General features: G+C 63.0%; 105 protein-coding genes, 1 pseudogene and 1 other annotated feature (1 of these 107 cut by a window edge). Of the genes and pseudogenes, 64 read left to right on the top strand and 42 right to left on the bottom strand.

Annotated features, from left to right (window positions below):
- The 9 genes from MLD63_RS16645 to MLD63_RS16605 form a co-directional block, all read right to left on the bottom strand.
- On the bottom strand, positions 1–483 hold the start of the coding sequence (locus tag MLD63_RS16645) for a ParB/RepB/Spo0J family partition protein (RefSeq protein WP_255331043.1). It extends 1,659 nt beyond the left edge of the window; only the first 483 of its 2,142 coding nucleotides appear in the window; it begins with the start codon at positions 481–483; the stop codon falls past the left edge of the window.
- Positions 484–600: 117 nt separating this feature from the next.
- Positions 601–1,077: a RadC family protein gene (radC, locus tag MLD63_RS16640; RefSeq protein WP_255331042.1), complete on the bottom strand. Its 477-nt coding sequence runs from the start codon at positions 1,075–1,077 to the stop codon at positions 601–603.
- Between the two features lie 132 nt (positions 1,078–1,209).
- The gene (locus MLD63_RS16635; protein WP_255331041.1) at positions 1,210–1,614 is read right to left on the bottom strand and encodes a DUF2958 domain-containing protein; all 405 of its coding nucleotides are present in this window, start codon (positions 1,612–1,614) and stop codon (positions 1,210–1,212) included.
- Positions 1,611–1,901 (bottom strand): zincin-like metallopeptidase domain-containing protein, encoded by a 291-nt coding sequence (locus tag MLD63_RS16630; RefSeq protein ID WP_439957682.1) that lies wholly within the window; start codon positions 1,899–1,901, stop codon positions 1,611–1,613. Before MLD63_RS16630 ends, MLD63_RS16635 begins: the two co-directional genes overlap by 4 nt.
- Positions 1,898–2,800, bottom strand: a complete 903-nt coding sequence (locus MLD63_RS16625) for an ArdC family protein (RefSeq protein WP_226562626.1) — start codon at positions 2,798–2,800, stop codon at positions 1,898–1,900. The genes MLD63_RS16630 and MLD63_RS16625 overlap by 4 nt, the downstream gene beginning before the upstream one ends.
- Positions 2,801–2,851: 51 nt before the next feature.
- Entirely contained in the window at positions 2,852–5,068 is a 2,217-nt protein-coding gene (locus MLD63_RS16620; protein ID WP_226562627.1) for an integrase, read from the bottom strand.
- Positions 5,065–6,720, bottom strand: coding sequence for a hypothetical protein (locus MLD63_RS16615; protein WP_255331040.1), 1,656 nt, complete (start codon positions 6,718–6,720; stop codon positions 5,065–5,067). The genes MLD63_RS16620 and MLD63_RS16615 overlap by 4 nt, the downstream gene beginning before the upstream one ends.
- Before the next feature lie 128 nt (positions 6,721–6,848).
- On the bottom strand, positions 6,849–8,198 hold the full coding sequence (locus tag MLD63_RS16610) for a tyrosine-type recombinase/integrase (RefSeq protein ID WP_255331039.1): 1,350 nt from the start codon (positions 8,196–8,198) through the stop codon (positions 6,849–6,851).
- A gap of 165 nt (positions 8,199–8,363) precedes the next feature.
- On the bottom strand, positions 8,364–9,107 hold the full coding sequence (locus MLD63_RS16605) for an ArdC family protein (protein ID WP_439957681.1): 744 nt from the start codon (positions 9,105–9,107) through the stop codon (positions 8,364–8,366).
- Between the two features lie 232 nt (positions 9,108–9,339).
- On the opposite strand from MLD63_RS16605, the gene MLD63_RS16600 reads away from it, so the two are divergent.
- Genes MLD63_RS16600 through MLD63_RS16585 form a run of 4 tightly spaced genes read left to right on the top strand, consistent with a single transcriptional unit; the run spans position 9,340 to position 15,237 of the window.
- Positions 9,340–9,933, top strand: a complete 594-nt coding sequence (locus tag MLD63_RS16600) for a DUF6088 family protein (RefSeq protein WP_255331038.1) — start codon at positions 9,340–9,342, stop codon at positions 9,931–9,933.
- Positions 9,926–10,942 (top strand): nucleotidyl transferase AbiEii/AbiGii toxin family protein, encoded by a 1,017-nt coding sequence (locus MLD63_RS16595; RefSeq protein ID WP_255331037.1) that lies wholly within the window; start codon positions 9,926–9,928, stop codon positions 10,940–10,942. The genes MLD63_RS16600 and MLD63_RS16595 overlap by 8 nt, the downstream gene beginning before the upstream one ends.
- A 19-nt stretch (positions 10,943–10,961) precedes the next feature.
- Positions 10,962–11,744, top strand: a complete 783-nt coding sequence (locus tag MLD63_RS16590) for a HamA C-terminal domain-containing protein (RefSeq protein WP_255331036.1) — start codon at positions 10,962–10,964, stop codon at positions 11,742–11,744.
- Positions 11,731–15,237 (top strand): DEAD/DEAH box helicase, encoded by a 3,507-nt coding sequence (locus tag MLD63_RS16585; protein WP_255331035.1) that lies wholly within the window; start codon positions 11,731–11,733, stop codon positions 15,235–15,237. Before MLD63_RS16590 ends, MLD63_RS16585 begins: the two co-directional genes overlap by 14 nt.
- A gap of 101 nt (positions 15,238–15,338) precedes the next feature.
- On the opposite strand, the gene MLD63_RS16580 is transcribed toward MLD63_RS16585, so the two are convergent.
- The gene (locus tag MLD63_RS16580) at positions 15,339–16,691 is read right to left on the bottom strand and encodes a tyrosine-type recombinase/integrase (protein WP_255331034.1); all 1,353 of its coding nucleotides are present in this window, start codon (positions 16,689–16,691) and stop codon (positions 15,339–15,341) included.
- A 309-nt stretch (positions 16,692–17,000) separates the two neighbouring features.
- Between MLD63_RS16580 and MLD63_RS16575 the strand changes: the two genes are divergently transcribed.
- Positions 17,001–17,978 carry an aldo/keto reductase gene (locus tag MLD63_RS16575; RefSeq protein ID WP_255331033.1) on the top strand — a complete coding sequence of 326 codons (978 nt, stop codon included), beginning with the start codon at positions 17,001–17,003 and terminating at the stop codon, positions 17,976–17,978.
- Here the strand turns inward: MLD63_RS16575 and MLD63_RS16570 are convergent.
- The 6 genes from MLD63_RS16570 to MLD63_RS16545 all read right to left on the bottom strand — a co-directional run bounded on the left by MLD63_RS16570 (position 17,975) and on the right by MLD63_RS16545 (position 26,720).
- Positions 17,975–20,065 carry a TRAP transporter permease gene (locus MLD63_RS16570; RefSeq protein WP_255331032.1) on the bottom strand — a complete coding sequence of 697 codons (2,091 nt, stop codon included), beginning with the start codon at positions 20,063–20,065 and terminating at the stop codon, positions 17,975–17,977. The two genes, MLD63_RS16575 and MLD63_RS16570, sit on opposite strands and share 4 nt — an antisense overlap.
- Positions 20,066–20,142: 77 nt before the next feature.
- Positions 20,143–21,144 carry a TAXI family TRAP transporter solute-binding subunit gene (locus MLD63_RS16565; RefSeq protein WP_255331031.1) on the bottom strand — a complete coding sequence of 334 codons (1,002 nt, stop codon included), beginning with the start codon at positions 21,142–21,144 and terminating at the stop codon, positions 20,143–20,145.
- A gap of 106 nt (positions 21,145–21,250) precedes the next feature.
- On the bottom strand, positions 21,251–22,405 hold the full coding sequence (opgC, locus tag MLD63_RS16560) for an OpgC domain-containing protein (protein WP_255331030.1): 1,155 nt from the start codon (positions 22,403–22,405) through the stop codon (positions 21,251–21,253).
- Positions 22,402–24,531 carry a glucans biosynthesis glucosyltransferase MdoH gene (mdoH, locus tag MLD63_RS16555; protein WP_255331029.1) on the bottom strand — a complete coding sequence of 710 codons (2,130 nt, stop codon included), beginning with the start codon at positions 24,529–24,531 and terminating at the stop codon, positions 22,402–22,404. The genes opgC and mdoH overlap by 4 nt, the downstream gene beginning before the upstream one ends.
- A complete protein-coding gene (locus MLD63_RS16550) occupies positions 24,507–26,051 on the bottom strand; it encodes an OpgD/OpgG family glucan biosynthesis protein (RefSeq protein WP_255331028.1) in 1,545 nt (514 codons plus the stop codon). The genes mdoH and MLD63_RS16550 overlap by 25 nt, the downstream gene beginning before the upstream one ends.
- 117 nt (positions 26,052–26,168) lie before the next feature.
- Entirely contained in the window at positions 26,169–26,720 is a 552-nt protein-coding gene (locus MLD63_RS16545; RefSeq protein ID WP_369697014.1) for a cytochrome b, read from the bottom strand.
- Positions 26,721–26,818: 98 nt separating this feature from the next.
- Between MLD63_RS16545 and MLD63_RS16540 the strand changes: the two genes are divergently transcribed.
- From MLD63_RS16540 to MLD63_RS16515, 6 genes are all read left to right on the top strand, one after another.
- Entirely contained in the window at positions 26,819–27,583 is a 765-nt protein-coding gene (locus MLD63_RS16540; protein WP_255331027.1) for a CDP-alcohol phosphatidyltransferase family protein, read from the top strand.
- Complete coding sequence (locus tag MLD63_RS16535) at positions 27,580–29,157, top strand: sulfatase-like hydrolase/transferase (RefSeq protein WP_255331026.1); 1,578 nt, start codon at positions 27,580–27,582, stop codon at positions 29,155–29,157. Before MLD63_RS16540 ends, MLD63_RS16535 begins: the two co-directional genes overlap by 4 nt.
- A gap of 71 nt (positions 29,158–29,228) precedes the next feature.
- Positions 29,229–30,227, top strand: a complete 999-nt coding sequence (locus MLD63_RS16530) for an ABC transporter substrate-binding protein (protein ID WP_439957680.1) — start codon at positions 29,229–29,231, stop codon at positions 30,225–30,227.
- Positions 30,217–31,014 (top strand): ABC transporter ATP-binding protein, encoded by a 798-nt coding sequence (locus tag MLD63_RS16525; protein WP_255331025.1) that lies wholly within the window; start codon positions 30,217–30,219, stop codon positions 31,012–31,014. The genes MLD63_RS16530 and MLD63_RS16525 overlap by 11 nt, the downstream gene beginning before the upstream one ends.
- Positions 31,011–32,591, top strand: a complete 1,581-nt coding sequence (locus MLD63_RS16520) for an ABC transporter permease (RefSeq protein WP_255331024.1) — start codon at positions 31,011–31,013, stop codon at positions 32,589–32,591. Before MLD63_RS16525 ends, MLD63_RS16520 begins: the two co-directional genes overlap by 4 nt.
- A complete protein-coding gene (locus MLD63_RS16515) occupies positions 32,588–33,634 on the top strand; it encodes a glycosyltransferase family 4 protein (RefSeq protein WP_255331023.1) in 1,047 nt (348 codons plus the stop codon). Before MLD63_RS16520 ends, MLD63_RS16515 begins: the two co-directional genes overlap by 4 nt.
- 73 nt (positions 33,635–33,707) lie before the next feature.
- On the opposite strand, the gene trhA is transcribed toward MLD63_RS16515, so the two are convergent.
- Complete coding sequence (trhA, locus tag MLD63_RS16510; RefSeq protein ID WP_255331022.1) at positions 33,708–34,361, bottom strand: PAQR family membrane homeostasis protein TrhA; 654 nt, start codon at positions 34,359–34,361, stop codon at positions 33,708–33,710.
- Positions 34,362–34,625: 264 nt separating this feature from the next.
- On the opposite strand from trhA, the gene MLD63_RS16505 reads away from it, so the two are divergent.
- On the top strand, positions 34,626–35,285 hold the full coding sequence (locus MLD63_RS16505; protein WP_255331021.1) for a DUF1007 family protein: 660 nt from the start codon (positions 34,626–34,628) through the stop codon (positions 35,283–35,285).
- Entirely contained in the window at positions 35,267–36,169 is a 903-nt protein-coding gene (locus MLD63_RS16500) for a nickel/cobalt transporter (RefSeq protein ID WP_255331020.1), read from the top strand. Before MLD63_RS16505 ends, MLD63_RS16500 begins: the two co-directional genes overlap by 19 nt.
- Before the next feature lie 507 nt (positions 36,170–36,676).
- Here the strand turns inward: MLD63_RS16500 and MLD63_RS16495 are convergent.
- The gene (locus MLD63_RS16495) at positions 36,677–37,570 is read right to left on the bottom strand and encodes a serine hydrolase domain-containing protein (RefSeq protein WP_255331019.1); all 894 of its coding nucleotides are present in this window, start codon (positions 37,568–37,570) and stop codon (positions 36,677–36,679) included.
- A gap of 252 nt (positions 37,571–37,822) precedes the next feature.
- Here MLD63_RS16495 and MLD63_RS16490 point away from each other — a divergent pair, with 252 nt between their 5' ends.
- Positions 37,823–38,086: a PepSY domain-containing protein gene (locus MLD63_RS16490; RefSeq protein ID WP_255331018.1), complete on the top strand. Its 264-nt coding sequence runs from the start codon at positions 37,823–37,825 to the stop codon at positions 38,084–38,086.
- On the top strand, positions 38,079–38,618 hold the full coding sequence (locus MLD63_RS16485) for a cytochrome b/b6 domain-containing protein (RefSeq protein ID WP_255331017.1): 540 nt from the start codon (positions 38,079–38,081) through the stop codon (positions 38,616–38,618). The genes MLD63_RS16490 and MLD63_RS16485 overlap by 8 nt, the downstream gene beginning before the upstream one ends.
- 21 nt (positions 38,619–38,639) lie before the next feature.
- Here the strand turns inward: MLD63_RS16485 and MLD63_RS16480 are convergent, their stop codons facing one another.
- Entirely contained in the window at positions 38,640–39,908 is a 1,269-nt protein-coding gene (locus MLD63_RS16480; protein ID WP_255331016.1) for a histidine kinase dimerization/phospho-acceptor domain-containing protein, read from the bottom strand.
- Positions 39,905–40,558 (bottom strand): response regulator transcription factor, encoded by a 654-nt coding sequence (locus MLD63_RS16475; protein WP_255331015.1) that lies wholly within the window; start codon positions 40,556–40,558, stop codon positions 39,905–39,907. The genes MLD63_RS16480 and MLD63_RS16475 overlap by 4 nt, the downstream gene beginning before the upstream one ends.
- 200 nt (positions 40,559–40,758) lie before the next feature.
- On the opposite strand from MLD63_RS16475, the gene MLD63_RS16470 reads away from it, so the two are divergent.
- The 7 genes from MLD63_RS16470 to MLD63_RS16440 all read left to right on the top strand — a co-directional run bounded on the left by MLD63_RS16470 (position 40,759) and on the right by MLD63_RS16440 (position 49,172).
- Positions 40,759–42,711, top strand: coding sequence for a class I adenylate-forming enzyme family protein (locus MLD63_RS16470; RefSeq protein WP_255331014.1), 1,953 nt, complete (start codon positions 40,759–40,761; stop codon positions 42,709–42,711).
- Positions 42,708–43,496 (top strand): SDR family NAD(P)-dependent oxidoreductase, encoded by a 789-nt coding sequence (locus MLD63_RS16465; protein WP_255331013.1) that lies wholly within the window; start codon positions 42,708–42,710, stop codon positions 43,494–43,496. Before MLD63_RS16470 ends, MLD63_RS16465 begins: the two co-directional genes overlap by 4 nt.
- A 7-nt stretch (positions 43,497–43,503) precedes the next feature.
- Positions 43,504–44,367 (top strand): TauD/TfdA family dioxygenase, encoded by an 864-nt coding sequence (locus MLD63_RS16460; protein ID WP_255331012.1) that lies wholly within the window; start codon positions 43,504–43,506, stop codon positions 44,365–44,367.
- A 1-nt stretch (position 44,368) separates the two neighbouring features.
- Positions 44,369–44,983, top strand: a complete 615-nt coding sequence (locus tag MLD63_RS16455) for a DUF6134 family protein (RefSeq protein ID WP_255331011.1) — start codon at positions 44,369–44,371, stop codon at positions 44,981–44,983.
- A gap of 278 nt (positions 44,984–45,261) precedes the next feature.
- Positions 45,262–45,320 (top strand) — a sequence feature (sul1 is cis-regulatory element that is thought to sense ions involved in sulfur or methionine metabolism; They are found in Alphaproteobacteria).
- A 65-nt stretch (positions 45,321–45,385) separates the two neighbouring features.
- A complete protein-coding gene (locus MLD63_RS16450; RefSeq protein WP_255331010.1) occupies positions 45,386–46,867 on the top strand; it encodes a SulP family inorganic anion transporter in 1,482 nt (493 codons plus the stop codon).
- Positions 46,868–46,880: 13 nt separating this feature from the next.
- Entirely contained in the window at positions 46,881–47,729 is an 849-nt protein-coding gene (locus MLD63_RS16445) for a universal stress protein (protein ID WP_255331009.1), read from the top strand.
- A gap of 87 nt (positions 47,730–47,816) precedes the next feature.
- Positions 47,817–49,172 carry a CoA transferase gene (locus MLD63_RS16440; RefSeq protein WP_255331008.1) on the top strand — a complete coding sequence of 452 codons (1,356 nt, stop codon included), beginning with the start codon at positions 47,817–47,819 and terminating at the stop codon, positions 49,170–49,172.
- Positions 49,173–49,236: 64 nt separating this feature from the next.
- Here the strand turns inward: MLD63_RS16440 and MLD63_RS16435 are convergent, their stop codons facing one another.
- Both MLD63_RS16435 and MLD63_RS16430 read right to left on the bottom strand, forming a co-directional pair.
- Positions 49,237–49,695, bottom strand: a complete 459-nt coding sequence (locus MLD63_RS16435; protein WP_255331007.1) for a hypothetical protein — start codon at positions 49,693–49,695, stop codon at positions 49,237–49,239.
- 230 nt (positions 49,696–49,925) lie between these two features.
- The gene (locus tag MLD63_RS16430; RefSeq protein WP_255331006.1) at positions 49,926–51,332 is read right to left on the bottom strand and encodes a hypothetical protein; all 1,407 of its coding nucleotides are present in this window, start codon (positions 51,330–51,332) and stop codon (positions 49,926–49,928) included.
- Positions 51,333–51,777: 445 nt separating this feature from the next.
- On the opposite strand from MLD63_RS16430, the gene MLD63_RS16425 reads away from it, so the two are divergent.
- Positions 51,778–53,229 carry a DUF6538 domain-containing protein gene (locus tag MLD63_RS16425; RefSeq protein ID WP_255331005.1) on the top strand — a complete coding sequence of 484 codons (1,452 nt, stop codon included), beginning with the start codon at positions 51,778–51,780 and terminating at the stop codon, positions 53,227–53,229.
- A gap of 463 nt (positions 53,230–53,692) precedes the next feature.
- Here the strand turns inward: MLD63_RS16425 and MLD63_RS16420 are convergent, their stop codons facing one another.
- The 3 genes from MLD63_RS16420 to MLD63_RS16410 all read right to left on the bottom strand — a co-directional run bounded on the left by MLD63_RS16420 (position 53,693) and on the right by MLD63_RS16410 (position 57,821).
- A complete protein-coding gene (locus tag MLD63_RS16420; RefSeq protein WP_255331004.1) occupies positions 53,693–55,915 on the bottom strand; it encodes an AAA family ATPase in 2,223 nt (740 codons plus the stop codon).
- Between the two features lie 165 nt (positions 55,916–56,080).
- On the bottom strand, positions 56,081–57,148 hold the full coding sequence (locus MLD63_RS16415; RefSeq protein WP_255331003.1) for a GIY-YIG nuclease family protein: 1,068 nt from the start codon (positions 57,146–57,148) through the stop codon (positions 56,081–56,083).
- 157 nt (positions 57,149–57,305) lie between these two features.
- Complete coding sequence (locus tag MLD63_RS16410) at positions 57,306–57,821, bottom strand: hypothetical protein (RefSeq protein WP_255331002.1); 516 nt, start codon at positions 57,819–57,821, stop codon at positions 57,306–57,308.
- A gap of 143 nt (positions 57,822–57,964) precedes the next feature.
- Here MLD63_RS16410 and MLD63_RS16405 point away from each other — a divergent pair, with 143 nt between their 5' ends.
- Positions 57,965–58,138 carry a ribbon-helix-helix domain-containing protein gene (locus MLD63_RS16405; protein WP_255331001.1) on the top strand — a complete coding sequence of 58 codons (174 nt, stop codon included), beginning with the start codon at positions 57,965–57,967 and terminating at the stop codon, positions 58,136–58,138.
- 399 nt (positions 58,139–58,537) lie between these two features.
- Positions 58,538–58,936, top strand: coding sequence for a glutamine amidotransferase-related protein (locus tag MLD63_RS16400; RefSeq protein WP_255331000.1), 399 nt, complete (start codon positions 58,538–58,540; stop codon positions 58,934–58,936).
- 577 nt (positions 58,937–59,513) lie between these two features.
- On the opposite strand, the gene MLD63_RS16395 is transcribed toward MLD63_RS16400, so the two are convergent.
- Entirely contained in the window at positions 59,514–60,260 is a 747-nt protein-coding gene (locus tag MLD63_RS16395; RefSeq protein ID WP_255330999.1) for an SDR family NAD(P)-dependent oxidoreductase, read from the bottom strand.
- 31 nt (positions 60,261–60,291) lie between these two features.
- Between MLD63_RS16395 and MLD63_RS16390 the strand changes: the two genes are divergently transcribed.
- The 8 genes from MLD63_RS16390 to MLD63_RS16355 all read left to right on the top strand — a co-directional run bounded on the left by MLD63_RS16390 (position 60,292) and on the right by MLD63_RS16355 (position 68,159).
- Entirely contained in the window at positions 60,292–60,702 is a 411-nt protein-coding gene (locus tag MLD63_RS16390; RefSeq protein WP_255330998.1) for a winged helix-turn-helix transcriptional regulator, read from the top strand.
- Between the two features lie 154 nt (positions 60,703–60,856).
- Entirely contained in the window at positions 60,857–61,489 is a 633-nt protein-coding gene (locus MLD63_RS16385; protein ID WP_255330997.1) for a tyrosine-type recombinase/integrase, read from the top strand.
- Between the two features lie 232 nt (positions 61,490–61,721).
- Positions 61,722–62,207: a hypothetical protein gene (locus MLD63_RS16380; protein WP_255330996.1), complete on the top strand. Its 486-nt coding sequence runs from the start codon at positions 61,722–61,724 to the stop codon at positions 62,205–62,207.
- A 702-nt stretch (positions 62,208–62,909) separates the two neighbouring features.
- The gene (locus MLD63_RS16375; protein ID WP_255330995.1) at positions 62,910–64,139 is read left to right on the top strand and encodes a hypothetical protein; all 1,230 of its coding nucleotides are present in this window, start codon (positions 62,910–62,912) and stop codon (positions 64,137–64,139) included.
- Positions 64,136–66,415 carry a phospholipase D-like domain-containing protein gene (locus tag MLD63_RS16370; protein WP_255330994.1) on the top strand — a complete coding sequence of 760 codons (2,280 nt, stop codon included), beginning with the start codon at positions 64,136–64,138 and terminating at the stop codon, positions 66,413–66,415. Before MLD63_RS16375 ends, MLD63_RS16370 begins: the two co-directional genes overlap by 4 nt.
- Before the next feature lie 265 nt (positions 66,416–66,680).
- Complete coding sequence (locus tag MLD63_RS16365; protein WP_255330993.1) at positions 66,681–67,049, top strand: hypothetical protein; 369 nt, start codon at positions 66,681–66,683, stop codon at positions 67,047–67,049.
- The gene (locus MLD63_RS16360) at positions 67,046–67,240 is read left to right on the top strand and encodes a helix-turn-helix transcriptional regulator (protein WP_255330992.1); all 195 of its coding nucleotides are present in this window, start codon (positions 67,046–67,048) and stop codon (positions 67,238–67,240) included. The genes MLD63_RS16365 and MLD63_RS16360 overlap by 4 nt, the downstream gene beginning before the upstream one ends.
- 295 nt (positions 67,241–67,535) lie before the next feature.
- Positions 67,536–68,159, top strand: coding sequence for a hypothetical protein (locus MLD63_RS16355; RefSeq protein ID WP_255330991.1), 624 nt, complete (start codon positions 67,536–67,538; stop codon positions 68,157–68,159).
- Positions 68,160–68,163: 4 nt separating this feature from the next.
- Here MLD63_RS16355 and MLD63_RS16350 read toward each other — a convergent pair whose 3' ends face one another.
- Positions 68,164–69,228, bottom strand: a complete 1,065-nt coding sequence (locus tag MLD63_RS16350) for a hypothetical protein (RefSeq protein ID WP_255330990.1) — start codon at positions 69,226–69,228, stop codon at positions 68,164–68,166.
- Between MLD63_RS16350 and MLD63_RS16345 the strand changes: the two genes are divergently transcribed.
- The 8 genes from MLD63_RS16345 (at position 69,212) to MLD63_RS16310 (ending at position 75,074) form a co-directional block, all read left to right on the top strand.
- Positions 69,212–69,919: a hypothetical protein gene (locus tag MLD63_RS16345; protein WP_255330989.1), complete on the top strand. Its 708-nt coding sequence runs from the start codon at positions 69,212–69,214 to the stop codon at positions 69,917–69,919. The two genes, MLD63_RS16350 and MLD63_RS16345, sit on opposite strands and share 17 nt — an antisense overlap.
- Positions 69,916–70,785, top strand: coding sequence for a hypothetical protein (locus MLD63_RS16340; protein ID WP_255330988.1), 870 nt, complete (start codon positions 69,916–69,918; stop codon positions 70,783–70,785). Before MLD63_RS16345 ends, MLD63_RS16340 begins: the two co-directional genes overlap by 4 nt.
- A gap of 839 nt (positions 70,786–71,624) precedes the next feature.
- Positions 71,625–71,816 (top strand): hypothetical protein, encoded by a 192-nt coding sequence (locus tag MLD63_RS16335; RefSeq protein WP_255330987.1) that lies wholly within the window; start codon positions 71,625–71,627, stop codon positions 71,814–71,816.
- A gap of 70 nt (positions 71,817–71,886) precedes the next feature.
- Positions 71,887–72,297 carry a hypothetical protein gene (locus MLD63_RS16330; protein ID WP_255330986.1) on the top strand — a complete coding sequence of 137 codons (411 nt, stop codon included), beginning with the start codon at positions 71,887–71,889 and terminating at the stop codon, positions 72,295–72,297.
- A gap of 195 nt (positions 72,298–72,492) precedes the next feature.
- Positions 72,493–72,891 carry a DNA breaking-rejoining protein gene (locus tag MLD63_RS16325; protein ID WP_255330985.1) on the top strand — a complete coding sequence of 133 codons (399 nt, stop codon included), beginning with the start codon at positions 72,493–72,495 and terminating at the stop codon, positions 72,889–72,891.
- Between the two features lie 21 nt (positions 72,892–72,912).
- Positions 72,913–73,206 (top strand): hypothetical protein, encoded by a 294-nt coding sequence (locus tag MLD63_RS16320; protein WP_255330984.1) that lies wholly within the window; start codon positions 72,913–72,915, stop codon positions 73,204–73,206.
- Between the two features lie 51 nt (positions 73,207–73,257).
- The gene (locus tag MLD63_RS16315; RefSeq protein ID WP_255330983.1) at positions 73,258–73,995 is read left to right on the top strand and encodes a CPBP family intramembrane glutamic endopeptidase; all 738 of its coding nucleotides are present in this window, start codon (positions 73,258–73,260) and stop codon (positions 73,993–73,995) included.
- 11 nt (positions 73,996–74,006) lie between these two features.
- Positions 74,007–75,074 carry a hypothetical protein gene (locus MLD63_RS16310; protein WP_255330982.1) on the top strand — a complete coding sequence of 356 codons (1,068 nt, stop codon included), beginning with the start codon at positions 74,007–74,009 and terminating at the stop codon, positions 75,072–75,074.
- Here MLD63_RS16310 and MLD63_RS16305 read toward each other — a convergent pair.
- Entirely contained in the window at positions 75,071–75,739 is a 669-nt protein-coding gene (locus MLD63_RS16305; protein ID WP_255330981.1) for an MFS transporter permease, read from the bottom strand. The two genes, MLD63_RS16310 and MLD63_RS16305, sit on opposite strands and share 4 nt — an antisense overlap.
- Before the next feature lie 496 nt (positions 75,740–76,235).
- Complete coding sequence (locus MLD63_RS16300) at positions 76,236–76,925, bottom strand: aspartate/glutamate racemase family protein (protein ID WP_255330980.1); 690 nt, start codon at positions 76,923–76,925, stop codon at positions 76,236–76,238.
- A 472-nt stretch (positions 76,926–77,397) separates the two neighbouring features.
- Here MLD63_RS16300 and catB point away from each other — a divergent pair, with 472 nt between their 5' ends.
- Complete coding sequence (gene catB / locus MLD63_RS16295) at positions 77,398–78,033, top strand: type B chloramphenicol O-acetyltransferase (protein WP_255330979.1); 636 nt, start codon at positions 77,398–77,400, stop codon at positions 78,031–78,033.
- Positions 78,034–78,311: 278 nt separating this feature from the next.
- Here the strand turns inward: catB and MLD63_RS16290 are convergent.
- Positions 78,312–78,765 (bottom strand): annotated as a pseudogene (locus tag MLD63_RS16290) (Arm DNA-binding domain-containing protein); the annotation flags it as partial.
- A 656-nt stretch (positions 78,766–79,421) separates the two neighbouring features.
- Here MLD63_RS16290 and MLD63_RS16285 point away from each other — a divergent pair.
- The 4 genes from MLD63_RS16285 to MLD63_RS16270 all read left to right on the top strand — a co-directional run bounded on the left by MLD63_RS16285 (position 79,422) and on the right by MLD63_RS16270 (position 82,824).
- A complete protein-coding gene (locus MLD63_RS16285; RefSeq protein WP_255330978.1) occupies positions 79,422–80,918 on the top strand; it encodes a multicopper oxidase family protein in 1,497 nt (498 codons plus the stop codon).
- Positions 80,919–80,931: 13 nt separating this feature from the next.
- Complete coding sequence (locus MLD63_RS16280; protein WP_010400333.1) at positions 80,932–81,546, top strand: DsbA family protein; 615 nt, start codon at positions 80,932–80,934, stop codon at positions 81,544–81,546.
- 93 nt (positions 81,547–81,639) lie between these two features.
- Complete coding sequence (locus tag MLD63_RS16275; RefSeq protein ID WP_010400332.1) at positions 81,640–82,092, top strand: DUF305 domain-containing protein; 453 nt, start codon at positions 81,640–81,642, stop codon at positions 82,090–82,092.
- 81 nt (positions 82,093–82,173) lie between these two features.
- On the top strand, positions 82,174–82,824 hold the full coding sequence (locus MLD63_RS16270) for a L,D-transpeptidase (RefSeq protein WP_119886903.1): 651 nt from the start codon (positions 82,174–82,176) through the stop codon (positions 82,822–82,824).
- A 27-nt stretch (positions 82,825–82,851) separates the two neighbouring features.
- Here MLD63_RS16270 and MLD63_RS16265 read toward each other — a convergent pair whose 3' ends face one another.
- The 5 genes from MLD63_RS16265 to MLD63_RS16245 form a co-directional block, all read right to left on the bottom strand.
- On the bottom strand, positions 82,852–83,124 hold the full coding sequence (locus tag MLD63_RS16265; protein WP_119886902.1) for a hypothetical protein: 273 nt from the start codon (positions 83,122–83,124) through the stop codon (positions 82,852–82,854).
- Between the two features lie 37 nt (positions 83,125–83,161).
- Positions 83,162–83,617 (bottom strand): c-type cytochrome, encoded by a 456-nt coding sequence (locus tag MLD63_RS16260; RefSeq protein WP_119886901.1) that lies wholly within the window; start codon positions 83,615–83,617, stop codon positions 83,162–83,164.
- Positions 83,618–83,620: 3 nt separating this feature from the next.
- On the bottom strand, positions 83,621–84,100 hold the full coding sequence (locus tag MLD63_RS16255) for a DUF411 domain-containing protein (protein ID WP_119886900.1): 480 nt from the start codon (positions 84,098–84,100) through the stop codon (positions 83,621–83,623).
- Positions 84,101–84,193: 93 nt separating this feature from the next.
- Positions 84,194–84,517 carry a hypothetical protein gene (locus MLD63_RS16250; RefSeq protein WP_255330977.1) on the bottom strand — a complete coding sequence of 108 codons (324 nt, stop codon included), beginning with the start codon at positions 84,515–84,517 and terminating at the stop codon, positions 84,194–84,196.
- Positions 84,517–84,798 (bottom strand): metal-sensitive transcriptional regulator, encoded by a 282-nt coding sequence (locus tag MLD63_RS16245; RefSeq protein WP_101459771.1) that lies wholly within the window; start codon positions 84,796–84,798, stop codon positions 84,517–84,519. The genes MLD63_RS16250 and MLD63_RS16245 overlap by 1 nt, the downstream gene beginning before the upstream one ends.
- 100 nt (positions 84,799–84,898) lie before the next feature.
- On the opposite strand from MLD63_RS16245, the gene MLD63_RS16240 reads away from it, so the two are divergent.
- Positions 84,899–87,262 (top strand): heavy metal translocating P-type ATPase, encoded by a 2,364-nt coding sequence (locus MLD63_RS16240; RefSeq protein ID WP_255330976.1) that lies wholly within the window; start codon positions 84,899–84,901, stop codon positions 87,260–87,262.
- A 1,070-nt stretch (positions 87,263–88,332) separates the two neighbouring features.
- On the opposite strand, the gene MLD63_RS16235 is transcribed toward MLD63_RS16240, so the two are convergent.
- The 4 genes from MLD63_RS16235 to MLD63_RS16220 all read right to left on the bottom strand — a co-directional run bounded on the left by MLD63_RS16235 (position 88,333) and on the right by MLD63_RS16220 (position 92,948).
- Positions 88,333–90,189, bottom strand: a complete 1,857-nt coding sequence (locus tag MLD63_RS16235) for a DUF927 domain-containing protein (RefSeq protein WP_255330975.1) — start codon at positions 90,187–90,189, stop codon at positions 88,333–88,335.
- A gap of 288 nt (positions 90,190–90,477) precedes the next feature.
- Positions 90,478–92,271: a relaxase/mobilization nuclease domain-containing protein gene (locus MLD63_RS16230; RefSeq protein ID WP_255330974.1), complete on the bottom strand. Its 1,794-nt coding sequence runs from the start codon at positions 92,269–92,271 to the stop codon at positions 90,478–90,480.
- On the bottom strand, positions 92,240–92,608 hold the full coding sequence (locus MLD63_RS16225) for a plasmid mobilization protein (protein WP_255330973.1): 369 nt from the start codon (positions 92,606–92,608) through the stop codon (positions 92,240–92,242). The genes MLD63_RS16230 and MLD63_RS16225 overlap by 32 nt, the downstream gene beginning before the upstream one ends.
- A complete protein-coding gene (locus MLD63_RS16220; RefSeq protein WP_255330972.1) occupies positions 92,601–92,948 on the bottom strand; it encodes a hypothetical protein in 348 nt (115 codons plus the stop codon). Before MLD63_RS16220 ends, MLD63_RS16225 begins: the two co-directional genes overlap by 8 nt.
- A 619-nt stretch (positions 92,949–93,567) precedes the next feature.
- Between MLD63_RS16220 and MLD63_RS16215 the strand changes: the two genes are divergently transcribed.
- Genes MLD63_RS16215 through MLD63_RS16195 form a run of 5 tightly spaced genes read left to right on the top strand, consistent with a single transcriptional unit; the run spans position 93,568 to position 98,919 of the window.
- Entirely contained in the window at positions 93,568–95,418 is a 1,851-nt protein-coding gene (locus tag MLD63_RS16215; RefSeq protein WP_255330971.1) for a TonB-dependent receptor domain-containing protein, read from the top strand.
- Between the two features lie 23 nt (positions 95,419–95,441).
- A complete protein-coding gene (locus tag MLD63_RS16210; RefSeq protein ID WP_255330970.1) occupies positions 95,442–96,344 on the top strand; it encodes an ABC transporter substrate-binding protein in 903 nt (300 codons plus the stop codon).
- Positions 96,341–97,414: a FecCD family ABC transporter permease gene (locus MLD63_RS16205; RefSeq protein ID WP_255330969.1), complete on the top strand. Its 1,074-nt coding sequence runs from the start codon at positions 96,341–96,343 to the stop codon at positions 97,412–97,414. The genes MLD63_RS16210 and MLD63_RS16205 overlap by 4 nt, the downstream gene beginning before the upstream one ends.
- Entirely contained in the window at positions 97,411–98,166 is a 756-nt protein-coding gene (locus MLD63_RS16200; RefSeq protein WP_255330968.1) for a heme ABC transporter ATP-binding protein, read from the top strand. Before MLD63_RS16205 ends, MLD63_RS16200 begins: the two co-directional genes overlap by 4 nt.
- A 9-nt stretch (positions 98,167–98,175) precedes the next feature.
- Complete coding sequence (locus MLD63_RS16195) at positions 98,176–98,919, top strand: siderophore-interacting protein (protein ID WP_255330967.1); 744 nt, start codon at positions 98,176–98,178, stop codon at positions 98,917–98,919.
- A gap of 45 nt (positions 98,920–98,964) precedes the next feature.
- Here the strand turns inward: MLD63_RS16195 and MLD63_RS16190 are convergent, their stop codons facing one another.
- Together MLD63_RS16190 and MLD63_RS16185 are read right to left on the bottom strand one after the other, a co-directional pair.
- Positions 98,965–100,293 (bottom strand): ATP-binding protein, encoded by a 1,329-nt coding sequence (locus MLD63_RS16190; protein WP_255330966.1) that lies wholly within the window; start codon positions 100,291–100,293, stop codon positions 98,965–98,967.
- Entirely contained in the window at positions 100,293–100,961 is a 669-nt protein-coding gene (locus tag MLD63_RS16185) for a response regulator (RefSeq protein WP_255330965.1), read from the bottom strand. The genes MLD63_RS16190 and MLD63_RS16185 overlap by 1 nt, the downstream gene beginning before the upstream one ends.
- Positions 100,962–101,051: 90 nt before the next feature.
- Here MLD63_RS16185 and dsbD point away from each other — a divergent pair, with 90 nt between their 5' ends.
- The 12 genes from dsbD (at position 101,052) to MLD63_RS16125 (ending at position 113,936) form a co-directional block, all read left to right on the top strand.
- Positions 101,052–102,899, top strand: a complete 1,848-nt coding sequence (gene dsbD / locus MLD63_RS16180) for a protein-disulfide reductase DsbD (RefSeq protein ID WP_255330964.1) — start codon at positions 101,052–101,054, stop codon at positions 102,897–102,899.
- Positions 102,899–103,714: a TlpA disulfide reductase family protein gene (locus MLD63_RS16175; RefSeq protein ID WP_255330963.1), complete on the top strand. Its 816-nt coding sequence runs from the start codon at positions 102,899–102,901 to the stop codon at positions 103,712–103,714. Before dsbD ends, MLD63_RS16175 begins: the two co-directional genes overlap by 1 nt.
- Positions 103,711–104,508 (top strand): L,D-transpeptidase, encoded by a 798-nt coding sequence (locus tag MLD63_RS16170; protein ID WP_255330962.1) that lies wholly within the window; start codon positions 103,711–103,713, stop codon positions 104,506–104,508. Before MLD63_RS16175 ends, MLD63_RS16170 begins: the two co-directional genes overlap by 4 nt.
- Entirely contained in the window at positions 104,505–105,131 is a 627-nt protein-coding gene (locus tag MLD63_RS16165; protein WP_255330961.1) for a DsbA family protein, read from the top strand. Before MLD63_RS16170 ends, MLD63_RS16165 begins: the two co-directional genes overlap by 4 nt.
- A gap of 79 nt (positions 105,132–105,210) precedes the next feature.
- Positions 105,211–105,762 (top strand): L,D-transpeptidase, encoded by a 552-nt coding sequence (locus MLD63_RS16160; protein WP_255330960.1) that lies wholly within the window; start codon positions 105,211–105,213, stop codon positions 105,760–105,762.
- A 67-nt stretch (positions 105,763–105,829) separates the two neighbouring features.
- The gene (locus MLD63_RS16155; protein WP_255330959.1) at positions 105,830–106,201 is read left to right on the top strand and encodes a metallophosphoesterase family protein; all 372 of its coding nucleotides are present in this window, start codon (positions 105,830–105,832) and stop codon (positions 106,199–106,201) included.
- Between the two features lie 241 nt (positions 106,202–106,442).
- Complete coding sequence (locus tag MLD63_RS16150) at positions 106,443–107,267, top strand: 5'-nucleotidase C-terminal domain-containing protein (protein WP_255330958.1); 825 nt, start codon at positions 106,443–106,445, stop codon at positions 107,265–107,267.
- A 108-nt stretch (positions 107,268–107,375) separates the two neighbouring features.
- A complete protein-coding gene (locus MLD63_RS16145; protein WP_255330957.1) occupies positions 107,376–108,932 on the top strand; it encodes a cbb3-type cytochrome c oxidase subunit I in 1,557 nt (518 codons plus the stop codon).
- Entirely contained in the window at positions 108,929–109,576 is a 648-nt protein-coding gene (locus MLD63_RS16140) for a cbb3-type cytochrome c oxidase subunit II (protein ID WP_255330956.1), read from the top strand. The genes MLD63_RS16145 and MLD63_RS16140 overlap by 4 nt, the downstream gene beginning before the upstream one ends.
- Entirely contained in the window at positions 109,576–110,820 is a 1,245-nt protein-coding gene (locus tag MLD63_RS16135; protein ID WP_255330955.1) for a c-type cytochrome, read from the top strand. The genes MLD63_RS16140 and MLD63_RS16135 overlap by 1 nt, the downstream gene beginning before the upstream one ends.
- Positions 110,810–111,853, top strand: coding sequence for a c-type cytochrome (locus MLD63_RS16130; protein WP_255330954.1), 1,044 nt, complete (start codon positions 110,810–110,812; stop codon positions 111,851–111,853). Before MLD63_RS16135 ends, MLD63_RS16130 begins: the two co-directional genes overlap by 11 nt.
- A 4-nt stretch (positions 111,854–111,857) precedes the next feature.
- Entirely contained in the window at positions 111,858–113,936 is a 2,079-nt protein-coding gene (locus MLD63_RS16125) for a heavy metal translocating P-type ATPase (RefSeq protein ID WP_255330952.1), read from the top strand.
- Between the two features lie 20 nt (positions 113,937–113,956).
- Here the strand turns inward: MLD63_RS16125 and MLD63_RS16120 are convergent, their stop codons facing one another.
- Entirely contained in the window at positions 113,957–114,073 is a 117-nt protein-coding gene (locus tag MLD63_RS16120; RefSeq protein ID WP_255330777.1) for a DUF2474 family protein, read from the bottom strand.
- Positions 114,074–114,094: the final 21 nt, after the last annotated feature.

Genomic DNA, 114,094 nt, shown 5'->3' with positions numbered 1-114,094 from the left:
ACGCAGGCGCTGTTTCACCACCTTCGCGTCAACGAAGAAGGCGGCGGCGATGGCTTCCTCGGTCATGCCCTTCTCGCGCATGGTCTGGAACGTGCGGAACTGGTCGAGCGGATGCAGCGGGGCGCGCTCGATATTCTCAGCCAGCGACACCTCGTCGATCAGCACATCCCCGGTTGCCTCCGACACTACGCAGGGCACCGGGGCGATCTTGGCGAGGCGCTTTTGCTTGACCAGCAGTTCCAGCGCCCGGAAGCGGCGGCCGCCGGCGGGCACCTCGAACATGCCGGTTTCCTTGCCTTCGGCATCCAGCACCGGGCGGACATGCAGGGACTGGATCAGACCGCGACGGGCAATGGACTCGGCCAGTTCCTCGACCGAGACGCCAGCCCTGACGCGCCGGACGTTGGACTGGCTCAGCACCAGCTTGTTGAATGGAATGTCGCGCGAGGACGACAGGGTGATCTTGTGGGTGGCAGTGGCCATGTCAGTGACTCCATGACGGACGCCGGGGAGCCTCTCTCTCCGGCTGTCAGCCCGTCACGAAATCCCCATCCCTCCTTTCACTCTTCCGGCCTCGCCCCGGCGCAGCGGTAAGGACAATCAGATTTCACCGCGGCTCCGCAGGCTGACCTCCTGGCCGGCACCGGTGATGATGTGGTCGTGCAGCGTCACCCCCAAAGCAGCGCAGGCCTTCTGGATCTCCTTTGTCATCGCCAGATCCGCAGCCGAGGGCTCGGGGTCGCCGGCCGGATGATTGTGGACGACGATCAGCGCGCTGGCGTTAAGTGCCAGGCCCCGCCGCAGCACTTCGCGGGGATAGACCGGGGCATGATCGACCGTGCCTATGGCAAGACATTCGTCCGAGATGAGCCGGTTCTTCCGGTCGAGATAGAGGACATGGAAGCGCTCGACATCACCGCGGATGGTTAGCGCGCAATAGTCCAGAACCGCCCGCCATGTGGAAAGAACCGGATTCTGGTTGAGATGGCGCAGCAGGATCTGGCGCGCTTCGTAGACAACGGCCTGCTCCTGCGCTGAAAACTGGCAAGGCTGCGGATCGATAGCGAGTTTCCTCATGTGTCGCGTCATGGTCGTGGTTCCCGACGGGCAGCCGGCCCGGCGCCGGAACTTTCACCACGTCACGACGAGAGGCGCCGCCCTCTACCTCGGAGAGAGCGGCGCAAAAGCGCAAAGCCAGGCAGCCGGATCTCAGGCTTTCCGGCTTTCCGTATCGGCGGGATTCAAGGTCCGTGCAGCATCGCCACGGAAGCGAGCGGACAAAATTTGCTCGGCTGCGCGAATGCTGCCAGCCATGCGCGCCGCTTCGGCCCAGACCGAGATTGGGAACAGGCCGGTAAAAAGCACGTCCCGCTCGATCCCCATGCCGAAGGGGAGCCGGATCGCCTCCAGTTCACCGAAGCACCAGCTGCCGAGTTCGGGATAGCCGATGTCGGCGAGACCGAACATGATGTCGCCGTCCTCATCCAGCTCGGTCGCGAGCCAGACACCTGCGCCAAGGGGATTGTAGAATTTCACGACGGGGACGTGATCCACATCGCTCTGCCGACCATTGGCAAGGAGCTGCGCGCGCTGTGTGCGGGTCAGGAGGATCATGCCGCAGCCCTCCGCTCGATGGGATTAGCGTGCGGTTCGGCACGCTCCTCGTCGGGCAGATATCCCAGTAGCCAGTCGGCCGCCTTGCTGGCCTGGGAGGCGGCTCGGACGATGGCGCGATTGTCCTCGCGCAGCCCGTCGAGCCAGGAACCGATATAATCGGCATGGCGTACGGTCGGCACAATGCCGAGCGAGGCGCAGCAGAAAGCCGCGTTCATCTCGGCCACATATCCTGACAGTCTAGCCCCATTCTGAAATTTTTCGGCAATGAGAACGGTTTTGGTCATGCCGCTACCTCCTCTGCGTGGGGCTGCTGCGCATGCATCCAGTCGGCCGCCTGCTGCGCCTTGCTGGCGGCGGTGAAGATGGCCTTGGGGTCGTCTTTCAGGACCTTGAGCCACGAGGCAATATAGGCGGCATGATCGGGGCGCGGATGGTGGGCGATCCCGAGGTCTGCCAAGACGAGCCCGCTGAGAATTTCCACGCAGCATTCTTCGGCGGCATAGGCGGCCGAACCAAAGCGACCGGAAAGGTCGCGGTCGAGCCTGTGCTTTGCGCCACTGGCGTGACCATTCTCGTGTAGCCAGACACCGTAGAATGACGCGGCATCGCGAAACGAAGTGAACGGCGGCATGAACACGGTGTCGGACGACGGGCGGTAATAGGCTTCCGATCCACCGAACTCCGTCTTGACGCCCAGGTTTGTAATGAACGCTTCCGCATGGGCAAGGCGTTCATCTTCGGGCAGCACAGGGGTCGCCGGGCGCTCGTACCCGTCCACCTGAGCGATATTGAAGACAGAAAATGCGCGGGCGAACATCCGTCGATGCCCGTCATCATCGTCTTCGTCGTCGGCCTGCTGGGAAACCTTGATCTCTCTCCACAATACGACCGTGGTGGAGCGTTCTCCTTTACGCACCTGCGCGCCGGCATCCTGCCATTGCTTGTAGGTGCCCCAGAGACCGTCGCCATATCCGGCGGCAAAGCCCGTGGCCCAGAGCGCCAAGGTGTTTATGCCGCGATAACGCTTGCCGGATGCAACGTTGGTCGGACGCGCGATGCTGCTCCCGTCGTGGAACCAGGGCGCACGCCAGTCGCCGGTGCCTGCCTCGATGGCGGCGATGATCTCGGTGGTGATACGGTAATAAACATCGGCGCGCCCGGCCGATGACGAAGAGCGGGACATGACAGGTCTCCAGGACGGGCGGAACAGGCCTTTCCCGCTCTCCTCATCCCGTCACTCACCCCGATCCCAAGCCGCCTCTCCCTTTACCGCCGCCCGAACGGGCGGCGTCGCGCCCTCGGGCGCGATCCGGGCCAGCACACCCTCGATCCGGTCAACCTCCTGCTGGAGCGCGGCCCGCTGCAATCCGGGCAGCCGCTTCTCGCGCAGCAACATGCGTGCCTCATCAGCACTCCGCTCCCAGACGGGCCTGTGATGTTGCGCGATGCAGGCGTTCGGGCAGCGGGTCGGTTCACAAAGTGCTGTCAGCGGGCGGTCTGCCGCGGCATCCGTCACGCGCTTGAGGCACAGGGCGGTTGCCGGATCGAAGAAGCAATCGGCAAGCGGTCCGACATGCAGGGTGCGGGCCAGACTGGCGAGCATGGTGCGCAGACGGGACTGGTCGGCGATCATCGGCGGCAATGGCCCAAGCTCGGTGGCTGTCTCGTCGAGGGTACGCGCGACGCGGGGACCGGCCGGCCCGCCAAGGGCAGCCCCGCCGCGCCGCCTGTCGAAATACTCGAGCAGATCGTCGATCTGGCCGAGCCGGCGCTGCGCCTCGACCTCGGCTCGGAAACCCGAGGCGCTGCTACCCGCGTAGCCTTCGAACGCGGCGACGGATGCATGCTTGTACTGGATCATGCCGGCCACCGTTCCGAAGGGACGGTTGGCGATGTGCCATGCGATCGTGCGACGAAACTGGCGGGTCGTGATCCGCCAGGGCTTGCCGTCCGGCCCGCGCGGTATGGCGGGCGCCTCGTCCGTCCCGAACAGCCTGTTCAGGTGGTCACGATAAGCGTTGATCTGGCGCACGATCTCGGCGGAAACGTGCGGTTTGCTACTTCGCGTCACTGACAGCACGGGCCAGAGCGTATCGAGACCATGGGCAACAGCCGCGCGCCGGGTCAACTGTTCGAGCACCCCGATCGCATCGGCGACGGGCTCGATGGTCACCCACTCCGCCGGCGCTCCCCGGGCCCCATTTCCCTTGTAGGCAGTGGAACGGACGCGGTGTCGTGACACGGTGCCATCCTCGCTGCGCGCAAGCATCAGGCATCCCCGGCGCATCGCCTGCACCTCGCAATCGCGCATACCGGTCAGATAGGCGCAGACCACGTAGGCCGCTGCCTGCAGCATGCGCTCCTCCAGGACGAGGGATTTGGCATCGAAGCGGAGCCGCCATGGCCTACCGAGATCGGCATCGACCGAGATCGGCGTATCCATGCCGCCGGGTTCGATCCCGATATCCGCGATGGCAGCGGCGATGAGATCGGACGCGCCGCCGGCGAGAGCGAGATGCATCGCCGGCTCCCTGGCGGCATCGACGCCTACGTGAAGATGCAGAAGCTGCACGTTGACGACGGGCAGAAGCTCCCCGCTTACCGGATCGACGGATGCGGAACCGTTGGGCGGACTTGCCCAGACCGGCACGCCCCGACCTTGCCGCGCGCGGGACCGGAAATAGCGCACCAGTCGCTGCCGTTGCCGGCGGCGGCGCTCCGCATGCGGCAATCCCTGTTCCGCAACGAAGAGCCGGTCGCGGCGCGCTTCGAGCCGGGAAAGCTCACGCCGGGCGGCGAGAATGTCCCCTGCGAATACCGTGATGTAGCGCAGCGACCATGCCAGAAGCGGCGCAATGATCGGCTCGGGGATGCGCGGGGTCCGATTCTCGGGAACATGACGATAGCCCGCGACGCGCGCGGGTGGCCGCCCGTCCCACGGTTCGAACGACAAGCCGCCGCCGGGAAGCTGCTCGCGGTAGAGATAGAGGTCGATGACGACCTCGAGAAGGTGCCCGACAATGACGGGCCGCCTTGCCGGGTCCTCTCGGAGATGCCGCGCATAGGCGTCGATCAGCGGAGGATCAATGCGGGCAAGGTCGAGCGCGCCCAATCGTTCGCGGACGAAGCCGAAGAAGCGCCGCGCCCGGTTGAACGCCTGCCGCACACAGGATGGCGGCAGCTTCGGACGATGGCCGGGAAGGTCGACATTGAGACGCGCATAGAGATAGGCGCGCATCATTGCCTGCACATCGGCATCTTCGAGCACGTCGAAATGAACGGTGACATGGCAGCGCCGGGCGTTCTCGCGGAAGACGGCCGGACCCAGATCCCAGCTTGGATCGTCGACGCGCGACAGGCCCTCGCGGGCATGGCCCGGCTTGAGCGGCGCGCACGCCAGCACGGGCCGATCGTCGAACACGTGCCCGCGGGCAAGGGCGGGCGCGGTCATGCGCGCGCCTCGGGGGGCAGATAGAGGCGCTCCTCCACGGCGCGTAACCGCGCTTCGGCGACAACGGCATCGGAAAACGCGGGCAAGATCTGATGGACGATCCGGGCATGAACCTGCCCGAACTTGACCATCCAGTCGGGACCGGGAAGCCCCTGCCGCTGGTCTTCGACGAAGGACAGGAAGGCCATGATCGCGGGGAGCTTGCGGGCGGTGATGACGGCGTTGGGGCAATGGAGGCATCCCCAGAACGGCTGCTGGCATGGCGAGCCGGCCTCGGCGAAGGGGCTGCTATGGAACCCCGCGCAGGCGGCGAGCCAGAGATCCTGCTCCCCATCGAGAATGGAACCGACCGCATCCGGCGGCATCAGCGGCCCGGCCTGTACGGGCGCTTCGCGCAGCGTCTTCTCGGCTGCTGGCGCGAGGATGGTCGGCATCGCGGCGACGACAGCGTCGCGGAAGGCATCGGCGACGGTGGCCTCGTGCAGGGGCCGCAGCGATGGCAGATCGGCGTAGTGGCGCGCCGCGACCTCGGGCGTGTGGCCGACCGCGAAGCGGGCGATGTACCCCTCGGTTTTGGTGTACCACAGCGCCTTGTGGGTTTTGCGAAGCCGGGACAGCAAAAGATGGAGCGGCTTGCCGTCGTCATCGACAATCCGGTGCCGTGCCACCCAGGCGTCGAGGCGTTCGCGCGGATGACGGATGCTGGCATGGAGACCGCCGACGTTGTGGTAAACCCAGAGACAATCGGTGGACAGATTCTGGCGGGCGACAGACGTGATCTCGATCAGTCGGCGGAGAAGGCCACCCGGCGTGCCCAGGCCGCCGTCGCGCACGCGCATGCTCTTGTGCCCGGCGGCGCCGGCGCGTCGCTTCAGGTATCGCAGTTCGACGGTTCCGGCGGAGGGATTGGCCAGGCAATCAACCGTCAGCGCCTTCAGGCATTCCGGCTCGAGGCCGGTATCGAGAGCAAGCAGCACGAGCAATGGCGGCAGATCGGTGACGTGCAGATGATGTCGGCGATGCAGGTCGTCGATCAGCGTGCTGATCGGCAAACCGCGCCGCAAGCGCATGAAATAGAGACGGCGCAACTCGACGCTCTCGGTCCGAACGGCTCCATGGCGCGCGATGAAAGCTTCGACATCGGCCCGCGCTCCGGCAATGACCGGATCGCCCTCATCGGTCCGATCCTCGGCGCCGATCCGGCGGAATATCGCTTCCACGTCCGTACGGGCCGCGTCGCGCAGCGCGCGGGCGACGAAGGGACTGTAGGCATCACGCGGGGTCGAGCGTCCCGCCGAGGTCGCTATTGTATAGCGCAACCGCTCATGGAGGTCGGGCGTGATCCTGTCGGGCCGATCCGCCTCTATCGCACGCAGCGTATTGACGATCTTGCTGACCGTCACATGCCGGTAGATCGCGCCCATCCCCCCGCGTTCGAGTGCCGATGCGAAACCGTCGACATGGGCTGCGCGCACGTCTTCGGGCCCGTCCACCTCCCCCGCCTCATCGGAAAGCCAGGTGAAGAAACGGCGATAGGAGTTTACATACTGTTTGATGACGCTGGCCGCACCGATCCGGCCGCCGAGCGCGGCCGACCGGCGCAACGCGCTGGCAAAGGCGATAGCGAGCGGACGAGGATCGAGATCGGTCATATCGACCAGGACGGTCCCGCCATGCCGCGCCTCGATGACGAACCTGAGGCCGAGCACCGGATCGGGATTGGCTCGCTCCGGCGTGACGGGTGCGAAAGCGACGGGCCTGCCCTTGCGGGGACGCCCGCTCATGCGCCCTGCGGTCCCGGCAGCAGTGCCAGCAACTCCTCGACCGCCGAATCCACCGTATCGGCGCGGGTCGCAATATGGTCGAGATAGATATAGGTGGTGGCGAGACTCGCGTGGCCGAGCAGGCGTTGCACCTGCTGCAGCGGGTCGCCCAGGATCGGCCGGTAACTCTCCATCGGCCCCGCCGGCAATGCGGCTTCGCGCAGACGCTCCTGGATCAGCAAGGCGAGCATATGGACCGCGAAGGTGTGGCGCAGCTGGTGCGGGCTGATCGACAACGAGAAACCATAGTCTCTACAGCGCTTGCAGGCGCGGGCGAAGATCACCTCCCAGGAATTGGGTCGAACGGGCTGTCCAACCTCGGTCAGCCATAGCGCCGCGGGCTCGCGCGGCGTTCCGTTCTCGTTGCACAGGATCAGACGGCATCGTTCTTCTGGCGTGCAGACATCGCGCATGCGGTCGAGACCGGCGTCGGTGATATGGATCGGCCGGTCGAAGCGCGCCGCGCCATCGCGCGCGACGAATTTGGCCGCGCCTGCCGCGCGCTCGACATCGATATAGGCCGCGATCTGACGAAGCAGCCGGCGTGGGACCAGAACACTTCGTCCGCGATCGCCCTTGGTGAGCGGCGGCGGCAGGCGCAGCCAGAGCTGCCGGGTCTGATCGCCGTGCAGGCCTATGGCCCCGAGATCACTGGTGAGCAGACCCGAGGCTTCTTCCAGTCGCAGGCCGGTCGTGACGAGCAGATCGGCGAAGAGCGCGTTGCGCAATCCATTCCGATCACGTGCGCCGGGGCGTTCGCTGCCGTCAGGCGCGAGGCCGCGCAGGCCGACCTCGCGGAAGATGCGGTAGTCGTCCATCGTGACGAAACGGACATCCGACCGCTTCGCAACACGTTCATAGGCATCGTTGCGCGCAGCGATCAAGCCGCGACGGCCACCCTGCGCCGGTCGCCACACGGCACGGCGGCTGAACGGTGCCTCGGCGATCAGCCCTTGCCGCTCGCCCCAGCGATAGAGGCGATCAAGGCTGGCGACGGCCCTGTTCCAGCTTGCCGCCGTGATCCGCTGACCAGCATCGTCGCGCCGGCGTGCGCGATGATAGGCCTCAACATCGTCGCGGGTCGCAGCCCATACGGTCTTGCCGCAGGCATCGAGAAAGCGAAGCCAGACCGTCACATCATAGGCCTGGGCGCGAAGCGAATGCCGCGATCGAATCCCCGATAACGGCAGGTCGAGAAAGAAGCGATCCAGATCGGGGTCGTAGAGCGCGTCGCCGCGCAGGATCAACGGCACATGCGCGTCGAGACCCCCGGCCTCACGGCGCTCGCAAACAGAAATGATCGACACCGGCGCGAAACCCTCCCCATGCCCCCACCCGGTGCACGCTTCGGCCCGGCAGTTCTCAGGCTGGCCGCCGCCAGCTCTTTGGTAAGCGCGGCGGCCAGCCTGAAAACTGCCTACCGTCGATGCCTGTCACCCATCCTACGGCAGGGTGGCATGCGGTGCAGACTGTCAAGATAAGGCCACCAGTTCTTCGAAGGCGTATTTCCTGGTGCCGAAGCTGCCCGAGAAATCCCGTCCTAAACGCGAGGCATGGCCTGTCGCGTGACCCATCTCGTGCAGGGCCGTCCGGTGCCAATTGATCGGCTCGAAATAGGCGGCCGGCGGCGGCACCTGCACATAGTCAAATGCGGGCACATAGAAGGCACGATCCCCGCCGATGCGGAAATCGATGCCGGTCGCTCGGATCAGCGCCTCGACCCGCGGCTCGATCATGCCGGGCGGCGGTGGCGGTGCCTCGACGGCGATGTCCTCGGGCAGACCCTCGCATTGCGCCGCGTTGAACACGGTAAAGCGCTTCAGGAACGGGATGCTGCCTGCTTTTTCGCCTGTTTCCCTGGCGCGGCACTTCTCGTCCTCGGGGGTGAAACGGTCGGCGTAGACCACGGTGGTGCCGCGCTCGCCCTTGCGGACATTGCCGCCGAGCGACAGCGCCTGGCGGAAAGTGAGCCAATGCTGGGTCGGATAGCCGTGCTGGACCACCGCGCCCCAGAGGATCAGAACATTGATCCCGGAATACTGCCGGGCGGTCGCCGCGTTCCTCGGCATGGCGAGCGGCGCTTTCGCCGCCGCCGTCCCCCAAGGCTGGACCCAGGGCAGCCGCCCGTCCTCCAGCTCGCCGATGATCTTGTTGGTGATGTCGTCGTAAAGATTGCTGCGGGCGCCGCCTGCGCGCGCGCGGTCCTGTCTGGCCATCGGAATATCTCCGCGACGGGCACCGGAAGCCTCTCTCCCAGTCCTCAACCCGTCACGGCAAACCCGTCCGCACTCTCACTCTCGGGGCGTTGCGGGGTGCCCCCGCAGAAGGGGTCGGCCGAGACCTTGGCTCGTCCGCAGGGGAAGGCTTTCCCCTCAAACTTTCCTCTGCCGGACACTCCATATTGAAAACTGTCAGAAAACCGCTTATGTTTCTGACAGGAGTTTTGCTGTGCAACATTTGACCGAACAGATACTGACCTATGCCGAACGGCTTCCGGAAGGAACGCCGCTGGCCGCCAAGAGCCTGCTCCATCTCGGCAACCGCGCCGGGGTGGATCAAGCTTTGTCGCGTCTTGCCGTACGCGGACAACTTATCCGCGCCGGACGAGGCATTTATCTGCACCCCATCAAGAGTCGGTTTGGCACGCGCGCTCCTTCGGTGGAGCAGGCGGTCGAGGCGCTGGCGGCACAACGGGGTGAGATCATCGTACCGAATGGCGCGGCAGCGGCAAACGCGCTCGGGCTGACGACGCAGGTCCCGGTTCGCTCCGTCTATCTGACCTCGGGTCGTAGCCGCACGATGACTCTGGGCAAGCAGCTTGTGGAGTTACAGCATGCGCCGCGCTGGCAGCTCGCCTTGGCCAATCGCCCGGCAGGACAGGCGGTTCGCGCTTTGGCCTGGCTCGGCCCTGAGAAGGCAGAAACGGCGCTCAAGACTCTGAAACGAAAACTACCACCGACAGCGTTTGGCGAGTTGGTGGCGGCTGCGCCGCAGTTTCCGACCTGGCTGGCCCGAAGCGTCGGCAAGGCTGCTCATGGCTGAGCCATTTCTGTCCTTGACGGCCCAGGATCGTCGCGACGCGTTGGGCGTAGCCGCCGATCGCTCGGGACGGCCCGCCCATCTGCTTGAAAAGGATGTCTGGGTCGTCTGGGCGCTTCAGACAATCTTCGGCTCGGCCTTCGGCGACCATCTTACCTTCAAGGGCGGAACGTCGCTTTCAAAGGCCTATGGCGTCATCCAGCGCTTCTCGGAAGATGTCGATCTGACCTACGATATCCGCGCGATAGCGCCCGATCTGGTGGGCGACAATGGTGAAGGCTTGCCGACAACGCGCAGCGAAGAAAGGCGCTGGTCCAAAACCGTGCGCCACCGGTTGCCGGAATGGATTTCCGCTACGGTGCAGCCATTGCTCGCCGAGGCCGTTGGCGCGCAGGGTGTTTCGGCGGTGACGCGGGTGGAGGGCGAGAAGCTCTTCATCGACTATGAGGCGACCTCCGCCGGCTCCGGTTACGTCGCGCCCAGCGTCATGCTGGAATTCGGGGCTCGCTCGACGGGCGAACCGGCCAGCCCGCGTAACGTGATCTGTGATGCGGACGGCATGGTCGAGGGCGTGACATTCCCGACGGCGACGCCTCGCGTAATGCACGCCGAGCGGACATTTTGGGAAAAGGCGACCGCGATCCACGTCTTTTGTTTGCAGCAGCGGCTTCGCGGGGAGCGCTTTGCCCGCCATTGGCATGACGTTGTCCGCCTGAGTGACGCAGGGATTGCCGATGCGGCTGCGGCAGATCGAGACCTTACTCGCGCTGTCGCACGGCACAAGAGCATGTTCTTCGCCGAGAAAGCGGCGAACGGCGCGCCTGTCGACTATGAAGCCGCCGTAAATGGAATGTTGCAGCTCGTGCCGGGCGGAGAAGCGCGTGCAGTGCTGGCCTCGGACTACGACCACATGGTCGAGGACGGACTGCTGCTTGAGGATGCCGAGCCTTTCGAGCAGCTGATCGAGCGATGCGCAGACATCGCCGGACGAACGAACCGCGCGGCGAGATAACAGGAACTGCGGGACAAGCGTGGGGTTATACGAAAGGTGGTGCGAAGCCACGAAAGAAAGGGACAAGCGCAAGCACTATTGGACCTATGCCGAAAAGGATGCCGGTCGCGACGAGTTCAGCGGCGACCTCGCCGAAACCATCCGCTCCCACTATGACCGGCTCGAGCGCATCGCCGAGGATGTGGAGCGGCTCGGCTACAAGTTCGCCGCCACGATCCTGAGCGAGGCGATGCCACAGACGGCCAGGGGCCGCTCCGGTGACCTCGGCGAAATCCTGGCGACGGAACTTGTGGAGGAAGAGATCGGCCTGCGCGTCCCTGTGCGCCGGCTCCGCTACAAGGACGGCCGAAACATGGCCATGCGCGGTGATGATTTCATCGGCGCCGGCTATAGCGGCCAGGACGAGAAACTCTGGCTCTTGAAGGGGGAAGCCAAAAGCAACAAGCAGCTTGGCAAATCCACCGTGACGAGTGCGCGCAAAGTGCTTGATCGCGACAATGGCCGCTGCACGCCGGACTCGCTGCTGTTCGTCGCCAACCGCCTGCTCGAGAGCAACGATCCCGACGAAAACGCGCTGGGACGTGATTTGCGTGACGAGGTGGGCGTGAAGTCACTGCGCGCCGATCGCATCGACCACATGCTTTTTACCGTATCGGGCAATGGCCCCCATGCCTCGCTGAAGGAAGACCTGGACGCTGCCGGGACCAATCGCGACCACTACGTCGTGAACATCCACATCGAAGATCATCAGGATTTCATCGCGGCCATGTACCAGGGGGCACAAGACCTTGGAGACGCCTGACGAACTGACCGTCTTCCTCGCCACCGCTACCGTTGACGGCATACTCGGCCGGTTGCTTTATCGTGGCGCGGCATGGTCGCTGATGCGGGAAGATGGCGTTTTGCCACAGACCGCGCCGGCTTTGGGCGCGACAATCGAAACCGATCTTGCCGAACACGGCTTCGCCCTGCTTCGGGCCGCCATGGCATTGCGCGCTCAAACCGGCGCATCGGATCTGACGAATAAGGCATTCGAGCGGGCCGCCAACGCCTTCGAGGCCCTGGTCAGAAACGGTGATCCCGAGGCGCCCGACCGCGGCTTTCGCCGCATGATAGCTGCTGCTGCCTATCACCTCGCCGGTTACTCCGCCGTCGCATATTCGCTGTTCAATGATATGGCCGAAGACCTGAACTCTTCGCCCGGAGAAGCAGCAATCCGCCAGCTCATTCTGCGTGATCTCGATCAGCTGCGCGGGTTCGTTCGTGACTGGCTTGACGACGAAGCGCACGGCGACGAGCAGATGGCCGAAGTGCTGGGCGGCGATGAGCCCGACATCGACGCCGTGTTGTCCACCATCGTGAATACGACGATCTGCCGGGCCTTGGCCTTCTTCGACTTTGCCCTGGAGACGGGCGAGGAGGAGCCGATCGACGTTGCGCGCGAGCTGCTGGCGACCGCCATCAGGCTCGCCGACAACGCCGGGAACGTCCCCCTGTGGTGGATATCGAACCTCTGCCGCCACTTGATCGATGATCTCTGGCAGCATTCGCTGCACCTGAACCTGCCGATGGAACCACCTGCGGGAGCGGAAGAGAAATATCCGGATCTCCGGCGGCTGTTCATCGGTTCGCTGTACGCCCGCAAAACCTCTGAAGTGGAACTATGGCCGTCCCAGCGCGAGGCGGCGCAGCGGTCCACCGACGTCACTGATGATCTGGTCGTGGCGCTTCCCACCAGTGCGGGCAAAACGCGCGTGGCAGAAATCGCCACATTGATGACGTTGTCCTCGACGCGCCGAGTTTTGATTGTCACGCCGCTGCGCGCCTTGTCAGCCCAGACCGAACGATCCTTCCGCAAGACCTTCGCGCCCCTCGGGTTCAGCGTCTCCTCGCTGTACGGCGCCAGCGGACTTTCGGCGGGCGACGAGGATGCCCTGCGCACCCGCGAGATCATCATCGCCACGCCGGAAAAGCTCGACTTCGCGCTTCGGAGCGATGCCTCACTGATCGATGACGTCGGTCTGATCGTTCTCGATGAGGGTCACATGATCGGACCCAGCGAGCGCGAGATTCGCTACGAAACATTGGTACAGCGCCTGTTACGTCGCGGCGACGCGGCCGACCGCAGGATCGTCTGTCTCTCCGCCATCCTGCCGAGCGGCGACGAATTGGACGATTTGACCGCCTGGATACGCTCGGATGAACCGGGTGAACCCGTGCGTTCCGATTGGCGCCCCACGCGACAACGGTTTGGCGCATTAACATGGCGCGGCAAGGACGCGCTTCTGCGGCTTGATCTCGACGAGAACGGTCCGTTCCTCGACAAATTCGTCAAGGAGAAACCCGCGCTAGGAAAGGAGAAAAACCCATATCCACGCAAGAACTCGCACCTCGCCCTGTTCGCGGCCTGGGAGTTTGCCGGCCAGGGTAAGCGGACCCTGATCTTTTCCACCCAGGCCAACTGGGTCGAGAGCTACGGCAAGCAGGTCATTGACCTGTGCAAGCGCGGCTATCTCGACTCGTTGCTGGAGGATGAAGCGCAGATCGCGCGCGCGTTGGAAGTCGGCAAGGAATGGCTGGGCGAGGACCATCCCGCGGTCGCCAGCCTGAAGGTCGGCGTTGCCATCCATCACGGCCGCCTGCCGAGCCCGTTCCTGCGCGAACTGGAGGTGCTTCTGTCCGATGGCGTGCTGAAAGTCATCGTCGCCTCGCCTACACTTTCCCAGGGGCTCAATCTCAACGCCGCAGTCCTTCTCGTCCCGGCGCTCTACCGGGCCGGTGAAAAGATCAAGGGCGAAGAATTCGCCAACGTCGCCGGTCGAGCCGGGCGCGCCTTCGTCGATGTCGAAGGCCTGATCGTCCATGTCATGTTCGACAAAACCGATTGGCGAAAGAAGGAATGGAAAAAGCTGGTCAGTTCCGCCAAGGCCAGAACCTTGAAGAGCGGCCTCATCCAGATCGTCGCCGAGATCCTTGAGCGCCTGTCGCGCGAGGGTGTGCTCGACCGTGACGATGCCTGGGAATATCTCGCCAACGCCCGCGAAGCGTGGAGATCACCCAATGAAGAGGCTGCGGTTGCAGAGCGCTTGGCCGCCACCGTTGAGTACGGCGCTGATATTGGTGACGATGATGAAGGCGATGGGGGTGTCGAAGAGGAAACCATCGACGAAGAGCCATTGTCGCAGCTTGTCGAACGGCTTGATGCGACGGTGTTTGGCCTGATTGAAGCGCTGGACGCTGATCGCGTCGATCTTCCGGAGTTGCTGGATGAGGCGCTCAGGGGATCGCTTTGGGCTCGCCAGATCGCTCGCGAGGAGGAGGGCGTCGCGCCGTTACACAAAAAGGTGTTCGAAGCGCGGGCCGACCTCATTTGGAAGACCACTACCGAGCAGACACGGCGCGGACATTTCGCAATGGGTGTCGGGCTCGAAGCGGGCCTCTCCATCGAAGCGATGGCCGACGTGTTGGCCGAACTGGTCGACCGGGCTGATGCCGCAACGATGAACGGTAATGTCGACGAACTCGCCGATGCTCTTGGCGGCCTGGGCGAACGCTTGCTGTTCATGCGGCCGTTCATTCCTGACAAGAGGAACGCGCTGCCCGCCAACTGGAAGGCAATCCTGCGCGCCTGGGTCTCCGGCGAGGAAGTTTCGAAGATCGGACCGCAGAACATGCGAGCGGTCGAAGAGGCCTTCACCTATCGATTGGTTTGGGCGCTGGAGGCTATTCGTACTCGCCGCATATCCCTTGGCTGGTCGCCGGAGACGGTGGCGGGCGGTGCGGCGACTGCTGTCGAAACGGGGGTTCCGCAGTTCATGATGGCGATGTTGATCCGCGCCGATCTGCCTTCGAGGAAAGCGGCTATGACCGCCATAAACGAGACCAAGCCGGTATTTGTGACTCCGGCGGAAATGCGGGCATGGCTCGAATCCGACGAAATCACAGTCTTCACGGATTTAGGGGATTGGCCGAAACCAGAAACGGCGGCGTTGTGGGCGAGATTTAGAACTGAGGCACTCAGCGGCGGGATCCAAAAATGGTCCGTCGAACGTTACAAGCGCTTGCTCGATGTCGCGGCCGCTCCGCCTGCAGGCCTTTATCGGATTGTTACCGACAAGGGGGACGGGCGGACCTGGCTCACAACTCCTGACTATCGGCACGTCGCCGCCTTTAAGAAGCCGGCGATGGACCCCAAGCCAAGCCTCTTCTCGGGGAGGCTACCGGGAGACACTAGGCTGGTGGATGCCGTACGCGTCGGCCGAGGAAAACTGCGTTGGCCGCCTGCCGATGCGTAGATGGGGGACGATAGCCATGCTCTATGCCTGATCGGGTATCCCCGGGCATCAGCATTGGTCTTCATTCCAACCGACGACGCGGCTCACCAGTGCTACCTCGGTCACGCGGCGCGACGCTGGTGCTCCTCGTTCGCAGTTTCCTCACGGGCACCCGCGAGAAAACGCGCTAGCGCGACTTTACGTGAATCGCGATCAAGAGCGTAGGCGGTCTGCCTGAACTTGACCCCGTCGAGCAGCCCTTGGATATAACCGGAGATCGTGTCAGCAGCCATGATAAGGGCCGTGTCGAGCGTGTGAATGTACTTGCTCGTGACCGTGCCTTTGGAGTGGCCGACCAGTGCGGCGATCGTGACTTCGGTGAACCCAAGATCATTGGCGACGCTCGCGAAGCTATGGCGCAGGACGTGCGGCGTCACATCAGACAGCGCGGAGTCTTTGAAAATTTGCCTCCAGTGGTTTGGGAAGCCGCCGAAGGCGTTGTCCTCGCCCTGGCCGGGAAAGACATACGTACCCGTCGCGGTCTTGCGGTGTTCTTCCAGATACTCGACCACAACAAGCCCGATGGGACGAACCGAGGCACCTTCCTTGCTGTCCACGAGACGCATGCAACTCGCGTCGGTGTCCGCTTCGGTCCACATGAGACCGATCATCTCGCTGCGGCGGCAGCCGGTAAGCGCGATCTGGCGAATGATTTCGACCGTCATTTCAAATTTCGGGGTCGCAGCCGCTTCGCGGAGAATCTCGCCCAGCATTCGATACTCGGCTTCGGTGAGACGACGATCACGCACCTTGTCCTTGGGCTTGCGGATGCCGTGTGCCGGATTGGTGGTAATGATCCCGGCTTCCATTGCATAGGTAAAGATGCCACCAAGAAGTCCAATCGTTCGTGTGGCCGTGCCGGCGCCGCCTGTTACCACGGCCTTGCCGCGTAGCTTCTTCGTCTTCACCGACACCGCGGTCTTGCCAGCCATGATGTCCTTCAAAACCTTGGCGATGTCGGCTTTCGCCAGGTCCTTAACCCGACGGCTGCCGATGAGCGGGATGATGTGTCGATGAATCCGACCGGTGTCGGAGACAATGGTGGTCGCCTTCTTCGGGCGACCACCTTTCCCGAGGATGAGACCGGCTTCGAGGTCCTTGAGATACATCGCGCACAGCTCTTTGACAGTGACTGCCTGATGATCGAGCAGGCGTTCCTCCGAGGGGTTATCACCCTGCGCAACGCGACCGAGCTGGACCTTCGCCTTTTGCCGCGCTGTCTCCGCCGTCCAGACGCCATGGAGACCGATGGTGTAGCGACGGGTTCGACCTGCGGCTCGATATTGGATAAGGTAGCTGCGTTTGCCGGACGCGAAAATGCGAAGACCGAAGCCAGGCAGCTCGTCGTCCCAGATGAAGTAGTCTTTCTCGCGGACAGCGGCTGCGTCTACGACGCGTTTCGTCAGCTTGGCCATTGCGCGGTTCCCCCTTGGAGAGCGGACTGTTTCCGCGGAAGCACCACGGAAGCAGCCGGATGAAAGTCGGAGCGAAGTTTCGGATATGGATTTCGGCAGGGGAGACCGAGTTGTCCATACTTTTCAAAGCATTGTCGTATCATAGCGTGTCCTAGCGTGCATTTCGGATAGCCAGGACAAATTGCTCCGAAGGCAGAGGCCAGAGGTTCGAATCCTCTCGGGTGCGCCAGCCCACCGCAATCCACACTTGCCGCATCCGACCCGTGCGGCTGTAATGCACGCGGCCATGTGGCGTTGGGAGAGTGAGGGATGGAAATGACACGGTTGGGCGACCTCAGGGTGCCGCGGATCGGGCTTGGCTGCATGGGCATGTCGACGGCCTACGGCACAAGGGATGATGCCGCGTCGACGACGGCGATCCATCGCGCGCTTGATCTAGGCATGACGATGCTCGACACCGCAGATGTTTACGGCAACGGTCATGGCGAACGCCTGATCGGCGAGGCGGTGCGCGGTCGTCGGGACGAGGCGATCATCGCGACCAAGGTCGGCAATCTCGGCCGCGCCGCTGCGCCGCGCAAGGTGGACGGGCGACCCGAACATATAACAGCGGGATGCGATGCGAGCCTTGGACGGCTGGGAGTCGAGGCGATCGACCTCTACTATCTTCACCGTGTCGATCCAGACGTTCCGATCGAAGAAACGGTCGGCGCGATGGCCCGGCTGGTCGAGGCCGGAAAGGTACGTCATCTGGGCCTGTCCGAGGCGGGACCGGACACGATCCGTCGGGCCGCGGCCACACACCCGATCGCGGCGCTGCAATCGGAATGGTCGCTGTGGTCCCGTGATGTCGAGGGTGGGATCATTCAGACCTGCCGCGACCTCGGCATCGGTTTCGTGGCCTATGCCCCCTTGGGGCGCGGCTTCCTGACTGGAACGATACCCGACGTGGACAGCCTGATCACCGAAGATCGACGCCGCGATCACCCGCGCTTCGCGCCGGACAACATCGCGCGCAACCTGCCATTGATTGACGTGCTGCGCGATGTCGCTGACCGACACATGGCCACCCCGGCACAGATTGCCATCGCGTGGGTCCTGTCACGCGGGCCCGACGTGGTGACCATTCCGGGTGCGAAGCAGCCCCGTTGGGTCGTCGAGAATGTCGGCGCGATCGATCTGGGCCTGTCGGCCGAGGACCTGGCCGCTTTGGAAGCAGCCTTCGCCCCGGGCGCTGCTTCCGGCAGCCGCTATCCGGAAAAGCAGATGGGAGCGCTTGGCATCTAGGCTGTTGAGGCGGCGCTTGGGCTTTGCTTGCGGCTCGCCGCCAGTTGACGCAGGGCGACTGGCGCCAGGATCAGCAGTCCAATGATGGTCGCGGGCCAGCTTGGTGCGACCAGCAGGATCGCGGCGACGACCAGCGCTGCACGTTCGATCTTCCAGGTCGGCGCGAACATCCAGCCGGTGATCGCCGCCGACAGCGACCAGATGCCCAGGACCGCGCCCGAGAAGGCAAGGAAGAAGGCAGGCCAGGTGAAGCCGTCGGTGACCAGCAGCAGCGAAGGCTGGAAGGCGAAGACGAACGGCACCAGCGCCTTGCCCATCGACAGCCGAAACGCAGTGTTGCCGGCCTTGAAGGCGTTGGCTCCGGCGATCCCTGCGCCGGCATAGGCCGCCATCGCTACGGGTGGCGTCACATCCGCCAACACGCCGAAGTAGAAGACGAAGAAATGCGCGACGATCGGCTGGACCTGCAGCAGGCCCAGCACCGGTGCCGCGACCGCGACCATGATGATATAGTTTGCGGTCGTGGGAATTCCGCAGCCCATCAGCACGCAGACGATCGCGGTCAGGATCAGGGTGAAGAGTAGCGTCAGCGTCTGCACGCCCATGATCTCGAACGGCAGGACAGCGAGCATGCTCGACACGCCCTCAGCCCAGCCGGCGGCGATGCTGGTCACCATGTAGGCGATCTTGAAGCCGACACCCGTCAGCGTCACGACCCCGATGACGACGCCGACCAGCGCGGCAGCAGCGGTGACCGACAGCGACTGCTTCGATCCCATGATGAAGCCGTCATAGACACCCGCTGCGGCAGCCTTCAGTCCATCGACGAGGCCCTTGGCGCGGAATTCCTGCCAGATCAGGACAAGAATGCAGGCGGTGATCGAATAGAAGGCTGCGGCGAAGGGCGTGCGGCCCGACAGCAGCACGGCGATCAGGATGATCAGCGGCAGGACCGACAGCCAGCCCTCGCGCAGGACCTTGAAGGCGTTGGGCAGCTCATCGGGGTGCAGGCCGCGCAGGCCGAGGCGCTTGGCCTCCAGATGGACCTGAACAAGGACGCCGAAGAAGTGCATGAAGGCGGGGACCAGGGCGGCCGTCAGGATCGTGGTCAGCGGCAGGCCCAGATATTCGATCATGAGGAAGGCGACAGCGCCCATGACCGGCGGCGTGATCTGCCCACCGGTCGAGGCGGCTGCTTCGACTGCAGCGGCGAAATGGCGACGATAGCCGATCTTGATCATGGCCGGGATCGTCAGTGCGCCGGTCGTCACGGTGTTGGCGATGGACGAACCAGAGATCGACCCCAGCAGCGCCGAGGACAGGACCGAAACCTTTGCCGGTCCGCCCGGATAGCGGCCCGCAAGCGCCGAGGCCACGTCGATGAACAATTGCCCCAGGCCGATCCGCGTGGCCATCACCCCGAACAGCACGAAGTGGAAGACATAGGTCGCGATGACGCCCAAGGCGGTCCCGTAGATGCCCTGGCTGGTGAGGTAGAGGTGATTGACCACGTTGGTCCAGCTTGCGCCGGGATGGACCAGAACGCCCGGAATATGCTGTCCAAACAATGCATAGCAGATGAACAGAATCGCGATCACCGGCAGCGGCCAGCCCATGGACCGGCGCACGGCCTCCAGCAGGACCACGATCAGGATCGTGCCCATGACGATGTCGGTGGTGTTCGGGTTGCCGACACGGAAGGCCAGTTCGCTGTAGATCCAGGGCACGTAGAAAGCCGCGATGGCGCCTGCGAAGGCCATGATCCAGTCGGCGATCGGCAGGCCGAGAACATCGAACGTCCCCCGGCGCGGCGCGCGACTGCCGAAGGCCTGGAAGGACAGGAACACCACGAACAGCGTGACGCCCAGATGCAAGCCCCGATGGACGGTTGCCTGCGGGATGCCGAAGCCGGCGGTGTAATAGTGGTAGCAGGCCAGCAGGAACAGGATGATGCCGGCCAGGACCTCGGTCGGGCGCGGCAGCGCCCTGAACCGCATCTCAGGGTCGTAATCCTGTTCGAGCTTGTCCAATTCCTCGGCGGTCAGCGTCGGGGCGTCGTCGTAATGCTCGGGCTTGTGGTCGGCCATGGCGCTGTCCTGCTGGGTGAAGTGATCGGCGTGCCACGGGCGCCGGCGGCGCCCGCAGCGGTGTCAGCGGAGCGAAATCACTCCATCAGGCCGGCTTCCTTGTAGAAGCGCTCGGCACCCGGATGCAGCGGCAGGCCCAGACCGGACAGCGCGTTTTCCTTGGTGATCATCTTGCCCTTGGCATGGCCCGCATCCAGTTGAACGCGGGTGTTGTCATTCCACAGCGCCTTGGTGATCTCGTAGATCAGTTCTTCGGGCTGGTCGGCCGAGGTGACCCACTGCGCGCCGACGGCGATGGTGGTGACGTCCTCGTCGTTGCCCTCGTAGGTGCCGCTGGGGATGGTGTCTTCGGAGAAGAACTTGCTTTCCATGACCTTGGCCGCGATCTCGCCCTCGATCGGAACGATCTTCACGTCATCCTGGCTGGCCAGTTCGGCGATCGCGCCGGCAGGATACCCACCGACGAAGAAGAACGCGTCCATCGCGCCGTCCTTCATCCGCTCGGCCGCCTGATCGGGCTTGAGGTATTCGGGCGTGATGTCCGCCTCGCTCAGGCCGGCAGCACCCAGGATCAGCTGCGCATCGACCAGCGTCCCCGAACCGGGCTCGTCCAGCGACACGCGCTTGCCCTTGAGATCGGCGACCGAATTGATGCCGCTATCCGCCGAAGCGACGAGGTGGATCGATTCCGGATAAAGGTTGGCGATCGCGCGCAGCTTGTCGGCGGGCGGTTGATCCTTCCAGATGCCGGTACCCGTCTGCGCCCAGGCGGCGACGTCACCCTGCGAGAAGCCCGATTCCAGCGTGCCGCCCATGATCGCGTTCACGTTGGCGACCGAGCCGTTCGCAGCCACGGCGGACGCGACCAGGCCCGGAACCCCGCACGAGCCGCCTTCTTCGCAGGCGCGCGAGCCCGGCGGCGACGAAATGGCGTTCGCGAGAAGGCCGCCGATCGGGTAATAGGTCCCGGCCGTGCCGCCGGTTCCGATGCGGAAGAACTGCATCTCCTGCGCGCTCGCGACGCCGCTGATGGCCATCAGCGCCGCGGTCGCAAGACCCATGATGCGTTTGTTGAACATGTCACGCTCCCAGTTGCTATTGACTGGCCAAAGCCTGCAACCATTCGCGGGAGGACACAACAACAAGCTGCCGCGAAACAGTGCAGATTGGACGCATCTCCGCGTCTCAGGAGGTTGTTTTCGGGCCGTTCTGGGCGGCCGGTGCAGGCGTCGAGCGTCGGGCCTTCTGCCAAGGCGCACCCCAGTTCAGCCACATGATGGACAGCCACCAGAGCGTCAGCATCACCCACAGATCGACCGGCAACTTTTCGGCGAAGGTCTGGTCTGCGGGGTTGATCTGCAGCGCGTCTCCCAAGACCGAAAGGACGACGCAGGCGATGAAAGACCACAGCCCGCCGCGACCGATCTGCTGCAGCGCCACGCCGATCCGCGTTTCGGCCAGACGCCTCATCGGGTCTGCAAGCGGCACGGCGACCAGCCAGCTTGCCGCGAGGATCGCCAGATAACGGGTGCCATCCAGCGGCCACTTGTCGATCGTCCCGTAGATTTCCTTCAGGCCATTCCGCAGGGGCAGGGCGGGTTCGCCGAATTTCGATGCGATCACGATCGTCGCGCCAAAGATGAACATGCCGGCCGAAAGCAACGTCAGAAGCCGCGCGTGCGGCATCAGTTCGGTCATCAGGCGGCGGCGGAACAGGCCCATCGCGACGCCTGTGAAGAACAGCATCTGCCAACCGAACGGGTTGAACAGCAGTCCGCCGCCGCTGTGATTGGGGATCAGGCCGTTCAGGACCGGGGCCACGAACCACAGTGCGACGGACCCGGCACCGAAGCTCAGCGGAAAGCGGATCATCAGCGGCACCAGCACCGGGACCGAGGCCAGCAGCACGACGTAGACTGCCAGCACATCCAGCAGGTTCGGCTGAAGCCACATCGTCATCAGCGTGCCGAGATAGCCCAGCGGATTGTCGATGACCCAGACCGCGTACTGGTTCCAGATCGCCGTATGCTTCCACCCCATGGCGAGCAGCCCGGCCGAGATCAGCGCGATCAGAACACCGCCCAGGACCAGCGCGCGCCAGACCTCGAAAGCGCGGCGGGCAAACCGGCGTCGCGCTGCGGGTCGGCCGTTCTTGCGTTCGACGCCGTCCCAGACCAGACCGACCAGAAAGCCCGACAGCAACACGAACAATTCGGCCGCATCGAAGATCGAGAAGTTGGCCAGTGTGTAGGATCGCAGCACCGAGGCCGGCATGTGGTCAAGCATGATGCACACCAGCGCGTAGCCGCGCAGCATGTCGAGTGCGACAAGACGGTTCATGCCGGAAGCCGGCTCCAACGCTGCAGAAGGTCCGCGTCCGAGATCAGCGCATCCGTCTCTGCCCGGTCGAGCAACGACAAAGCCTGTGCCTGTGTCTCCGCGTGCGCGATTTTCGCCTCGGCGGTGATGGCAGGCAGACGCGTCGCAAGGTCCCGGTCGGCGGCGGGGGGCGGCAGCATCGCGATGTGGCGTTTCAGCAGATCGGGATCGCGACCCAAGCGCAGGATCGAGGCATCCCCTTCAGCGCTGCGCGGCAGCCGCCGGGTGACGGCCTGCGCCTGCGCGATGATGGCGGGCGTCGCGCGTTCCTCGGGCGTGACCAGCAGATCCTGCCGGCGTGCAAGGCGGCCCAGCACCGGACTTGCCGAATAGCGCGAAGTGAAAGGCGACAGGATCAGCCCCAGCAGGATCGGCGACAGCCAGATGAGCTGCGCAGGCGAGAATTGTGCCAGCACGATCAGCGTTCCCAGCCCCAAGGCGACATGCAACCAATGACTGGCCAGCACGACGTTCCAGCCGGGCATCGAGCCGGCTCGGGTCTGCGCGTTCCATCCGCTGTCGCGTCCGCGCAGGATGTCGAAGATCTGCCGGGTCTGGATCAGCATCTGCACCGGCGCGATCAGCGCGGACAGCACGATCTCGACCAATGCGCTAGCAAAGACACGCCCGCCGCCGCCTGCCTGCGAGGGGCTCGATCGCCGCCAGGCCCGCACGATGGCCACGAATTTCGGTACATAGAGTAGCGCCATCGCGGCCACGAAAAGCCACAGCATCCGCCGCGCATCGAAAACGGGCCAGTCCGGGAAAAGCTGGTAGGCCGTCGGAAAGTATTCGGGCGTGGACAGCAGCACCGTCGCTGACAGGACCAGACCAACCAGGATCAGTGCCAGCCAGATCGGGCTCATCAGGAAGCTCATCACGCCAATGGCGAAATGCGCGCCGCTTATCGTGCGTGTCCTGCGCATGCCGATCAGGCTGAGATGCTGCAGGTTGCCCTGCGCCCAGCGGCGTTCGCGCGCGGCCATGTCCAGCAGCGTCGGCGGGCAGCCCTCGTAGCTGCCGCGCAGATCATGGTCCAGCCGCACCTTCCAGCCCGCGCGGCACAGGGCCGCCGCCTCCACGAAATCGTGGCTGAGGATCGAGCCGCCAAAGGGCGCGCGCCCGCTCAGCGTAGGCAGACCGCAGGCCTCGGCGAAGGCGGGGACGCGGATGATCGCATTATGACCCCAATAGTTGCCGGTATCGCCTGACCACGCCGCGACGCCGCGTGCGATCATGGGGCCGTAGATGCGCCCGGCAAACTGCGTCAGGCGGGCAAAAATCGTCTCGCCGCCAACCAGCACCGGCATGGTCTGGATCAGGGCAAGATCGGGATCAGCCTCCATCCGCGCGGACAGATGCGCGACGGTCGACCCGGTCAGAACGCTGTCGGCATCCAGCACGACCATCTGATCGTAGCGCCCGCCCCAGCGGCGAACAAAATCGGCAACGTTGCCCGACTTGCGATCCACGTTGTCGTCGCGGCGGCGATACCAGATCGGAAGGGGTGATAGGCGGCGCGCTGCCTCGACCGCCAAAGTCTCATCCACCACGACTGCCGGGTCGCGGCTATCCGACAGGACGAACAATTCGGCCCGGTCGGCCATCTCGTGCTGCGCCATGTCGCGACCAAGCGCGGTCAGCAGCCCGATGCTGGTCGCAGCATCCTCGTGATAGACCGGCATGATGACCGCGATCCGCGCCCGCCCGGCTGCGGCCGGCGTCGTGATCGGACGGGCCAGCAGCCCAGCCAAGGTCGAGCAGAAGGAAAATCCGATCCAGGCGAAGGTCGGAACGAACAGGATCAGCAGCACGATCTGCATCGGCGTCGGTCGGTCCCCGAACGCCGCAAGCATTTGCAGAAAGCCAAGAACGGCGATTACGCCCGTACCACCGAAGGCAATCGCGCGCGCGAGCCAGGTGCGCGCGCCCTCACGCGCACGCGGATGGTCATGCCGCGGACGGGCGCGCAGGTCCTGAACGGGCATCGCCAGCGGTGCCTCGGGCGGGAGCGCCGGCTGCGTCGAAGCCGAAGCTTCCGCGTCCTCGGCCACGGTAAGGGTCACGCCGTCCAGCGGGTCATCCATGTTTCGCTCAGCGCCAATCCGTCGGGATCGGTCAGCAGGGCCTGCAACTCGACCATCTTCTCGTTACCGGGACGAAACTCGAAGGCGAGGCGCAGCACATCCTCTTCGGGAAGAGGCTTCAGATAGGCATGGACGATCTCGCCGGAAGAGGTCGTCACCTTGGATTGCGGCAGAGTGTCGCGGAACGGAGCCAGATCAAAATCGACGATGAAACTGCGGATCGATTCATCGTTGATCGAACGGCCCGCGCGGACGTCGCGAACCCGCGCCACGGGCAGGTCGCGCGGCAGCCGTGACGCGAAGCTCAGGGTATAGCGGAAATCGTGACGTTCACCCTTGGCCATCACGTCCTTGGGCAGCCAGTAGGCGACGATGTTGTCGTTGAACTCGTTCTCGACCGGTATTTCGATCAGACGGACCTCACCCTCGCCCCAGTCGCCCTCAGGCTCGATCCAGGCGGACGGACGCAGGTCGTAACGTGCTTCGGCGTCCTGGTAATCGTCAAATTCGCGGTTTCGCTGGACCAGACCGAAACCTTTGGGCCCGTCATCCACAAAAGACGAGATCTGAAGCGAGTTCGACGATTGCAACGTGCGCCACAAGGCCTGGCCGGCGCCGGTGTGGATCTGCAGCCCGTCGCTGTCATGGACGGCCGGGCGATAATCATCGACATTGCGGCGGCTGGCAGGGCTGAACCAGAACATCGACGTCAGCGGTGCGATTCCGGTTTCGCGAAGATCGACGCGCGGGAAGATGGCAAGCCGCGTGCGCATCCGCGTCACATCGCCCGGGGTGACGTCGAACTGGAATGCCGCAGTCAGCGAGCGGCTATCCAGCGCCGCGTGGATCCTGATCGATTCCGCGTCCGGGCGCGGCTCGTGGATCCAGAAATCGGTGAACAGGGGAAATTCCTCGCCGTCAGGGCTTCCGGTCTTGATCGCAAGACCGCGCGCCGACAGGCCGTACAGCGTGCCGCGTGCGACGGCGCGGAAATAACTCGCGCCCTGAAAGACCAGAAACTCGTCCATGACACCGGGCCGGTTCAGCAGCGTCCGCAGCCGGAACCCCGACCAGCCCATGTCGCCGACCGTTTCGAGATCGGCCCCATCCGGAAACTGCGACGCATCGAACTCCAGCATCGCCGGATCGAATTCCAACCGACGCGGGGTGCCGTTGCGGACGATGCTGACATTGATCGGCTCGTAGAAGATCGATCCGGGGGGAAGCAGGTCCAGGCCAAAATTGGGAAGCTCGGCGAACGGATCGCGATCGCGGCGAAAGCGGATGGCGCGATAGGCGTCGTAGTCGAGATCGGCAAAGCTGCCGACCTGCTCGGCGACGGGTTGAGTGTAAAGCCGCGTCGCGCGTTCGGCTGCCAATGCGGCGACTTCCTCGAAGCCGAAACTGCCGGCAGCGGGTTCGTCGGCTGCGTTCTGGGCCCGAGCCTGAAAAGCCGGCATCGATACGCCGCCCGCAAGCATCAGGGCGCCGGTAGAATGGATGAAATCTCGGCGTTTCATAAGGCTAATTCGTCTGTCGCTGCTGTCGTCCGGCAAATGCCAATCCTCTCACTCGCACTTCTGCTGCGACGCAGCAAGAACCATCGGCCAAGCCTCGCCGACCGTGTCTGCGCCACCTTATCCAGTAGGCGGCCACATCCTTGCCCAGATTCCGTCGCGCTTGACCACCGCATGCTGGATTGCCGCCGCCAGATGCACTAGCAGCACGGCGATCAGAAGAAATGCCAGCGTCTCGTGAAGCTCGCTCGCCGCGCCTGCAAGCGCTTCTGACTTGGGCAGCATCGTGCCGATGCCAAGCGCGTCCAGCCCCTCGATCGGATAACGGTCGGCGCGAACCCGGACATAACCGGTGATGGGAAGCAGGATCGCCAAAAGGTACAGCGCACCGTGCGACAATCTGGCCGCCAGCCGCTGCCAGTCGGGCACCGATGCGGGAAGCGGCGGCGGCGGGTTGCGCCAGCGATAGATCAATCGGACCACCATCAGCAGGAAGACGATGACACCCGCGTTCTTGTGAAACAGAAACAGCGTATCCTGCACGGGGCGGGGCAGTCCCTCGCGAACCATGATCAGACCCGCGGGAATCATCAGCAGCACCAGCAGGGCGGTCAGCCAGTGCAGCCATCGCGCAGGGGGACGGTATCCGCTTGGGGTCGGCTTCATCGCCATCACCTTTTCGTTTCAGATCACGATAGCGTGGTTTTAGCCGCTCTCAAAGCGGTGAGCGCACGCTTGACGCATCGGATCAAGGGCCTAACGTCGATCAGATGAGCCAATGGGGCCTTCCATCCCGGACACATGATGCAGCCGTCCCGCGGCTAGACCGCGCTACGTCACTGCGCGTGGGCTGGGCGGGGGGGTGGACTGGCGCGGGCATCGCGGCGCTGGCAGCGACTCTGGCAAGCTGCGCAGGCCTGCGCGTGACAGCACCCCTCGGCTGGGTCGTCCCGTTCGGGCTTTGCGTGGGGATGTGGCTGATCGTCGGACAACTGGCACGAAGGCACCTTCCGACAGGACGGTTCGGACCCGCGAACACCGTTACCCTGATCCGCGCCGCCATGATGCTGGCGCTGATCGGACCGCTGATCACGGGCGAGGCGACGGGGCGTGCCGTCGCGATGGTCGCGGCCGTAGCGCTGACCCTCGACGGGGTCGACGGCTGGTTTGCCCGACGCACCGGGATGGCCAGCGCCTTCGGCGCCCGCTTCGATATCGAGGTCGATGCCGCGCTGGCGCTGGTTCTTGCGCTGCACGCCTTTATCGGGACCGCCGCCGGGGCAGAGGTGCTGGCGCTTGGCCTCGTCCGCTATGTCTTCGTCGTCGCAACGGTGCTCTGGCCCTGGCTTGCCGCGCCGTTGCCGCAGCGATGGCGGCGCAAGGCGATCTGCGTCGTTCAACTGGCGGCGCTGATCCTGCTGCAATGGCCAGACCTGCATGACGGCGCCGCAATCATCGCCGCAAGGCTGGCGCTCGCATTGGTCGTCTGGTCCTTCGCGGTCGATATCCTGTGGCTTCGGGAACGTCGCGCTTGAGGCGGCTTATCGCTGCGGTGGCAATCTGGCTTGTCCTGATCCTGCCGGCCAGCATGGACGCGCTTGCGCCGGACGCGTTGCTTCGTCTGCCTTTGGAACTGCCTGCGCTGCTTCTGATTGCATCTACTCTCGGTCAGGGGCTGGCGGGCCGGGCCTATTGCGTCCTGGCAGCAATCGCATTGACCCTGCTCGCCGTCCTCAAGATCGCCGACATGACCGCGCGCGAGGTTCTGGGACGCGCCTTCAATCCCGTCGCCGACCTGACATTGGTCGATGCCTCGGTCCGGGTGGTCGCAGGCTCGTTCGGAACCGGCGTCGCCGTTCTGGCTGTCGTCGCTTCCGTGCTTCTTGTCTGCATCATCGCTGCGTCGATGATCTGGGCGCTGCGGCAATGGCAGGGGCGGAGCCGAGGTCCGTGGCCTGCTGCCGGTGCCGCCGCGATGCTCGCATTGATCGCAGGCGTGACCGCCTCGGGCACGACGATCGGCGCCGTCGACGCGGCCGCCACGCGCTACGCGATCGACCGCGTCGCGCTGGTTCGGCGCACGGCGGTCGATCTTGCGGATTTCCGGCGCGCGGCGGCTCGGGATCCGCTGGCCGACGCGCCCGGTCTGCTTCAGGCCATCGATCGCGACGTGCTGGTGATCTTTCTGGAAAGCTACGGTCGCGCGAGTTTCGACGTGCCGTTCTATGCCGAGACGCATCTGCCGAACTTGCGCCGCGCCGAGGCCGAATTTGCACAGGCGGGGCTGGCGGTGCGCTCGGGCTTTCTGATCTCTCCGACGCAGGGCGGACAAAGCTGGCTTGCGCATGAAAGCTTTTCCAGCGGCCTCTGGACCGACGATCAGTCGCGCTATCTCGCCGCCTTGGCCAGCGGGCGGCAGGGCCTGTTCCATATCGCACGGACAGCCGGATTTCAGACTGCAGCAATCATGCCCGCCGTCACGATGCCCTGGCCCGAGGCCGAGACGATTGGCTTCGACACCGTGCTGGCCGCCGCTGATCTGGGCTATCGCGGCCAGCCGTTCAACTGGGTCACAATGCCGGACCAGTTCACACTCGCATCCATGGACCGCCTTCTGCGCCAGGGCGAGCGTACCCGGCACCTGTTCGCGCAGATCGCGCTGATATCGTCGCACGCGCCTTGGGTGCCGGTGCCAAGACTGATCGACTGGGACGATCTGGGGGATGGACGGGTCTTCGATGGGATGGCCAGCTCCGGCGATCCGCCAAGCGTTGTCTGGCGTGACCGCGACCGCATGCGGCAGCAATACCGTCTCTCGATCGACTACGTGTTGCAGACCGTTGTCTCTTACGCGTTGCGCCATGCCGAGAATCCGCCGTTGATGATCGTGCTGGGCGATCATCAGGCGGCCGCGTCCATCGCCCTGACAGAGATTGATGAGGTCCCGATCCACGTCATCGGACCCGAAGCGCTCGTCGCGCGCACGGCCCGATGGGGCCTGGCGCCGGGCCTGATCCCGCCGGTGAACGCGCCTGCGATCCCGATGCAGGACATGCGCGATCTGATCCTTCGCGGTTTCAGCGCCACGGATCTTACACCGCCGGCCTGATTGCCCAAATTTGTCTTCTTGCCCCGCAGCCCTCAGCCGCTAGTCTGGCGGCGATCCACAGGAGATACGTCATGCGCCGCCTTTCCCACCTGACGCGACGCCAGATGCTGGCCGTCGGCGCCGCCGCGAGCACCTTGCCGCTGGCGATGCGCCCCCGGATGGCCGCCGCTCAGACGCCCGTCTCGCTGCAATTGTCCTGGCTGCACTCGGTCCAGTTCGCGGGCAGCTACATCGCGCAGGATCGCGGCCTGTGGCGCGATGCGGGGCTGGACGTCTCGCTGCTGCAGGGCGGGCCCAATGCGCCGGTCGAGCCGCCGGTCGTCGCGGGAACCGCTCTCGTCGGGATTTCTGCCGCCGATTATACCACTGCTGCGGTCGCTGAAGGCGCGCCTTTCAAGATCATCGGTGTGGCGATGCAGAAAAATCCCTTCGCCATCGCCTCGCTGCCCGCAAATCCCGTCAATGCGCCGGCTGATCTTGCTGGCAAGCGGATCGGCATGGCACTGGCCAACACGCCGGTCCTGCAGGCGTTGTGCAGCCTGAACGACGTCGATATCGACGCGATCAAGGTGATCCCGACGCAATATTCCGCCCAGCCGCTGGTCGCCGGAGAGGTCGATTGCCTTCTGTGCTGGGAAACCGATCTGCCTGTCGCGATGACCATTCAGGGGGTCGAGAACCAGACCATGCTGATGGCCGATCACGGCTATGCGGTCCATTCGCAGACCTATATCGCGACCGAGGACAGCCTTGCCAATCGCCGCGCCGAGCTGGTTGCGCTGATGGCAGGCGAGGTCGCCGGATGGCAGGCTTATCGCGACGATACCGACGCGGCAGCCGAACTGACGATGGCGATGTTCCCCGACGCCGGCCTTGACCTGCCGACGCAGAAGCTGCAGGCCGAGCGGCAGGTGCCGCTAATGTTTTCGGATCTGACCGACGCCAACGGCTTCGGATGGTGGACGGACGAGACGGTCGCCGCGAATATCGAGACGCTGGCGCTTCTGGGACGTGAGGTGACGCCCGATCTTTGGGACCGGTCCATCCTCGAAGAGGTTCATGGCGCCTGATCCGCGCGCGGCCGAGATGAAATCCGTCGCGTCGCCCGACATCGTCTGCGAAGGCCTGTGCAAGTCCTTTGCGGACGGGACGCAGGCGTTGGCGCCTTTGGACGCTGTGTTTGACGGTGGGAAGACGACGGCCTTCGTCGGCCCCTCGGGCTGCGGCAAGTCCACATTACTGCGGCTGATTGCCGGGCTAGAGACGCCAAGCGCGGGGGCGGTCCTGATCGGCGGCGCGCCACCCGCGTCGTTGCAACGTCAGGGCGCAATCGCGATGGCCTTTCAGGACCCGTCACTGCTGCCGTGGCGCAGCCTGCGCGGCAACATCGCTCTGGCACTGACGCTGGCCGGCCGGCCCGCCGACCGCACGGCGGTGGACGGGCTGATCGATCTCGTGGGACTGGCCGGCTTCGGTGACGCGCGGCCGTCCGCCTTGTCGGGCGGCATGCGCCAGCGCGCGGCGATCGCACGCGCGCTGGTGACCGAGCCAAGCCTGCTCTTGCTGGACGAACCGTTCGGTGCGGTGGATGAACTGACGCGCCGCCAGCTGGCGCGCGATCTGCCGAAGCTGTGGGAACCGCGCGGCACGACCACGCTTCTGGTCACCCATTCGGTCGATGAGGCCGTCCTGCTTTCCGACCGCGTGCTGGTCCTGTCGCCGCGCCCGGCGCAGATCGCCGCCGACATCGCCGTGTCCCTGCCACGTCCGAGGCCGGCGGGGATCGAGCGGAGCGAGAATTTCCGCGCACTCGTGATGCAGGTCTCGGATGCGCTGGCAGAAGGCGCCGTGGCGTGACGACGGCGGTCGGGACCATCGCGCAGCCACTGCGGTCCGGTCTTGGTTCTGCCTTCGGCGTGATCCTGATCCTGCTGGCGTGGGATCTGGCCGCGCGCGCGACGGCGGGAAGCTTCGTACTGGCGGCACCGGCCGAGGTCTTGAACTGGCTTGTCGCCAATCGCGGTCTCATGGGACGGGCGCTGGCAGAGACGCTGGCCAACGCGGCGGCCGGGTTCGTCATCGGCAATCTCGCAGCGATCCTGCTCGCTGTGGTGGCGCTGGCCTGGCCCCGGGCCGAGCGCGCCGTGATGAACCTCGCCCTTCTGATCTTCTGCCTGCCGCTGGTGGCGACCGGGCCGATCCTGCGCGTCCTTCTGGGTCCGGGTGACGGGCCGCAGATCTGGCTCGCCGCGCTTGCCGTCTATTACACGACGCTCGTCCCGCTGATGGTCGGACTTCGCGCCGCGCCGGCTTCCTGGCTGGATCTGGTGCGGATTTATGGGCGCGGGCGCTGGACCGAGATCGTGCGCGTCCGTGCACGCGCCGCCTTGCCCTATCTGTTCGCTGGCTTGCAGATCGCTGCGCCCGCCGCATTCCTTGGCGCGATGGTGGGTGAGTTCACGGGGGCAGAGCGCGGGATGGGTGTCCTGACGGTCCGTTTCATCCGCGCGATGGATGTGCCCGCGATCTGGGCACTGGCCTGCGTCGCCGCGCTGGTCTCGATCCTCGTCTTCGCAGCGATCGGTTGGCTGGCGCGTTTTGTGCTGGACGAGAAACCGCCAGTGATCATTGCGCCGGCACAGGCGGTCGGCGCACTGGGCGTCACGGCGCGCATGTTACGCACGCTGACGCTCGCTGTCTTGGCACTGGCCTTGTGGTGGGCGGTGATCCAGATCGCCCAGCTGAACCCGTTTTTCGCCAAGGGGCCTGACGACGTAGCCCGTGCCTTGCTGAGCGCGCCTGACGCGGCAGAGACGCGGGCGCGGCTCGGCACCGCGCTGGTCGAGACGGCAGTCTATGTCGTGCCGGGTTGGGCCGCCGGCCTGGGGCTGGGCGCAGCCATCGCCATCGTCCTGATCCTTTTTCCGCCCATCGCCGCGGTCGCGATGCCGGTGGCCGTGGCATTACGGGCCATTCCCATCGTCACCACCGCGCCGCTGATCGTACTGGTCCTGGGACGCGGGGCTGTCGGAACGATCTCGCTGGTCGCGGTGATGGTGTTCTTCCCCAGCCTCGTCGCCTGCCTGCACGGGTTGCGGCAGGCGCCGGGCCAGATCATGGATGTCTTCGACAGCTACGCGGCGGGCCCCGTCTCGCGGCTGATCCACGTCCGCATCCCCGCCATGTTGCCGGCCTTCTTCGCCAGCGCGCGCATGTCCGTCCCCGCAGCGATCCTGGCCGTCACCGTGGTCGAGTGGCTGGCTACCGGTCGCGGCATTGGCAGCCTGATGGCGCTGTCAGCCTCACTGTCGGAATACGACATGCTTTGGTCGGCCATCATGGCGACAGCGGTCCTGGCAGTCCTGTTCCATGCCGGGGTCTCCGCCCTGGAACGTGTCGTTCTTGCCCGAACGGCGCCCGAACAGGTCGGATGAGCGTGCTGCGATCCGCCGCTTTCGCCATTCCCGGCGATATCGAGACGCTGACCGGCGGCTATATCTACGAGCGGCGTCTGTTGATGGGCCTGCGTGATCAGGGCCGCAACGTCACGCATCTGCAACTGCCCGCAAGCTTCCCGGACCCGAGCGCGGCCGAAATGACCGACGCAGTGGCGCAGTTGCAGGGGATCGACGCCGAACGTGTCCTGATCCTGGATGGGTTGGTCTTCGGCGCGATCGAGACCCATGGCCTTGCTGGTGTCCGCGCGCCGATCGTCGCGATGATCCATCATCCGCTCGCGCTGGAAACCGGCCTCGATCCGTCCACGCGCGATCATCTTTTTCGGACCGAGCGCGACAATCTGCGCCTGGCGCGACACGTTCTTGTCCCTAGTCCACATACCCGCGACACGCTCGTGCACCGCTACGATGTCGATCCGGCGCGGATCACCATCGCGCGGCCCGGAATCGATCGTCCGCACTTCACGCCCGTAGCAGACAAGCCGCCCCTGATCCTGTCGGTCGGTATCCTGCATCCGCGCAAGGGCCACGACATCCTGATCGAAGCGCTGTCGCGGCTGGACGATCTCGACTGGCGGGCGGTGATCGTGGGCAATCCGTGGCACCGCGCCCATGCCGATGATCTGGCGCGGATGGTGAAGCAGACCGGTCTTGGTGACAGGTTGCGGCTTGCCGGTCGGGTCTCGGCAGAGGAATTGCAGGGTCTTTACGCGTCGGCATCGATCTTCGCGCTGGCGACCCGGTTCGAAGGCTATGGCATCGTCTTCGACGAGGCGATCAGCCATGGCCTGCCTATCGTCTCGACCAAGGCCGGCGCGGTGCCCGACACGGTTCCACCGGGCGCCGGGTTGCTGGTTCCGCCCGACGACGTCGAGGCTTTCGCGGATGCGCTGCGAACATTGCTTTCCAAGGCCGGTGACCGCGACAGGATGGCCCAAGCGGCAAGCAAGGCTGCGCAGGCTTTGCCCGGCTGGAAGGATACCGCCGCGATCGCAGGGATAGTCATCGACAGCCTTTGACCGCTCCGGGGCACGCTCATAGGGTTGCGATTGCGGCGCAAATATCAGCCGCCCTTAGGGCCAACGACCGGGTTCAGACCTTCACGGGACTGGTGGCGGCCAGGTGCCATGTGATCGCCACGAAGAACACGATCGAGGCGACGACGACGAAGCCGTGCCAGATCGTGTTGTGGAAGCGCAGTCCCTTCCACAGCAGGAACGGCGTCCCGAGCGAATAGGCGATACCTCCCGCGATCATCAGGAAGAAGACCGGGGTGGATGTCGCCGCGATGACCTCACCGCCGGCGACCAGCACCGCCCAGCCCATGGCGAGGCCGATGACGACGCTCAGCCCGTTCGTCCGGCGTCGGCTTACCATCGCGATCAGGCTTGCTGCGATCGCGGCGACCCACATGCCGATCAGAAAGGTCGTGCCGGTGCGGGACAGCAGGACGAACGGCGTCACAGTGCCCGCAATCTTCAGGAAGATCGCCGAATGATCGAGACGGCGTAGCAAGCCGGACCATTCTTCGGCGGTGACGTGGTTGCAGGCCAGCGAGGCGGTCAGCATCGCGATCAGCGTGCCACCATAGACTGAAACGCCAAGGACGCTGACCACATCGGCATGCCACAACGCCGCGAGCGTGATGAGAACCGGAACGGCCCCAAGCGCGAGGACAAGGCCGGCCAGATGGACAAGCGCATCGCTGAGGCGTTCGGTGCGATCATAGGGACGAGCGGGCGACATCCGGGAAGACTCTTTGGGCAGCAGGAAACGGCGTTAAGTCAAGCATCGTGACCGGCAAGCCATCCCGCAAGCTGGCTCTATGGCCAACTGAAGCCTACAGGCCACGACGCGGCGTGAGAACTCGGGCGACGGACACAAGCGCGAGATGGAGTGTTGAGCTTGCGCGATCACGTCCGAAGTGCCTTGCGCTCATAAACCCTTCTTGAGTTGCTCACCCCACCGATTGTCGCACCCGGCTTGCTGCCCTAGACCGCAGCTATGAGCATGCGGCTGATCTCTGTCACCCTGCTGGCCGTCGCGGCTGCTTCTCCGGCCGCGGCACATCCTCATGTCTTCATCGATACCGCGTTCGATCTGATCTTCGATGACGCGGGATTGCTGACCGGGGTCCAGGTCGAATGGACCTATGACGAGCTTTATTCGCTGCTGCTCGTCGAAGAGAACGAGCTCGATCAGGACAGCGACGGGATCCCCGAGCCGCAGCGTCTGAATGCGTTTGCCGGTGGCGATGTGGACTGGGCGGCCGGCTTTCCCGGCGACTTCAGCGTGACCGTTGACGGTCTCGATCAGGCCCTTGCACCGCCTGCGGATCACAGCGCGGACTGGCGTGACGGCCGCTATGTCACGACACATGTCATGACGTTGAGCGACCCTGTCTCCCCTGACGGCAAGGTGGTCGTGGCTCGATCCTACGATCCGACCTACTTTGTGGCCTACGATGTCCCGACAGCTCCCGGCGTGATCGGCCAGACAGGGTGCGACCTGCGTCGGGAACGGGCCGATCGCGCGGCAGCGCAGGCCGAATATGGCGACGCCCTGGCCGCGGTCGACATGTCGTCGGACCCCTTCGAGGTCGTCGACCTTCCCGATATCGGAGTCATGTTCGCAGATTCGTTCATCCTGTCATGCGACCCGGATTCCTGATCGTCCCCCTTGCGGTGGCGGCGGGGCTTGTCTGGCTGATCGCCAGCGGCGCCGACGCACGACTTGCGCACTGGGCCGCCGGCTGGCAGCGCGAATTCCAGAATGAGCTTGCGCGCGGTTTGCAGGCACTGCGGGTCGGTCAGCCGGGCGCGGTCGGCGCGATGATCGGTCTGTGCTTTCTGTATGGCGTCGCCCATGCGGTCGGTCCGGGTCACGGCAAGGTCCTGATTGGCGGTTATGGCGTCGGGCGGCGGGTGCCGGTCGTACGGCTGTCGGCGATCGCCATCGCGGCGTCGCTGGGGCAAGCCTTGACCGCGATCCTTGTTTTCGGCGTAGGCTTCCTGGCGCTTGGATGGACGCGGGAAGCGTCGATCAGCGTGGTCGAGGGGATCATGGCCCCGATCAGCAGCATCGCGATCGGACTGATTGGCCTCTGGCTGATTTTCCGCGCCGGGCGCCGCCTCTGGCGATTCCGTGTCGTCGGACCGGTTCCTCATGCGCATCACTACCATGCCGATGGCCAATGCGATCATTGCGGGCATCGGCACGGGCCGTCGTTTGACGAGGTCGAAGGGGTCCGAAGTGCCCGCGACGTCGCAGCCCTGATCCTCAGCATCGCGATACGGCCGTGTTCCGGCGCGCTTCTGTTGCTCGTGCTGACATGGCACATGGGAATTCTTGCCGCAGGGATCGGCGGAACCTTTGCGATGTCGCTGGGGACGGGACTGGTTACCGTCGGTGTCGCGATCGCCGCCGTCACTGCGCGGGAAAGCACGTTCCGGTCAGGGGCGTCGGAGCGGATTTTGAGGCGCATCCTGCCGCTTATGGAGGGCGCCGCCGGTATGGCCATCGCACTTGTCGCGCTGCGGATGCTGACGGGCTGAGGGGTGCCGCCTGAAGTTTCCAAGGTTCGTGACTAAATACAGCTGATAACGCAGGCGACAGGCCCTTCGACAGAGCCGCTATCTGCGGCCAATATCAGCGCCGTCTTCATCTGCGTTGGGCATGCTTGGTTATGCTGGCCGCTCGTCCAGCTAACCACATGTGTCGTCGTGGATGCATGTGTCGAACGCCAGGTCGTTGTCTCTAAAATCATAATTCTCTTTACTTGACGAAAAGGTCAGCTATCGAAAAGGACAGGATGACATTTGACTTGGCATAGACCAAATAGGCATTACCGGGCGGCAGAGATAGTTGGTTGCCGAGTTTTGTCAGTAGTAGGTTGCCGTGTTGTGTGGCGCCGCCCGGTCTGTTCCAAACTCCGAGAACGTCGTCAGCGCAGACCGACGTGCCTATCGGCTCGACCGCCCAGATCAGCGGTTATTGCAAATCGCACCGCACGCTGCGCCCCTCAGTCGCTTCCCGTGCGGATCTTGCCGGGTCCGGCCAGGTCAATGATCCGTCGCGAGTCTCAACGCAGCGAATTCGGCTAGGCCTTCGTCCCTCCCATCGCAGAAGCTTGCGACGGTCACAGGGTCTTCAAGGTCGGGGAAATGGTAGACAGCGTTCACGCTGAACGGGCCGCCGCCTGAATGGCCGATTGCACGCCCCGCATCGCCCATGCGCCCGCTCATCAAGCCGATCGCGTAGCCGTGGTCGGTCCAGGGCCGTCCCTCGATTGCCCCACCAAGAGGGTATCGTTTCAGCATCTGCGAAAGGGTTGACGGTTCGAGCAATCGCGATGTGAACAGCGCGTGAAGCAGCCGTGCTGCATCTGCCGCCGTCCCGATCAGGCATCCATGGTACACCCAGCCGGGATGGTAGTGCCGGGCAGCTTGCCAGTGGACATGAGAAAACGCCTCTCTCGAGGAGGCGAGCGATATGCTCCGAAGGTCGAGCGGGTCGCAGATCATCTCGCTGACGAGGGATGCGAGGGGGCGACCTGCGACCTCCTCGATCCGCTCCCGCGCCAGCATATAGCCGACATTCGAATAGGCCCAGCCTTCACCCGGGGCGAACCTGTTTCCCTGTGCCAGCGCGACACGCAACAGATCGTCGCGTGACCACGGCTCGTCGTGATTTCGCACGGCAGCATGATACTGGGGAAGCGTGCCGTAATCCGGAAGGCCCGCGGTGTGGTACAGAAGCTGGCGCAGCGTGAACGGCTCGCTTGTGACGGGCTCGTCCAGATCGATCCTGCCCATCTCGCTGAGTTTGAGGGCGCAAATCGCAATGACCGTCTTCGTGAGGCTCCAATAGGGGAAGATCGGCGCGCGTTCGCTTTCGGCATCCTCTGGTGGGTCGCGGACGATACGGTGGGAAAACGTGGGTTGGCGTTGCGGCATGGGCGATTGGTAGCACGTGAGCGGCTCATGTATAATCGGCCAAGCTGCGGTAAGAGAATTGCTGCCGGCGTTCGACATTGAACTCAGCGCGCGGACGATTGTCTGCGAGGGTCACAGAGCCTGCGCCTCTGATTTCGCCTGAGGGCTGCGGGGCTGTGACAAGAAATCGGCGCTTCCGAATGCGATCTGCAAGGTTTCTGCAAGCTTCGAAAGCCATCTCTCCCTCATCGAAACGCAGATGATGGAGATGTCATGCGAGTTTTCCTGATCCCCGCCCTGATTGTCGCGACAACCGCGGCTGTCCCGGTCTTCGCAAGCGAACGCTGCGACGCGCCGCAATCCGAATGGCGCACCGTCGACGAGCTGAAGACCGAGCTGACTGCAAAGGGCTGGACGATCAACAACGTCAAGACTGAAGACGGGTGCTATGAAGTGTACGGTCATGACGAAGCCGGCAAACGGGTGGAGATCTTCTTCGATCCGGTAACGTTCGAGGCCGTGGGCTCCGATGACTGACAGGATCAAGGTCTGGGATGGCTTCGTCCGGCTGTTTCACTGGAGCCTGGTCTGTCTGATCGCCGGAACCTGGCTGACATCGGACGGCCCCAAGGTGCTGCATGAGCGGATGGGCTACGTCATCGCAGCCTTGATCGCCGCGCGCGTTGCGTGGGGCCTTGTCGGCCCCCGCCATGCGCGGTTCACCGATTTCGTCCGTCGCCCGCAGGTCGTTCTGGGATACCTGAACGATCTGCGGCATCGGCGAGAGAAGCGCTATCTGGGCCACAATCCTGCCGGCGGCGTGATGATCGTCGCCCTGTTGCTGACCGTGACCGGCACCGCCCTGACCGGATGGTTGCAGACGACGGACATGTTCTGGGGATCATCCGCGATGGAGGAGGTTCACGAAGCCCTCGCCACGCTGATCCTGGTGCTGGTGGTGTTCCATGTTCTGGGGGTGATCGTCGAAAGTCTTCGCCATCACGAAAACCTGGTCCTGTCGATGCTGACCGGTCTGAAGCGACCGTTGCCTCAAAAGGGACAACGCTGACGCTTTCGGCGTCGCGCGGACCTAGAGCGCTGCCGACGCCCCGATGCTCGGATCAGTTCGGTCCCGGATCGTCGTTCGGCGGTCCGGGAAGTTCACGCGGACCGTTGCCCGCCGATCATCCATCGCGAAGTCGACGCCGATCCCCTGCGCTTCCGCGACCTTGGCCACGATGACCAGACCGAGGCCCGCCCCGGGCGAACTGCTGGACTTGTCGAAGGTTGCGTGCCGAAAGGTCGCGCCTGGACGAACGGCATTCGACACGGTGACGGCCGGCCCGGGGGACAGCACCACCCGCAGGTCCCCGGCACCGTGGGTTGCGGCGTTCTGCAACAGGTTGCGCAGGATCAACGACAGCGCATCGGGATCGACCGGAACGATCGCGTCGGTGAATTCGGCGTCATCGAAATGCACTTTCAGATCGCTTTCGGCGACAACCATACGTGCCACGCGCACCAGATCGCACGGCCCCGCGCCCATCGAGGCCAATTCGGCGCGGGACAATTGCAGCAGACGTTCGACCAGGTGGCCCATACGGCCCAACGCCTCGGCCAGACGCCCGGCGGTTTCGGGGCGGGCCAGTCCTGCCGCGATCAGTTGCGCCTGGCCGGACGCGGCCGCGATCGGTGTCCGCAATTCGTGTGCTGCATTGGTGGCGAACTGGCGCTCTGCCTCGATCCGGGCGTGGATGTCGTTCAGGTAGCCGTTCAACGCTTTCGGGATGGGCACCAGTTCGGCGGGCAGATCGGGCGGGCTGATGGGCGACAGATCCTGTGCGGAGCGTTCGCGCAGCATCGCTGCAAGCCTGGTGGCGGGGCGCAGGGCCGAGGTGACGGCGCCCCTTGCCGCGATCACCGTCGCAAGCAGGACGGGCAGCATCAACGCGACCAGTCCGCCGAGGCTTTCGGCCAGTTCGTCCTGACGCCATTCACTGCTTTGACCGACCTCGACCACGATGTCGCTGTCGGGATCCGACAGCCGTAACACACGCCAGCCCGGCAGATCCTGTCCACCATCCGTGGCCACCGGCGCCCATGGCGCATCGGTGACCGTGGTATCGCCGTCGATGATTCGGACGGCGCCATCCCCAAGCGTCAGCGCGCCCAGATGACCCGCCTCCTTGTAGAGCGACAGCGAAAGCCGAGCCGAGTTTCCCAGCGTATCGTCCATCAGCTCGGACATTTCGTGACCGACGACGAGGACGGCCAGACCGACGCCGGCAAGCCAGGCCAGGCAAGCGCCCATCACCACGCGACGGACCAGACGTCCGCGCAGGGACCATGTCTGCGTCATGGGATCAGATATCCAAGCCCGCGCCGGGTCTCGATCATCGTCGCGCCCAGCTTGGCCCGCAATCGAGAGACATAGACCTCGACCGCGTTGCCCTCGATCGCGTCGTCAAAGGCGTAAAGCCGTTCTTCCAGAACCTGTTTGGACAGCACGCGGCCCCGCGCCGACAGCAGGGCATCGAACAAGGCCCATTCGCGCGACGTCAGGCGGATCTCGCTTTCGTCGCGAAACAGGCGCGCACCGGCGCGATCGACGCGCAGCGTGCCAAGCCAGCTTTCGCTCGCCGGATCGCCAGAGGCGCGGCGACCATGCGCGCGCAGACGGGCCGCGACTTCGGCTAGGTCATAGGGTTTGACGACGTAATCATCGGCCCCCGCGTCCAGCCCCGCAATCCGGTCCGAGATTTGTGTGCGGGCAGTGGCGATGATGACGGGCACCCGGTTTCCGCGTCTGCGCTGATCACGCAGCAGGGAAAGCCCTGATCCGTCCGGCAGGGCGAGGTCCAACAGGACCGCGTCGTATTCGGCGACGTCCATCGCGGCCTCGGCCGCGGCCAGGTCGGGTGCGTGATCGACTGCATGACCTTCGGCGCCAAGAAAGCGAACGACCGCGTCGGCGATGTCGGCCTCATCCTCGACCATCAGCACGCGCAATGGGTTCCTCCTGTCATGCCGTGTACACAGATGACGTGCGTCAGACACAGGATCAACGCATTTCACGCCTCACGCCGATGTGAAGCCCGTCAGCGCGCCCGTAAGCTTGCTGCAAGCTTCGCGGGGTCTGTGGGCGCACAGGCAGAGTAAAGGTGCGCCCATGACGATCCGACAGCACCGCCCGACAGAAGGCGGTCTTGATGCAAGCTGAGATTCTGGACTGGCGCGCCCCCGACTGGCATGCCGCCGCCGCGTTGATCGAAACTCACTTCAGCGCGACGTATCAAGCGAACTTCACGTTGCCCGCACTGCCCCTGGCGGTCGCGCGGGGTGCGGGCGGACGCATCCTTGGTGCCGCTGGCTTGCGCGATGCCGGCCGTGGCTTTCTCAGCGAGGTCTATCTCGACCGTCCGCTGACCGAAACGCTTGGCGACCTGACGGGAAGCCCCGTCGAAGCCAGCGACGTCATCGAGATCGTGTCGATGGCCTGTCCCGTTCCGACCGCGATCCTGCCGCTGATCGAGGTGATCACCGCCGAAGGCCGTCGTCGGGGCGCAAGCTGGGGTCTGTTCACCGCCACCGCGCCGCTGCTGCGGATGCTACGGCGCACCGGGGTGCCGGTCATGGCCCTTGCGCCGGCACGTCCGACCCGGCTTCCCGACGCCCCCCCTGTGGGGCAGCTATTACAGCACAGACCCTTGGGTCTGTGCGGTGCAGGAAAACACCGAGCCCCTGCGCTTCATGCCCCGTCGGGGCACCCCCTTGATCGAGGTCCATCCCAAATGATCCCCGTCTTCGACGCCCTTGCGCGCCACGCACACGAACGCCCCGACGCGATCGCTTTCATCGACCGTCAGGAGCGTCTGACATGGGCGGAATTGGCCGATGCAGTCGGTCGCGCTGCGGCGGGATTCGCTATCGGTCCACGCACCGTCGGGCTGCGCCTGTCGGGGCTGGACTATGTCATCGGCGATCTGGCCGCGACGCTGGCCGGCTGCCGCGTCGTGCCGGTGCCGGGCTTCTTTTCGACCGGGCAGGTGGCGCATCTGTTGCAGGATGCTGGCGCCACGCTGGTCGATGAATTGCCGCAGGGCGATCGCGCGTTGCCGCTGACCTATTCGGGTGGGGCCGAGCGGGTGATCTACACGTCGGGCACAACGGGACGCCCCAAGGGGGTCGTTCTCGGCGACCGTCAGCTGACCGCGTCCGCGCATGGTCTGTCGCGCGTTCTTGGCGCCGGGCCGCAGGATCGTTACCTTTCGGCACTGCCGCAGGCCCAACTTCTGGAACAGATCTGCGGTATTTTCCTGCCGATCATGGCCGGGGCCGAAACCGTGATCTGCCCGCCCGAGGCGGCGGCCCTGTTCACTGGCGACGGGCGCGCATTGGCGCGTATCGCAGATCAGACCCGTCCCACGGTGACGGTTCTCGCCCCCCGCCAATTGACGCTATGGGTCGCGGCGCTGCGTGCAGGCGCAGCCAGGCCGGACAGCCTGCGCTATGTCGCGGTCGGCGGCGCGCCTGTTTCGCCCGCCCTGATCGCCGAGGCGCGGTCACTGGGCCTTCCCGTGGCCGAGGGTTACGGCCTCTCCGAAGCCTGTTCGGTGGTCGCGTTGACGCCCCAGGATTCGGCCGACGGTTCGGCCATGGTGCCGATGGATGGCACGGTCCTGCGTATCGAGGATGGCGAGATCGTGGTCGACGGTCCGACGGTGATGGCAGGATACCTGCATCATGAACCTCATGCCGGCCCGTGGCGTACGGGCGATCTGGGGCGGATCGAGGGTGGCCGTGTGACCGTTCTCGGCCGGCGCGACGCGATGATCCTGCGCGCCTCTGGCCGCAACATCGCGCCGGAATGGGTCGAGGCAGAGGCTCTGGCCGATCCGGCCGTTCCCGCCGCTGCGCTGATTCTGATGCCCGATGATGCGTTGGTCCTGGTTCTGGCAGCGACCGCAGCCCCCGACATGGCCGCGCTGGTGGGTCGCTTGTCGGGGCTGCCGGCCTACGCCCGACCCGATGCGCTGGTCATCGCCGATCCACGTCATCCGGGACTGATCCGACCGTCCGGCAATGCCGATCGCCAGATTGCACGCCAGATCGCGGTGCAACCTCAGACGCTGATCCCGTTGACGCTGGGGGTGGCCGCATGAGCCGCCGCAACGTCCTGATCACCGGCGCAGGATCCGGCATCGGTCGGGCGCTGGCCATGCAGGCAGATCGGCACGGCCATCGGGTCATCCTGGTGGGCCGCCGCGAAGAATCGCTGGCCCGCACCGCCGTGGATCTGCGCGACGCGCTGGTCCTGCCTGCCGATGTGACGACGGCCCAAGGCCGCGCCGCAATCGTCGCCGGCGTGTGCGAGACGGGGCTGGACATCCTGATCCACAATGCGGGGACGGTGCCGTCTGGCACGCTGGAGGCGATGTCGGACGACGACATCGCGGCGTTGCTGGCGCTGAATGTCGCCGCCCCCTTGGCGCTGACACGCGACCTGCTGGCGCCGCTGACGGCCAGCCGGGGCCAGGTGGTCATGGTGGGCTCGGTCTTCGGAGAGATCGCATTTCCCTATTTCGCAGCCTATTCGGCGTCGAAATTCGCCCTGCGGGGCATGGCGGATGCCTTGCGCCGCGAACTGGCGCCGCGCGGTATCGCCGTCACGCATCTGGCGCCGCGCGGCACCCGCACCGATGCGGCCCAAGGCTTTGACGCGCTGGTCCGCCCGATGGCGATGACGCTCGATGACCCCGAGGCGGTCGCGGCTCGCGCGTGGCGCGCGATCGTTGCGCGCCGCCCCAGCCAGGTCCCCGCGAGCCGAGAGCGGCTTTTCATCGCGCTGCAACGCCTGCGACCGGCGCTGATCGATCGCGCGCTGATCCGTCTGGCACGCGACCCGGCGGTGGTCGCTGCCGCCCGGCCTGAAATTTCACGACCATGAGGACATGATGACCTACAATATCCTGCGCCACCGCGATTATCCGGACGGATTGACCGATCCCGGCCTGCTGGCGACCATCCGCGATCATCTGGCGCGCGACGGCTGGACGCTGCTGCGCGGTTTCGATCCCGACATGCAGTCTTTTTCCGGGGTGGTAACGACGCTGTGCCGTCGGGTGACCTTCGATCCCGCGCGCAGCAACACGACAGAAACGACCCAGATGGTCGATGCCGGCCTTGGCCCGATCGGGCTGCATATTGAGAACGGCAACACGCCACGCTGCCCGGACATCGTCACCTTCTTCGCGCAGACGGCGGCGTTCGAAGGCTCGCAGACGACGATCTGCGACGGCCGCGCGGTGTGGGAGCGGTTCGACGACAAGCTGAAGGCACGCTGGTCGCAGCCGATGACGGTGGAGCGCGTCCTGCCCGAGACTTTGTGGAAACGCTACCTCGTGAACGAACATCCGGCGCTAACCGATCCGTCGCAGGTGACGATGGAGCATGTGCTGCAATTCAAGGCCTCGGTGCCGGGACAGGATTTCACCCTGCACGACGATGGCTCGCTGACCTATCGTCTGACCCTCGATCCCGTCCGCGGCTCGGTCCTTGGCGGGGATGCGCCCGGCTTTGCCAACGCGGTTCTTGGTCCGTCGCACAACTACCAACCCCCGCGCTACGCGATGGCCGACGGCAGCGACGTCACCGAGGACGAGATCGAAGAGATCCGTGCCCTGGCCGAGGAGGTCACGCACGAAATCAACTGGCAGGACGGCGACATCGCCATCCTCGACAACACTCGCGTCATGCATGGCCGCCGCGCCATCGCGGACGCCAACCGCAACCTGTTCATCGGCATGGGAATGATCTGAGATGAAAACCCCAATCATCCGTACCTGCGTTGCCGCGCTGGCCCTGTCCCTCACCGCTTTCGCCCCGGCGTCCGCAGCGCCATCCGACAGCGTCCCATCGTCGGGCAAGCTGGCCTTCGACGTCATCCGGAAGGGTCGCGACATCGGCGACTACGTCGTGACCTTCAGGGGTTCGGGCGGCGACATGACGGTTGATGTCAGCACCGATGTCGCGGTCAAGCTTCCCGTCGTCGGCGTCGCCGCCTATCGCTTTCGCCAGAACAGCACCGAGACCTGGCGCGGCGGACAGCTTGCTGGCCTGACCTCGCAGACTGACGACAACGGCACCCCGCACAAGATCAGCGTCGGTGCGACATCGCTGATCCCCGCGAGCCTGTGGGACGCGGACATCCTGCGCGCGGGACAGGTCCTGAACACGATCGACGGCAGCACCGATGCCATCCGGGTCAGCAATCTGGGTAGCGAAACCGTGCAGACGGGCAGGGGGGCCGTGCAGGCGACGCATTACGCCGTGCGGGGCGACCTCGATCGCGATCTGTGGTTCGACGGCGCGACGCTGGTCCATGTCCGCTTCACTGCCGAGGATGGATCACAGGTGGACTATACGCTTCGTTAACCAGTTCTTCCGGCTGCGGGTCACTGTCTGACGATTGTCTGGATTGAACCCGCGGCCGGCGTTTCAAAGTTCGGCATGGCGGCCGCGGGTAAAGCGCGGTCGCCATGCTGTTTTCCCGGTCCGAAAGCCCGGCGCTTCACCCTCCGCGCTTGCGGGATTCGTGGGGGCCTTGCGTGCTTTCGACAAGCTTCCGTTCTTGGTGGGCGATGGTCGCATCGAACCAAGCCCGTTCGGCCGATTGCCTTTCCGACATCCGTTCGCTATCTGCGATGCATTCATCCGGACCCGGGGTGTGAACCTCGGGTGGCTCTCCCGGCCGCCGATCCGCCGGGCCATTCATGATCATCGACCTTGATCACCGGTGGCGCAGTGCCGCCAGACCGGAAAGAACGGAATTTCACAATGCATCTCGATGCCTACCGACGCCAGTGGCTCGGTAACGTGCGGGGCGATCTGCTGTCAGGCCTCGTCGTCGCGCTTGCCCTCATCCCCGAAGCGATCGCCTTTTCGATCATTGCCGGGGTGGACCCGAAAATCGGTCTCTATGCCTCGTTCTCGATCGCGGTCGTCACCGCCATCGCGGGTGGACGCCCGGGCATGATCTCGGCCGCGACCGCGGCGACGGCCGTCCTTATGGTGACGCTCGTGGCCGAGCACGGTCTGCAATACCTGCTGGCGACGACCGTCCTCGCGGGTCTGTTGCAGATTGCCGCCGGCTTCGCGCGGCTGGGGCGGTTCATGCGCTTCGTCTCACGTTCGGTGATGACGGGCTTCGTGAACGCGCTCGCGATCCTGATCTTCATGGCGCAGGTGCCGGAACTGATCGGGGTTCCGACCCTGACCTATCCGCTGGTCGCCGCCGGTCTCGCGATCATTTATCTCTTTCCCTATCTGACGCGGGCCGTACCCTCGCCGTTGGTGACGATCATCGTGCTGACGGCCCTGGTGATGGTCATGGGATGGGATGTGCGCACCGTGGGCGACATGGGCGCTTTACCCGACACGCTTCCGGTCTTCCTGATCCCGGACATTCCGCTGACTTTGGAAACCCTGTCGATCATTTTCCCCTATGCCGCGGCTGTGGCGGTGGTTGGGCTTCTGGAAAGCCTGATGACCGCCAACATCGTGGACGATCTGACCGACACGAAATCGGACAGGAACCAGGAATGCATCGGCCAGGGGCTAGCCAACACCGCGACCGGCTTCATCGGCGGGATGGCGGGCTGCGCGATGATCGGCCAGTCGATGATCAACGTGAAATCGGGTGGCCGCGGACGGCTGTCATGCTTTGCGGCAGGCGTGATCCTGCTGTTCCTGGTGGTCGTCCTGGGCGACCTTGTGGCGCAGATCCCGATGGCGGCCTTGGTGGCGATCATGATCATGGTCTCGATCGGCACATTCTCCTGGTCGTCGATTCAGCAGCTGAGAACGCATCCGCGATCCTCTTCGATCGTCATGCTCTCGACGGTCGCGGTGGTGGTCTACACCCACAATCTTGCCATCGGCGTCCTTGTCGGTGTGCTGCTGTCGGGGCTGTTCTTTGCAGGCAAGATCGCGCAGCTGTTCAGGGTCACCTCGTCCGTGTCCGACGACGGCCGTGTGCGGACCTACCGTGTCGAGGGTCAGTTGTTCTTCGCCTCGGCCGAGGATTTCATGAACGCTTTCGACTTCAAGGAGGCCGCCGACCGCGTCGTGATCGACGTGAGCCGCGCCCATATCTGGGACATCTCTTCGGTGGCGGCGCTCGACATGGCCGTGCTCAAGTTCCGCAGGGACGGGTCCGAGGTCGAGATCATCGGCATGAACAGGGCCTCCGAAACCATCGTCGACCGGCTGGGCCAACACGACAAGCCCGGCGCGATCGACAAGCTTATGGCGCATTGAGGAGGGGGACGTCATGACCGACAAGATCATCGCCTTGGTGGACGGCTCCGCCTATTCAAGAAGCGTCTGCGATCATGCGGCGTGGATCGCAGAACGCGGTGGATGCGCGGTCGAGCTGATGCATGTCCTCGGACGGCGCGAGGGCGGGGCGGGATCGGATCTTTCCGGCGCGATTTCGCTCGGCGCCCGGACGGCACTGCTGGAGGAATTGTCCAGCCTCGATGAGCAACGCGCGAAACTGTCGCGGGCGCGTGGCCGTGCCATCCTCGAGGATGCCAAGGCGCTTCTCGAACGCGAGGGAGTTCAGGCTTCCGAACATCTGCGGCGCGGGGACCTGATCGAGGCGGTCACGGACAAGGAACGCGAGGCAGAGCTGATCCTGATCGGCAAGCGTGGCGAGGCCGCCGACTTTGCCAAGGGTCATTTGGGCTCGAATACCGAACGCGTCGTCCGGGCCGCATCGAAGCCCCTGTTCATCACGTCGCGCGCGTTCCGTCCCATCACGAAGGTGCTTGTCGCCTTCGACGGCAGCGCCAACGCCATGCGTGCCGTCGATTACGCTGCCCGGTCGACGTTTTATGCCGGTCTGGTCGTCAAGATCGTCACCGTCGGCCCGGCAACGGATGCTGCCTTGAAAGCGCTTGAAGATGCGAAGGCCGTGCTGTCGCCAGCGATGAAGACGGACACCGCCATCTTGTCGGGCCAGCCGGAAGAGGCTCTTGCCGGTCTGATCGAGACAGATGGCTTCGACCACCTTATCATGGGCGCTGCCGGTCATTCGCGGCTGAGATCGCTTTTCGTCGGCTCGACGAGCCTCGAGATGATCCGCACATGCAAGGTGCCTGTCCTGCTGGTCCGATAAGTCGGCGATTGCGCTTTTGTTTGCTGCGTCGCGATCGCGTCACTATGACGCTGTGAGAATTGCATCGCATCATCAGGCGGATCACCTGTGCACAACGTCATCGAAGCCGATTTGCGCAGATTGGACGCGGGCGCCGGACGGCCGCCGACCCCTGCACTGGTCGGGCACGGGCGCTTCAACGGCGATCTTCCTGTCAGTTCTTTGGCAGGCGCCGCGGTCAGCGCCGCCGTATCAGCCCTCCAAAGCCTTCACGACGTCAATTTCGGTCACTTGCCTGACGCGACGGTCGACCGAGCGAAGGTCGATCAGTGGTGCAGAAGCAGTGTCATCCCCCTGGGCTGGACGCTCCCGTCGAAGTGGGACCCCTATGCGAACGATTATCGCACGACCGACGGATGGATCAGGCTTCACACAAATGCGGAACACCACCTTGCTGCGGCGCGCCGGGTGCTGGGGATGCCCGCGACGCCAGAGGCTGCCGGCAGGGCGATCGCCCGCTGGGACGGTGAGGAACTTGAAACCGCGATTGTCGAGGCCGGCGGCTGTGCTGCAAGGCTAAGGACACGGGAAGACTGGGACGCGCATCCACAAGGCCGGGCGGTCAGCGAAGAGCCGATCGTGATATGGGACGAAGCCGACAAGCATCCGTCCCGTTGGAGGCCCGTAAACGCCAAGCGGCCGCTGTCCGGACTGCGGGTGCTCGACCTGACGCGGGTGCTTGCCGGACCTGTCGCAACGCGGTTTCTCGCGTCTTTCGGTGCGGATGTCCTGCGCATCGATCCGCCGCACTGGAACGAGGATGGCAACGCGATCGAAATGACTGTTGGCAAGACCTGCGCCGGCCTCGACCTGAAAGACCCTGACGACCGCGAGATGTTCCGAAGGCTCGTCAGGGAAGCAGACGTGCTGGTCCATGGCCTTCGCGCAGATGCGTTGCACAAGATGGGCTTCGGGACGGTGGCCTGCCGCGAACTCAACCCGGGCCTCGTCACCGTCGGTCTCAATGCCTATGGCTGGTCAGGGCCCTGGTCGACCCGGCGGGGATTCGACAGCCTCGTCCAGCGGAGCGCCGGTCTGGCGTTTGAACGGGCGGGCGCAATCATCGACCTGCCGTATCAGGTTCTGGATCACGCCACCGGTTATCTGACGGCTGCGGCCGTCCTGCACGGCCTGAGACTGCAACGCAGCGGGGACCGGGTCCTGTCGGCACGGCTATCCTTGGCGCGTCAGGCGAAGCTTCTGATCGATCACGCCACAGCCGCGTGCGCGGAGGCTGGCCGAGAAGGCGGACCCACGGACGCCCAGGGCAGCATCGAGCATACGGACTGGGGCGATATCCGGCGCATAGGCCTGCCGTATCGCGTCGAAGGGATCGAGACGGGATGGCGGGTGGCGGCACATCGTCTTCGATCCGACCCGCCCGCTTGGCATCCGGCAAGCTGAGACGATCCTTCCGCATGACAGCGCAGGGACTGATCAGCCGGAATTGAATGGCCGTCCGGGCGCGTCAACTCATCCGCGGTTCGGACGACAGACTGCGTGTCATCTCGAACGAGGGGCTCTCCCAGACGCCCGCCATTCCGGCGAGCACCATTCCCGCCGGATCGTCGAGTTCCTCCAGTGCCTGCAACATCGCGACCGCGATCGTCTTGGCCATCACCGAAGCACCGTCGTGGACGATCGCGCAGCTATCGGCTGTCAGAACGACCTTCACCCCGCAGCCATTGCGCGTAACGGTCTCAGCCCCGTTCGCGTCTTCGAGAACGGACAGGATAAGGGCATCCTGCTCGCGCAACGAATACGGGCTCTCCGTCGTCTCGAAGACCGCGATCAGAAAGGCTTCGACCTGATCGATGTCAATGTCGTCGGTCAGTGCTAACGTGATCTTGCCGGGCGAAGAGGAAAGGCGTTTCTGGAGATCGGAAAGTTTCGGAAAGGAGGAGTCAGAGGCATACAAATCAATCATATCTTCCTGCTGCGCTTCGTGACCTGTTTCATACTAACGCATTTTTGCCCTGAAGTGGCGTCAAGATTTCTTGGGTTCGACGCGTGCCGCTCAGGCCGAGGTTGCGCTCTCGAAGACGACACACGTGTCGCCAAGCCACAATGATGCATAGACGCGGCGACAAATAGATCTTTTTCTCAAATTTAACGACAGGACGGCGTGATGTGTCCGTCCTTTTTAGCTGGCTTGACCTATGCAGCCGCCAGCAACAGGACCCAAAGTGACAGGATCGTTCCCATCACGAGCGTGTAGAGGCCGTTCCAGCCCAGCCCGGCTTCGCGTGGCGTGACACGGCCGAGTGCCGCTGCGATCAGCACTGATGCGGTGAAAGGGGATGTCGTCCCGCTCAGTGCCCAGCCACCGGTGATCGCCGCCACCAGCGCGACGGCGGGGATGCCCATCTCTTGCGCCGAAGGCAGCAAGGGCACGATCAGCGAGACGGCGAGAATCGGGTTCATGCCGATCTGTCCGGTCAGCGGAATCACCCAGATCAATGCGACCAGAACAAGCCACGTCGGGGCAGCGGACAGGTCCAGCCCCCGCGCCTCGAGGACAGGAACCAGCAGAAACGCGCCCAGGCTGCCGATGAAGCCCGCCATGAAGAGCAGCACCAGCTCGCCCCGATATCGGGGCAGATCCTGGGTGACGAAGGCCATTATCCGGCTGCCCGTCCATGCCGCGCGGCCGATCCCATCAGGACGCGGCTGCAGGGCGACCCATCCGATCGCGACGGCTGGGACCAGCGACATGACGGCGCCGATCACCTCGACCCCCGTCAGAAGATGCAAGAGGAGCACGCCTGACATCACCACCGATAACAGCACAAGCAAGGGTCGCAGCTGGACCAGCCAGCGTCCCTCTTGCGGTGCACGCGCGGGCGCCGGTCTGGCGACGCGCGGCTTCATGATCGTGTCGAGCGCCCAGCCCGTAAGCAGCATCATCAGGGCACTGGCGATGCAGGCCGGCGCGATTTGCGCCCATCCCGTCCCCGGCACCAGCGTCAACGTGATCGCCATCGAAAAACCCAGGGGAGACCAGCACAGGGTCGAGGCGAAGCCGCGCTGGATCGCGACCATCATGCGCCGCGTCCGGATCCGGCGGATGTCGTCGTCCGGGTCGCGGGCAAGGCTTTCCGCGGCCAAGGATCCCAGCAGCGAGATGGAGCCATAAAGCAGGATAAGCCCGAAGAGATGGCCTCCGACGGTCAGGGATGCGTAGCGCAGCCCGGGCCGTTGCCGCGCCAGGAAGCGACCGCATTCCAGAATGCTGTCCGAGCTCATCGCGGCGGTGCGGATCGCGCCCAACGCGGTGAACAAGGCGACGACCAACGCCCCGCGCTGGGTCGCCACGCCGACCGCGAATAGCCAGTCGCCTCGCGTTGCCGCGGCCCAGGCTATCAAACCGACCGCTATCGCCGCGAATGCCATGCGCGAGGCGCTGGTGCGGGTCAAAAAGACAAGGATCGTTGCGGCAGCGAACAGGCCGGCCAACAGCGACAGGACGGCAAGGCCGGTATATTCCCACCCGATGATGCACAGCATGACGCAGATCGGCATGAAGCCGGTCAAGTCTTTGTCGGATTTCGATGGTTCGGTCATTCTGTCCCGCGGGCCAGCCTATTCCGGCTGTCATCATGGAACATTCGCGAGGTCCGTCGCCGGTGGCAAGGGCCGGGCGGTCACGGCAATCAATGAGAAGCCGCCACCCTGCCGAACGACTTATGATTGGGCAGCGGGTATCCTGCGAAGCCGGCAACAGGACGAACGGGACCCGGCCTGTACCGCAACAGTCAAGTGACTGGTTTGATGGACAAAGGAGAAGCACTGGTGGAGCCAAAGAGAGCCGGTTATAACAGGGCAAACTAACGAATTTTATTTAGTGCTCTGATTTTACTGTACTTATACTAACCTACAGAAATGCCCGCTGAAGCGCTTGCATTGTGAATTGTAGCAATATATGTAGCAAATCTGCGGCGCCTTTTACGTCGGCCTCGCGTGCACGGCGCCTCTGTTTTCGCGCAGTTGGCTAACGATGAGGGGTCTGATGCCCGGAATCATCCTGAGAGGACAAACGTGGCATTTTCGCTGGGTCGTGCCCGAGGAATTTCGTGCCGTCGCTGGCAAGCGCGAGATCCACAAGAGCCTCAGAACCGACAGTCGGGCGGAGGCGCTTGTCAGGGCGCGTGATTACGAGTCAGAGCTGTGCGGTCGCTTTGAAGCCGCGCTCGCCGGGTCGCCGACGGTGAAGGACGGACTGGAAGCGTTCAACAAAGCGATTCGCATCGCACGCGGTTTAGGTGTCCCGTATCGCTTCGCAAAGGATCTAGCGGGAGGGCGTGTCGAGGACATCCTGTCGCGCGTCGAGACGGCCCAGGCAATATCGCCTGACGCGTCGAACCCGGGTGCCGTCGCAGCGGTGCTAGGCGGTGTTGAGGAACCCGGCTTGCGGCTGTCGCAGCTTGCCGATCATGTCGATGAGATCGCGACTGACGAGAACCGGTTCAAGAACGCGACGCAGCTGCGCAAATGGCGCAATGGCAACAAGCGGACGTTGACGCAGGCGATCGAGGCTATCGGTGACGATGTGCTGGTCCGGGATTTCACCGCCGAGCATGCGATGAAGCATCTGCTGTGGCTCGAGAAACGCGTGGCCCGGGGCGAGATCAGCGCTGAGTCTGTGAAGAAGGAGCTGACTTATGCATCGGGCTGCTTCAAGCGCTATTACCGGGCGGCCGGGATGGCCCACCCTCCACGTCCTTACGCAGGACTTTCGGTCTCCAAGGGCACTGCCAGACTAGCCCACAAACCCCGGGATGCGCGCCGCAAGCGCGAGTTCTCAGTTGACTGGATTCGCGAGACACTGCTCGCGCCAGGCACCTTCGATGGTCTGAACCCCGAGGCGCGCGACATCCTGCTGATCTGCGTCGAGACGGGATGCCGCCAATCCGAGATTTACAACACGCCTCTGGCCGACATCCATATCGATGGGCCTCACCCCTACCTAGAGCTGCGTCCGGCCGTGGGTCTGCGCGAACTGAAAAACGGTGCATCGGAACGGAAGGTGCCGCTGGTCGGGGTCGCGCTTTCGGCCATGGAGCGCGTTGTAGGGCGGGGCGGCTTCCGAACGTATGCGGGCAAGGATACTTGGAGTAGTGCCGTCAACAAATACCTGCGCGAACGCGGAGTGATGCCTGAGGGCCATACGATCGGAGGTCTTCGGCATGCTTGGGAGGGCCGGATGCGTCGCGCAGGCATCGCGATCGATGAGCGCGGCATCATGATGGGCCACAGTGTTTCCCTGATCCGTGATCGTGAGGAATACGGCGACGTCACGCTGGCTGAGCGTCACGAACTAGCTCAGCGTATCGCCCTAGATGTTGCCGATCCTCTTGGCGATCTTGGAGATCGGGTTATCGCTGCGCCTCGGAAGCGGCGGAAGAGCTCTCGGAAGATCCAAGATAAAGACGGCGAGCGCGGTGCAAGGCCGTCTCTTTAGCACGGACTGCCTCGACCTCCGCTTCCAAGCGCTCGAACAGGGGCAGATAGACTTCGCCGTGTCGAACGATGCAACAGGCGATGTAGCGAAGGGCATTCTCAAGCCGCTCGAGGGTTTCGCCCTCGCTGCTCCTCTTTCGATCTGACCACGCTCGTGCCAAACGTCGTGCCTCTCCGGTCCGCGCGGAAGCGTGCTCCGGCGGTAGTTTCAGATTGCTGGTGATGGGACATGTGTCCGCTAATGATCTTGGCCTCAGTATAGCGGCGCGGGGTAGCAACCGGAGGGCGAGTGGGGCTTTGATTGGCGAAACGCGCGTCAAACATGTGGAAAACTCCCGATCCCGGTTTGAAACCGGTCAAGGAAATCGCGCTTTGGGACGTGAGCACCGGACGCGAAAAAGAATTGCGTATCCTGAGCCGGAATGCGCGAGAAGGGTCGAGGGGAAGAACAGGAGCCAACGGCATCATGCCTCGGCTCCCCTCTCCGGGAGCTTCGAGGGATAAGACGCGGGCGGCGGCACTGCGCTCGATCGCTTCTCATTCTTTTGCTCTGGGGTGCTCACCCCGGCGAGCCGCTCTGCCAATTCCGCCTCGCCGATGATGCCTTGTGTCTCGAGATCACGCGCTAGGCTCTCGAGCAGAGTGCGGTGCTGGCGCAAGATCGCGGTCGCATCGTCGAGGGCGCGGTCGAGCTTGCGCTGCAGCCGAGCGCGGATTGGTGCAGGCAGGTCCAGGATCATCCGCCGCTCGGGCATGTCATCGACGGAAAGGTGGCCATGATCGCCGAGGCCGAAAGCGAGTTCACCGGCGATGACAAGCTGCGTTGCCTTCGCCAGGTCACTGCGTGGCTCACCACCCGCACCGCCGCTGATCTCACCCAGAACGAGGCGCTCCGCGGCGCGGCCGGAAAGATGACCGATGCAGTGGCGGTGAATCTCCACCGCAGTCAGGTCCGTGCGATGCCAGCGCGCGAGTGTCTCCGCGCCGTCAGAACCAAGGCGCAGAGCCTTCACCACCGCAAGATCGAGCGCGGTCATCACCACCGCATGACCGGCCTCGTGGATCGCCGCACGGCGCCGCATCTCTTGTGGCATGTCGGTGAGATGGGGAGCCAGCGCCCGACGCAGATCGACTTCGGTCAGCGCCCGCGCTTCGCGTCGCGCCGCGGCCCGTGCGCTGCGGACGGCCGCCGCGCAATCGGCACCGGTGCGGCCAAGCGCCAATTCGGCAAGCGTCGCCAAGTCAGCGTCGGGTAGGTCTCCGCCCAGATGCTGACGCAGGATCGTGGCCAGCGCCGTGAGGTCCGGCAGCGGAATGTAGACAAGGTCATCGAACCGTCCCGCCCGTCGGATCGCGGGGTCGATCCGGTCAGGGTGATTACAGGCGCCGATGACCACGACACCTTCACGTCCCTCAACTCCATCGAGCTCTTCGAGCAATCCGGCGATGACCTTCTCCTCGTAAGCCTGATTGCTCGAGCTTCTTCTCGAGATGCGGCTGCCGAAGGCGTCGATCTCGTCGATGAAGAGGATGGCGGGCGCCTGTGCGACAGCGCGCTCGAAGCTCTCGCGCATCGCGCGCAGCATGTCGCCCAGATGCCCGTTCGCCTGCCACGCCCCGTAGCTGCCGGCCTCAAGATGGATGCCGGGCTCGCGCGCCATCGCGCGGGCGAGCTCGGTCTTGCCGCAACCCGGCTGGCCGGCGATCAACAGGCCGCGGTGGACATCGCGCCAGGGCAGCTCGTTCGCTTGCCATGCTCGCAGATCGGCGACGATGCCGGACGCGATGTGCTGCGCCTCGCCGAGGCCGACAAGCTCGGCGAGGCGGATGCCGCCATCCTCGCGCGAAACGCGCGAGGGCGGTTTGCCGGGCGACTTTCCTTCAGCGGCTGACCGCGCTGCGGCCAAAGGCTCACGCAAGTGTGCCGTGGCCGTTTCGACATCGTCGCAGCGCAGGGCCAGCATCAGCCGCAGCATCGGCATCTGTGCGAGCTCCATATCGGAGGGCAGCTGCTCTCGCACCGCAGCCGCGTCAGATCCCGGATAGGCGCCCGCGAGTAGCGCGGCGACGATCTCACGATCGAAGCCGCGCATCATCAGAACCGTCGCTGCCGCCGTGCCGATCACCTCTTCAGGCGCGATGGCGGGCGGCAGCAGCAGGATCACGGGAGCGGTGTAAGCCAGTGCCGCCGCGAGATCCTTTGCGAGCAGGTCGAGAAGCCTGCTCTCGCCGCGCACATGGTGCGCGCCATTGACGAGGATGACAGCGCCGGGACGGTAGCGGCCCATGGGGTCGTCGCAAAGAGTCAGCCCTGCGGGCAACGCAGCCTTGAGCAGCATGGTGACCTCGTGCGTGAACGCTGCATCGACATTGCCGAGCACGATCAGCGCGTTCTTACTCAGCGCCGCCTCGAGCGTCGCGCGACTGCCAAGGGTCGCGGCGAGCGCGAGGATCAAAAGGTTCTGGCGATGGGTCAGCGATGCAGGCCCTTCCATTGCCTTGGCGCGATCGCTTGATGGCGCTTTTGTCTCGGCGCCGGAGCGGCGATCCAGCGTCTCACCCAGTTCGTAGAAGCCCGCTGCAGATGTGTCGGCCTGCTTGGCGAGCAGGCTCTTGCGGATCTCCGCCGCAAAGGCGCGCCAATCGGGCGGTGGTGAAGGTGCGGCGGCGGGTGCGTTGTCGGTCATGGCGACCTCCGGAAGACGGGAAATGAAGAGGGAGAAGGGGAAGCAAGCCGGGGCGAACTTTGGCGGGAGAGCGCACTCACGGCCTCTCTCGGCGAGGGCGAGGCGCGCCAAGTCTAACCAAGGCGAGAGCCGGGATCGGGAATCCCGAGCCCGGCTCCCCGAGGCTCAGCGCCGCATCTTGCCGCGCGGCCGAAAGCGTCCACGCCGCTGCTTGCGCGACTTGCGCTTGCTGCGCGTGCCGGGCTCGGTCTTCCTGTCGGCGTCCGCCGCAGCCTTTGCAGCCTTCGCCCGCCGTGCGACCAGTCCCTTGACCCGGACCTCCAGAGCATCGAGGAGGCTCATAATCTCCGCCTCGATGGCGGAATCGTAGAGTTCGCTCACGCAGTTCACCTGGCTCGCAAAGACCCTGCGATCGAGGACGGCGTTGGGATAGAGCTTGCGCAGAGTCAGGTGCAGATCCTTCTCCATCCGGATCGCGTCGCGACCTGTCGGGATCTCGATCGTGCGCAGCAGCATCGCGTATTGGTCGCGTTCGGTCGTCAGCTGGAACCGCAGTCGCGAATGCGGATCGCGCGAGAAGCCGACCTTGATCGCGTCGGTGCCATCCTGGAGCACGAAGCGCATCGCGTAGATGTAGCTTGGGTCGCGCGTCCATCCATCGCTGCAGCCGCCGCACGCGAAGCGGCCGGTGCGCATGTTCGCGATGGCGACGCGTTGCACGTGTCCGCAATCGTGGCGGTAGAGGCGGTAGTTCAGGTTGCCATGCGGGTCGTCGCCGATCAGCGACCATTCCCGCGCGGCGGCTTCCCGCTTCAACCGCTCATTGAGACACTGAGCGCAGCGGATCGCGGTCTGCTCCTGACGAACACGGTGCAGTAGCTCCGTCTGCCTCTCCGTCTCATGGCCGCAGGCAAGGCGGATGCGGAGATAATGCGAGCGATCTCCGCGGCCGAGATAGGTGACATCGGCTGCGCGACAGAGCTCGCGGCGTTCCATCTCGAGACAATGGGGGCAAGCAGGCACACAGGTGCGAAGCACGAAGATCTTCGTGACCATCTCCAACCCGCAGATCTCGTGGCGGAGCACAAGATGGTTCTTGTCACGGACACGAGCCGTGATCTCGAAGCCTTTCTCCTCGGCGAAGCCGTGCCAGAGGTCCGGGATGTCGCGATCGTAGATCGGGTAGGCGTAGCCGCCGATGGAGAAGGTGGGACGCAGGGTGAAGTTGGGCATGGAAGGCCCTCCTGTAGGATCAGGTGAGAGGAAGACAGCAGCCATCGACCGCGCAGGCGCGCGCTGCCCGCAGCGCAGGCAGGCAGGATGGACGGCAGGCCGCACCCGGTCAGAAACCGGGCCGATCAGCCGATGCTGTCAGAAGGTTGGGTAGGGATCAGGCTGCCAGGGTCACGGCCTCGACCTTGGCGTGGTGATCCACGCCGTCCTGACGATAGAGCGTCAGCAGTGCCATCCGCGAAATTCGCTTGTCAGCAGCCGCAAGCATGTGCCGGATCCGGGATTCGATCGGTCCGTTGCCCGGAACGGCCAGAAACTGGCTGAAATCGTTGCGGTGCTCAGCATAGCGGCGAAAAGCCGAGGACGTGCCTTCGCGAAAGAGCGTGGCGATGACGAGAGCCATGCGACGGAGCGGCACTTCTCTCGCGGCCGTCACCGAGCGGCCTGTCAGTTCGGCCAGAAGATCGTAGACCAGCAGCGATGCATCGTTCGCCTGCTTCAGGCGGGTAGGATAATTAGGGTCGGCAGTATCCGCCCTATCGAGGGCACATTCCGCCCAGATATGCTCGTTGACAGCATTCAGAAGGTCGATGAAGCGCAGCGCAAACGGGTTCAACATCCCGAACGGCGCTTCAAGCGCAGCAGTGTGCGTGGTAGGAGTCATAATAGCCATGTCAGTCTCCAAGCAGAGTGGCAGGGTCAGAGCCAGCGCAGGGAGGTGAGATGCCCGCCTGGCTCGCAACGCTAATTGCGCTACTAACGCAAATATGGCAGTATCGCATTACGATGTCAACATCATAATGCGAAAGTTTTTGGATGGCTCCTCCGAAGAAGGATACTGAGGCCTTAACGGTCCGCCTGCCGCGAGAAATGATTGAAGCCATCGACGACAGGCGGCGGCTCGAAAAGGACCTTCCGACGCGACCGGAGATGATCCGCCGCGCCCTCGTGCAATGGCTCGAGAACACCACTCCCAGCGATAATCATTAATTCTCCGGGTGACGAACCCGCGCGTCGATCCCTGGGCCCAGCAATGATGACACGAGCCATGGGTCTGATGGCTTGCGTCGGGTGAGTGTGAACCGTCGCCACACCGACGAATCGGAGCACTTTAGCGTCCAGCGTGACACGGAGGTCCGGATCCGACGGCTTTGGAGGAAACGGCTGCAGTCGAGGCCGACGGATTTGTTTGGCGTGTCTGTTTACCCTGGCCTCGTCAGGATCATTGAGGGCTGAAAGCAAGACACCGCTCCCAGCGAGTTCGTGTCGTAACGGTCACCAAGCTGGCCCTACTAAGTCCTCGCCGTCGCCTCAGAAGCTCTTTGTTAGGAACAGCTTCAGGTTGCGACCCGGTGCTGGGCCAGTGAGATAGGTCGCAGGCACATAGTCGTGACCGCACCCGCCATGCACTCGAGTGTCGTGACGCGCCTGCCGCAGGGCGGTGTCAGCCTGGCCAAGAACCCGGACACACCGATCGAAGCTGCTGAGATCTGCCACGGCCAGGACGTCTTCTGGGGCGTCCAGTATCACCCCGAGCTCTCCCTCGGCGAGATCGCCGCATCGACGGCCCATCAGGCCAATGACGTCATCGACCAGGGTCTCGCGCGCGACAAGAGCGAGGTGGGCGCGATTGCTGCACGGATGCGCGAACTCGAGCTCATGCCGACGCGGAAGGACATCGCTTGGCAGCTCGGATTGAACGCCGAGATCATCCGCTTCGAGCGCCGCACCCTCGAAATCGAGAACTTCCTTAAGGCGATCGAGGCTGGAGTCCTGAGATCTTCTTGAGCCAAGGCTATCACGGAACAGCTAGACCGGCGTGTCATCTGAGGTCTTGTTAGTTCGCCTCCACGAAAGGACTTGCCATGACAGGCTAACTATAATTGTGGGCTCAGAGATAGCCGGCACTTGTCTTTCCGCTGCACCCTCTGTTTTCAAACTAGAATTGGGCACGGTGCAACCGCGAGGTGCTCGCGCAAGCTGATGTCGACCGATACCAGCGTCACCTAGGCGGGTGCGCAGCGTCGCAACGGTAAAGATGGCCTTCCTCGATTAGCTTTTCGTCATTCTCGGCCCTTAGCCGACGTTCGCCAAGCTGGCCATCGCTGCGGCGCAGCTCCACCAAACCGGTCATTCGTCCACCGCGCAGCATTTTCGGAGGCCGAAGGTCAGGAGAGCGGACCTTTCTGTCGTTCGCTGCGAGTGCTGCATGCACCCTGGCGGTCAATTGGCAAAACCTCGATGCAGGGTCTTTCTCTGCGCAGCACGTGATCCGGAGGCTGCCGTTCAGCGAGAACGCTGAACAGCCTTCTGAGCCTTTTCCGCTCAAGGTTCCAACGACGGTCCGGGGTTGCGAAAGGGGTCGTCAGACCTGGGCCATGCCGCCGTCAGCGAAGACCTCGCTTCCGGTCATCACCGCGCTGTCGTCGGAGGCCAGGAAGAGCGCGACGGAGGCGACATCAGCCGGCTCGGCGATTCTACCTGCCGGTGTCTGAGCCAGAAGGGCATCGTACATCGTGGTGCGGCCAGCGGCCTCTGCCACGCCCTGCAGGCCGGGCGTGTCCGTGGCCCCCGGGGACAGAACATTCACGCGGATGCCGGTGCCCTGCAGGTCGAGCGCCCAGCTTCGTGCCAAGTTGCGGATCGCCGCCTTGCTGGCGCTGTAGATGCTGAAGGCGGGCGTTCCCTTGATCCCGGTCGTCGATCCGGTGAGGATGATCGAAGCCCCGTCCTTCAGCAATGGAAGCGCCTTCTGCACGGTAAAGACGGTGCCCTTCACGTTAACGGCGAATGTCAGATCAAAAGCTGCATCGGTGATATGCCCCAGCGGTTCGAGCTGTCCGATGCCCGCATTGGCGAACAGGATATCGATACGGCCGTGCTGCGTTCGGACGACGTCGAACAGGTGATCGAGATCCTCGGATGCGGTCACGTCCCCCTGGATCGCCGTCACGTTCGCGCCGATCTCGGCGCTGGCCTTGTCCAGGACCTCCTTGCGGCGCCCTGTGATGTAGACATGCGCCCCTTCAGCCGCAAACCGCTTTGCCGAGCTCAGGCCGATACCGCTGTTGCCCCCGGTGATGACGGCGACCTTGTTTTCGAGCTTGCCCATGATGTCTCCTTTCTGAGCCGATCCTGGCTACTTGACGATCAACATTCCATTTTTCCAGTATGCACTAAAAGGTAAGTGTAAATCAGGCTCGGTCATGACCTCTCCTTTCACCTGCGGCCTGGACGCGGCCCTTTTCGTCATGGGCGGGAAGTGGAAGCCGCTTATCGTCTATCATCTGATGCAGGGCACCTTGCGCTACGCCCAGTTGCGGCGCGCAGTCGGTAAAGTCAGCGACAAGGTTCTCGCCCAGCAACTGAAGGAGTTGATCGCCGACGGGGTCGTCGCGCGGCATGACTTCGGAGAGATCCCGCCTCGGGTGGAATATTCGCTCACGCCGTTCGGCAAAAGCTTGGCGCAAGCCCTCGGTCACCTGTGTGAATGGGGCGAGCATCATACCGACGTGCTTGCCGCGATCGTGGAACGCCGCGCTCGCGCAGGGTGACCTGCCGGGCAATTGGACCGCACCCGCAGCAAACTTGCGATCCGACAAGGGCAAGTCTGGGCTTTAAGCGGATCCTCGCCGAGGTTTGTTGCTATGATGTGAAGTCGGCTGAGCGTCGAGGACGTGGTGGGCATGGTGGATCGGAGGATCTGTCATGTCTGCTGTCTATCTACCAGCCATCCGCGCCGGCCGCCCCGCCTGGAACAAGGGGAGGATCGTCGGCCAGAAGCGGCCATTACAACCGAAGCACGTCTGGGCGATCCGAGTGCGCCTCGAAATTGCGGAGCGGACTCGCGAGCTGGCGCTGTTCAACCTCGCGATTGATAGCAAGTTGCGTGGCTGCGACCTGGTGCGCCTCAAGGTCGCTGACGTCTATGCGGCGGGCCAGGTGAAACACCGTGCCTCGATCGTGCAAAGCAAGACACGGCGGCCGGTCAGCTTCGAGATCACCGATGGGACCCGGAAAGCAATCAGAGCATGGCTCGAGGCGCCGCTTATGGTCGGATCGGAACATCTTTGGCCCGGACGGTTTCATGAGCGGCGGCATATCTCTACGCGCCAGTATGCTCGCCTCGTCCGAGACTGGGTGACATCCATAGGCCTTGAGGCGAGCGCGTATGGCACCCATTCCATGCGGCGCACGAAAGTCGCGCAGATATACCGAAAGACCGGTAACCTTAGGGCGGTGCAACTCCTCCTTGGCCACACCAAGATGGACAGCACGGTGCGTTACCTCGGCGTCGAGTTGGAAGATGCCCTTGCGATCGCCGAGGCGGTGGACATCTGAACCGGGAGGGCCGGCTTGTCGTGGTCGGCCTTTAGCCGACGTTCGCCCCACAGAACCTGTGAAACAGCTGGCGGCCCAAACTGGAGGCTAGCGAATTGCAAGCTGCCAAGCCATAGCCCGCCAAAGCCAACGTCCAGCTATCCCTGGGGGTTTGCTCTTTGGATCTTGAAGATTACACGTGAATGTACCAGATCTAGTATGAATTCAGTGACGCGCAACGAAGGATGGATCATTGCAAGGCGTCTCGACGTTAGCCAGTAGCTACTTCTTTGAAATTGCTTCATTGCTAATTGCATCGGGAGCGCTGGTGTATGCAGCGCTGGCGCTTCGGGTCGCAAAAGAGGCGCTGGAAGCTGCCAGGAGTTCAGACTTGGCGGCGCTGAAGTCGAGAGCGCATGAGGTACGAGTGGGGGCGGAACGGAATTTTGTGTCTCTCCAATCGGCGTGTCAGGAAATGCGTGGCCGATGGGACCTTCACCATGAACGTTACTCCCCCAAACTTGGAAGCCCTGAATTCCGCAACAATGACACCCGACACATTTTAGAAGTCGAACGCAAAGGACACGAGCTACTGAGGCTACTCAAGACTGAGCTGACGAAAGTGGCTATTTCGGAACCTGCTGCTCTTGAGGGGTATATTCATTGGGCAGAACAAACGGCCGTTGAAATAGAGCGGCTTAAGCTTCAACTGTCTCCTCCTAGGCAACTTTTCATCTAACGGACCTTAGGAGCCGTTCGAGCCTGCGCCCCCGAGTCGATGTAGCTTCTCCAAAGCAGTCGCTCATGCTTGCTGCAGTAATTCTGCGCGGGCACGCAAAGAGGACCGCTCTGTAGCTGCGCCGATATACCTGCGCAACGATGCGGTAATCCTAATTAAGAGATTTATGAATTCACGTTAATCTCCCAAGTTACCCCATGATCTATTATTTTACCTCCAGCAGTAAGTTGGGTAAGGCTTCCATTTAGTTTGGCGTAAATGGATTTGCTCCGTAACTTCCCCCTCATGATGTGGAGCCACGTCAATGTCGGTGACGTGGCATTGCGCGAATTCACCTGATCGTTGCTCAGCAGCTCACGCGGTTTCTCTTGATGCAGCGACTGTCGCTCCACTATCGTCCACACTGACTGGGGTTCCAGAGGGTAAAACTTTCTCGGACAGACGGATGAGCGCGTGGACGGACGAGTGAATTGGACGGAAGTAGGAGACGGTCAGGGTCTCGATCATCTCTCAATGCAGACGATGGTGGAGGCCGTCTACCAAGAGCGCCTCCCTGGACTTAGTTCGGTCACAACCAGATTACGAAACTACAGCTTTCATGCTTGGTGGTTGACGCACTATGCCACTCGGCGGCGACAAGTATCAGTTCAGGCCTTTCGGCATCACGCCCGAGCAGGTGAGAGGCTCTACGCTCTCGCAGCCATGCAAATCCCTGGTGAGACGGGCACCGAAGGCTCCGAAGCCGCGCTGACTCAACTCGCGCTTGGCGGCGAACTGATCGATTTCGCACCTGAAGGAAACCAGGGTGGTGGTGCCTTCCAGAACATCTATCGCGGACCTATGGTCCAGATGGGCCTTGTCGCAGAGGGCGAGCACGGGCTTCCAGTGCCAACAGTAGCCGGACATGCGCTTGCCGCCGCCTATGCCGCGTCCCTCGGCGAGGCAGCTGCGGAGGCGTTTGCCTCCGCGGCAACCCAAGGCTTCATTTCGCGTGTTGATCTGGTCTTGCTGAAAGAAATGGGTCCGAGCCGGCTCCCCTTGGACGGCGAAGAGGCAGGCCTGCTGCGGGCTTTTTTCCTCGGCATTGAGGACGTCATTACGCCACTCCTCGACAAGGGCATCAATGGTGCGGAGATCCTTCGGCAAGCTGCCGAGCGCCGTGCGACCCTGCTTTCTGTCCTAGAGGTGGCAGCAGCTGATCCTCAGCTTGCAGTTTCGTCTGATCTGCTGCGATGGCTCTGGCTCGAGACACCGGCAGGGGGACCACGGGCGAAGACTCAGAAGAAGTGGCAGGCCTTCCAAAGCGGCGACATGGTTCGTATCGCTTACGAGGCAATTCTCGGAAAGATACAGCGCTTTCTGGAAGATCACCCAGCTGGTCTTTCTCTCTCCGTGCTCGTCGACGAAGTCTCTCGTGATGTGCCGATGACCCCATTCGGAGCTTGGCTGGATGAGCTGTCTGATCTCGGTGCGGAAAGCCTGCAGCAGGCGCAGACGAGAGCACTTCGCAAGGACGCCTCGTTGACGGAGATCCTGGCGCCAGTGGCCTGGCTCCGAGCCTTCTGGGAAGGCCGGCAAGGTGACGCAGCTGCGGCATTCCCCGTGAGCGAAGGCACCCAAACCCTGTGGACCGAACTGGAGTGGATCCAGGGTGAACGGCATGCTCCAGCACGAGAGGCTTTTGGCCAGATGCTCCGGAACAAGATCATTCTAAGGCACCTTGAGGTCGCAGCGAGAAAGTTTCGTGCGCAACGGAATTATACCAATATCGTCGAAATCGAGGACGCGCGGCTCCGCTCTGTCAGCGGATTTGGCCCTGCTTTCAGTGGCCCCCGGCTCCCCACAGCCATCCGCTTCCTACAGGATGTCGATCTACTGAAAAACGGTCGGATCACCGCACGCGGGCGAGCGGTTCTGGAGGCAGCCACTTGAGATACGACCTTGCCTTCGCAGAAGCCGGCTTCCATTCAGCGCTGCTGACGACATTCAGCATTGATACTCAGATCTTCGAGAACATTGCGCTGCCACCAATGAGAGCCGCTGGTTGCCGCAACATTGGCGTTATGGTCGATCTAGATCGACTGAACCACCAACTGGCCGAGTTCAACTCGGCCGACCGGGCGGGACTTGTCTATCAGCTGTCGAAGATCAAGGTTCGCGGGGCCTTCCATCCAAAGATCATTCTCCAACTGGGCCGCGAGCGAGGCCGGCTCATCGTCGGGTCTGGCAACCTCACAGGAGCAGGGATGATCACCAATCTGGAGGCTGCAACCGTGTTGACTGTCGGGCCGGAGGACATGCGGGCAGCGCCTATCTTGGCTACAAGTCTTCGCTATTTCCAGTCGCACGTTGCTCAGGACGACGTAGCCCTGAGTAATGTCATCGCGCGAGCACGCGCTTGGACGCCTTGGCTGGATGATGTCGTGGAGGCCGACGAAGTGGACCTGGAGGGTGCGCGGCTTGCCTTCCTGACGGAGGCGGAGGTGCCCATCGGCGAAAGGTTCCGCCACTTCTTGGATGGCGACAGAATAGAAAGGATGGTCTTCGTTTCTCCGTTTTGGGACGCGGATCTGTCCGGGATGAACAGACTTCGGACAAGTCTTGGTAAACCATCTGCCGCACTCATCGTGGATCCCAAGGAACAAGACTTCGACGCCACGACAATCCTCACGCAAGAGCGGGTCACCCTGCATTCGGCGCAGGCTCTTTTGAAAGAGCGGAGCAAGGGCAATGTGCGGCGCCTCCATGCCAAGATTATCATCGCAATGGGTGAAAAAGCTGATTACGTTCTGTCAGGATCTGCCAACGCGTCTGTTCACGCTCTTTATGGAGCGCATCGTGCCTCCGGAAACGCCGAGGCATGTCTCCTGAGAATGGAGGAAAAGGGAACGGCCATTGAGCGACTGGGACTCTCCGCGTGTTTGTCTGAGACCATGCCGGTCTGCGACATGAAACGGCGAGCAGGCATGCGGGAAGTCGGACCCGAGGCACTAAGCGTAATCGACGGCGGCGCCATGCGCTTCGAGAATGAGCGACTGATCTGGACGCCACCGTCCGGGGTGGATCCAAGACTGTGCCAAGTAACGTTCAAGGGCGTCCACAACAATGGAGTGCCCTCAGCCAAACCGACGCTCTTCGGCAACTCCTGGGTCGTGCCCCTGCCTGATGAAGTCGCGGTGGAGAGGCTCGGTCACGCGGTGATTGCGTTTGAGGATGGCAGCTCAAGTGCGCCCATTCCGGTCGCCTTCGTGGACCGCCTTGCTTACGAGGGGCGGCCTGCGGCAAAGGGGCGCGTCAAGGCACTGCTCGACCAGATCGCTCTTCTGCCGGACATTGATGCCGAGATGTTCGATCTGGCCTCTAAGCTGTTCGTGGAGCTGACGCGAGAGGAGGCGCTGCGTGCTTCGGCTTCCCTTCGAAGATCGGTGCCACTTGAGGACGCCACAAGCACTCCCGTGCTGAGTGAGCTTGAGTTCGGACGGATCGCTGAAGCTCGTTTGGTGCCTGGCTCCTTGGGCAGCCAGCCACTTCTGGACCTGCAAAGGATCATGAATCGGCATCTTGGGCTTTCGCCGTGGCAGTTAGAGGGCGATATCGATGAGGCCGACGATGTGGGCGGGGGCGGCAGCGATGGAGGTAGCCAAAAAGGTTTCCGGCTGCAGAGACAAACGTCACCCAGCCCCATAGCCCGAAAGAACGCCGAGAAGCTTGTAGTCCGCGTGCGCGCGACCTGCGACGCACTACGACAAGGCAGTAACCCGCTGGTCTACCTGAACTGCATCCGCCTGCACCTACTGGTCAACGCGTTGCTCGTTCATGCGGCGCCGGCCGGCAAGGCTGCCACAGACCAGAGACCGCTCCACGCAAGCGATAAAAAGATAGGATGGATTCGGAGCTTGGGCATGCTCCTGCTTTCTCTCCAAGCTGGACTGGAGCGCCCTTCGAGCGTGCAGCAGGAGAAGGTCGACGGCGAGATGGCGCGCCTTGATATGCTTGGCACAGCGCTCTTCTCGGCGGGAATCAGCCTTGATGCCGCACGGCGGGAAGCAATGCCGGCGCCGGTCATTCGGCAATTTGAGGCACTGAACGCCGCCTTGGCAAAGATCGTCCATGAGCAGGTCGCGCATCAGCCGGATGGATTTCGACGCGTCGAGCGGCGCATGGCGGCCCTTCAGAGCAAGCATGGTCACCTCGCAGCCGCCAGGTGACGCGTAACCTGCCTTGGTGAGGCAGCCTACAAGATTATAGCCGAGAACGGCCCTTTCCGGTCATTCCCAGGGTAGGCCATCGGTGTAGACCAGCTTCCCCAAACCGGTCATCCGTATATCGCGCAGCGCAACATTGCCCGCCCGGAAAATGCCAGCAGTGCGGACGAAGGCGCCATTTTAGCTCATCAGACGATACGTAAAGTATCCTTGACATTTCGAATGCCGACAGGATACGTAAAGTGTGCTTTACATACGGGGCCTTTTCATGCGCAGCCTTCCTTTCTTTGTTTTCGGATTGGCCGCATACATTGCTGTTCTCATCGTGTCTCAACGAGTGCTTGCTGGAACCGCGCATGGCAACTGGACCGCAACCCTTCTTGCCCTGGCACCCATCGTTCCTGCGCTCTTCATCTGCTGGGTCGTGGTTCAGATCATCCGCAAATTGGATGAGATGCAGCGGAAGTTGCAGTTAGAGGCGCTGGCCGTCGCCTTTGCTGGAACTGCACTGATTACGTTCAGCTACGGCTTCCTCGAAGGGAATGGGCTTCCCAAGATATCGATGTTTGCAGTCTGGCCTCTCATGTCGGCTTTGTGGTTTGCCGGAGTGATGGTGGGGCTTTTACGTCACCGATGAACAATCGCATTCAGGAATTACGGCAGGAGCACGACTGGTCGCAAAAGGATCTTGCGAGACGTCTTGGTGTATCGCGGCAGACCGTTAATGCGTTGGAGCGCGGCCGCTACGATCCAAGTCTGCCCTTGGCTTTCAGCATTTCGAAGCTCTTTGCTCTAGCGATTGAGGACATTTTCCAGCCGGAATCCTGACCTCAAGACCTCAGCCGTGGGCTAGAAACGGCAAAGCGGCTCTGCGGTGTGTCGTGTGACGATACTGAAAAAGTAACGTGACGGTTCTGGCCCATAGCTGCCGGTCGATCACCAACGGATACCGTCGTATTCTAAAGTTGCCAGGATTATCGATCGGGTGGTAGGCGCTGACTAATTGCAAGGTTAGGGTGACGATGTAACGGTTCCTGAGATGGTCACTGCGCTTCCGGATGGAGTTGTAGCCATCTCGTAGCGAAGGCGTTGTTGTGTTGATAGTGAAAGCCGGAGGCTCCAAATGAAGTTACTTACCTTTTTCGCCGCTTGTGCTCTCTGCACCTCAGCGTACGCGCAGAGCATGTCGGTTGAGGACCTTCGCGCGATGGTCGACGAAGAGATGAATAAGGGCAACGAGTATGCTGAGGTCCTGAATGACCCCGATCCTGCGCGAGCCCAGGCGGCGATGAAGATCATGCTGAATTCCGGCGACCCAGAGCTTGTCAAGATTGCCTTGGAATATGGGCTCTTCAGCGCGGACAGAGCGGTGCAGGTCGAGGCTGTTCGAGCCTATTTCTCGACCATGCCGAAGACGCAGATGCGGTTTGTTCGGGAAGGTGAAGATACCCACGGTTATTATGAAGCCTATCTTTCAAGATACTTCAGGGTGCGAGAGAACGATAGCCAAGAGGCGGTCTTTTTCGCAAATTTTGTCTCATATAATGAAAAAGGTGCGTGTTTTGAGGCGGAACATTTCGATCAAAGCCGCGACGAAAAGGGCTGCTTCGTGAGATTTTTGCAGGATCGCATGCAGATATCAATTTCTGGAGTTTGGTGGGATGCAGTCATTGACGAGAATGGCTATTTATCATCTAAGGCCGAAATTGAAAATGTCCCTTTGACAATGTCGGTTGCTCTCCGCTGACTTGTCACCGGACGATGACCCTATCGATCGCGATCGACCCGGAATCCTGCCCCGATTGCACCGTGATGTAGACCCAGCGGGCAAGCGTCGGTGACAGACGGACATCCAGCAGGCCGTCAGCCCCCATTGTAGCGCTACGCGGCGGCAGACGCCGGGTGCCGTTGTCGGTCGGAGAAAGCTCTACAGTAATGTCGCCCGGCAGGGAAAACTCGCTGTCAGGAGAGGTCTGTATCAGGATTCGACTAACTGGACCGACAGAGGCCTCGTCCAGTCTCAGCGCGATCGTGTTGGGCTTCGACAAGTTGAAGACGTAAGAGCCGTCGCCACCGATGTTTTCCTCACCCTGATCGGGGTAAAGCGGTGGTAGCGTCGTCCACATGACCTTGAAATCCAAGTCATCCGGGCTTGCTTCAATCGTCCCGCTTTCTGTAGCGCCTGTGGGGACAGGTTCGACCCGACGGCCTAACCGCCGCCGAAGATTCATATGGATTTCCTCGGTCCTGATGAACCGCGCGGACGTTTCCGAAAGTGCCTCGACCGCCATCCCGAGCGCTTGATCGCCATCGAACACGAATGCGCCGCTTGTTCCCTTGAAGATATTTACGTCCGAAGAACGCGTTTCCGCGTCGAAGGTGAGATAATTGCCCTTCGTGACCACCATCGGCAAACGCTCGATCTCACCGCTTTCACGGATCCGTAGCAGTTCCAAGACCGCCCCCTCATTCGCTTCGCGACCTGGAAGGAGATCGTCCAGAGAGACGGTGCACCGCTCCTCAAGCGGTCCACGGATCGTCCCCACTGCCATGTCCAGACCGGACCAGAACGGAGCATCGACGACGGATCCGGAATTTTCGATCGGTGCGCTGCTGAAGACCCGCACGCGCCTCTGACCGTTCGCGACATGCTTGGGCATGACGACGTGGCAAGTGCCGAGATGACGAAACAGGAAGCCATGCCCACGCTGGTCATTCGACTGGACGGAAACTGTCTGTGCTGGCAAGGTCGAAGGGAAAACGAACATCGCGACAAGCGCCGCTGCGGAGAGTGAGCCGTTGAACTTCAGTGTCATGTATCCAATTGCCTGCCTGGTTTTGACCTCGACGATCCAGCCCGCCCTCTCCGATCAGCTTAGCCTTCGGACACAGCCTTTCAACGAAGAATTGCGGGCATCCGCGCAGATCTCCGGCGCTCGGTTCGTCGGGTTTGCTACGATCGCCGCTTCTCTAGAAACCGGCGCGCCGACGGTCACGGCGCATGTTCCCGCGTCCTGGGCCGCGGCGGATGTCTGTCTTCGCGTGATGAGTGCGGATGGTCGCTACCAATCTGAGAATGCCTACACGCTGGGTTCGGACTGGCAGGGAGGGTCGCTAGACTTGGATTATCCGACTCGTTTCGCCGGCGATCTGGCAGAGTTCGGGCAGAACCTGGCGGTGATGTTGACGGCAGGATTGTGCGAAGACCCCGTCGCTGAAGCGACACCGGTGCACTGGGGAGGTGACGCAACCGATATGCCGCTCTCCATCGCCCTCAACACCGCGCGTTCGGATGAAACCTATCTGTTCTTCCCCGCAAGATCTGACCTTCCTGACGTGCTGTGCACCCGTTCCGACGCAGATGTTCAAACGGCCTTCGACACGCTTTGCCCCATACCTGACAATTTGCTGGAGCCCCAGCTGATGGAGGCCGTCGTGGTCTCCTTCAAGAACGGCGAACTCGGTTCCGAGTCCGCTCTGAAGATCAACCTCGCCCCGCAGCAATGATCGAAAGGTGGATCGGGGGCGAGACCCTTTCACACATTTGGTCCGTTCTGAGAAGTCTGTCTTTATTTGCTGCCTTAGGGTTTTTGCTTGCAATCGTGCTCTTATCGGCTGGCATCGGAGCGACACGGACAATCCTGACCGAAGCTTCTGTAACGGGGATCACGATCGAATTCTCCGGCGCTGGCGAAGCGTGGGCGTTGCCAGCGGCGTCGATCTGCACACCCCTGGAACGAAAACGTCCGCGCACGGAGCGAGGCAACGGAGTATGCGATCGCCGTGGTTATTCGGAACAGTCCGGTCCGCTGATCATCGCATGGCGCGAGGGTAGTCGCGTTGTCGTTCAACGGACCGACCAAGAACAGCTCGCGCTGACCGTGGAAGGGGTCCCTGGTCTCGCAGACACTTCGAGGATCGTTGTCGATCGAAAAACCTGGCGCAGCTTGGGAGCGTTGACGTTCACCGGTTTCGCAGTTCTCGGGCAGCCTGTCGATGACGGCCAAACCGACCTGATCCTCAATGGCGAGTATGAGATACGCGAACGCAGCCCGTTTCTCGCTTCGACTGAAACGATTAGAACAGGTTCTTTAAGGCGTGGCGAGACAGCGAGCGTTGTAGATCTTCGTAGCAGAGTTTCCGCGCTGCAATTCGGCGTCCTGACGTTTAACGAAGAGGATCGAGCGATTCGCGTCTCCATGGTGTCGGAAACCGGCAGGATCGGGATGCAGCTTGAGTTTTATGGAAGTGTCGATCCGATAGTGATTGCGCCCAGTTGGGTCGATAGGGCCTTGGTAAGTCCTACGATCCTAGCTCTGGTGAGCGGCCTAGTTGTCGTGTCGAGCCTACTCGCAATTCCCCGCTTTCGGTGAGGGATCGCCGATATCGACCTTGTTATGCGGCTCACCGTTAGCCCTCATCCGCCCTTATTCTCGCTACCACGTCAGTCGCCGCCAGCGCAGGCGTGTAGGGGCACCTCGCTGAACCGGCGGCACGGTGCTTAGCTCCAGCGAATGATGGACGTGCGAGGTCGGGCGCGAGGCGCTGTCCGATTATGGTCGGCCGAGAACGAGGCCGGCGGACGCTAGTAGATCGTCGGAGGGAGGTCCATATAGACGCGACTATGCAGCAATTACTCGATCGCGGCGTAATCGCGTTAGTCAGTTGGTCACTGATGTGAGTGATGCCCGCCCTCTCTGCTCCGGTGACGGCTCTGGAAGGTCCAGACAGTCGATCGTCGATGGGTCAATCTGAACCAGATAGTTCGAACGCCATCGGACGCTGCTTGACGTATAGACACACATGCAAACCGCAATGACGGCCCATAGCGGACGGTCGGGCCGGCATTTCTGCTGCCGTGCAGATTCCCAAGAGCAGACGTTCATGCCCGGCGCAGCGAGATCGACAGGCCAAAGTCTGCTCTGACGGGAGACAAGCCGCCGTTCGCTGCGTCTGCATTCCCATCACCTACATGCTGACAAGCTCAATGTATCAAGCCGCCAGGTGGTGACGCCGGACGGATTAAATCCACAGCAGGCATTGTAGCTTTTCATCCATATGCAGCGAGGCCGGATCCAATATAGGTCGTAACGGCGAGGCTTTTTTCAGCCAACGCTTGGCGGAGACCGGTTATTCTGACGGCGATGGTCAGATTGATTGACTTGCACTCCGGGATCACGGGGCTGGCCTTGTCCACCGGCGGCACCTCCAGATGCTGATGATCACTGTGGACGAGCCAGTCATAAACAACATCGCCGCCGTGATGGTCGCGGCAATCGCGGTCTGCACCTGCGGGGCTTGGGCGGCGGCGGCATGGTCGCTGCCCCGCCTGCGCTTGCGGGCGACCAGAGGGCGCGCTGCTCTCTGCCGGCGCATCGGGCCGCAAGAAGGCTGGTGGCTGTGAATACAATTGACCGAATGATTGTCCTCTGGAATGCTCCAATCACGCAGTTGTCATATCCCGGAGTGAGCCCATGCCGATCGACTACCTGCCTGCATCTTCTGTCAAGCGCATGTCATGGCGCCTCGGTGCCGCCATCGTCTCTTGCGCGGTCCTTGCCGCCTGCCAGGCACCCGAGGCAGAGGCGGTCGAGGACCCCAATTACGTCAACGTCACTATCGCGGAAGGGAGCCTGACCGGCTCTTACAATCCTGCCAGCTTCGACGAGGAAATTGCCCGCCAAGCGCTGGCTGCCAGCTGCACGGGCGGCGAGGTTGCAACCTATCAGGAAGGCCCGGGCGAGGACGGGCTGGTGAACTTTGCCGCAACCTGCGTAGGCGGCACGAGCCAGCCGGACGGAACCTATTCCTTCCAGCGAAGGGCCACGCGTCCCGCGACGATCGAGGAAGCGGCCATGGCCGAAGAGGCCGTCACCGGCATGTGACGTCACGGCTAGGGCCGCATGGCCCATCCATGGGGCCCGTCGCATCACGGGCAAGCCCATTCGGGCTGTGTTCCTGACTGGGCGTGGCGGCGAAAGGACTGTTCGCTGCCACGCTTGCCGGAAGAAAAGGAAGTTGAAAAGTTCGGCCCATTCTAGCATTAGCGGCATGAAGGGCCTGCTGTCCGGAGGACTCCCATGAGACTGTTTTCCACACTTGCGCTTTTCCTTGCCGTTCTTGCTTTTCATCCTGCTTCTGCCGACGAGGTGCGCCGGGAAACGGTTCGCTTCGATCGCGGCACCTCGGGCACCACGATCAATAGCTCTGTCCGCGGTTACGACACCGTCCAATATGTTCTAGGCGTTCGGTCAGGGCAGAAGCTGGACGTTCAGCTGGATACCAACAATGCCAGCAACTATTTCAACATCACGGCCCCTGGTGCCAGCGAGGCGCTCTACAACAGCTCGATCGACGGGAACGGCGCCTCCGTCACCATTCCGTCCAGCGGCAACTATCTGATCGACGTCTACCTCATGCGCAACGCCGCACGCCGCGGTGAGACTGCGACATACTCACTGACGCTCTACGTCGAGTAACCGCAAAACCAGGAGATGACGATGAAATATCCAGTCCTACTGCTGGCGGCGCTGACGGTTGCCGCCTGCGACGATACCGGCGTCAGCGGGGTTGCCGGATCAGGCCGCGATGATTTCCCCGAAGATGTCGCCGCCTGCAAGCAGGCGATGGCGTTCAGGGAATCCACCACTCCAACCTTCATCGAGGTCGTCAGCGCGGCGCCGCTTCGGGATGGATCGGGCATTCAGATGTTCGTGACGCATAACGGTCAGAACATGACGATTTGCCGGACCGACAACGAACACAGGGTGACCGAACTTTTCGCGTATGGATGAGGCGCGGCAGGGCACGCATAGCCCGATTCTGCGATAGGCGGGGGATGACCAATGCCGGACGGCTCTGGCTTTCCGTTCAGCACTGATCGCCACGTCCATCTGAACGGACGCGATTGGGGTCTTCTGGTGGCATCACTTGCCTTGGGATTCGGGCTGCTGACCGCATTGCCGCAGATGGCCTTCCCGGCAAGTTTGATCCCGCCGCTGCTGTTTATGGGTATTCCGCTTCTGTCACTGCGATTGGTGGCAGGTCAGCACTGGGTCGCGCTGTTCGGCAGGGTTGGGCTGCGGCAGGTCGCGCTGATGGTGCTGTTCGGAGCCCTGACGTTGGTGGTTTCCCTTTCGGTCGGCCTTCTGTTGGCTCGGGTCGCACCGCTCAGCGCAAATCCCTTCGCAGACCGGATGCAGGACCTGTCGGCAGGGCAGCTGGCGATGCTGCTGATCCCGACCATCCCCCAGCTGATCGGAGAGGAACTGCTCGGCATTCTGCCGTTTCTTGCCACGCTGTGGCTCTGCATCGGCAGGTTCGGGCTTTCGCAGGGTTGGGGCGTGATCTGCGGGGTCATGGTTTCGGCATCGGTATTCGGGGCCGCCCACCTGCCCACCTATGACTGGAACTGGGCACAGGCGTTGATTGGCATCGGCTCGGCGCGGGTCGTCCTGACGCTCGCCTACGTCGTCACCCGGAGCCTGTGGGTGTCGGCCGGAGCCCACGTCCTGAACGACTGGACAGGGTTTCTGGCAGCGTTCGCCTTTGGCCATCTGCCCATCGGGGCCGATCCGATCTGACAGGAGATCCTTTGCTGTCCGTTCGCGCCATCCGCATCCAGACCCTGACATGGGCCACACTTGCCATCCTGTTCCTGATATCCGCCCCGCTCCTGTGGGCAGCATCGCCGCTGGTGCTGGGTATGGTTGCGGCCTTGGGAGCCGGGATGGGCTTGGCGACCAAGCGGGTGCTTCGCGCGTATCGTGGCAAGCGGCGGCGGTCGATGCTGACAGGTGCCGCCGTCGCCTGCAGCTTGGTCGCGGCACCCCTCTACTGGCTGCTGCTGCAGCCGGCACTGCATCCCTTGACCGTGCCCCGCGTCACGCTGAGCGACGGCACCCGGCAGGTCGTGTTCCAGGGGATGATCCACATCGGCTCTGACCAATTCTATCGCTCGGTCGTCTACGACATGCTGCGCGCGCGGGACGCGGGTTACGTGCTCTACTTCGAAGGGATCTTGCCCGGCACGCCCGAAGCGACCGCCTGGCTGAATGCGGCGGTTCACGCCGACGGCGATCTGAATGCACAATATGCCCGGCTGGCAAACGCCTGCGGACTGGAGTTTCAGGGCGATTTTCTGAACTTCGTGCAGCGGCAGGCAGCGATCGACCCTGCTCACGTGGTTTTGGCGGATGTCTCGGTGACCGAGGTGTATGAGGAATGGAAGCGCCTCGTCGCGGAGCGGCCCGAGTTGGATCAGCCCATTGCCCCAAGCCAGGCCGCTGGTCAGGATCTGACCTTGTCCAAGGGCCTGGACTTCGTGTCCCGCCTTGGAGGCCACCAGAGGGACTTTCTGGCAGCCGCCTGTCGCGGGGCGTTCACCCTGTTGCTTGGTCGCGGAGAGGACGCGGACGTCATGAACCTGGTCGTGCTCGACTTCCGTAATCGCAAGCTGGCGGACAGGATTGCTGCCGCGGCGGGGCAGGACATCTATATCGCCTACGGCAGCGGGCACCTCGCGGGCTTGCTGGAGGAGATGCGCAAGCGCGATCCCTCGTGGCAGATCCTGTCGACAACGTGGACAACCGCCATTCTGCCGCCGGATGACGCGACTGGCCGCCTGCCAGTCCAAGCCGGGCTTCTGATGTTCCAGCCCTAGAGATTGAGGGGCAGTGGCCCGGTCAGGAGCGACAACAGCATGGCAATCACGAAGCTGGCCGAGCCCAGCACCAGGGCCAGCGCCGTTTGCTGCAGTGCCCGTCCTCGCGAGACACCCCGATGAAGCATGAACCCCCGCATCAGGGCCTGGGCATACCAGACGAGCCCGATCAGGAAGATGATCCAAGCCGCGAAGTCGGTCCAGCCGGCGGGTGACTTGCCCAGCATCAAAGCCAGATCCAAGGCCAGAACGGCGGGAACGGTCACGTAGCACTGCGCATAGAACATCGGCCGCAAAGTCTCCCGCGACAGCCGCTGTCCTGCCAGACGCACATGCTGCAGTCCCAGAAGCATCGGAAACAGGCTGAACGAGACCGCCCGAAAGACCAGCAGGTTCCGAGTGTCGCCGAGCACCCCTGACAGAACAACGCTGTCGTGAAAGACCCCTGTTTGGACCATGTGCACCAGCAGAAGGGTGAGAAACAGAAAGATTGGCGGGCTGAGAGCGTCCAGAAACTGTGCCTCGGGCGCCTTGGTCAGCTCCCTTTCCGCGTAGCCGATCATGGCGGATGGATGCCTGAGGCAACGCCACAGCGTCAGCGGATAGAAGACCAGCCACGAAACGACTTCGTAGAGCAGTTGTTCGGCCGATCTCAGGAGGTTCATGAAATCCAAGCGGCCATTCCTCCGTCATCGCTGATTTATGCATGAGGCTAATAGTGGACGACCTGCCGATCAACGCTTGGCCTCCAGCTGTGGTCAGCCGCCGTCTAGCGATTGCAGGCAGGTGTCTCCCGCTGCACTTCGACGTTTCAGTCGCTGCGCCGCTCACCGGCGTCAGGTTTGAGGAGCTTGCTGTGCTGCCGGTCGCAGACGCAAGTACTGGGCAGTGCGCCAGGAAACTCTTCCGCGCCGGTATTCGCTGCGACCAACACGATCGGGGTCTATGGGATTCTTCGCGTCGGTCTGACGTCCTTGGCAACGTGACGCACGGCGGGCGGCCGCTGACCCGCGCACCCGGCCCATTGCTGCCTTTCGCCTCTTGGCCGAACATTCCGGTGCGGCTTCCCCGGAGCGGGCATTGGCAACCACATGCAGCAACGCGAGCGTCGGAATGGAGGTTACGCGGGACATTGCTGCCGTTAAGTCCGTGAGCGCCAGTTCACTCCGCGATCGCCATGCTGATCGCCGCGTTAGCATGAAGTGCGGTTGTGTCAAAAAGGGGAACGGCGCTATCTTCAGGCTGGACCAACAGCATGATCTCGGTGCAGCCGAGGATGATCGCCTCGGCCCCGTCTTCGACCAGGCGCGCGATAACTGCTCGATATGCCTCTCTAGAAGCTGTCAGCACAAGACCAGCTACCAACTCCTCGTAGATGATCCGATGAACAGTTTCACGATCTGCTGCGCCAGGAGTGATGACCTCTAACCCATGCCGCTGCGCTAAGCGTCCCTTGTAGAAGTCCTGCTCCATAGTGAAGACCGTGCCAAGTAGGCCGACTTTATTGAAGCCGGCTGCTTTCACATCATCTGCGGTCGCGTCCGCGATGTGAAGTAAAGGCACCCCCACTGCGGACTGTACGGCATCAGCCATCCTGTGCATGGTGTTTGTGCAGATCAGCAGAACCTCTGCCCCGCCGGTCTCCAGGCGCTTGGCGGCATCGACCATCAGACGTTCCAAACCTGCCCAATCGCCGCGATGCTGCAGATCTTCAATCTCTGCAAAGTTGAACGACCACAGAATGCACCGTGCAGATGCCGTAGGACCACACCGAGCTCTGATCCCTTGATTAAGAATGCGGTAATACTCTGCGGAGCTTTCCCAACTCATTCCGCCGATAAGACCAATCATTCGCATCGCACTGCTCCCGCATGCTCACGCTTTCCTCTAGCTGGTATCTGGTTGACAGAAAATGGCCTAGGGAACTTGATATAATTGGCGGCTTTGGGCTCCTCGCGTTGATCTCCCCGGCTTAGTGCCAAGAACGGCGCGGGGTCGCCCCGCGCACTCGGCCCAATGCTGCCGTCGACGCCGTTAGATGCTGTAATGCAGGTTCCCGGAACCGGACGTTGGTGCAGGCCGCAGTGAGATCGATCAGGCCGTGACCGCGTTGCGGGAGATAACTGCCTATGACCTGGCTTACGCCTTCGATCTGTAGCATTATCTTCAGGTAGATCTCGGAAGGCTTAATACCCGATGAAGGCTGCGGACCGAACCATCTGAATAACTTCCTGCGCAAAAGCTCAGGAAGAGGGCGTGCCGCCATTGGCGCTAGCGGTGTTCTTGCATGTGCGCATGCAAGCCATTCATTCAGAGGTTTGAAATGCAGAACTACTTCGAAAGCCCTTTTCGAGGCATCACCTTGGACAAACAAGTCACAAATCCCAACATCCTAGTCGGGCGGTTCAGCTACTACTCCGGCTACTACCATGGCCATAGCTTCGACGAATGCGCTCGCTATCTGTTGCCGGATGAGGGCGTCGATCGCCTGTTGATCGATAGCTTCTGCTCGATCGGTTCCGGCGCCACCTTCATCATGGCAGGAAATCAAGGCCATAGACACGACTGGATCAGCACGTTCCCATTCTACTGGATGCCTGATGTGCCCACGTTCAGTGGTGCTGAGAACGGCTTTCAGCCAGCTGGCGATACGGTCATCGGGAATGACGTATGGATCGGTTCCGAAGCCGTTGTCATGCCTGGCATCACGATCGGCGATGGCGCCGTGATCGGAACGCGCGCCGTGGTGACAAGGGATGTCGCGCCCTATTCCATCGTTGGCGGGCATCCCGCCAAGGAGATCCGCAAGCGGTTTGCTGAAGATCTGGTCGATCTTCTGCTCGAGCTGCGGTGGTGGGAGTGGTCCGAAGATCAGCTGAATGTCGCAATGCCGCTTTTGACCAGCGGCGACATTGAAGCGCTGCACGCGCATTGGAGCACCCACATCTGCAGGCGTTGAACCACCTGAGAACACGTGCGCGTTGTTCATCTGAAGGCACGCGCGATCGGCGGAATTGGGCTCCTCACGTCGATCTGCCGCTCTTTGCATCTGGGGCGGTGCCAGTCAGCCTCGGACCCGTGCACTCGGCCCAGAGCGGACTTTTGCGCTCAGTTCGGCGCTACATTGCAGCAATCACCAGACCTGCCATTGCATGCTTGGCGCGGCATTTTACGTTGGCCCGTTGACGGCAAGCGGCAACCACTTACTTCCGACCACGATTGTTGGTCCCCCAGTGGCAGGAACCGCTCGCGTGGGTTCTCGATCCGGCGGCGTAATCCCGATGCCGAATTGTCCTCACTCCAGCCCAGCTTTGCGCATAGGTGAACATCTTTCGGAGCACCTCGCCGACCCGGTTGGCGCACACCGGCGTTGGTTTCGATCCCTGCAGCTTGCGGGCGCGTCCCTCCCGTCTTCGTTCACGCCCAGCGGGTCGCCACCGGCATCGATGTTGCGGCGCAGCTCCTTTGCCCGTTCCCGCGCCGCTGCCGTCGACCATTCCGGCCAGCGCCCCAGCGTCATCCGCCGCTGCCGTCCGGCATGGCAGTAATCCAGCGTGAAGGCCCGGTTGCCCGAGCGGTAGATGCAGATGGCAAATCCCCGCACCTCGCTGTCGAAAATCTGATAGTCCCGGCCCGGTTCCGGCACCGCCTCCCGCACCGATTTCTCGTTCAATCTCAGTCTTTTGACCACGCCCAGCGCCTCCTTCTTGCATCCCACACAAGGCTCAGCCTCGCGCTCATCGCGAGTCATGCATCGCCGGTCAGACCGGCGGGGAGGCGGAAGGTGGCAGAACCTAGGGGGAGGGCTGCCGGTCAATGGCTCAGAAGGGAAAAACCTACACCCTCTGTTGATTACTCCGTGAATTGCAACGAGAGCCTGTCCTGCTTATTGTCAAGCTAGTTTCATAGGTTCCAACTCAACCACATGGTGTGCCGCGCGATATGTTCTCTGCTTGTTGTCCTGCTCGTGTTGGCGGGCGCGACGCAGCATGGGCAAAGTGCTGGCCCAGCCGGACTGCCGACCGATCAAGTTGTCGCTTCGATCAGCCATCCCGGCGACACAGCCGGGCATGAGCACGGTTATTCGGGAGAGCCTTCTCGGCACGATATGACCGATGCCTGTGCGATTGTATGTGTCGGCACACCTACGCCCTGGCTTGCTGCCGCGCAACTTGCGCCTGTTGAGACCGAGCATTCGCTGAAATGGCACTCTATAGCGGTGACACGTGAGGGCCGTCTGGTCGGCCCCGGATACCGCCCTCCGAAATCCATCTGAACACCTGATTTGCCGCACCTGTTCAAGGTGCCGAACATTGTTCGCCCCACGGGGTTTGATGGATTACTCATATGACATGCACGCTGAATCGCCGCGGCTTTCTGACCGCATCCGCTGCCATGGCCGCAGCTTTTGCCGTCCCGCGCACGGGCTTTGCGCAGCCAGCCGCGCTGGCATTGCAGGCAACGACGCGCACGCTTGACATCGATGGCCGCGCCGCCACGGTTTTCGGGCTGATCAACGGCAACGGAACGCCCGGGCTGACACTGGACCCCGGCCAGCGTTTCTTGCTGGATCTGACCAATGATCTGGCCGAGCCGACGATCATTCATTGGCATGGACAGATCCCGCCGAACCCACAGGACGGCGTTCCCGATATGCCGATGCCGCTGCTGCAGCCAAGAGAGACGCGTGCCTATGATTTTGAGGCCGCAGCAGGCACGCACTGGATGCACAGCCATGTGCCCATTCAGGAGATGCAGTTGCTGGCCGCACCCCTGATCGTCCGCCGCCCCGAGGATCTGCGAGCTGATCGGCAAGAGGTCACCATGTTCCTGCATGACTTTTCCTTCCGCCCGCCGGAAGAGGTGCTGGACGAAATCCGCTCGGGAAAGGGGCATGACGAGGCCGCCGAAGCCGAAATGTCGCAACCAGCCGATCCCCATGCCGGTCATGACATGGGGGGCGGCATGGCCATGAATGTGATGTCGGAAATGAGCGGCATGTCCATGCCCGGCATGACCGGGATGCAGATGGATCTGAACGACTTCGATTTCGATGCCTATCTGGTGAATGACCGCACCTTGAGCGACCCGGAAGTTGTGCGGGTAGAAAAGGGTGGCCGGGTCCTGCTGCGGGTCATCAACGGGGCTGCGGCCACGGTATTCTGGCTCGACAGCGGCGAGGTTCCGGGTCGGCTTGTTGCGGTGGATGGCCAGCCGGTGCAGCCCTTGCCAGGAACGCGCTTTGGTCTGGCCATGGGGCAGCGCCTGGATATCGAGCTTGACCTGCCCACCGGAGGCGGCGCATGGCCGATCCTTGCTCTGCGCGAAGGCGCGCAGGAGCGCACCGGCCTTATCCTTGCGACCGCTGGCGCCAAGGTGCCGGTCATGCTTGGAATGGCAGACGAGGCCGCACCTGCATTCGATATCGACCTTGCACAGGAAGCCGCCTTGCGGGCCGTTGCTCCGCTGACGGAACGAGTTGCCGATGCATCACCCATGGTGATGCTGGGCGGGCAGATGCAGCCCTATCGCTGGACCATCAACGACCGCGTGTTCGAGGATCGGATTCCGGTTACGGCCAAAACAGGCCAGCGGGTCGAGATCATGTTCCACAACATGTCGATGATGGGCCATCCCATGCATCTGCATGGCCATCATTTCCAAGTTGTCGCGATCAATGGCAGACGGTTTTCCGGTGCATTGCGCGACACGGTCTATGTGCCGCCCATGTCGATGGTCACGGTGGCGCTGGATGCGGGCGAGGCGGCGGAATGGATGCTGCATTGTCACCACATGCCGCATCTTGCCAGCGGCATGATGACGACGTTCGCGGTCTCGGCGTGACGGGAGTGACATGATGTTTCAGCGACGCATGATCCTGACCCTGGCCCTTACCGCCCCGGCGATGGCCATCGCACCGCGCCTATCTTGGGCTGGTCATTCGCTTCCACCCGAATTCCGCAGGCAGCTTGAACATGACGCGAATGCGCCGATCTTCGGCAATCCTGACGGCGATGCGACTCTGATCGAGTTCTTCGACTATAACTGCCAGTTCTGCCGTGCGATGATGCCAGTGGTGGATGCCGTGTTAGGAGCCGATCCCGGCTTGCGGATGGTGATGCGGGAATGGCCGGTCTTTGGCGAGGGTTCGGTTTTCGCGGCCCGCGCGGCGCTGGCGTCGCGCAAGCAGGGCCGCTACGCCGACTTTCATCGCGCCTTGATGAGTCAGAAACCCCGGGCCGAAAGGGCCAGCGTCCTGCGTGTTGCGCGATCCATGGGTTTAGACACTCAGCAGTTGCAGCGCGATATGGGCGGCCCGGAGATTGCCCAACATATCCAGCAGTCCAATGCGCTGGCCGAGGCGATGGGGCTTGTCGGCACACCCACCTTCATCGCCGGATCGGATTCGCGCTTTGGCGCCATTTCATCAACGGAACTGGCCGAACTGGTTGCGGCCTCGCGTGGCAATTGAAGCATTTCACGAAAGGACAACGCTATGGATAATTCTGATCGACACAATAGCCACGGAAGCCAGAGCGGCGGAAGCTATGGCCGTTTTGCGGCGATGATCGCTACCTCGACGGTGATCATGTTCGGGCTGATGTATCTGAACACCTGGGCGATGGATCATGTCTTTTTCAGCCAGACCCGGATGTGGATGGCGCTTTACATGGGCGGCGCCATGGCGCTGATCATGCTGGCCTTCATGCTTGGGATGTATCGCAACCAGCGCGCCAATATGACCGTCGCAGGCCTTTCAATTCTGGCCTTTGCCCTCGGCCTGTTTCTGGTTCGCAGTCAGGCAACGGTCGATGATACCGCCTGGATGAAGGCGATGATTCCGCATCACTCGATTGCGATCCTGACATCCACCCGCGCGGATATCTCGGATCCTCGCGTGCGGGCGCTGGCGGACAGCATCATCGAGGCCCAGACGCTGGAAATCGCGGAGATGAAGGCGCTGATCGCCGATCTGGAAGGCGGGCCAGCGGCGACGCCCGAGGTCGATGGGCGCTGATGCGATACGGTTCGGCAATCGCGGATCCCGCTGCGCTTGCCGCATTCATCTGAAGGTACAACCATTACGAGGAGCAATCACATGCTGACACGCAGACATTTCATCCGAACGACGACGGCGCTGTTCGCGGCCTCCGCCGCCAGCCCGCTTATGGCCTCGACCTGGCCCGACGCGGCGCAGAAGGCCGCCTGGGATGCCGAGGTGGAAGCCGGCGGCCCCAATCCTTGGGGCCTGCACCAGCGTTTCCTGCCGCAGCGGATTGTCGCGAATGACGGTCTGGTGCCGGGCGATATCCACGTCGATGCCGTGGCCCGATACCTGTACCACATCGAAGAGGGCGGCACCGCAATGCGTTACGGCGTGGCCATCGGTCGGGGCGATCTTTACGAGCCGGGGACCTATACAATCAAGCGCAAGGCCGAATGGCCGCACTGGACCCCGACCCGGAACATGATCGAGCGCGAACCCGAGGTCTATGCGCAGTATGAAAATGGCATGGAGCCCGGCCCCCGGAACGCGCTGGGTTCGCGAGCGCTCTATCTCTATCTCGGCGAGCGCGACACCTATCTGCGCATTCACGGCACGCCATTTCCGACCTCGATCGGCAGCCGCGCCAGTTCCGGCTGCGTCCGCATGGTCATGGCCCATATCAACGGGCTGTATCCACGGGTCCAGATCGGCGCGACGGCCTATCTCTATTCGCCGGAGGGCAGCGTGACGGCCGTCAGCTGAACGGCCGCCCTCCGGCGATGCCGGGTGTCAGGACGTGCGCGCGTTGCAGATATGGTTGCCATTTGCGGCGCGCAGCGGCACCAGCGTCGTCTCGACCGGCCCGGCGTGGTAATACCAATAGCAGTCATCCGCCGGATCGACGCGAGCCGTGGTCAGATCTTGATTGGGACCGGCGATGGCGACGACCTCGTTCGGGATCGGATAGGGCCAGGCCTCCTCGACGGCGATATCAGGCGTCTGTGCCGCGCATCCTGCTAGGATGAGAAGCGTCAGCGCGATTGCGGCGGTTCTTTTCTTCATGTGAAGCTCCTTGGGTGGGGTGGTGACGCGCGGGGTGTTAGGACGCGCTGTCCTTGGTCATACGGCTCTGGATTGCGCGCTCGCGTTCCGGCCAGGTGGATTTGATATAGGCCAGAACGGCGGCGATCTCGGCGTCGCTCATGACATCAGAAAAGCCGGGCATGTCGCTTTCATAACCATCCCCGACCACGGCGGCGGTGCCGTCACGGACGATCTGTTCCAGAAGCGCGTCGGCGTGATGCCATGTGTGGCCGGTCTCGTTATGCGGGGGCGCCGGATAGCGGCCATTTGCGAGTGGGGTCTGCCAGTCCGGCTGCCCTTCCAGATCGGCGCCATGGCAACTGGCACAGTTGTCGGCGTAGAGCCGCTGGCCAAGCGCGATGACGGCCTGATCCTGTGCGGCTGTCTCAGTCGCCGCGCTGCCGCGCCAGAGGATCAGGATCGCAGCGGCCAGACCGACCGCCGCGATGAGGATGAGTGCGTTGCGCGTCATCTGTTATCCGTCCAGCGGAAAGGCGCGCCCGTCACCGGCAATGCCGCCCCAGGCGATGACCTCGGCGGTGGCCTCGACCCCGCCGCCCATGCCCGGAGAGCCGGCGGGCATCCCCGGCACGGCGATCCCGGAGATGTCGGGACGCTGATCCAGAAGCTGCGTTATGGCCGCGAAGGGCACATGGCCCTCGACGATATAGCCGCCGATCCGGGTCGTGTGGCAGGACCACAGGTTTTCGGGCACAGCGGCGTCGCGCTTCATGCCGACATAGTCGCTGGCCTCAGTGATTTCGACCTCAAACCCCGCCTCGATGGCAAGGTCGGCCCAGGCGCCGCAGCAGCCGCAGCCGGGGTCCTTGGTGACACTCAGCAGGTTCGGCTTTGCATCCGAGCCGGTGGCGGCGAAGGCAAGGGTAGAGGTTGTCGACAGTATCGCCGCGACCGCAAGGATCGCCCCGCGACGCGAGAAATTGGGGTTGCTCATATCTGATGTCCTTCGGGATGTTGCGCGCCGTAGGGTCATTCATCCCTGTCATGGCGCAGTTGATCGACTTGTGGCCACTCGGGCCATGTGGCGTCAGAGAGCAGCGGATCGCGGAGGGGGCAGCGGCAAACGCGGCCTGGCGGATTTCATATCCTGCAGCGGGGGAATGTGCCGGATTCGGCGTGGCAACCGGGCCGCGTTCGCCGTGACTTCGGCATGGCCGATGACGGCACAGGCCGCACAGTCGCCATGTGGAGAATCCGGCTGCGTGGTGCAGCATTCATGCGCGACTGGCGACGCGGATGTTTCGGCCATCGAGGCCATCGGCGATGCCTCCGCCGAGGCGGCGCCGGTCAGGGCCAGCGGCATCGTCACCGCCAGCAGGGCGGCAAGCACGACCGACAGCAGCAGGCGCATCAGTCGCGCACCTTTTCCATCAGCTCGACGACCTCGCGGAACATCACCCGCTGCCGGTCCTGATCGCCGGATTGGATCGCGTCTTCCATGCAACTTCGCGCGTGATCCTCGATCAGCAGGCGTTCGACGCCGCGCAGGGCAGACCGGATGGCGGCGGTCTGGTTCAGGATATCGACGCAATAGCGCCCATCCTCGACCATACGCGAGACGCCCTGCACCTGACCGTTCAGGCGGGAAAGCCGCTTCAGGATCGCGTCTCGGTTCTGCTTGTCATGCGCCAAGGAGGGCTCCGAACTTCAACATCTGCGGCTTGTGCTATACCCTCAAGGGGTATAGAGCAAGTCTGATATACCCCCTATAGGTATCTGCCGGGAGAGAGTCATGGACCACAAGCACGATCATTCGCATGGGCATCACGATCACGGGACACACGGTGGCGCACCGGCACAGGCTGATCCCGGCAAGGCCATCGACCCGATTTGCGGGATGCAGGTGACGATCAAGCCCGAGGCCCGGCACCGCGACTATGAGGGACAGACCTTCTATTTCTGCTCGGACGGTTGCCAGTCGAAGTTCGACGGCGATCCGTGGTTCTACGCCTCGGGCGCGGCGGCCAAGGTCGAAAAATCCGCCCCGGCAGGCACGCAATGGACTTGTCCGATGCATCCCGAGATCGTGCGCGATGAACCAGGCGCCTGCCCGATCTGCGGCATGGCCTTGGAGCCGATGATTCCCTCGGACGAACCCAGCCACGAACTGACCGACTTCACCCGCAGGCTCTGGGTCAGCGTGGCCGCCGCTGTGCCGCTGCTGATCCTGACCATGGGCGAGATGGTAGGCATTCCGGTCCGCGACTGGATCGGACACCGCACCGCCGTCTGGCTGGAGTTTCTGCTGGCCACGCCCATTGTGCTCTGGGCGGCGCGGCCTTTCTTTCAGCGAGGGCTGGATTCCTTCAAAAACCGCTCACCGAACATGTGGACGCTGATCTCTCTGGGTGTCGGCGCGGCCTATCTCTATTCGCTGTTCGCGACTTTCCTGCCGGGTATCTTTCCTGAAGAATACCGGATGGGCGGCATGGTCGGCACCTACTACGAGGCTGCCGTCGTCATCGTCGCCCTGGTCTTTGTCGGGCAGGTGCTGGAACTCAGGGCGCGGGAACGCACCGGTGATGCGATCCGGGCACTGATGGATCTGGCACCTAAGACGGCGCGGCGCATCCTGCCCGATGGCACGGAATATGACGCGCCGCTGGAAAACATCACGGCCGGGGACCTCTTGCGCGTGCGGCCCGGCGATAGCGTGCCGGTCGATGGCGAGGTGGTCGAGGGGCGGTCCTCCGTCGACGAAAGCATGATCACCGGCGAGCCGGTGCCGGTCGAGAAGGTGCAGGGCGACCGCGTGACCGGCGGCACGATCAACAAGAACGGCACGCTGGCGATCCGCGCCACCGATGTCGGCGCCGATACGGTGCTGTCGCAGATCGTGCAGATGGTGGCCGGGGCGCGGCGGTCCAAGGCGCCGATTCAAGGGCTGGCCGACCGGGTGTCAGCCATCTTCGTGCCGACGGTGGTGGTGATCGCGGTGCTGGCCTTCATCGTCTGGCTGATCTTCGGCCCCAGCCCTTCATATGTCTTCGCCATCGCCTCGGCGGTCTCGGTGCTGATCATCGCCTGTCCCTGTGCGCTTGGGCTGGCGACGCCGATTTCCATCACCACGGCGGCGGGGCGGGGCGCGCAGGCGGGCGTGCTGGTGAAGAATGCCGAGGCGCTGGAGCTGATGGCCGAGGTCGATACGCTGATCGTTGACAAGACCGGCACGCTGACCGAAGGCAAGCCTGCACTGACCGATGTGACCAGCTTCGGTGACGTGCCCGAGGGCGAGTTGCTCGGTGCTGCGGCGGCGCTGGAACGGGCCTCGGAACACCCGCTGGCCGAAGCCATTGTCGAAGGCGCAAAAACGCGCGGGTTGAGCCTTGGTAGTGGCGAGGAGTTCGAAGCTATCACCGGCAAGGGCGTGATCGGCAAGGTCGATGGCCGCGACGTGGCGCTTGGCAATAACGCGCTGATGACCTCGCTTGGGATCGACTGCGACACCGGCGAGGACACTGCCGACCGCCTGCGCGGCGAGGGCAAGACCGCCATGTTCGTGGCGCTGGATGGCAGGCTGGCCGGTCTGGTCGCCGTGGCCGACCCGATCAAGCCAACTGCCGAGGCGGCGATCCGCGAGTTGCACGATCTGGGCATCAAGGTGATCATGGCAACCGGCGACAACGAACGCACGGCGCAGGCGGTGGCGAGCAAGCTGGGCATCGACGAGGTCCGCGCCGGGATGCTGCCTGAGGGCAAGAAGGATCTGATCGACGGGCTGCGCGGCAAGGGGAACAAGGTCGCCATGGCGGGCGACGGGGTAAACGACGCGCCCGCGCTGGCTGCGGCGGATGTGGGCATCGCCATGGGCACTGGCGCCGATGTGGCGGTCGAAAGCGCCGGGCTGACCCTGCTGGGCGGCGACCTGACCGGCATCGTCCGCGCCCGCAAGCTGGCCGTGGCCACCATGCGCAATATCCGCCAGAACCTGTTCTTCGCCTTCGCCTATAACACGGCTGGCATCCCGGTTGCCGCCGGTCTGCTGTATCCGTTCTTCGGAATATTGCTGTCACCGATGATTGCCGCCGCCGCCATGTCGCTGTCCTCGGTCTCGGTCATCGCCAATGCGCTGAGGCTGAAACGGGTGAAGCTATAGGGTTGAGGAGGTGGCGTGTGGGTTTGAAATTTCGGTTTCAGCCCGATCAGGGTAGTCCAAAACAGATGACGCGGCTTTCCATCAGGGCGACGACATAAACGACAACCGTTGGAGATGTGAGTTTTCTTCTCAGCGGGCCCTCTCTTGCTGGCAACGCATGGGCCGCACTTTTGTTGTCAGACTTACGATGCTGGAAAAATCATCTACCTCAACGCCACCTCAACCCTTGGCTGCAGTTCTCGTGCAGGTTGTTCCGTCAGATGTCGCTCAATGCAGTTGAGCGTCGGCATGGAAATCGCAATAAATCAATCGATTGTCCCGTAACATACTGAAATTACGGGGTGCCCGAATTTCGCCTCTGATCTGCTCATAACCTGAAGGTCGTAGGTGCAAATCCCGCCCGACCATTAGCTCGTGCCGGTCTCTCGTGATCTTGCCCCTGAATGTCGGCTTATACAGATTGTTGCCAATGCTGCGCCGCACTGCCGCAAGTCGGCTCTCCGCCCTTTCTGGCCCTTCGCACCGTCCGCCTGCTGGTGCCAAGTCTCGCGCCAAATCCGTCGCTGGTCCGAAGGGGGCTGCAGGGACACGATGCGCTGAAGATGTGGAATGGATAGCTATCACTCCGGGCGCGCGCGTTGCGATGCTCCGCTTTGAAGACGGAGATTTCCGGAGGCTCAGGGCCGCTCTTTAAACAGATCGTCTCCGCACATGCCGCTGATCCGCGAAAGGTCTCCGATGATCTGCGGGCGCTGGCGTCAGGCGTATAGAACGTGTCATGGGGATGGTCAAAATGCGATCGAAGTTCCTTGTCTGCTTGCCGATTCTATCGGCCTGAAACCCGGAGCCTCGTGGTCCCACATATTCTGTGGATATGGCCGGAGGATCGTGATCCGCGAGGGTCGACGAGAGACACGTGCGGCACGCTGACAGAGCAGGGCTATCGGACGTTTCGACGGCGTTCAGGCAGCTGGGGAAGCATCCTCACCGTCAGCAGCGTCTGCGGAGGGATGTCGCTAACCGGTTGGACCGGTCGGACTGTTGGACCGAAAGTGACTAACCCGCGCTCCTTAGTCTTTCGCAAGCTCATCGCTGTCAAGGCGGTAGCAGCGGGGTCTGCCCCGCACCTTGCTCGCGGGCATCCTGGACTGGAGGGATCGCTTCTCACCGCCAGGCTTCAGGATGTCAGCCTCGGCCAGGTTGGACCAGAGCGTGTCGGCATCGTCGAGCTCTTCTTCAACCGGCTGCTTGAGCAGATAGATGTTGTTCTCGTCCTTCCAGCCGACGGCGTCGGGCGGAATGTCGATTGCCTCATTGAGGTCGAGATCGGCGATCCGCTCCGCATTGCGGTCGATGTAGTCGCGAATCATGCCCACCGAGTGCTCGATGTCCCCGTTGATCGCGTCGAGGCGATTGTGCGCGCGTGAAGCGAGCTCCAGCGCCGCATCTCGCGCGGTTCCGGTGGGCCAGGGGAGCAGGCCGAAGCGGATTGCCAGCTCGCCGGCATACGCCACCAACGCGAAACGCTCTGCGACCGCGGGCTGACGGCCGAGGGAAGCTGCCATGGACGGGTGGTCCTGGATGTCACGGGTAAGGGCCGGCATGCGATCAGCGAGATCCGCGCGAAGTTCGGGCACATCCTCGACGAGCCGCTCGAGAAACGCGCCGAGCAGATGTCCATGATGACACTGCGTGGCCTCGTCCAGGCGCCGGGCGAAAGTGCGTCCGTCCCCTGATCCGTGCAGATCCGCGACAAGCCCGTGCGGTGCGTGATCGGCGGGAATATCGATGAGCCGTGTCGCCAACGCGGAGGGAACGTCTTTCTTCTTGCGCGCGAGACTGCGGCTGAGGGGCAGTTCGGATGCCGAGAGCAGCACGCGGCGCCAGCGCTGGCCGCCGTCAGGATCCTGATCCGCGAGGATACGGCCAGACGCGGCGTCATCCCCGATCGCCAGCAAGGCCTTCAGAAGCTTTGCATCGGCATCGCGCGGAAACGCGTCCAATGTGAGAAGGCCGTCCTGGGACGCTGCACTGAGCCGATGCAGGCCGGACGCTGCTGCCGCCCAGGGCATGAGGCGTTTGGGCGGACCCGAGCAACTCAACGCGAGGCGCAACATCAGCGACTTTCCCGACGATGACGGACCGTAGAGGTTGAAGCCAGCGGTCTCAATGCCACCCCATCTCAGGAGCGGACCGGCCAGCGCCGAGGAGATCGCGAAGACCAGCGCCAGATTGCCAATCGCGAGTGTGGCCACCTCCCGTTGCCAGCCGTCCAGACTGCCGGCCGGTTGCATCCGCGGCCCGATCGGTTGCGCGTGCACGACGGCGTCGATGTTCGGTTCAGCAGGCTGATGAACACGGCCATCGGCTTCGACGAAGCTGACATGGCCCGCAGGATCTCGAAACCAGCCTGCAGCATCGGTGCGCCAGCTATGTTCGGTGTTGCGCCACCGCTTCAAGACGGTTGCCACACTCGATCGACCGGCGTGGAAGACAAGTCCCGTGTCCAGAAGATGCGCGAAACCGGGTCCCCGACCAGAGAGAAGATCTCCCTTCAAAATGATCGTGCGCTTCCTAGTGTCATCAGCATCAAGATATTCGACTTCGGTGGCCCATCCGGACCGGTCGCAGCGGCGCGCTTCGCTGACGACCCGGATCGGTCCGCAGATCGGGTCGGGGGGTGTATTCTCATGGAAGATCGTGCGGCTTTCTTCGTGGAAGAAATATCTCTGCGGCAGGCCGCGTTCGATCTTGTCGAAGAACTCCGTCAGATCCTGCGCCTCGGACTCTGCCTGCCGACCAGCAGTCTTCGTGGTCTGATGACGCTTCTCAGCGGAGCTCCGCTTAGGGAGCAGACTGGCGATGTCCGCGCAGCAGGGCGTGTGGTTCTCAGGGGACTCTTCGGCAGCGGGGTTCTGGCTCATCATATACGTCTCCGGTCGCGCCAGCTGGGCTGACGCGGGATATGGGGTTCGGATGTCCCGGACTTCTTTCCGATCTGAGGTTATTCTAGTGTCGGAGCTCGTGAGCGTCCCGCAGCTGCGGGCAGGTTCCTGTGGATATCGCCGCTCTCAGGACGGCTTTTCCGTCGATTTCTGTGCCGAGGAGCAGGCTCAGGCCTCCCGGCGGGTTATATCGTGCCTCATCGACCTTGATCCACGAGTGTCTCCACGATGACCGGTTGCGAAATAGAAAAGGGCATACTGGTCGGGTGGTCATGCGAAGGGTGACGGACCTTCGAAACGGTCGGGCTCGTCTTGCTCCGCTCTCGGTGGATGATCTTTCGGTCTCTCGCTTGGCGTCGACAGAACGACTTGCTTGACGGACGGCAGGTGATCCTTCAGTCGCACGAAATGCGCCGACGACGTCGGTGACGCCTCCACGACCGCCGCGTTGCGTCTGCCGATCTGGTTCTCGATCTGGGCCAGCTGGCGCCGTGTCGGCCACGGCGACGCGATAATCACAAGATCGTCGGGACGCTGAAGCGATATCGTCAATCCAAGTGCGGCATCCGCGACAATAAGGCAGGTCTCGGCATCGAGCTTGCCGATCTTTGCCAGGCCCAGTCGGCTCGATGGTCTGACCGTGACAATACCCTGTCCCGGCCGTTCTCTCACGACAGCGTAGCCCAGAATATCTTCATGTGGGCCGAGTCGCGGCATGATCGCTGCGCCACTGCTGAGCGCGCGAAACTGAGCTGACAGATCCTCCGCGTCCGGCTCGCGCCGCCGCCCATCGTTGTCTCGGATGCCGCCAAACCAGATCTGGCGCATGAGCGTGTGATCGAGGCGTGGTTCGGACAGCGAGAAGCCATCACTCCGTGCCTTCGCCATTCGTGTTGCCTGAGGATAGCGTGACGCCCCTTGCTGCGTCGGATCGCTCAATCCATCCGCGCGCAGGTATGCGTCGTTTCGCAACACGGGCAGGGGGATAGTCCGACACAATCGCACCAACTCGTCTCGTTGCTCCTTCTTCAGAGCCTCGCGGAATGCCGACTGGACCAGCCGCGGCCATCCTTGCAACGCGGAGCCGATCCGCACACGCGCCTCCCGATGTCGAGCGGTGAGGCGGGCGACAACATCACGGCGCGCCCGGCGATCCTGGTCATAGGCCTCTCTCGCCGCCGATCGTCTCCCGTGAGCAGCGTCAGCGCGATGCGGGCCGGGGATGAATCGCCCCAACCGCCGCACCATCCGGTCGAACGAGAACGCGCTGCCGAAATGGCTGGCCGGCATCGTGTCAGCGCTGCTGATCTCTATGATCCGCGCACCCGATCCGTGCCTCACGTAGCGCAAGCCGAGCCGCATGAGCCCTGCATGCAGCTGAAGCCAACCTGCCGCCGTCTCCATGGCGGCACGCGCGGCGCGGCGCACTTCGGTCGACATCCGATCGCGCAGCGGTCTGCGTCCCGAGCGACGCGCGGCCCCGCGCCCGCCACGCGGATCGGGCCGCAGACCGGCTTCGCGCGCCGTTCGCTTCGCATCCCAGTGGGCTTGCGGCTTTGGCACCAGCCGGACTTCACCGTCGACGATCGCCTGATCGAAGCGCCCGCGATCCGGCGGCCAGCCGAGCCGGCGCTCGATACGCCTGCAGGCCAGCTCGAGTCGAGCATAATCCTGGCGCATCGACAGCGTCTTGCCAGTGATCGGATGGACGAGGTTCAGCACGATATGCGCGTGCACGTTCAGTCTATCACGGTGGATCGCGATGACATGCTGGTGCCGGGCGGCGCCCATCTCGTGCATCGCCATCCGCGCGGCGGCGATGATCTCGGCGTCGCGAGGGTTCTCCCCATCTCCCCAGGTCAGGACGATATGCGCGGACGGGTCGCGCAGCGCGGGGTTCAGCCCGGCGGTGAACGCCATTTGAGCTGCGGCCTCGTGCCAGTCGCCTGCCAGGTTCGCGGTGACAATCTTGCAGCCCTTCTCGCAGCAGTATCCGACGCGCTGCGTGAAGATTGTCTTCGCGGTCAGCCCGTCACGCTTTGTCTTGATGACCTTGGCGAGCATCGTCGTCCCCCAGAAGCTTTCTCTGCCAAATCGCGATCATCTGCGCCTGCTTGCGCAAACGTGCGGCGCCTGCCCGGTTCGAGCGGGACAGGATTGGGTCGACCTCCTTGAGCCAGCCGCCGATCTGACCGAGCAGGCCGACGATCTGCCTGACGCGCGGCGAGGGCTCTGCCGGGGTCAGCGCGACGGCGCGCATGAACGACGCCGCCGTCTCGTGGCCGTGCAAAGCGGCGTGCCGCTCGATGCGGGCGCGCTCCTCAGGCGTCACCCTCACCTTGATCTCACGGGACCTGCGCCGCGTCTCCGAGCGCAGCTGGCCGTCGCCCGCTTCAGCCATCGAAACCACGCAACGGCGCGGCGGCATCTGCTGCTGCACTTTCGCAGCCGATGCCGCTGTCGATCTGCAGAGGCGCCGCCGCAGTCACGGTCGCGCCGGGCTTGCCGCGACGCTTGACTGTCTTCGCCGGAGTCGACTTCGCCACCTCGCGCAGATAGCCGCGCAGCGTCGCCGGCTTGATCTCGATGCCGTGCTCCGCGAGCATCATCGCGATATCCTCGACGGAATAGCCGAGCGCCCCGCGGGCATGCAGGATCTCGGCGGCCAGCGCGGTCACCGTCTCGCGGTTGGTGAAGGTCGTCTTCTCTTTCGGCGGCAGCGCGGACAGCGTCGCGCGCATGCGGTCGAGCGTTTCCTTGTCGATCGGGTTAGTGGGTTTCGGCATGTCGGTCTCCAGTTCAAGATGTCCGACAGGAAAATTATCCACGCTCCGTGAAAATCCCAAAGCTTATTGATCGATATCCACATCTCCGTGGCAGATGCGAAACCTGTGGATTGTGATCTGCCGCTGCACGGACACCGCGGTTTGGGCGACGCTCTTTCTGCAGGGTATGGCGACGGGGGAGCCGTCGCGGCGGAGCAGAGACGCGGTGTGGTGAGAGGCGTGTTGTTTTGTCCGACAGCGCGAGTTTCGTCTGGTTGTCGCTGATGTCCGACCAAGCGAAATCCTGACAAGTTAAATCGGACTTGTGCGGCTGCTCAATTTTGCCTATCCGGGGTCTAGCGCGAGTGCGCTTGTCCAGCGGGACAATGCATCCGCCGCCAGGAATTACGTTCCCAGCCACAAATCTCCGACGACGGTGCCGATCTGAGGCATCACGACGATTTTTTGGGAACGCTCGATCATGACCTGTCAAACCGCTCTCACACTCCCGGTGATCTCCATCGCTGGTGCGTTGCTCAATGGCGTCGCTGCCGCGCAGGAGGTTGGCGATGTTCCAATTACGCTGGATCCTATCGTGATCACGGCCTCCGGCTTTGCCCAGCAGATAGCCGATGCGCCCGCGACCGTCACGGTGATTGACGCAGCCGATCTGGAAGGGCGCAGTTACTCGAATATCACGGACGTGCTTCAGGACACGCCGGGCCTTTCGATCGAGAACAGCGGCAAGACGAACGCGCCCACCATCACCATGCGCGGTTTGGGTGAAGCCTACGTGCTGCTCCTTGTCGATGGCAAACCGCTGGGCGCAACTGAAGAGGCATTCTATAACGGTTGGGGTTCAGGACAGAAAACCGCGTTGTTGCCGCCTGCGGCAGCCATCGAACGGATCGAAATCATTCGCGGTCCTATGTCCTCTCTTTATGGCTCGGCGGCTTCGGGTGGGGTGATCAACGTCATCACGAAGCCAGTCGCCGACTTCTGGACCGGCAGCATGACCGTCGAAGGGGCGTTACCCGAAGATGGTGCAACAGGCGCGTCAAGCCAAGGTCGCTTCTACCTTTCCGGACCGCTGATCGAAGATGTGTTGGGACTGTCATTGACTGGTTCTGTCTATGATCGGGACGCAGACGACATACTCAACGGATATCCTGAGACGCTGCGCAAGACGCTTGGCGCTCGACTGAACTGGAACATTTCGGACGCACAGGATCTTGCCTTCGAGATGAACCGAGTTGACCAAGAATACGAGAACTCGGTCGAAACCACTGGCGCCGATGGTCAGGTGTCCAGCGAGAATACCAGCTACGGCTTGAACCATCGCCTATCCTGGGGCGAGGGATACGAGACACGCTCGTTTGCGACGCACGAGGTCATCGATATCCTGAACGACGATCTGGTGTCATCCTACAGCATGACCAATCTCAACAGTCGGACGACGATGGTTTTCGGCGATCACCATGTGGTTCTAGGCTTCGACTACCGCGAAGAACAGACAGATCATGACCGGGCGCGGTTCTTGGGTTCCGTCAATTCCGATCTGAGGCGCTGGCACTATGCGCTGTTCGCGGAAGACGAGTGGGCCATCACTGAGGATTTCGCGCTGACCATCGGCGGACGGTTGGACCGCAATGAGAACTACGGCACCAACTTCACTCCACGCATCTACGGCGTCTATCACCTCAATGACGCGCTTACATTGAAGGGTGGTATCAGCGCCGGCTACAAGGTTCCTGCGCTGAAACAGGCAGACAGCAATATTGTCGAGCCCGCCGGTCGCGGCGCAGGTTGGGATAGGGGAAATACGGACCTTCAGCCCGAGGAAAGCACCAATTATGAACTGGGCCTTATCTGGGATGGCTCGCGGGGCATTCAGGTCGGTGCGACGGTCTACCACACAAAATTCGACAACAAGATCGACCGCGAATTCATTTGTGAATCTCCGGGCGAGACCCCGATCTGCTTCTACAATGGCGAAGCTCGCCAGTGGATCCGGGAATACGTGAACCGTGACAGTGCAGAACTGAATGGTCTTGAACTGACGCTGGACGCCCCGCTTGCCGAAAATTTCGATATCAGCGCCAACTATACTTGGCAGGACAGCGAAATCACGAGCGGCGAGGGAGCGGGCGATCCGCTGAATTATCTCCCACGCCACATGCTGAACCTACGGTTGGATTGGCAGGCTACGGACCAGGCCACGATCTGGAGCAGTGCCCGTTACAAAAGCGAGACGCAGGAAGGCGTCGAGACGGAAGCGACGCCGGGATACACGCTGGTCGATCTAGGCACCACTTACCGGTTTAACGATCGGGTTCAGGGCTTCGCCCAGATCGAGAACGTCTTTGACCGACAGGTCGAGAGCGAGGCCTTCGGCAAGGTTCTTGACGGACGCACGCTGCGCCTCGGGCTTGAGACGACGTTCTAAGCAGTCACCCACTGGAGACGAAGATGATGCGCCAAATATTCGCAGCGATCGCCATGATTCAGACTGTAGGTGTTGCTCACGCCCAGCCGGTCGATCTTTCTGACGCGCCCGCCTATCCTGATCTCTATCAGCCGGAGCTGGGGGACGGCCGGACTCCGCGCGACCTGGTTCTTCTCGGTGCCGATCTGGTCGAGATTGCGGTCGCGCTCGGGGCTGCTGACCGGATCCTGGCGCGTCCTCATGCGGTCGATCTTGAGGGGATTGAGGATACTCCCAATCTGCTGAGGGAACGTGCGGGGGTCGAAGGAGTGGTGGCGCTGCGGCCCGGCGTCGTCGTCGGATCCAGCGTCATCTACGAAACGCTGCTGGCAGGGTTGGACGACTTAGGCATCGAGACGCTGATGATCGACCGCAGCCTTCCTGCTGTCGAAAAGGTCGAACGAATGGCTGAACTTCTCAAAGTTGAGGATCGCGGAGAGCGACTGATCGCTGCTATCGAAAATGACTACGCAACAGTGGAACCGGTTCTGGCTGACGGAGAGCCGCTGCGCATCCTTCACGCATCGAAACAGGGGGCGGGGGGCAATTTTTCGGCGGGTGGGTCGGGAACGGCGGTTCACAATCTGATCGAACGTGTCGGTGCCCAGAATGCCGCCGCCGAAATCGGCATGGACAGATACCGTTCCGTTACCCCCGAGGGAATTTTGACGATGGCACCTGATGTGGTGATCATTTCCCAAGCGGAGCTGGACGCTTTCGGCGACCCGCAAGGTCTGTGGGACGACTATCCTGGACTTGCGCTGACACCCGCAGGCCAGAACCAGCGGTTGATCGTGATGAGAGAACTGCATGTTCGTGCCGATGCCGCCTCAAGCGGGATTGCCGCGGCAGCTTTGTCGGCAGCATTGCAGGATATGTTCAAGTGAGCGTCTCGCCCGAAATGGTGGTTGCGCCACCACCAAAGCCAGTCGATCGATCCGCGCTGATCGCTGTCGGTCTCTCGCTGCTGTTCGTGGTCGTGCTGCTAGCGACCGTCGCGATCGGTGCTGTTTCGCTGAGCCTGTCCGAAGTGCTTTCGGCGCTTATGTCGCGCATTTCGGATGTCGAACTGGACCGTGACCAGGTGCTGAACTCCGCCGTTGTCTGGGATTTACGTCTGGCGCGCAGTGTCACCGCGATCATCGTCGGCGCCAGCCTCGCCACCTGCGGGGCGGCGATGCAGGGGCTGTTCGGAAATCCGTTGGCTGATCCTGGCATCGTTGGTGTCTCGTCGGGCGCATCGCTTGGGGCGATCGCGGTGGTGGTTCTGCAGATCTCCGCGTTTGGAATATGGACGCTGCCCGTAGGCGCCTTCGTCGCCGGTGTGGGCACAACTTTCCTCATTTACGGCTTGGCCAGACCCGGACGCGAGGGCACAGACAGCTCTCGACTGCTTCTGGTTGGGATCGCGGTCAATGCCATCGGCGGCGCTTTCGCCGGTTATCTGACCTATCTCGCGACGGCCGAGCAGTTGCAGAGCCTGACATTCTGGTCGATGGGGTCGCTATCAAGCGCGAAATGGCTGACCGTGGGCATCACTGTCGGTCCCGCTGTGATAGGGATCGCCTTGCTCATGATATGGGCGCGCCCGCTAGACTTGCTGGCGCTAGGGGAAAGGCAGGCTAGACATCTGGGCGTCGACGTCCGCAGCTTGCGGCGCAAACTGATCTTCGTGACAGCCCTGCTGGTCGCCGCAGCTGTGTCCTTCAACGGCACCATCGGCTTCGTTGGTCTCGTTGTGCCGCATATTTTCCGCCTTCTGATCGGTCCGGGTCATCGGCAGCTGATCCCATTTTCGGCACTCGGCGGCGGGTTGCTCGTGATGATGGCCGATCTTGCCGCCCGCACGATGGATCCGCCGAATGAAGTGCCCATTGGAGTCATAATGGGATCGCTAGGCGGGCCGTTCTTCCTGTGGATGATCTGGCGCGGCCGCACGGGGCGGGCAGACGCATGATCGAGGCTCAGGACATCACGTTGCGGATCGGCGGCAAGTCTCTGCTGGATCGCGTCAGCTTGACCTGCCGGCCCGGCACGGTAACTGCGCTTGTCGGCCCCAACGGCGCGGGCAAATCGACCCTGCTTTCCGTCATCGCTGGCGATCTCATGCCTGATAAGGGTCATGTCAGGCTGAACGGCAAACTGATGAGTGACTTGAAGGTGCACGATCTAGCGCAGTTGCGAGCCGTTTTTCCGCAAGGCTCCGCGATACGCTTCGCCTATCCCGTGCGTGAAGTGGTTAGCATGGGCCGCGCGTTTCGTGATCTGTCACCGGATGGCGACGATCGCGCGATAGACGCGGCTATGAGCCAAGCCGAAATCATGCACTTGTCATGGCGAGATGCGCAGACTCTATCGGGCGGCGAACAGGCCAGAACCACCTTCGCCCGCGTGCTGGCGCAGGATTGTTCGATAGTGCTGCTGGACGAGCCGACCGCTCCCTTGGATCTCCGCCATCAGGAGAGGGTGCTTCAGGCCTCCGTCGACCTAGCCCGACGGGGCGTGACAGTGCTGGCGGTGCTGCACGACCTGAACCTTGCGGCTGCCCATGCGGATCGGATCGTCTTGATGAGAAACGCGGGCATCGCTGCCGAAGGCTCGCCGTCCGAGGTGCTGACCGAAGCACGTATCGAGGAAGTCTATCGCCAGCAAGTCTGTGTCATCACCCATCCCAAACGCGGCTGTCCAGTCGTGCTGACAACTGCCTGAGGAAAACCCATGGATGCAAAGACACCCCCCGACGCTAACCCGGTCCGGCGTAAGCCCGAGCTACCGGTGCTGGACTTGAGGGTCGAGGCAGTCGAAGATCTCCATCCTGGCTTGCGGCGTCTGATCTTCTCTTGCAAGGGCGGCCTTCCGCCTTACAAGCCAGGTCAAGATCTGGTCTTCATGCTGCCGACCGGTGATGGAGAGTTCGGCCGCAGACATTACACGATCCGCAACCAGTTGCCGGATGGACGCTTTTCAGTCGATTTTGTCTTACACGGTGCGACGCCTGGACCCCAATTCGCACTTGCCGCACAGCCCGGAACATTGGTGCAGGCACGCGGACCGCGCGGACGCACCAGCCTTCGCACAGATACGCACAATCATCTTTTCATGGGTGATGAAACCGGGATGCCTGCGATCCTGCACATGCTTGAAACGCTGCCTGAAGGAATGCGGGCATCAGCAGTGATCGAAGTTCCGAGTGCGGAGTGGCAGCATGCACCAAGGGTTTGTGGCGATTGCAAAATAGAGTGGCTTCACCGTAACGGACGCCCCGCACCCAGCGATTTGCTGACTCGTCATCTCGATGGCGCAAATCCGCAGCTTGGCGATGCAACCGCCTATCTGCTGACCGAGACGGGCGTCGTTCGACAGCTGCGTCACAGGCTCTTGGAGCTTGGGCTGTCAAAAACGCGAATCGTAGCGGAGGGTTACTGGCGCCCTGGGCGTATGGGCGGCCACGATCACATCTAGCAGACCATCGATGATCGCAACCAATTCGCGGAAAGCTTCCTGCCATTATACGGGCAACGCAACCTCAACAGTTTGACCCTTATCATAAGTCGGAAACGTCAATGAGCCGTGCAATCGAATCACCGCTGCGGCGGCGATGGACAGGCCAAGCCCGCTTCCCTGAAACGGGGTCGCCCGGCCCCGGAAGAAGCGATCGGTCACGCGGGGCAAATCGTCCGGATGAATCCCCGGCCCCTCGTCTGTCACTTGTATGATAACCTCACCCTCGTCCTGCCAGGCGGCCAACCGGACTTTGCTGTTCTGCGGCGACGCGAGGATCGCATTCTCTGCGATATTCCGCAGCGCTGCAAACAGCAAAAAGCGGTTAGTCGCTAAGCTCAGTTCTGCGGAGATATCGCACGATAATTGCACTGCGCGGGCTTGGGCAGGTTGACGAAGCGACGCCGCAATCTCGACGCAGAGATCTGACAGATCAAACCGTTCGGGCGGGTTTTCATCTCCCTCGACAGTCGCGAGGTCCAGAAGCTGGCGGACCATTCGATCCGTCCGGTCGACCGACAACTCGATCGCAGTCAGAGCCTTGGCTCGCGCATCGTCGTCGCGGGCCTGCCGAGCGATCTGAGCCTGCATGCGAAGGCCGGCGAGCGGCGTTTTCAACTCATGAGCCGCAAAGGCGGTGAAGTCGCGCTCGGTTCTGCGCACCCTTTCCAGCTGCGAGAACAAACTGTTGAGCGCGCGCCGGATGGGGCGAATTTCGCGGGGTGCCTTGCCGGCGGGTAAGGGACTAAGATCGGACGGGCTTCGTGCGCGAAGCGCCGTCTCCAGCCGCTCCAGCGGGGCCAGGCCACGACCGACGCTAATCCATATCAGCACGGCCAGCAGTGGCAGGATGACCAACGCGGGCCACAGAAGGCCAGCCACCACATCATAGACAAGGTTATCACGGACGGACACGCGATCGCCAACCATGACGGTCACCCCCAAATCGTCGTTTCGCACCGAATAGACGCGCCATTCCTCTCCGTCGATCTGGGAGCTTGCAAAACCCTCGCGCCCCGCCAGCCGCGATGACGGCGCACCCGAAGATGCGCCGATCAGGTCGCCGCGGAGCGACCAGATCTGACAGGACAATTGTCGCGAATAGTCGCCGCTGGCCGGCATGGTGATCGTCGCTGGCCGGCTGGCAGCATCCCCGACCTCAATCCGGTGATCAGAGATCAGCGAACTGACCATGTTGGCGGACTCCGAAAGGCGGGCGTCTAGCACCTTCTCGACCTGCGCCCGCGTCGATCCCTCAATCCACAAGACGGCCGACAACCAGACAAGGCCGGTCGACAGCGCAAGGATCAGGAAGAGGCGCAGCTTGATCGACATCAGGTGCCATCCTCACCGGCCAGACGATAGCCCAACCCGCGAACGGTGCGGATGAAGTCGCGCCCAAGCTTCGCCCGCAGATTGTGGATATGGACCTCGACCGTGTTGCTTTCGACCTCTTCCTGCCAGCCATAAAGACGCTCCTCCAGCTGCGATTTCGACAGGATATGGCCGGGATGTTCGATCAGCGCGTGCAGGATGGCAAACTCCCGACGCGAAAAATTCAACAGTCGGTCTTGCAGCCGGCCTGTTTGCGCGGCGGGGTCGAGGCTGAGTCCGTTCCAGGCGATCAGACCGGCAGCGCGCCCTTCATGCCGGCGCAGCATCGCGCGCAGTCGAGCGCTCAGTTCATCAAGATCGAACGGCTTGCCCAGATAATCGTCGGCGCCAGCATCCAGGCCCAAGACACGATCGCGCACTCGGTCGCGCGCGGTCAGCAGCAGAACCGGAATTCGGTCACCGCGGCTGCGCAATTCGGTCAGCAGATCCAGGCCGGAACCGTCGGGCAGCATGATGTCCAGAACGACGCCGCCGAAGTCCCCAGTCTGCAATGCCTCGCTGGCATCGGCCAGCGTCGTCACCGGATCGGTGGTAAATCCGGCCATGCCCAAGCCAACGCAGAGCCCGTCGGACAGGACGGGGTCATCTTCGACGATCAGCAGTCGCATCGATCGGGACCTTCGTTTTAGGCACGCTCACGCTTTCGTCGGTCCAGCTTAAGCCCGGCTTAAGGCAGCGTCTCTAGCAGGCGTGTCATGATGACGAGATTGTTCAGGTTCCTCCGCGTCGCGCTGCTGGTTAGTCTTGGCCTGTTCGGGCATTTCATGGGGATTGCGAATGCCGCATCGCCGCCTTTGCAACCCGAGGAAGCCTTTGCGCTGAGCGTCACCCCGTCGGATGACGGCTCGCAAGTCCTGTCATGGCAGATCGCCGAAGGTTATTACCTCTATCGCGGCAGGTTTCTTGCCGAAAAGCCGGACGCGACGGCAATCCCGATGGCCCTGCCGGACGGAGAACGCCACGACGACCCATATTTTGGGTCCGAGGAGATCTATCGCAGCGGCGTGACGGCGACGATATCGGCGCAGGATGAGCCTATCACGCTGACGTGGCAGGGATGCCAGCAGGACGGGATCTGCTACGCGCCCCAGATGGCACGCCTGGATGTCGATGGCACGGTCTCACCGTTGCCCATGGGCGGCGAGCCGTCCACTGAGGGTGCTGTCAGCGCCTTCAGCGAGGCTGATGGGGCCGCATGGTCGCCAGGCGGCGAGAAGCATTACAGCGATCCCGCAGCGGCCGATCTGACATTGGCGCAGAACGACGGCCTGATCGAAGGGCTGGCCCTGCGCGGCGGGAATGCCCTTGTGATCGCAGGCTTCTTGGGCTTCGGCCTGCTGCTGTCCTTCACGCCTTGCGTGTTGCCGATGGTGCCGATCGTCGCGGGCATGCTGGCCGGTCAGGGCGAACCTCTGACCGCGCGGCGTGGCCTGGTCCTGACCGGTGCCTATGTTCTGGCGATGGCATCGGCCTTCGGCGCGCTTGGCGTCGCGGCAGCGTGGTCGGGGGCCAATCTGCAGGTGGCGCTGCAATCGCCATGGGCGCTTAGCGTCGTGGCGATCCTGTTCGTCGCGCTCGCCCTGTCGATGTTCGGTCTTTACGAGCTGCAGATGCCTGCCGGATTGCAGCGCAGGTTGGGACAGGTCGGCGGGCGGCGCGGATCGGTCACGGGTGCTGCGGGTCTGGGGTTCACCTCGGCGCTGATCGTGGGGCCGTGCGTGACCGCGCCGCTGGCCGGGGCGTTGATCTATATCGCGCAGACGGGCGACGTCATGCTGGGTGCGGCGGCCCTGTTTGCCCTGGGTCTGGGACAGGGCCTGCCACTGTTGGCGGTGGGGGCGTTCGGTCCGCAGATCCTGCCCAGGAGCGGCATCTGGATGGAGCGCGTCAAGCAGGTCTTCGGCGTCATCTTCCTGGCTTTCGCGGTCTGGTTGGCAGGGCGCGTGCTGCCCGGACCCGTAACGCTGGCCTTGTGGGCGACTTTGCTGGTTGCCGCGGGTGTTTTCCTTGGCGCGATGGATCGGTTGGAACGTGGGTCGTCCGTCCGGGTCCGCTTCTCTGCTGCCCTTGGGGTTCTGCTGGCCTTCACCGGCATCATGCAGGGCGTCGGCGCCGCACTCGGCGCAGATGATCCGCTACGCCCTCTGGCGCCTCTCGCCGGCCGGAGTGTCCCGGTCGCAGACGCCGCCGAGGCCAGCTTTGCCAGCGTGACCACCAGCGGCGAACTGGATCAGGCGCTCGCCTCAGCCGAAGGACGACCGGCGCTCGTCTATGTTACCGCAGATTGGTGCGTGACCTGCCGCACCATTGAACGCGGGGCGCTTTCCGATCCGGCGGTAATGGCCGCACTGGACGGACTGGCGCCGATCAAGGTCGATGTCAGCGAGTTCAACGCCGAGGCGCAGGCCCTGATGGGCCGCCTCGCTGCCGCCGGTCCGCCTACGATGGTATTCCTCGACGCTGCCCGCGCAGAGGCGCCTGCCAGCCGGCTGATCGGCGATGTCGAAGCCGAGGACATGCTGGCCTCGATCGACAAGGTGCGGTGATGAACGCTGTCTCTATCGGACCGCTGGCCTTCGATGGTGCGCGCCTTGCGGCGATCGCGGCGATCCTTCTGTTCCTGACGACGGTCGAGATCACCGCACGCGTGCAGGGAAGACCCGCTGCTCATGCGGCGCGGTGGGCGGGTTATGCATTGCTGGCCTGGATCATTGGCGCGCGGATCGGGTTCGTGCTGGGCAACTGGGATGATTTCGCAACCCACCCGCTGGACGCGCTGAAGCTTTGGCAAGGAGGGTTCGCGCCGCGTGCCGGCTGGGCTGCTGGCGTCGCCGTCTTCCTGATTGCACTTTTGCGCGGGCGCACGAGTGTTCTGAAGCCGCTGGTCTTCGGCGCTACGCTGGCCGGGATGACGCATCTGGCGATCGGCATCGCATTGCCACGCCCTGCGGTCACGATGCCCGCTATGGATCTTCTGACCATGAATGGGGGCACCGAGCAGCTGGCTGGTCGCAACAAGCCCGTAGTCCTGAATCTGTGGGCGACTTGGTGTCCACCCTGCCGCCGTGAAATGCCGATGATGGTCGAATTGGCAGCAGCCTCCCCGGATGTCGATTTCATCTTTGCCAATCAGGGCGAAAGCCAACAGCAGGTGTTGACCTTCCTGATGGCCGAGGAGTTGCCCGTCGATGGCATGCTGCGGGATCCCCGCCAGCGCCTGATGGGTGAGCTTCGCGCCGTCGGCCTTCCCTCAACCCTGGTTTTCGACGCCGATGGCGAACTGATTGCGGCCCAGACCGGCGAGGTCTCGCGAGCGTCGCTGAACGACATGATCCAGAAAGCACTGAAGGAATTACGATGAAATGGACCCGAGCCGCTCTGGCCATGACAGCGATTCTGTCGCTGACGGCCTGCGCAACGCAGGAGGTGCCGCCAGATCCGGTGCCGGAAGCTCCACAGCAACCCGCGATCAGCGCCGAGACGGCGGCCAAATACGGCGCGCTGAACGACAACGGCCACCATATCGACGCGGTGCCGACGCAGTTCTTGTCCGACGACAAGGCCAGGCAGACGGTAAACTACTGGACCGAGGAGGCGCCGGGGACGATCATCGTCGATCCCTACGCGCGCTATCTCTACCACGTCCTGAAGAACGACAAGGCGGTGCGCTACACCGTTGCCGTCGGCGCGGCCGGATACGGCTTCACCGGCGAGGCGCATATTCCCTATCAGCGCGACTGGCCCAGTTGGATGCCGACCGACAACATGCTCGCCACCAATCCCGAGCTCTACGGTCCTGTCGCCGATGGGGTCGAGGGTGGTCTGGACAACCCCTTGGGTGCCCGTGCCCTCTATCTGCATAACAATCAGGGCGACACGTTCTATCGCATTCATGGTACGATGGATCCGTCCTCGATCGGTCAGGCAACTTCGGCCGGCTGCATCAGGCTGTTCAACCAGGACATCATCCACCTGGCCGAACAGACCGACAGCATGACGAAGGTGATCGTCCTGACAGAGCAGGAATCGGGCAAGGGGACCGTCCCGCCTGGTCAGGTTCCGCCGATCATAGAAGAAGCCGCATCATCGCCCGCTTCGCCGCCGGGCGCGACTGCCGTATCCAATCCCGCGCTAACCGAAGGAGACAACACATGAACATTCATCGACGCATGATTCTCGGTGCAGGTGCCAGCGCGGGGCTGGCACTCTTTGCCGGAGGCGCCATGACCCTTCGCGCCCGCGCCGACGAGATGACCGTCGACGACGTTCTTCACGATCCCGACGGACCAGTCATGGGCAATCCCGACGGAGACGTGACGATCGTCGAGTATTTCGATTACCAATGCCCGTTCTGCAAGAAGAACCATCCGACGCTGACCGAGGTGGTTGAACAGGACGGAAATGTGCGTCTGGTCATGAAGGACTGGCCGATCTTCGGCGCGCCTTCGGTCTATGCCAGCCAGCTGGTGCTGGGGACCGTGGAGACCGGGAATTATCACGATGCCAACACGGCGCTGATGGCGACCGAGGCCAAGCTCAGCAACGACCAGATCGACGAGGTGCTGGGCGACGCAGGAATCGACGTCGCGGCGGCGCAGGCCGCCTATCGCGGTAACCGCGACACGTGGGACGGCTTTCTGGCGCGGAACGCCTCGCAGGCCGCCCAGCTGGGCCTTCGCGGGACGCCCGCTTTTATCATCGGCCGCACGATCTATCCCGGCGCACTGGACGCCACGACGCTGCGTAGTGCGATCTCGGAAGCGCGCGGTGCGTCTTAAGCCGGGCTTAAGCCTGGCCCGGCACAGACGCGATGCGGGGCCGATACCGGGCCCGCATCATGAGAAAAGGAGCAGTTTAATGAGCGACATCAACCGTCGCCGCGCCCTCGGGCTGGGCATCGTCGCCGCAGGTCTGGCTATGCCTTCGCTTTTGCGAGCGCAAACCGGGCCCACACGCAACACCAGCAGCTTCACGATGCAGCACTGGCGGGACCATTTCGAGACGCTGGGAAAGGGCGCGATCGTCGCCGACACGACGTCCCGCGCGCTGCATTTCTGGAATGCTGACGATACGATCTATCGCAGCTATCCGACCTCGGTGCCAATCTCGGATGAGCTGACCAAGCGCGGTTATACTGAAATCGTCCGCAAGAAAGAGGGCCCGAGCTGGACCCCGACGCCATCGCAACTCGAACGCTTTCCGGATTGGAAGCCGGTTGGTCCGGGACCGGACAATCCCCTTGGCACTCACGCGATGTATCTTGGTTGGCCAGCCTACCTGATCCACGGCACCCATGACACGCGCAAGATCGGGCGTCTTTCATCGGATGGGTGCATCGGGCTCTACAACGAAAAGATCGAAGAGCTATTCGGCCTCTGTCCGATCGGCACGCAAGTGCGTGTGATCTGAGGCCGGATCGAGGCCGGCGGGGTGCTTGCCTGTCACCCTGCCGGCCAGACCCAAGAGGACGTGAGATGTGACCTGCCTGACCCTGATCCAGTTGAATGATAGCCATGGGTATCTCGAGCCTCATCCGGAATTGTTCTGGGAGGCGAACGGCCCTGTTCTGCGGCAAATGGGCGGCTTCGCACGGATCGCTGGGGTTCTTGCCGCTGCGCGTGCTGAAAAGCCCGGCGGGGTGCTTGCCTTCGACAATGGCGACACTTTTCATGGCACCCCGGCGCTTGTCAGAAGTCGGGGGGAATGCGCCCTACCAGTTCTGAACGCCTTGGGACTGTCGGCCATGACTGGTCACTGGGATTTTGCTTACGGGCCCGCAGGCGGCACGGTTGTCGGAGATGCTGAACTATCCGCTTCTTGCAGCCAACTGCCATCCGATAACGGCTGACACGCCACGCTTTGCCGCGACGCAAATCCTTTAAGCCGCCGGCTGCCGCGTTGGTGTCATCGGGTTGGCCGCGACGATCCTCGACAAGACCATGCCGCCGAAATTCTCCGAAGGTCTGCAATTTACCGACGGGATAGACGAGACGCGCGAACATGCGGCCCGTCTTCGGGGCGCGGGATGCGATCTGATTGTCGTGTTGTCGCATCTGGGCCTGCCGCAGGATGCTGCCTTGGCGTCATCGGTGGACGGGCTGGACGTCATTCTGTCCGGTCATACTCATAACCGGCTCGACCGGCCCTGGTTCGTCAATGGTGCGCTGCTGATCCAATCCGGTTGCCACGGCAGTTTTCTGGGCCGTCTGGATCTTGATCTGGCGGGCAGGCAGATCACGGCTCACCGGCACGCGCTAATCGCAATCGACGACAGTCTTCCAAGCGATCCGGTTGTTGATGCATTGGTCCAGAACGCCGTGGCGGAGACCTCACATTTGCATAACGACATCGTCGGTCACAGCGCCGAATTGCTGCACCGCATGACCTGTCTCGACGCGCCAATGGACGATGTTCTGCTGGATGCGATCGCTGCGGCATCAGAAACCCAAATCGCCTTCTCGAATGGGTGGCGCTATGGGGCGCCGATCCCCCCGGGCCCGGTGACGGCGCATGATCTGGCATGCATCGTTCCCACAGACCCGCCCATCGAGACGGTGCATCTGACAGGCGCGGAAATCGTGGAGATGATGGAGCAAAACCTCGAAGCCACGTTCTGCGCTGACCCCTTTGGTCAACGCGGCGGTTACGTGAAGCGATTTCGCGGTCTTACGCTGAACGTCAAACTGGAAAATCCCCCCATGCGGAGGATCGAGATGGCGTTCGGACCTGACGGTGGCCTGCTGGATCAGGACGCCTCCTATCGGTGCGCCTTCATCACGATGCAGGGTGTGCCGCAGCGCTTCGGCGAGGATCGGAGTCAAGTTGGCGTCAGCGCGACCGAGGCTTTGCGCCTGTGGTTTGTTGGCTTCGACCGCGCAAACCCGGAGATGCTGGGACGCTTGCGGGTCGTCTAACGAAATGCGGTCGCGCAAGGCAACCTTAAGGTTGGCTTAAGCTTCCGGGCCGTAAGCAAAGCAGATATTCATATGTGACGATTCGTTCTTGAGAACGGGAGGTTGGCGATGCCCATCACGCTGGGGCTGCTGCTGGCGCTTAGCTTTGTTGTGTCACTGTTGGCGCTTGCCTTCTTGATCTGGGCAATCTCCAACCGGCAGATCACCATTGACCAGCACGACGCGGAAACAGTGTTCGAGCCCGGAGAAGAGCGCGGCGATGCTGGCGAGGAAACCCAGCTCCATAAGTTCGACCCGGTGCAGGCCGGCATCGACCAGATTTCGTCGCGGCCGGTCCTGGTCCTCATCACAGCGGCAACACTCTGGCTTGTGGCAGGGTCGTTCTTCGGTCTCATCGCGTCGCTCAAGCTTCACTGGCCGGATTGGCTGGATTTCGCGGCGCCCCTGACCTTTGGACGGATGCGCACGCTGCATCTGAACTTGGTCGTTTATGGGTGGCTCTCGCAGGCGGGCGTGGCGTCGGTCGTGTGGATCATCCCGCGCATCTTTCATACGCCGCTGCGCCGTCCCAAACCGGTTCTCTGGGGGGCCTCGCTGTGGAACATCGGCGTCACCTTAGGGGCACTGGCCATCGCGCGCGGCTGGACCGACGGCGAGGAATGGCTGGAGATCCCCTGGCAGGTCGACATTCTTCTGGCCGCCGGTGGGGCCTGTTTCATAGCACCGCTGATCCAGACCGCGCGGGCTCGGCAGGTCCATCACATCTATGTCTCGGGCTGGTATTTCCTGGCTGCGATCCTGTGGTTCCCTGTCCTTTTCGTGGTCGCCAACCTGCCGCTTTACGGGGGCGCGCAAGAGGCAACGATCAACTGGTGGTTCGCTCACAATGTGCTGGGTCTGTGGCTGACGCCGCTTGGCGTGGGGGCGGCCTATTACTTCATCCCGAAAATTATCGGCAAGCCGATCTACAGCTATGCCGTCTCTCTCCTGGGTTTCTGGGGCTTGGCGCTGTTCTACAGTCAGGTTGGGATCCACCACCTAATCGGAGGACCGGTGCCGACCTGGCTCGTGACGCTATCGGTCGTGCATTCAGTGATGATGTTCATTCCGGTCATCGCCGTCGCCATCAACCAGCATGTCACCGTCGCGATGAACCTGTGGGCGCTGAAAGAATCCATTCCGCTGCGCTTCATCTCGTTCGGAGCCGTTATGTACACGCTGGCATCCTTCCAAGGCTCGATCGAGGCGTTGCGGTCCGTCAACACAATCACCCATTTCACTCAATATACCGTCGGCCACGCGCACCTGGGGGCCTATGCCTTCGTGTCGCTGGTGATGTTCGGCGCGATCTACCAGATCCTGCCACGCGCCACGGGTCGGGTCTTTCCCTGGCCGGGGTTGTTGAAGCTGCACTTCTGGCTGGTCGCCATCGGTTTCGCCATCTACTTCTTTGCGCTGTCCATCGGTGGAGTGCTCCAGGGACTGGCGATGCTGGATGCCACCCGACCATTCCGCGACAGCGTCGAGGTCGTGCTGCCCTACCTTCAGGCTAGGAGTGTCGGCGGGGCGTTGATGACGCTGGGACATCTCGTCTTCGCGCTGAACCTGTTGGGACTGGCTTTAGCCGCGAGGGGTGAATCTGCAACCACGGTGGCCGCGGAATGAATCGGTATCTTCCACTCTCGATCCTCGCCCTGGCCATCCTGGCGTTCGCAACGCTGATGCTGGTCATCGCACCGGGGATGCAGATCGACGCGCGCAGCGTTCCGGCTGGTTTGAGAGACTACACCGAAGCCCAGCAGCGCGGTCGCGACGTCTACGTCGCCATGGGTTGTGTCTATTGTCATAGCCAGCAACCCCGATCACCCGATCAGGCGCCTGATGGCGAACGCGGTTGGGGGCGTCCATCCGTGGCTTCGGATTATGTGTTCGACGCTCCGCATCAGCTCGGCACGATGCGGACCGGCCCGGACCTGCTGAACGTCGGCGCTCGCCTGCCGTCGGAGGACTGGCACCTAACTCATTTGTATCAGCCGCGCGCCATTTTCGATTGGTCGATCATGCCGGCCTATCCATTCCTGTTCGAACACAAACAGCAGGCGGAGACTGACGACACGATCGTCATCCTGCCGCCCGCTTATGCTCCCGAAGATGGTGTTGTCGTCGCCGGCCCCGATGCGCTGGATCTGGTCGCCTACCTTCAGGCCCTTGACCGGACCTATCCCACTCCGACCGACGGTCTGCGGGACGACGGCTACGCGAGCGGCCCATCCGCAGATGCTTCGTCTGTGGAAGAGGGCGACGGCTGATGTTCGGCAGAAACCGCAAACACGATCAACCTCGTCCCGATGAGAATTTCGAGCCTTACGAGGAATTCTCGGGCATACCCATGCCGGTCTACTGGATTGCCATCGCGCTGGCCATCTGGGGGGCCTTGATGCTGTATGACACCGGAAAAGACGTGACCCTCGCCCAGGATGACCGGGTCGAGGATCGCGCCGTCCAGGTCTCGGCCGATCTGGGCGAGGGGGGCAATCTGTTCGTGGCCAATTGCTCGACCTGCCATCAACCCGACGGTCAAGGGCTTCGCGGCGCGGTGCCGCCTTTGGCCGGTTCCGAGGTCCTTGGCGGCGGCCCCGACATCGTCGCCCGCATCCTTCTGCGCGGCATTGATGGGCCGATCCGGGTCCGGGGTGAAGATTTCGATGGGCATATGCCCAGCTTCGCCAGCGCGTTGAACGACGATGAAATCGCGCGGATTGCCAGCTATGTCACGCTGACATTCAGCGAAGCCGGGACGAAACTCGATCCAAGCCGCGTTGCGAAACTGCGCGATGAGCTCGCCGATGCCGGCAGCTTTGAAGGGGGCGCAGAACTGGCCAAGCTGGCCACATCGATGTCGCCGCAGCCACTCTATCCTGTGCCGAAGATGGCTGATGCGATGACCGCGACGGTGCGTGACTTGGTGTTTGTGGGTCGCGGCGATGTCTGGGCCTGTGCCAGTTGTCACGGCGATCTGGGACAGGGTGGCGAAAACACGCCGCGCCTTGCCGGACAGTCTGCCGATTATCTCGCCAAGCAACTTAACGATTTTCGAGATGGCACCCGCAATAACGAGTCCATGCAGATTGTCGCAGCCGGTCTGAGCGATGCTGAAACCGCTTCCTTAGGGACGTATTTTTCGACCTTGCGTGCTCCGAGCAACGCTAGCCCGAACCTGTCCGCCGATCTGGCGCGAGGTGAGCAGTTGGCGCTGCGCGGCGACTGGGCTCTTGGAGTGCCAGCCTGCTTTACCTGCCATGGCTCGTCCGGGTTCGGCGTCGCTCCAGATTTTCCGGCGCTGTCGGCTCAACATGCGCCCTATACGGCTACCCAGCTGGCAACCTGGGCGGGCGGGGACAGGCAGAATTCGCCACTGGGATTGATGCGGCAGATCTCACAGGCGCTGTCTTCCGAGGATCGACGTGCCGTGGCTGATTATCTGGCGTCGCTGCCGCCAGTTCCCGCCGGACAGACCGCCAGCGCAGAGGAGGCAACCTCGAATGTCAACTGATCCCAAGGCCCGCGAGGGCGACAGCAAGGGCGGCAAACACACGGCTCGCAACATCATCTTTGCCGCAGGCGGGGGTCTTGCGCTTGTGGCGCTGGGCACATTGGCTGTTGAACTGGGCCTGGCACCGACCTGGCTGACAGGCGAGCCGGTGCAAAAGACGGCGATGGCAGAGGAAACGCAGCACAACCTCTTCAATCCCCCCGATCCGGCCGACATCCCTGACGACGAATTCGGCGCTGCGGTCCAGCGCGGCATGGCGATCTTCACCAACACCGGAACGAATGCGGCGGATCACGTCGGTAATGGACTGGCGTGTTCGAATTGCCACCTCGATTCGGGTCGCCAGCCCTTGTCCGCGCCAATGTGGGCCGCTTGGGTCGCCTATCCGAAATATCGCGGCAAGAACAAGCAGATCAACACCATGGAAGATCGGGTGATGGGCTGCTTCTCCTATTCAATGAATGCTCAGGGTTCTCCCGCGGGCGGGCCTCCGCCGCATGGCGATGACATTTATCGAGATCTGGAAAGCTATTTCTATTGGCTTGCAACGGGGGCGCCGACCAACGTGAGTATGGAGGGTAGCGGCTTCGGCAAGGTCGAAAAGCCAGAGCAGGGCTATGATTTGGCGCGCGGCGAGGCGGTGTTTGCAGAGAACTGCGCCGTCTGTCACGGTCCCGACGGGCAGGGCCAGAAAGATCTGAACGGTCGGTATGTCTTTCCGCCACTCTGGGGTGCAGACAGCTACAACTGGGGCGCAGGGATGGCCCGGATCGACACGGCAGCGGCTTTCGTCAAGCACAACATGCCGCTGTCGCAACCCGGCAAGTTGACAGATCAGGAGGCTTGGGAAGTTGCGGCTTTCCTGGACAGCCACGAACGTCCCAAGGATCCGCGTCAGACCGGCAGCGTTGAAGAGGCCCGCAAGGCCCACCACGACGGGGATGAGACCTTCTATGGCAAGACGGTCGATGGCAGGCTGATCGGGGTGGGCGTGCAGGCATCCGCGGCGGCGGAGGTTCCAACGGAAGACTGATCCGATGCGCCGATTGTTCGCCATCGAGGGTCTCGCCTGTGCCGGTTGCGCGCGCGGGCTCGAACGCCGGCTTGCCGAACAGCCCGCGATCCGCTTGGCCAAGGTGCATTACCTGACGGCCTCGGCCCTGGATTGGGATGAGACCAGAACCGTCCCCGAGATCATCGCGGGTCATGTCGCGCGCGCAGGCTATCGCCTGATCGACCGTCATCGCCCCGAAGAGCTGCAGGCGATGCTGGATAAGCACCTGCGCCAACTTGGAGTCCGGCTTGCGGTGGCAGTGCTGTCGGGAATGTGGACGATGGCGCTGGCGTTTGTGCTTTACACCACGCAGCTTGCGCCAGACACCGCATGGTGGATCGCCTTGGCTTCAGGCGGGTTTGCGCTGCCGGTCATCTGGGCCGGGCGGGGCATCTTGTGGATGGGTTGGAAATCGCTTCAATTACGCGAGCCGACGATGGATCTGCTGGTGTCGTTGGGCGTCACCGGAGCACTCATGCTGTCCGCCGCTCAGCTTCTGCGAGGCGGCGTCGCGGTTTGGTTTGATGCGGCGACGATGCTGCTGACCCTTCTGCTCCTGGCCCGGCTGATTGATACGATGATCCGACGCTCGGCGCTTCGCGCCCTGAGGGCGATGCAGGGCGCGGCCCCGGAAATCGCAACGGTCGAGGCCGAGGGCCAGCGGCGACGCATGCCCGCGCATCAGGTTCCCCTCGGGTCGCGAGTCATCGTCGATGCGGGCGAGGCTGCCACCGTGGATGGGGTGATCGAAACCGGGGATAGCTGGCTGAACCGCGCAGTGTTAACCGGAGAAAGCCGGCCGATCGCCGTTCATCCTGGCGACCGGATCGAGGCCGGCTGTGTCAATCTGGACAGGCGCTTGGCGATACGCAGTGATCGTGAGCCGGGCGATCGCGAGATCGACCGACTAGGCGGGGCGATTGCACTGGAAATCGCGCGCTGCGGCGCAGAGGGAGGTATGGCCGAACGTTGGGCGGGCGTTCTTGCGCGTGCTATCCCTGCGTTGGCGATTGCAGCCACGATAGCCGTGATGTTGCGCGGGCTCGGTGCCGAGCAGGCGGTGATGACCGGACTGGCTGTTCTGGCCGGTCTCTGTCCTTGCGCGCTGGCTCTTGCCGTGCCGCTGACGCGGCTGCGCGTCTCGCAGCGCGCGGCGGGCTCTGGCGATCGCATCCGTGAACCATCGGCTTTCGAAAAGCTGGCGCATGCGCGAACCGTCATCCTCGACAAGACTGGCACACTGACGACGGGCCGGCCCCGTCTGATCGCCGCCGAGCCTGTCAGCGGCACTGGCCGGGACGATCTCCTGACGGCCGCCGCCTTTGCTGAAACGGGCCTGACCCATCCGCTGGCACGCGCCATAGTTGCGGTAGCCGGTGAACATGGGTCGGGCGGGCGCCGCGCCGACCGCTATGCCGAAGGACATGATGACATGGGCCGAACGGTGCGGGTCAAGGGATCATCCATGTCTGATGCTCGTGGGACACGTCTGACCGTCACGCGCGATGGCGACGTCCTGGGCCATCTGATCGTCGCCGACGAGCTCCTTCCGGATGCCGCTGCAACGGTTGCGTCGCTTTCCCTCATGGGTTTGTCCGTTAGGATCGCCTCGGGCGATTCGGAATCGCCCACACGTCAGGCGGCTGCGGCACTGGGGCTTCCCGACAGCAGCGTGTTCTGGCAGCAGACCCCGCGCCAGAAAGCGGAGCTGATCCGCAAAGAGGGTGCTGGAACGGTATTCGTCGGCGACGGCGTCAATGATTCCCCTGCACTGGCGGCCAGTGACTGTGGGATCGCCGTGGCAGGTGCGCATGCGGCCGCCAGGCAGACCGCGGATGTGGTGATTGGCGACCATGGGCTTGCGGCGCTGCCGCGATTGATCCGATTGTCACGGCGCGCGGCTAGGACCAGCCGTCAGAATCTGATCTTGGCAGTGGTCTACAATGCCGCGCTGCTCCCCGTGTTGCTGACAGGACATTTTACGCCAGACCTCGCGGCACTGGCGATGGCCGCTAGCTCGCTTTCGGTGATGGCGAATGCGCTTCGGGTCGGGGCTCGTTGAGTCGGCGCGACGCGGCGCGTTCAGGCGATCCACATGCGCAGGATCAGGGCGACGGTGCCGACCGCCGCGACACCGGCCAGCCACAGCAGGCCGAACCAGCCCAGCCGGCGGAGCCAGGTCTTGGGCCGCTTCGCCATCAGTGATAGCCGGTGTCGGCG

This window comes from Paracoccus albicereus, assembly GCF_024359525.1.
GTDB classification, from domain to species: domain Bacteria; phylum Pseudomonadota; class Alphaproteobacteria; order Rhodobacterales; family Rhodobacteraceae; genus Paracoccus; species Paracoccus albicereus.
This window is presented reverse-complemented; position numbering and strand designations above follow the sequence as displayed.

Excerpts from the sequence above, each read along its gene's own strand:
- MLD63_RS16525 (WP_255331025.1), top strand. The coding sequence starts at position 30,217 with ATGGCGCCTGATCCGCGCGCGGCCGAGATGAAATCCGTCGCGTCGCCC.
- MLD63_RS16450 (WP_255331010.1), top strand. The coding sequence starts at position 45,386 with ATGCATCTCGATGCCTACCGACGCCAGTGGCTCGGTAACGTGCGGGGC.
- MLD63_RS16165 (WP_255330961.1), top strand. The coding sequence starts at position 104,505 with ATGAACATTCATCGACGCATGATTCTCGGTGCAGGTGCCAGCGCGGGG.
- MLD63_RS16570 (WP_255331032.1), bottom strand. The coding sequence starts at position 20,065 with ATGGCCGACCACAAGCCCGAGCATTACGACGACGCCCCGACGCTGACC.
- MLD63_RS16620 (WP_226562627.1), bottom strand. The coding sequence starts at position 5,068 with ATGACCGCGCCCGCCCTTGCCCGCGGGCACGTGTTCGACGATCGGCCC.
- MLD63_RS16225 (WP_255330973.1), bottom strand. The coding sequence starts at position 92,608 with ATGGCTGAAGCGGGCGACGGCCAGCTGCGCTCGGAGACGCGGCGCAGG.
- MLD63_RS16630 (WP_439957682.1), bottom strand. The coding sequence starts at position 1,901 with ATGACCAAAACCGTTCTCATTGCCGAAAAATTTCAGAATGGGGCTAGA.
- radC (WP_255331042.1), bottom strand. The coding sequence starts at position 1,077 with ATGAGGAAACTCGCTATCGATCCGCAGCCTTGCCAGTTTTCAGCGCAG.
- MLD63_RS16445 (WP_255331009.1), top strand. The coding sequence starts at position 46,881 with ATGACCGACAAGATCATCGCCTTGGTGGACGGCTCCGCCTATTCAAGA.
- MLD63_RS16175 (WP_255330963.1), top strand. The coding sequence starts at position 102,899 with ATGAACGCTGTCTCTATCGGACCGCTGGCCTTCGATGGTGCGCGCCTT.
- opgC (WP_255331030.1), bottom strand. The coding sequence starts at position 22,405 with ATGAACCGTCTTGTCGCACTCGACATGCTGCGCGGCTACGCGCTGGTG.
- MLD63_RS16395 (WP_255330999.1), bottom strand. The coding sequence starts at position 60,260 with ATGGGCAAGCTCGAAAACAAGGTCGCCGTCATCACCGGGGGCAACAGC.
- MLD63_RS16170 (WP_255330962.1), top strand. The coding sequence starts at position 103,711 with ATGAAATGGACCCGAGCCGCTCTGGCCATGACAGCGATTCTGTCGCTG.
- MLD63_RS16605 (WP_439957681.1), bottom strand. The coding sequence starts at position 9,107 with ATGGCCAGACAGGACCGCGCGCGCGCAGGCGGCGCCCGCAGCAATCTT.
- MLD63_RS16235 (WP_255330975.1), bottom strand. The coding sequence starts at position 90,189 with ATGATGAGCCAGAACCCCGCTGCCGAAGAGTCCCCTGAGAACCACACG.
- MLD63_RS16595 (WP_255331037.1), top strand. The coding sequence starts at position 9,926 with ATGGCTGAGCCATTTCTGTCCTTGACGGCCCAGGATCGTCGCGACGCG.
- MLD63_RS16330 (WP_255330986.1), top strand. The coding sequence starts at position 71,887 with ATGCCGATCGACTACCTGCCTGCATCTTCTGTCAAGCGCATGTCATGG.
- MLD63_RS16470 (WP_255331014.1), top strand. The coding sequence starts at position 40,759 with ATGCAAGCTGAGATTCTGGACTGGCGCGCCCCCGACTGGCATGCCGCC.
- catB (WP_255330979.1), top strand. The coding sequence starts at position 77,398 with ATGCAGAACTACTTCGAAAGCCCTTTTCGAGGCATCACCTTGGACAAA.
- MLD63_RS16355 (WP_255330991.1), top strand. The coding sequence starts at position 67,536 with ATGAAGTTACTTACCTTTTTCGCCGCTTGTGCTCTCTGCACCTCAGCG.
- MLD63_RS16455 (WP_255331011.1), top strand. The coding sequence starts at position 44,369 with ATGAAAACCCCAATCATCCGTACCTGCGTTGCCGCGCTGGCCCTGTCC.
- MLD63_RS16200 (WP_255330968.1), top strand. The coding sequence starts at position 97,411 with ATGATCGAGGCTCAGGACATCACGTTGCGGATCGGCGGCAAGTCTCTG.
- MLD63_RS16195 (WP_255330967.1), top strand. The coding sequence starts at position 98,176 with ATGGATGCAAAGACACCCCCCGACGCTAACCCGGTCCGGCGTAAGCCC.
- MLD63_RS16305 (WP_255330981.1), bottom strand. The coding sequence starts at position 75,739 with ATGAACCTCCTGAGATCGGCCGAACAACTGCTCTACGAAGTCGTTTCG.
- MLD63_RS16415 (WP_255331003.1), bottom strand. The coding sequence starts at position 57,148 with ATGCCCAACTTCACCCTGCGTCCCACCTTCTCCATCGGCGGCTACGCC.
- MLD63_RS16210 (WP_255330970.1), top strand. The coding sequence starts at position 95,442 with ATGATGCGCCAAATATTCGCAGCGATCGCCATGATTCAGACTGTAGGT.
- MLD63_RS16405 (WP_255331001.1), top strand. The coding sequence starts at position 57,965 with ATGGCTCCTCCGAAGAAGGATACTGAGGCCTTAACGGTCCGCCTGCCG.
- MLD63_RS16420 (WP_255331004.1), bottom strand. The coding sequence starts at position 55,915 with ATGACCGACAACGCACCCGCCGCCGCACCTTCACCACCGCCCGATTGG.
- MLD63_RS16125 (WP_255330952.1), top strand. The coding sequence starts at position 111,858 with ATGCGCCGATTGTTCGCCATCGAGGGTCTCGCCTGTGCCGGTTGCGCG.
- MLD63_RS16315 (WP_255330983.1), top strand. The coding sequence starts at position 73,258 with ATGCCGGACGGCTCTGGCTTTCCGTTCAGCACTGATCGCCACGTCCAT.
- MLD63_RS16130 (WP_255330954.1), top strand. The coding sequence starts at position 110,810 with ATGTCAACTGATCCCAAGGCCCGCGAGGGCGACAGCAAGGGCGGCAAA.
- MLD63_RS16140 (WP_255330956.1), top strand. The coding sequence starts at position 108,929 with ATGAATCGGTATCTTCCACTCTCGATCCTCGCCCTGGCCATCCTGGCG.
- MLD63_RS16490 (WP_255331018.1), top strand. The coding sequence starts at position 37,823 with ATGCGAGTTTTCCTGATCCCCGCCCTGATTGTCGCGACAACCGCGGCT.
- MLD63_RS16480 (WP_255331016.1), bottom strand. The coding sequence starts at position 39,908 with ATGACGCAGACATGGTCCCTGCGCGGACGTCTGGTCCGTCGCGTGGTG.
- MLD63_RS16280 (WP_010400333.1), top strand. The coding sequence starts at position 80,932 with ATGTTTCAGCGACGCATGATCCTGACCCTGGCCCTTACCGCCCCGGCG.
- MLD63_RS16530 (WP_439957680.1), top strand. The coding sequence starts at position 29,229 with ATGCGCCGCCTTTCCCACCTGACGCGACGCCAGATGCTGGCCGTCGGC.
- MLD63_RS16615 (WP_255331040.1), bottom strand. The coding sequence starts at position 6,720 with ATGACCGATCTCGATCCTCGTCCGCTCGCTATCGCCTTTGCCAGCGCG.
- MLD63_RS16360 (WP_255330992.1), top strand. The coding sequence starts at position 67,046 with ATGAACAATCGCATTCAGGAATTACGGCAGGAGCACGACTGGTCGCAA.
- MLD63_RS16505 (WP_255331021.1), top strand. The coding sequence starts at position 34,626 with ATGCGGCTGATCTCTGTCACCCTGCTGGCCGTCGCGGCTGCTTCTCCG.
- MLD63_RS16335 (WP_255330987.1), top strand. The coding sequence starts at position 71,625 with ATGCTGATGATCACTGTGGACGAGCCAGTCATAAACAACATCGCCGCC.
- MLD63_RS16460 (WP_255331012.1), top strand. The coding sequence starts at position 43,504 with ATGACCTACAATATCCTGCGCCACCGCGATTATCCGGACGGATTGACC.
- MLD63_RS16160 (WP_255330960.1), top strand. The coding sequence starts at position 105,211 with ATGAGCGACATCAACCGTCGCCGCGCCCTCGGGCTGGGCATCGTCGCC.
- MLD63_RS16255 (WP_119886900.1), bottom strand. The coding sequence starts at position 84,100 with ATGAGCAACCCCAATTTCTCGCGTCGCGGGGCGATCCTTGCGGTCGCG.
- MLD63_RS16325 (WP_255330985.1), top strand. The coding sequence starts at position 72,493 with ATGAGACTGTTTTCCACACTTGCGCTTTTCCTTGCCGTTCTTGCTTTT.
- MLD63_RS16275 (WP_010400332.1), top strand. The coding sequence starts at position 81,640 with ATGATCGCTACCTCGACGGTGATCATGTTCGGGCTGATGTATCTGAAC.
- MLD63_RS16565 (WP_255331031.1), bottom strand. The coding sequence starts at position 21,144 with ATGTTCAACAAACGCATCATGGGTCTTGCGACCGCGGCGCTGATGGCC.
- MLD63_RS16270 (WP_119886903.1), top strand. The coding sequence starts at position 82,174 with ATGCTGACACGCAGACATTTCATCCGAACGACGACGGCGCTGTTCGCG.
- MLD63_RS16120 (WP_255330777.1), bottom strand. The coding sequence starts at position 114,073 with ATGGCGAAGCGGCCCAAGACCTGGCTCCGCCGGCTGGGCTGGTTCGGC.
- MLD63_RS16365 (WP_255330993.1), top strand. The coding sequence starts at position 66,681 with ATGCGCAGCCTTCCTTTCTTTGTTTTCGGATTGGCCGCATACATTGCT.
- MLD63_RS16250 (WP_255330977.1), bottom strand. The coding sequence starts at position 84,517 with ATGCGCCTGCTGCTGTCGGTCGTGCTTGCCGCCCTGCTGGCGGTGACG.
- MLD63_RS16145 (WP_255330957.1), top strand. The coding sequence starts at position 107,376 with ATGCCCATCACGCTGGGGCTGCTGCTGGCGCTTAGCTTTGTTGTGTCA.
- MLD63_RS16375 (WP_255330995.1), top strand. The coding sequence starts at position 62,910 with ATGCAAATCCCTGGTGAGACGGGCACCGAAGGCTCCGAAGCCGCGCTG.
- MLD63_RS16240 (WP_255330976.1), top strand. The coding sequence starts at position 84,899 with ATGGACCACAAGCACGATCATTCGCATGGGCATCACGATCACGGGACA.
- MLD63_RS16635 (WP_255331041.1), bottom strand. The coding sequence starts at position 1,614 with ATGATCCTCCTGACCCGCACACAGCGCGCGCAGCTCCTTGCCAATGGT.
- MLD63_RS16185 (WP_255330965.1), bottom strand. The coding sequence starts at position 100,961 with ATGCGACTGCTGATCGTCGAAGATGACCCCGTCCTGTCCGACGGGCTC.
- dsbD (WP_255330964.1), top strand. The coding sequence starts at position 101,052 with ATGACGAGATTGTTCAGGTTCCTCCGCGTCGCGCTGCTGGTTAGTCTT.
- MLD63_RS16500 (WP_255331020.1), top strand. The coding sequence starts at position 35,267 with ATGCGACCCGGATTCCTGATCGTCCCCCTTGCGGTGGCGGCGGGGCTT.
- MLD63_RS16410 (WP_255331002.1), bottom strand. The coding sequence starts at position 57,821 with ATGGCTATTATGACTCCTACCACGCACACTGCTGCGCTTGAAGCGCCG.
- MLD63_RS16625 (WP_226562626.1), bottom strand. The coding sequence starts at position 2,800 with ATGTCCCGCTCTTCGTCATCGGCCGGGCGCGCCGATGTTTATTACCGT.
- MLD63_RS16485 (WP_255331017.1), top strand. The coding sequence starts at position 38,079 with ATGACTGACAGGATCAAGGTCTGGGATGGCTTCGTCCGGCTGTTTCAC.
- MLD63_RS16260 (WP_119886901.1), bottom strand. The coding sequence starts at position 83,617 with ATGACGCGCAACGCACTCATCCTCATCGCGGCGGTCGGTCTGGCCGCT.
- MLD63_RS16550 (WP_255331028.1), bottom strand. The coding sequence starts at position 26,051 with ATGAAACGCCGAGATTTCATCCATTCTACCGGCGCCCTGATGCTTGCG.
- MLD63_RS16465 (WP_255331013.1), top strand. The coding sequence starts at position 42,708 with ATGAGCCGCCGCAACGTCCTGATCACCGGCGCAGGATCCGGCATCGGT.
- MLD63_RS16320 (WP_255330984.1), top strand. The coding sequence starts at position 72,913 with ATGAAATATCCAGTCCTACTGCTGGCGGCGCTGACGGTTGCCGCCTGC.
- MLD63_RS16285 (WP_255330978.1), top strand. The coding sequence starts at position 79,422 with ATGACATGCACGCTGAATCGCCGCGGCTTTCTGACCGCATCCGCTGCC.
- MLD63_RS16385 (WP_255330997.1), top strand. The coding sequence starts at position 60,857 with ATGTCTGCTGTCTATCTACCAGCCATCCGCGCCGGCCGCCCCGCCTGG.
- MLD63_RS16495 (WP_255331019.1), bottom strand. The coding sequence starts at position 37,570 with ATGCCGCAACGCCAACCCACGTTTTCCCACCGTATCGTCCGCGACCCA.
- MLD63_RS16540 (WP_255331027.1), top strand. The coding sequence starts at position 26,819 with ATGAGCCAATGGGGCCTTCCATCCCGGACACATGATGCAGCCGTCCCG.
- MLD63_RS16580 (WP_255331034.1), bottom strand. The coding sequence starts at position 16,691 with ATGGCCAAGCTGACGAAACGCGTCGTAGACGCAGCCGCTGTCCGCGAG.
- MLD63_RS16515 (WP_255331023.1), top strand. The coding sequence starts at position 32,588 with ATGAGCGTGCTGCGATCCGCCGCTTTCGCCATTCCCGGCGATATCGAG.
- mdoH (WP_255331029.1), bottom strand. The coding sequence starts at position 24,531 with ATGGATGACCCGCTGGACGGCGTGACCCTTACCGTGGCCGAGGACGCG.
- MLD63_RS16230 (WP_255330974.1), bottom strand. The coding sequence starts at position 92,271 with ATGCTCGCCAAGGTCATCAAGACAAAGCGTGACGGGCTGACCGCGAAG.
- MLD63_RS16425 (WP_255331005.1), top strand. The coding sequence starts at position 51,778 with ATGCCCGGAATCATCCTGAGAGGACAAACGTGGCATTTTCGCTGGGTC.
- trhA (WP_255331022.1), bottom strand. The coding sequence starts at position 34,361 with ATGTCGCCCGCTCGTCCCTATGATCGCACCGAACGCCTCAGCGATGCG.
- MLD63_RS16220 (WP_255330972.1), bottom strand. The coding sequence starts at position 92,948 with ATGCGCGCGACGCTGTCCGCGCTGCCGCCGAAAGAGAAGACGACCTTC.
- MLD63_RS16430 (WP_255331006.1), bottom strand. The coding sequence starts at position 51,332 with ATGACCGAACCATCGAAATCCGACAAAGACTTGACCGGCTTCATGCCG.
- MLD63_RS16545 (WP_369697014.1), bottom strand. The coding sequence starts at position 26,720 with ATGGCGATGAAGCCGACCCCAAGCGGATACCGTCCCCCTGCGCGATGG.
- MLD63_RS16575 (WP_255331033.1), top strand. The coding sequence starts at position 17,001 with ATGGAAATGACACGGTTGGGCGACCTCAGGGTGCCGCGGATCGGGCTT.
- MLD63_RS16340 (WP_255330988.1), top strand. The coding sequence starts at position 69,916 with ATGATCGAAAGGTGGATCGGGGGCGAGACCCTTTCACACATTTGGTCC.
- MLD63_RS16435 (WP_255331007.1), bottom strand. The coding sequence starts at position 49,695 with ATGATTGATTTGTATGCCTCTGACTCCTCCTTTCCGAAACTTTCCGAT.
- MLD63_RS16350 (WP_255330990.1), bottom strand. The coding sequence starts at position 69,228 with ATGACACTGAAGTTCAACGGCTCACTCTCCGCAGCGGCGCTTGTCGCG.
- MLD63_RS16190 (WP_255330966.1), bottom strand. The coding sequence starts at position 100,293 with ATGTCGATCAAGCTGCGCCTCTTCCTGATCCTTGCGCTGTCGACCGGC.
- MLD63_RS16300 (WP_255330980.1), bottom strand. The coding sequence starts at position 76,925 with ATGATTGGTCTTATCGGCGGAATGAGTTGGGAAAGCTCCGCAGAGTAT.
- MLD63_RS16135 (WP_255330955.1), top strand. The coding sequence starts at position 109,576 with ATGTTCGGCAGAAACCGCAAACACGATCAACCTCGTCCCGATGAGAAT.
- MLD63_RS16265 (WP_119886902.1), bottom strand. The coding sequence starts at position 83,124 with ATGAAGAAAAGAACCGCCGCAATCGCGCTGACGCTTCTCATCCTAGCA.